The organism is Vibrio iocasae (genome assembly GCF_042245395.1).
GTDB lineage: Bacteria > Pseudomonadota > Gammaproteobacteria > Enterobacterales > Vibrionaceae > Vibrio > Vibrio iocasae.
Window position 1 is genome coordinate 57,672 of sequence record NZ_CP145310.1, and the last position, 115,343, is coordinate 173,014.

The 115,343-nt window shown below is 43.9% G+C and carries 102 protein-coding genes (2 of these 102 cut by a window edge); 53 read left to right on the forward strand and 49 right to left on the reverse strand.

Annotated elements, in window-relative coordinates:
• The 3 genes in view from SNR28_RS00245 to yqeC are tightly spaced (at most 37 nt apart) and all read right to left on the reverse strand, a layout consistent with a single transcriptional unit that may run on beyond the window.
• Positions 1-242, reverse strand: the 5' portion of a protein-coding gene (locus SNR28_RS00245) for a MauE/DoxX family redox-associated membrane protein (protein ID WP_375749010.1). It extends 217 nt beyond the left edge of the window; only the first 242 of its 459 coding nucleotides appear in the window; the start codon lies at positions 240-242; the stop codon falls past the left edge of the window.
• A 22-nt stretch (positions 243-264) separates the two neighbouring features.
• Positions 265-1,863, reverse strand: coding sequence for a selenium-dependent molybdenum cofactor biosynthesis protein YqeB (gene yqeB / locus SNR28_RS00250; protein WP_375749011.1), 1,599 nt, complete (start codon positions 1,861-1,863; stop codon positions 265-267).
• A 37-nt stretch (positions 1,864-1,900) separates the two neighbouring features.
• Positions 1,901-2,722, reverse strand: coding sequence for a selenium cofactor biosynthesis protein YqeC (gene yqeC, locus SNR28_RS00255; protein WP_375749012.1), 822 nt, complete (start codon positions 2,720-2,722; stop codon positions 1,901-1,903).
• 37 nt (positions 2,723-2,759) lie between these two features.
• On the opposite strand from yqeC, the gene mocA reads away from it, so the two are divergent.
• From mocA to SNR28_RS00325, 14 genes are all read left to right on the forward strand, one after another.
• The gene (mocA, locus tag SNR28_RS00260) at positions 2,760-3,395 is read left to right on the forward strand and encodes a molybdenum cofactor cytidylyltransferase (protein ID WP_375749013.1); all 636 of its coding nucleotides are present in this window, start codon (positions 2,760-2,762) and stop codon (positions 3,393-3,395) included.
• A 418-nt stretch (positions 3,396-3,813) separates the two neighbouring features.
• Entirely contained in the window at positions 3,814-6,918 is a 3,105-nt protein-coding gene (gene ygfK / locus SNR28_RS00265; protein WP_375749014.1) for a putative selenate reductase subunit YgfK, read from the forward strand.
• Positions 6,919-6,932: 14 nt separating this feature from the next.
• Positions 6,933-8,261 (forward strand): putative aminohydrolase SsnA, encoded by a 1,329-nt coding sequence (ssnA, locus tag SNR28_RS00270; RefSeq protein WP_375749015.1) that lies wholly within the window; start codon positions 6,933-6,935, stop codon positions 8,259-8,261.
• A gap of 14 nt (positions 8,262-8,275) precedes the next feature.
• Entirely contained in the window at positions 8,276-10,456 is a 2,181-nt protein-coding gene (locus SNR28_RS00275; protein ID WP_375749016.1) for a xanthine dehydrogenase family protein molybdopterin-binding subunit, read from the forward strand.
• Positions 10,453-10,923, forward strand: coding sequence for a (2Fe-2S)-binding protein (locus SNR28_RS00280; RefSeq protein WP_375749017.1), 471 nt, complete (start codon positions 10,453-10,455; stop codon positions 10,921-10,923). The genes SNR28_RS00275 and SNR28_RS00280 overlap by 4 nt, the downstream gene beginning before the upstream one ends.
• The gene (locus SNR28_RS00285; protein WP_375749018.1) at positions 10,917-11,789 is read left to right on the forward strand and encodes an FAD binding domain-containing protein; all 873 of its coding nucleotides are present in this window, start codon (positions 10,917-10,919) and stop codon (positions 11,787-11,789) included. Before SNR28_RS00280 ends, SNR28_RS00285 begins: the two co-directional genes overlap by 7 nt.
• A 401-nt stretch (positions 11,790-12,190) precedes the next feature.
• A complete protein-coding gene (ygfM, locus tag SNR28_RS00290) occupies positions 12,191-12,985 on the forward strand; it encodes a molybdopterin-dependent oxidoreductase FAD-binding subunit (protein ID WP_375749019.1) in 795 nt (264 codons plus the stop codon).
• Positions 12,986-12,987: 2 nt separating this feature from the next.
• Positions 12,988-15,864: a molybdopterin-dependent oxidoreductase Mo/Fe-S-binding subunit gene (locus tag SNR28_RS00295; RefSeq protein ID WP_375749020.1), complete on the forward strand. Its 2,877-nt coding sequence runs from the start codon at positions 12,988-12,990 to the stop codon at positions 15,862-15,864.
• Positions 15,865-16,143: 279 nt separating this feature from the next.
• Positions 16,144-17,547: a solute carrier family 23 protein gene (locus tag SNR28_RS00300; protein ID WP_375749021.1), complete on the forward strand. Its 1,404-nt coding sequence runs from the start codon at positions 16,144-16,146 to the stop codon at positions 17,545-17,547.
• Between the two features lie 159 nt (positions 17,548-17,706).
• Positions 17,707-19,023 carry a guanine deaminase gene (guaD, locus tag SNR28_RS00305; RefSeq protein WP_375749022.1) on the forward strand — a complete coding sequence of 439 codons (1,317 nt, stop codon included), beginning with the start codon at positions 17,707-17,709 and terminating at the stop codon, positions 19,021-19,023.
• 160 nt (positions 19,024-19,183) lie between these two features.
• On the forward strand, positions 19,184-20,566 hold the full coding sequence (locus SNR28_RS00310) for an NCS2 family permease (RefSeq protein WP_375749023.1): 1,383 nt from the start codon (positions 19,184-19,186) through the stop codon (positions 20,564-20,566).
• Between the two features lie 229 nt (positions 20,567-20,795).
• Positions 20,796-21,698, forward strand: a complete 903-nt coding sequence (locus SNR28_RS00315) for an ROK family protein (protein WP_375749024.1) — start codon at positions 20,796-20,798, stop codon at positions 21,696-21,698.
• Between the two features lies 1 nt (position 21,699).
• Positions 21,700-23,103, forward strand: a complete 1,404-nt coding sequence (locus tag SNR28_RS00320; protein ID WP_375749025.1) for a glycoside hydrolase family 1 protein — start codon at positions 21,700-21,702, stop codon at positions 23,101-23,103.
• A gap of 266 nt (positions 23,104-23,369) precedes the next feature.
• Positions 23,370-25,349, forward strand: a complete 1,980-nt coding sequence (locus SNR28_RS00325) for a methyl-accepting chemotaxis protein (RefSeq protein WP_375749026.1) — start codon at positions 23,370-23,372, stop codon at positions 25,347-25,349.
• A 95-nt stretch (positions 25,350-25,444) separates the two neighbouring features.
• Here SNR28_RS00325 and SNR28_RS00330 read toward each other — a convergent pair whose 3' ends face one another.
• Positions 25,445-25,828: a winged helix-turn-helix transcriptional regulator gene (locus SNR28_RS00330; protein ID WP_375749027.1), complete on the reverse strand. Its 384-nt coding sequence runs from the start codon at positions 25,826-25,828 to the stop codon at positions 25,445-25,447.
• Positions 25,829-25,966: 138 nt separating this feature from the next.
• Here SNR28_RS00330 and SNR28_RS00335 point away from each other — a divergent pair, with 138 nt between their 5' ends.
• Entirely contained in the window at positions 25,967-26,509 is a 543-nt protein-coding gene (locus SNR28_RS00335; protein WP_375749028.1) for a nuclear transport factor 2 family protein, read from the forward strand.
• Positions 26,510-26,604: 95 nt separating this feature from the next.
• On the opposite strand, the gene SNR28_RS00340 is transcribed toward SNR28_RS00335, so the two are convergent.
• From SNR28_RS00340 to SNR28_RS00405, 14 genes are all read right to left on the reverse strand, one after another.
• Entirely contained in the window at positions 26,605-26,958 is a 354-nt protein-coding gene (locus tag SNR28_RS00340) for a tRNA-binding protein (RefSeq protein ID WP_375749029.1), read from the reverse strand.
• Between the two features lie 142 nt (positions 26,959-27,100).
• Complete coding sequence (locus SNR28_RS00345; protein WP_375749030.1) at positions 27,101-27,622, reverse strand: DUF3833 domain-containing protein; 522 nt, start codon at positions 27,620-27,622, stop codon at positions 27,101-27,103.
• A complete protein-coding gene (locus SNR28_RS00350; RefSeq protein ID WP_375749031.1) occupies positions 27,619-28,116 on the reverse strand; it encodes a chalcone isomerase family protein in 498 nt (165 codons plus the stop codon). Before SNR28_RS00350 ends, SNR28_RS00345 begins: the two co-directional genes overlap by 4 nt.
• Positions 28,113-28,616: a DUF2878 domain-containing protein gene (locus SNR28_RS00355; RefSeq protein ID WP_375749032.1), complete on the reverse strand. Its 504-nt coding sequence runs from the start codon at positions 28,614-28,616 to the stop codon at positions 28,113-28,115. The genes SNR28_RS00350 and SNR28_RS00355 overlap by 4 nt, the downstream gene beginning before the upstream one ends.
• Positions 28,594-29,877, reverse strand: coding sequence for a class I SAM-dependent methyltransferase (locus SNR28_RS00360; RefSeq protein ID WP_375749033.1), 1,284 nt, complete (start codon positions 29,875-29,877; stop codon positions 28,594-28,596). Before SNR28_RS00360 ends, SNR28_RS00355 begins: the two co-directional genes overlap by 23 nt.
• A gap of 18 nt (positions 29,878-29,895) precedes the next feature.
• On the reverse strand, positions 29,896-30,639 hold the full coding sequence (locus tag SNR28_RS00365) for a DUF1365 domain-containing protein (protein ID WP_375749034.1): 744 nt from the start codon (positions 30,637-30,639) through the stop codon (positions 29,896-29,898).
• Entirely contained in the window at positions 30,636-31,889 is a 1,254-nt protein-coding gene (locus tag SNR28_RS00370) for an NAD(P)/FAD-dependent oxidoreductase (RefSeq protein WP_375749035.1), read from the reverse strand. Before SNR28_RS00370 ends, SNR28_RS00365 begins: the two co-directional genes overlap by 4 nt.
• 1 nt (position 31,890) lies before the next feature.
• Positions 31,891-32,598 carry an SDR family NAD(P)-dependent oxidoreductase gene (locus SNR28_RS00375; RefSeq protein ID WP_375749036.1) on the reverse strand — a complete coding sequence of 236 codons (708 nt, stop codon included), beginning with the start codon at positions 32,596-32,598 and terminating at the stop codon, positions 31,891-31,893.
• Positions 32,595-33,029: a nuclear transport factor 2 family protein gene (locus SNR28_RS00380; RefSeq protein ID WP_375749037.1), complete on the reverse strand. Its 435-nt coding sequence runs from the start codon at positions 33,027-33,029 to the stop codon at positions 32,595-32,597. The genes SNR28_RS00375 and SNR28_RS00380 overlap by 4 nt, the downstream gene beginning before the upstream one ends.
• Before the next feature lie 3 nt (positions 33,030-33,032).
• Positions 33,033-34,418, reverse strand: coding sequence for a deoxyribodipyrimidine photo-lyase (gene phrB, locus SNR28_RS00385; protein ID WP_375749038.1), 1,386 nt, complete (start codon positions 34,416-34,418; stop codon positions 33,033-33,035).
• Positions 34,415-35,359: a YbgA family protein gene (locus tag SNR28_RS00390; protein WP_375749039.1), complete on the reverse strand. Its 945-nt coding sequence runs from the start codon at positions 35,357-35,359 to the stop codon at positions 34,415-34,417. The genes phrB and SNR28_RS00390 overlap by 4 nt, the downstream gene beginning before the upstream one ends.
• An 11-nt stretch (positions 35,360-35,370) precedes the next feature.
• Positions 35,371-36,093, reverse strand: a complete 723-nt coding sequence (locus tag SNR28_RS00395; protein ID WP_375749040.1) for a ChrR family anti-sigma-E factor — start codon at positions 36,091-36,093, stop codon at positions 35,371-35,373.
• Positions 36,086-36,715 carry a sigma-70 family RNA polymerase sigma factor gene (locus SNR28_RS00400; protein ID WP_375749041.1) on the reverse strand — a complete coding sequence of 210 codons (630 nt, stop codon included), beginning with the start codon at positions 36,713-36,715 and terminating at the stop codon, positions 36,086-36,088. Before SNR28_RS00400 ends, SNR28_RS00395 begins: the two co-directional genes overlap by 8 nt.
• A gap of 31 nt (positions 36,716-36,746) precedes the next feature.
• On the reverse strand, positions 36,747-37,397 hold the full coding sequence (locus tag SNR28_RS00405; RefSeq protein WP_375749042.1) for an LON peptidase substrate-binding domain-containing protein: 651 nt from the start codon (positions 37,395-37,397) through the stop codon (positions 36,747-36,749).
• Positions 37,398-37,609: 212 nt separating this feature from the next.
• Here SNR28_RS00405 and SNR28_RS00410 point away from each other — a divergent pair, with 212 nt between their 5' ends.
• The 4 genes from SNR28_RS00410 to SNR28_RS00425 all read left to right on the forward strand — a co-directional run bounded on the left by SNR28_RS00410 (position 37,610) and on the right by SNR28_RS00425 (position 45,016).
• A complete protein-coding gene (locus SNR28_RS00410) occupies positions 37,610-39,574 on the forward strand; it encodes an alkaline phosphatase family protein (protein ID WP_375749043.1) in 1,965 nt (654 codons plus the stop codon).
• 156 nt (positions 39,575-39,730) lie between these two features.
• Positions 39,731-40,804, forward strand: a complete 1,074-nt coding sequence (locus SNR28_RS00415) for an efflux RND transporter periplasmic adaptor subunit (RefSeq protein WP_375749044.1) — start codon at positions 39,731-39,733, stop codon at positions 40,802-40,804.
• Position 40,805: 1 nt separating this feature from the next.
• On the forward strand, positions 40,806-41,888 hold the full coding sequence (locus SNR28_RS00420) for an efflux RND transporter periplasmic adaptor subunit (RefSeq protein WP_375749045.1): 1,083 nt from the start codon (positions 40,806-40,808) through the stop codon (positions 41,886-41,888).
• Positions 41,888-45,016: an efflux RND transporter permease subunit gene (locus tag SNR28_RS00425; RefSeq protein WP_375749046.1), complete on the forward strand. Its 3,129-nt coding sequence runs from the start codon at positions 41,888-41,890 to the stop codon at positions 45,014-45,016. The genes SNR28_RS00420 and SNR28_RS00425 overlap by 1 nt, the downstream gene beginning before the upstream one ends.
• A 72-nt stretch (positions 45,017-45,088) precedes the next feature.
• Here the strand turns inward: SNR28_RS00425 and SNR28_RS00430 are convergent, their stop codons facing one another.
• Positions 45,089-45,646 (reverse strand): DUF1439 domain-containing protein, encoded by a 558-nt coding sequence (locus SNR28_RS00430; protein WP_375749047.1) that lies wholly within the window; start codon positions 45,644-45,646, stop codon positions 45,089-45,091.
• 301 nt (positions 45,647-45,947) lie between these two features.
• On the opposite strand from SNR28_RS00430, the gene SNR28_RS00435 reads away from it, so the two are divergent.
• From SNR28_RS00435 to SNR28_RS00445, 3 genes are all read left to right on the forward strand, one after another.
• Positions 45,948-46,091, forward strand: coding sequence for a hypothetical protein (locus SNR28_RS00435; protein WP_375749048.1), 144 nt, complete (start codon positions 45,948-45,950; stop codon positions 46,089-46,091).
• A gap of 318 nt (positions 46,092-46,409) precedes the next feature.
• Positions 46,410-49,163 (forward strand): cation-translocating P-type ATPase, encoded by a 2,754-nt coding sequence (locus SNR28_RS00440; RefSeq protein ID WP_375749049.1) that lies wholly within the window; start codon positions 46,410-46,412, stop codon positions 49,161-49,163.
• 195 nt (positions 49,164-49,358) lie between these two features.
• Entirely contained in the window at positions 49,359-50,534 is a 1,176-nt protein-coding gene (locus tag SNR28_RS00445; protein WP_375749050.1) for a sodium:proton antiporter, read from the forward strand.
• A gap of 92 nt (positions 50,535-50,626) precedes the next feature.
• Here SNR28_RS00445 and SNR28_RS00450 read toward each other — a convergent pair whose 3' ends face one another.
• The gene (locus SNR28_RS00450; protein ID WP_375749051.1) at positions 50,627-51,610 is read right to left on the reverse strand and encodes a hypothetical protein; all 984 of its coding nucleotides are present in this window, start codon (positions 51,608-51,610) and stop codon (positions 50,627-50,629) included.
• Positions 51,611-52,017: 407 nt separating this feature from the next.
• Here SNR28_RS00450 and SNR28_RS00455 point away from each other — a divergent pair, with 407 nt between their 5' ends.
• The gene (locus tag SNR28_RS00455) at positions 52,018-52,731 is read left to right on the forward strand and encodes a hypothetical protein (RefSeq protein WP_375749052.1); all 714 of its coding nucleotides are present in this window, start codon (positions 52,018-52,020) and stop codon (positions 52,729-52,731) included.
• Between the two features lie 210 nt (positions 52,732-52,941).
• Here SNR28_RS00455 and map read toward each other — a convergent pair whose 3' ends face one another.
• From map to SNR28_RS00475, 4 genes are all read right to left on the reverse strand, one after another.
• Positions 52,942-53,715: a type I methionyl aminopeptidase gene (gene map / locus SNR28_RS00460; protein WP_375749053.1), complete on the reverse strand. Its 774-nt coding sequence runs from the start codon at positions 53,713-53,715 to the stop codon at positions 52,942-52,944.
• The gene (locus SNR28_RS00465; RefSeq protein ID WP_375749054.1) at positions 53,708-53,932 is read right to left on the reverse strand and encodes a ParD-like family protein; all 225 of its coding nucleotides are present in this window, start codon (positions 53,930-53,932) and stop codon (positions 53,708-53,710) included. The genes map and SNR28_RS00465 overlap by 8 nt, the downstream gene beginning before the upstream one ends.
• Positions 53,933-54,582: 650 nt before the next feature.
• Positions 54,583-55,464, reverse strand: coding sequence for a radical SAM protein (locus SNR28_RS00470; protein WP_375749055.1), 882 nt, complete (start codon positions 55,462-55,464; stop codon positions 54,583-54,585).
• A 166-nt stretch (positions 55,465-55,630) separates the two neighbouring features.
• Positions 55,631-56,443 (reverse strand): enoyl-CoA hydratase/isomerase family protein, encoded by an 813-nt coding sequence (locus SNR28_RS00475; RefSeq protein WP_375749056.1) that lies wholly within the window; start codon positions 56,441-56,443, stop codon positions 55,631-55,633.
• A 137-nt stretch (positions 56,444-56,580) separates the two neighbouring features.
• Between SNR28_RS00475 and SNR28_RS00480 the strand changes: the two genes are divergently transcribed.
• Positions 56,581-57,531, forward strand: a complete 951-nt coding sequence (locus tag SNR28_RS00480) for a LysR family transcriptional regulator (RefSeq protein ID WP_375749057.1) — start codon at positions 56,581-56,583, stop codon at positions 57,529-57,531.
• A 290-nt stretch (positions 57,532-57,821) separates the two neighbouring features.
• Here SNR28_RS00480 and SNR28_RS00485 read toward each other — a convergent pair whose 3' ends face one another.
• Complete coding sequence (locus SNR28_RS00485; protein WP_375749058.1) at positions 57,822-58,712, reverse strand: LysR family transcriptional regulator; 891 nt, start codon at positions 58,710-58,712, stop codon at positions 57,822-57,824.
• A 151-nt stretch (positions 58,713-58,863) separates the two neighbouring features.
• Here SNR28_RS00485 and SNR28_RS00490 point away from each other — a divergent pair, with 151 nt between their 5' ends.
• Positions 58,864-60,219: a MipA/OmpV family protein gene (locus SNR28_RS00490; RefSeq protein ID WP_375749059.1), complete on the forward strand. Its 1,356-nt coding sequence runs from the start codon at positions 58,864-58,866 to the stop codon at positions 60,217-60,219.
• A 73-nt stretch (positions 60,220-60,292) separates the two neighbouring features.
• On the opposite strand, the gene SNR28_RS00495 is transcribed toward SNR28_RS00490, so the two are convergent.
• A complete protein-coding gene (locus SNR28_RS00495; protein WP_375749060.1) occupies positions 60,293-60,751 on the reverse strand; it encodes a nuclear transport factor 2 family protein in 459 nt (152 codons plus the stop codon).
• A 335-nt stretch (positions 60,752-61,086) separates the two neighbouring features.
• The gene (locus SNR28_RS00500) at positions 61,087-61,803 is read right to left on the reverse strand and encodes an IclR family transcriptional regulator (protein WP_375749061.1); all 717 of its coding nucleotides are present in this window, start codon (positions 61,801-61,803) and stop codon (positions 61,087-61,089) included.
• A gap of 245 nt (positions 61,804-62,048) precedes the next feature.
• Between SNR28_RS00500 and SNR28_RS00505 the strand changes: the two genes are divergently transcribed.
• Complete coding sequence (locus SNR28_RS00505; protein ID WP_375749062.1) at positions 62,049-62,702, forward strand: HAD-IA family hydrolase; 654 nt, start codon at positions 62,049-62,051, stop codon at positions 62,700-62,702.
• Here the strand turns inward: SNR28_RS00505 and SNR28_RS00510 are convergent.
• The 3 genes from SNR28_RS00510 to SNR28_RS00520 all read right to left on the reverse strand — a co-directional run bounded on the left by SNR28_RS00510 (position 62,695) and on the right by SNR28_RS00520 (position 67,031).
• Positions 62,695-64,608 (reverse strand): extracellular solute-binding protein, encoded by a 1,914-nt coding sequence (locus tag SNR28_RS00510; protein WP_375749063.1) that lies wholly within the window; start codon positions 64,606-64,608, stop codon positions 62,695-62,697. The genes SNR28_RS00505 and SNR28_RS00510 overlap by 8 nt on opposite strands.
• Before the next feature lie 27 nt (positions 64,609-64,635).
• Positions 64,636-65,634, reverse strand: coding sequence for a class 1 fructose-bisphosphatase (fbp, locus tag SNR28_RS00515; RefSeq protein ID WP_375749064.1), 999 nt, complete (start codon positions 65,632-65,634; stop codon positions 64,636-64,638).
• 80 nt (positions 65,635-65,714) lie between these two features.
• Entirely contained in the window at positions 65,715-67,031 is a 1,317-nt protein-coding gene (locus SNR28_RS00520) for a sugar MFS transporter (protein WP_375749065.1), read from the reverse strand.
• Positions 67,032-67,653: 622 nt separating this feature from the next.
• On the opposite strand from SNR28_RS00520, the gene galM reads away from it, so the two are divergent.
• The 6 genes from galM (at position 67,654) to SNR28_RS00550 (ending at position 73,826) form a co-directional block, all read left to right on the forward strand.
• A complete protein-coding gene (gene galM, locus SNR28_RS00525) occupies positions 67,654-68,709 on the forward strand; it encodes a galactose-1-epimerase (RefSeq protein ID WP_375749066.1) in 1,056 nt (351 codons plus the stop codon).
• 191 nt (positions 68,710-68,900) lie between these two features.
• On the forward strand, positions 68,901-69,593 hold the full coding sequence (locus SNR28_RS00530) for an SDR family oxidoreductase (RefSeq protein WP_375749067.1): 693 nt from the start codon (positions 68,901-68,903) through the stop codon (positions 69,591-69,593).
• Positions 69,594-69,641: 48 nt separating this feature from the next.
• On the forward strand, positions 69,642-69,935 hold the full coding sequence (locus tag SNR28_RS00535; RefSeq protein WP_375749068.1) for a putative quinol monooxygenase: 294 nt from the start codon (positions 69,642-69,644) through the stop codon (positions 69,933-69,935).
• Between the two features lie 232 nt (positions 69,936-70,167).
• Positions 70,168-70,611 (forward strand): phosphate-starvation-inducible PsiE family protein, encoded by a 444-nt coding sequence (locus SNR28_RS00540; protein WP_375749069.1) that lies wholly within the window; start codon positions 70,168-70,170, stop codon positions 70,609-70,611.
• Between the two features lie 242 nt (positions 70,612-70,853).
• The gene (locus tag SNR28_RS00545; protein WP_375749070.1) at positions 70,854-71,777 is read left to right on the forward strand and encodes a universal stress protein; all 924 of its coding nucleotides are present in this window, start codon (positions 70,854-70,856) and stop codon (positions 71,775-71,777) included.
• A gap of 159 nt (positions 71,778-71,936) precedes the next feature.
• Positions 71,937-73,826, forward strand: a complete 1,890-nt coding sequence (locus SNR28_RS00550) for a methyl-accepting chemotaxis protein (RefSeq protein ID WP_375749071.1) — start codon at positions 71,937-71,939, stop codon at positions 73,824-73,826.
• An 83-nt stretch (positions 73,827-73,909) separates the two neighbouring features.
• Here the strand turns inward: SNR28_RS00550 and SNR28_RS00555 are convergent, their stop codons facing one another.
• The gene (locus SNR28_RS00555; RefSeq protein WP_375749072.1) at positions 73,910-74,686 is read right to left on the reverse strand and encodes a DeoR/GlpR family DNA-binding transcription regulator; all 777 of its coding nucleotides are present in this window, start codon (positions 74,684-74,686) and stop codon (positions 73,910-73,912) included.
• A 393-nt stretch (positions 74,687-75,079) separates the two neighbouring features.
• On the opposite strand from SNR28_RS00555, the gene deoC reads away from it, so the two are divergent.
• The 12 genes from deoC to SNR28_RS00615 all read left to right on the forward strand — a co-directional run bounded on the left by deoC (position 75,080) and on the right by SNR28_RS00615 (position 88,619).
• Complete coding sequence (gene deoC, locus SNR28_RS00560; protein WP_277824119.1) at positions 75,080-75,757, forward strand: deoxyribose-phosphate aldolase; 678 nt, start codon at positions 75,080-75,082, stop codon at positions 75,755-75,757.
• Positions 75,758-75,863: 106 nt separating this feature from the next.
• On the forward strand, positions 75,864-76,889 hold the full coding sequence (locus SNR28_RS00565; protein ID WP_375749073.1) for a Gfo/Idh/MocA family oxidoreductase: 1,026 nt from the start codon (positions 75,864-75,866) through the stop codon (positions 76,887-76,889).
• 17 nt (positions 76,890-76,906) lie between these two features.
• Entirely contained in the window at positions 76,907-77,956 is a 1,050-nt protein-coding gene (locus tag SNR28_RS00570; protein WP_375749074.1) for an alcohol dehydrogenase catalytic domain-containing protein, read from the forward strand.
• A 180-nt stretch (positions 77,957-78,136) separates the two neighbouring features.
• Positions 78,137-79,642 (forward strand): FGGY-family carbohydrate kinase, encoded by a 1,506-nt coding sequence (locus SNR28_RS00575; RefSeq protein ID WP_375749075.1) that lies wholly within the window; start codon positions 78,137-78,139, stop codon positions 79,640-79,642.
• A 538-nt stretch (positions 79,643-80,180) separates the two neighbouring features.
• Positions 80,181-81,527, forward strand: a complete 1,347-nt coding sequence (locus SNR28_RS00580; RefSeq protein WP_375749076.1) for a hypothetical protein — start codon at positions 80,181-80,183, stop codon at positions 81,525-81,527.
• Between the two features lie 86 nt (positions 81,528-81,613).
• Positions 81,614-82,753 carry a Gfo/Idh/MocA family protein gene (locus SNR28_RS00585; RefSeq protein ID WP_375749077.1) on the forward strand — a complete coding sequence of 380 codons (1,140 nt, stop codon included), beginning with the start codon at positions 81,614-81,616 and terminating at the stop codon, positions 82,751-82,753.
• Between the two features lie 32 nt (positions 82,754-82,785).
• Entirely contained in the window at positions 82,786-83,655 is an 870-nt protein-coding gene (locus tag SNR28_RS00590; RefSeq protein WP_375749078.1) for a sugar phosphate isomerase/epimerase family protein, read from the forward strand.
• 174 nt (positions 83,656-83,829) lie between these two features.
• The gene (locus SNR28_RS00595; protein ID WP_375749079.1) at positions 83,830-84,486 is read left to right on the forward strand and encodes an HAD-IA family hydrolase; all 657 of its coding nucleotides are present in this window, start codon (positions 83,830-83,832) and stop codon (positions 84,484-84,486) included.
• A gap of 61 nt (positions 84,487-84,547) precedes the next feature.
• Positions 84,548-86,167, forward strand: a complete 1,620-nt coding sequence (locus SNR28_RS00600; protein ID WP_375749080.1) for a methyl-accepting chemotaxis protein — start codon at positions 84,548-84,550, stop codon at positions 86,165-86,167.
• Positions 86,168-86,194: 27 nt separating this feature from the next.
• Positions 86,195-86,521, forward strand: a complete 327-nt coding sequence (locus SNR28_RS00605) for a hypothetical protein (RefSeq protein WP_375749081.1) — start codon at positions 86,195-86,197, stop codon at positions 86,519-86,521.
• A gap of 13 nt (positions 86,522-86,534) precedes the next feature.
• Positions 86,535-87,134 carry a DUF2913 family protein gene (locus SNR28_RS00610; protein WP_375749082.1) on the forward strand — a complete coding sequence of 200 codons (600 nt, stop codon included), beginning with the start codon at positions 86,535-86,537 and terminating at the stop codon, positions 87,132-87,134.
• Positions 87,135-87,230: 96 nt separating this feature from the next.
• The gene (locus tag SNR28_RS00615; RefSeq protein ID WP_375749083.1) at positions 87,231-88,619 is read left to right on the forward strand and encodes a GGDEF domain-containing protein; all 1,389 of its coding nucleotides are present in this window, start codon (positions 87,231-87,233) and stop codon (positions 88,617-88,619) included.
• A gap of 22 nt (positions 88,620-88,641) precedes the next feature.
• On the opposite strand, the gene SNR28_RS00620 is transcribed toward SNR28_RS00615, so the two are convergent.
• Positions 88,642-89,130 (reverse strand): transcriptional regulator, encoded by a 489-nt coding sequence (locus SNR28_RS00620; protein ID WP_375749084.1) that lies wholly within the window; start codon positions 89,128-89,130, stop codon positions 88,642-88,644.
• A 294-nt stretch (positions 89,131-89,424) separates the two neighbouring features.
• On the opposite strand from SNR28_RS00620, the gene SNR28_RS00625 reads away from it, so the two are divergent.
• Entirely contained in the window at positions 89,425-90,396 is a 972-nt protein-coding gene (locus SNR28_RS00625; protein ID WP_375749085.1) for an alpha/beta hydrolase, read from the forward strand.
• A gap of 73 nt (positions 90,397-90,469) precedes the next feature.
• On the opposite strand, the gene SNR28_RS00630 is transcribed toward SNR28_RS00625, so the two are convergent.
• The 11 genes from SNR28_RS00630 to SNR28_RS00680 form a co-directional block, all read right to left on the reverse strand.
• The gene (locus SNR28_RS00630) at positions 90,470-91,570 is read right to left on the reverse strand and encodes an alkene reductase (RefSeq protein WP_375749086.1); all 1,101 of its coding nucleotides are present in this window, start codon (positions 91,568-91,570) and stop codon (positions 90,470-90,472) included.
• A gap of 12 nt (positions 91,571-91,582) precedes the next feature.
• Positions 91,583-91,963, reverse strand: a complete 381-nt coding sequence (gene gloA, locus SNR28_RS00635) for a lactoylglutathione lyase (protein WP_375749087.1) — start codon at positions 91,961-91,963, stop codon at positions 91,583-91,585.
• A gap of 17 nt (positions 91,964-91,980) precedes the next feature.
• The gene (locus SNR28_RS00640; RefSeq protein WP_375749088.1) at positions 91,981-92,466 is read right to left on the reverse strand and encodes a VOC family protein; all 486 of its coding nucleotides are present in this window, start codon (positions 92,464-92,466) and stop codon (positions 91,981-91,983) included.
• 188 nt (positions 92,467-92,654) lie between these two features.
• A complete protein-coding gene (locus SNR28_RS00645) occupies positions 92,655-93,422 on the reverse strand; it encodes a phytanoyl-CoA dioxygenase family protein (RefSeq protein WP_375749089.1) in 768 nt (255 codons plus the stop codon).
• Between the two features lie 184 nt (positions 93,423-93,606).
• The gene (locus SNR28_RS00650) at positions 93,607-94,128 is read right to left on the reverse strand and encodes a nitrous oxide reductase accessory protein NosL (protein WP_375749090.1); all 522 of its coding nucleotides are present in this window, start codon (positions 94,126-94,128) and stop codon (positions 93,607-93,609) included.
• A gap of 13 nt (positions 94,129-94,141) precedes the next feature.
• Positions 94,142-94,960 (reverse strand): ABC transporter permease, encoded by an 819-nt coding sequence (locus SNR28_RS00655; protein ID WP_375749091.1) that lies wholly within the window; start codon positions 94,958-94,960, stop codon positions 94,142-94,144.
• A complete protein-coding gene (locus SNR28_RS00660) occupies positions 94,957-95,880 on the reverse strand; it encodes an ABC transporter ATP-binding protein (protein WP_375749092.1) in 924 nt (307 codons plus the stop codon). Before SNR28_RS00660 ends, SNR28_RS00655 begins: the two co-directional genes overlap by 4 nt.
• A gap of 1 nt (position 95,881) precedes the next feature.
• Complete coding sequence (locus tag SNR28_RS00665; RefSeq protein WP_375749093.1) at positions 95,882-97,162, reverse strand: nitrous oxide reductase family maturation protein NosD; 1,281 nt, start codon at positions 97,160-97,162, stop codon at positions 95,882-95,884.
• A gap of 64 nt (positions 97,163-97,226) precedes the next feature.
• A complete protein-coding gene (gene nosZ / locus SNR28_RS00670; RefSeq protein ID WP_375749094.1) occupies positions 97,227-99,116 on the reverse strand; it encodes a TAT-dependent nitrous-oxide reductase in 1,890 nt (629 codons plus the stop codon).
• 54 nt (positions 99,117-99,170) lie between these two features.
• Entirely contained in the window at positions 99,171-101,237 is a 2,067-nt protein-coding gene (nosR, locus tag SNR28_RS00675) for a transcriptional regulator NosR (RefSeq protein WP_375749095.1), read from the reverse strand.
• Between the two features lie 586 nt (positions 101,238-101,823).
• Positions 101,824-102,375: a nuclear transport factor 2 family protein gene (locus SNR28_RS00680; protein ID WP_375749096.1), complete on the reverse strand. Its 552-nt coding sequence runs from the start codon at positions 102,373-102,375 to the stop codon at positions 101,824-101,826.
• A gap of 218 nt (positions 102,376-102,593) precedes the next feature.
• On the opposite strand from SNR28_RS00680, the gene SNR28_RS00685 reads away from it, so the two are divergent.
• On the forward strand, positions 102,594-103,499 hold the full coding sequence (locus SNR28_RS00685) for a helix-turn-helix domain-containing protein (RefSeq protein ID WP_375749097.1): 906 nt from the start codon (positions 102,594-102,596) through the stop codon (positions 103,497-103,499).
• Positions 103,500-103,520: 21 nt separating this feature from the next.
• Here the strand turns inward: SNR28_RS00685 and SNR28_RS00690 are convergent, their stop codons facing one another.
• From SNR28_RS00690 to SNR28_RS00700, 3 genes are all read right to left on the reverse strand, one after another.
• Entirely contained in the window at positions 103,521-103,868 is a 348-nt protein-coding gene (locus SNR28_RS00690; protein ID WP_375749098.1) for a helix-turn-helix domain-containing protein, read from the reverse strand.
• 163 nt (positions 103,869-104,031) lie between these two features.
• A complete protein-coding gene (locus tag SNR28_RS00695; RefSeq protein WP_375749099.1) occupies positions 104,032-104,631 on the reverse strand; it encodes a short chain dehydrogenase in 600 nt (199 codons plus the stop codon).
• A 129-nt stretch (positions 104,632-104,760) separates the two neighbouring features.
• Positions 104,761-105,657 carry a LysR family transcriptional regulator gene (locus tag SNR28_RS00700; RefSeq protein WP_375749100.1) on the reverse strand — a complete coding sequence of 299 codons (897 nt, stop codon included), beginning with the start codon at positions 105,655-105,657 and terminating at the stop codon, positions 104,761-104,763.
• Positions 105,658-105,923: 266 nt separating this feature from the next.
• Here SNR28_RS00700 and SNR28_RS00705 point away from each other — a divergent pair, with 266 nt between their 5' ends.
• The 4 genes from SNR28_RS00705 (at position 105,924) to SNR28_RS00720 (ending at position 110,124) form a co-directional block, all read left to right on the forward strand.
• On the forward strand, positions 105,924-106,292 hold the full coding sequence (locus SNR28_RS00705; RefSeq protein ID WP_375749101.1) for a hypothetical protein: 369 nt from the start codon (positions 105,924-105,926) through the stop codon (positions 106,290-106,292).
• A gap of 170 nt (positions 106,293-106,462) precedes the next feature.
• Positions 106,463-107,260: a substrate-binding periplasmic protein gene (locus SNR28_RS00710; RefSeq protein ID WP_375749102.1), complete on the forward strand. Its 798-nt coding sequence runs from the start codon at positions 106,463-106,465 to the stop codon at positions 107,258-107,260.
• A 305-nt stretch (positions 107,261-107,565) separates the two neighbouring features.
• Positions 107,566-109,170, forward strand: coding sequence for a BCCT family transporter (locus SNR28_RS00715; protein ID WP_375749103.1), 1,605 nt, complete (start codon positions 107,566-107,568; stop codon positions 109,168-109,170).
• A gap of 258 nt (positions 109,171-109,428) precedes the next feature.
• Positions 109,429-110,124 (forward strand): VC0807 family protein, encoded by a 696-nt coding sequence (locus tag SNR28_RS00720; protein WP_375749104.1) that lies wholly within the window; start codon positions 109,429-109,431, stop codon positions 110,122-110,124.
• 89 nt (positions 110,125-110,213) lie between these two features.
• On the opposite strand, the gene SNR28_RS00725 is transcribed toward SNR28_RS00720, so the two are convergent.
• Both SNR28_RS00725 and SNR28_RS00730 read right to left on the reverse strand, forming a co-directional pair.
• The gene (locus tag SNR28_RS00725; RefSeq protein WP_375749105.1) at positions 110,214-111,368 is read right to left on the reverse strand and encodes an amino acid permease; all 1,155 of its coding nucleotides are present in this window, start codon (positions 111,366-111,368) and stop codon (positions 110,214-110,216) included.
• 385 nt (positions 111,369-111,753) lie between these two features.
• Positions 111,754-112,671 (reverse strand): LysR family transcriptional regulator, encoded by a 918-nt coding sequence (locus SNR28_RS00730; RefSeq protein WP_375749106.1) that lies wholly within the window; start codon positions 112,669-112,671, stop codon positions 111,754-111,756.
• A gap of 114 nt (positions 112,672-112,785) precedes the next feature.
• Here SNR28_RS00730 and SNR28_RS00735 point away from each other — a divergent pair, with 114 nt between their 5' ends.
• Together SNR28_RS00735 and SNR28_RS00740 are read left to right on the forward strand one after the other, a co-directional pair.
• A complete protein-coding gene (locus tag SNR28_RS00735) occupies positions 112,786-113,085 on the forward strand; it encodes a putative quinol monooxygenase (RefSeq protein ID WP_375749107.1) in 300 nt (99 codons plus the stop codon).
• Between the two features lie 4 nt (positions 113,086-113,089).
• Positions 113,090-113,593 carry a hypothetical protein gene (locus SNR28_RS00740; protein ID WP_375749108.1) on the forward strand — a complete coding sequence of 168 codons (504 nt, stop codon included), beginning with the start codon at positions 113,090-113,092 and terminating at the stop codon, positions 113,591-113,593.
• A 59-nt stretch (positions 113,594-113,652) separates the two neighbouring features.
• Here the strand turns inward: SNR28_RS00740 and SNR28_RS00745 are convergent, their stop codons facing one another.
• Complete coding sequence (locus SNR28_RS00745; protein WP_375749109.1) at positions 113,653-114,450, reverse strand: hypothetical protein; 798 nt, start codon at positions 114,448-114,450, stop codon at positions 113,653-113,655.
• A 315-nt stretch (positions 114,451-114,765) separates the two neighbouring features.
• Between SNR28_RS00745 and SNR28_RS00750 the strand changes: the two genes are divergently transcribed.
• Positions 114,766-115,343, forward strand: the 5' end (the start) of a protein-coding gene (locus tag SNR28_RS00750; protein ID WP_375749110.1) for an MFS transporter. The gene runs 622 nt beyond the window's last position; 578 of the gene's 1,200 nt are visible here — the first part of the coding sequence; the start codon lies at positions 114,766-114,768; the stop codon falls past the right edge of the window.

The following is a 115,343-nucleotide window of genomic DNA, read 5'->3' on the forward strand; positions in this document are numbered from 1 at the left end:
ACCAGTGTGACAATCACGACGGTTAACCGGGCACGTTTTGTGAGTACCAGAAACAGAGATACTCCTAATGCAATTGGCAGGACAAAAGCGAGAATCTCAGCAAGAACAAAGGGGGCTAATCCAGTGTCTTTTAATAGAATGGCGCTATGACTGGGCTGAAATAGCCCTTTCAGGAAGATCGCGATCAAGGATAACCAGATGGTATCGGTAATCGCTCTATGTATATGATCTCGCAGTTCCATAGCGCCCCATTTCCGTTTGTATTTAGTTAAGTAGTGTTTGCTCCAAATGCAGCATGGCTTCTAATACGCTGCCGCCAATCGCTCTTGCCTTGTCCGAAATGGTTGTGAAATCCGCCTCAATCCCTCTTGGATCGATATCGCCAACTTTAAAGCCTTCGGTAACCGTTAAGCCTTCATTGAGCAGGCCGCGAACCATACCGCCCAAAGGTGCAACCACCGGGCTGTCGCCAACATGAGCGATAACATCGCCTTCTTCTACGATGTCTCCGAGTTTCACATGGTTGTGCATGATTCCGTCACAAGGTGCTCTAAGGACTCGTTGATGAGTGTATCCAGCGATATTGCCCGGAATACCAGTATTAGGCTGAGTCATACCTTGATAGATAACTCGACCAAGATGGTGACCACGGTTGGTTTCGATAACTGCATCGCAATCTTCTCCTGCGTTGAAGCCCGGACCTAAAGCAATAGTCACTGGTGCCATGTCCTTGGTGGTTCCCAGATTCTTCTTCGCCAGAATAGCGTCAACCACGAACGTTGGTTTAAGTGTCGGTAATGCGCAACACTCTTCATCCACCATCACTGGTACTTCATTGTTATCCAGAGTCTTGAATACTTCTTCACAGCTCTTCGCTTTGCGCGCGGTAATACCTTCAACTTCTACAGGTTCTCCGTACAGACACTGGGCAAAAGCCACAGTGCAACGAATAACGGTTGGTTGTGAAATGTCGGTCATCACCACTTTAAAGCCAGAGTTCTTCAAACGAACAGCGACACCTGTTGCGATATCGCCAGCGCCACGGATCAGAACCAGTTTGTTTCGGTTGATACGAGTATCATCCTTCATCTGACCGCCCGCAGAACTATGTTTAACTTTCAGGACCTCAGCCATGATGCTGATAGCGATCTCTTCCGGTGTTTCTGCCCCGATATTAAATCCAATAGGAGAGTGGACAGCCTGAATCTGCTCTTCGCTTACACCACACTTTCTAAGGTGAGTAAACAGGGTCTGCACTTTACGACGGCTTGCCATTAAGCCTGTGTATTTGGTTTCCAAGCCAACGATCTTTGTAATCGCATCTTTGTCCTGATGGTTGGTAGCGATAACAACAAAGCTCTCTTTATTGATGTTCAGCTTGTCGATCGCTTCTTCCATGTTTTGCCCGAGTACACGTTTGGTACCTTCCGGGAAATACTCTTCAGATAGGCTCTCTTCGTAAGCATCAGCGACTGTAATATCAAAACCAAGTACATTTGCTGCATGAGCGACGGCACGGTTAACGTGACCGCCACCTACTAATATCAGGTTGGGACGCAGGCCATACACATCGATAAATACGCTCATCGAGCCGCCACAATCCATATCCATGGCGTCAGGGCCAGTGCGGGTCATTCGACCTTTAACTACACGAGCTTTGCGCTCCTGAATGGCTTCGATAGACTGCTCTATTACATAGCGTTCTATCATACCGCCACCAACAGTACCGATGATTGAACCGTCTGCCTTAATGATCATCTGTCCTGAGTGGCGTGGTGCTGAACCGCGAGTTTCTATGATATTTGCCAGAGCAAAGGGAACATTTTCTTGTTCTAGTTGTGCGGCTTTTGCAAAAATATTCATCAATCGTGACCTCAAAGTCTCTTGATGAGGGAATGATTTACTCTCTCATCAGTACATCTTTAATCGGTGCCCGATCTTTCATCGACGCTAGCCAGATGGCATCAAGTTCAGTTGTGTTACCTAAGATTTGGTGAGCGAGTTGATCTATTTCTTTGTAGTTAGTCGCCAAATCTATTTTATTTATTAACCAAATCTTGATGGCTTTCTCTGGTGCGTTCTTAAACAATCCATGTCGATGTTCGATCAGGTTTCTCAATACTCTTTGGTCGACAAGATCGCCTTCTGAACATTGAGTGAGTGCAGAAAAAAGGTTCCATCGATGAATTCTCTCAGGGGTTGCCTGAGTATGAATAGCTTCTGCACCTGTGACACCGATAACCATATCCGAAGATATTGGAATGCAAGGCTCATGCCCATCAGGGGCCTTTATTGGCTTATGCTTAGCGCCATCGGATTCAATAATAAAAACTGTGAAAGGGGAGTCATTTTTTATTTTATCAATAAGTTCAGTTGTGACACCGAGCACTTTATTTTTATTATTTTTGTTGTTGCTGATTATTTCTTTTTTATATACGAAAGTGATACCTGGTTCAGAAAATTTATTTAATTTATGTGTTATTTGCTGAACATCATCATTTTCTAAATAAATAAAATTGTCTGCCTGGTTTTTTTCTGGAAAATACATTTTTGTTGTAGTGCTAACAAATACACTATGGCCCTTAAGTTTAAACTGTTCCGCCAGCCAAAAAGCGCTTGATGTCTTGCCACCACCGCCCACCAGAGCTATAACAAGAGGGCTGGTTAATGCAGTGTTGAACTGGGCAGAACATAGTGCTTGGTAGTCTGTTTCTGGCGTCATTTGGGCCCTATTTAGAAATAAAAAGTGAGTAGAAATAATGAGACAATCTCATCAGGTTGATAGTGAACAGGCAGCTCCAGTTCAGGTTGATTGCGTCATGCCAGCAGCTGGTTTGTCATCCCGAATGGGGAGTCGCTGGAAGATGATGCTACCTTATCGCCACCACACAATCCTTGATGAAAGTATCGAAAATGCACTTACTTTTTGCTCCAGAGTGATACTGGTTACAGGACATAGAAGTGATGAGTTGGTTGACAGGTATAGGAATAAAAAAGGCGTTAAACTGATAGTTAACACTCACTTCAAACAGGGAATGTTTAGCTCGATTCAACAAGGTGTCGAGGCTGTAAAAACAGACCACTTCTTTATTAGTCATGGTGATATGCCTTGCATTTCGACAGATGTTTACCAACGTGTATGGGAGCGTGGGGGGAACCATACCGTCTTCCCTGGGACGCTGGAAAAACCGGGCCATCCTGTCTTATTGCCCGCTTCATTGATCGAGAAAATCGCAGCATCTCCCTATGATGGAAAAATGAAGAAAATTATATTCAGTGGAGAGGTTAAATTCGCGGAAATTAACAGCAAAGGAATACACTTTGATGTTGATACACCAGAGGCTTATGACACTTTGTGCCACATGTCTCAATCCTCCTATCAGAATGAGAGTTGATAGTAGATAATTATCAAATTGATATATTTAGTCTGATATTAAGATTTATTTTTTACCCGATTTAAAAATCACTTCTATCAAATTAATCCGTATCAAAGTGATAGTGATTTATTAATATGATAGATAAATAGATGTTGTTAAGAATAATACCTATTTAGAATAAATTTTCATTATCATTTAACTCCTGTCTACACCAATGCGTGTGTTCACATATTCGATACTAGTTTCGACATTGCTCACGAAATTAGCGAAGAAATCTCCCTTATGGATCATGAAATTAAAGTTTGGCGCAGTAGTTGCTCAATAGGGCTAATAGCTGGCTGATTTATTTTCGGCCTATCACTTTAAGCCCCACATATAGCACACAAAAATGTGCTGGTTGTGCAGCAACAGAACAACAGCATCAAGGAGATTTATCATGGGAGATATCATGCGTCCCGTTCCGTTTGGCGAGCTTCTTAACCGTATTTTTAGCGAGTATAAAGAGAGCCAGTCCATTTTTGGAATTCCATCTAAGCAGTTTTACCGAAAGGAGAATTCCGGGGAACTATCCGTATGGGGTGAAAACTGTGAGACACCAGTAGGTCCTGCTGCAGGTCCTCATACTCAGCTGGCACAGAACATTATCTGTTCATGGCTGGCTGGTGGTCGTTTCATGGAACTGAAAACGGTTCAGAAGCTTGATCAGCTAGAAATCGCGAAGCCATGTATCGATGCGGAAGATGAGTGTTTCAACACAGAGTGGTCTACCGAGTTCACTCTTATTAAAGCGTATGACGAATACCTGAAAGCATGGATCGCTCTTCATCTATTAGAAGAAGTGTTTGCTCCTCGTCTTGAAGGCGAAGAGAAGTCTTTCGTATTTAACATGAGTGTTGGTTACGACCTTGCGGGTATTCAGACTGCACCAATGCAGAAGTATATCCACGATATGCTTGATTCAAGCGAGCACGAAAACTTCCACGCTTATATTGCAGAAATGAATGAGTTCATTGCTGCGCCAGAGTTTGCAAAAACTTATGGTTCAGAGCGCTTGAACAAACTATCTGAGAACATCCCTGCACAGCTAACACGTGGCGTTACCTTGTCTACTATGCACGGTTGTCCACCAAATGAAATCGAAGCTATCTGTCGTTACATGATTGAAGACAAAGGTATCAATACCTTTGTTAAGCTAAACCCTACTCTGTTAGGTTTTGAGCGTGTACGTAGCATTCTGGACAACGCGGGCTTCGATTATGTTGCACTAAGCGAAGAGTCTTTCAGCCACGACCTTCAGATTGAAGATGCTAAAGCGATGCTTCACCGTTTGGTTGATCTGGGTAAAGAGAAAGGCATCGGCTTTGGTGTGAAGCTTACCAACACACTAGGTACTCTAAATAAGAAAGGCCGTCTGCCAGATAAAGAAATGTACATGTCTGGTCGTGCGTTGTTCCCACTATCTATCAACGTTGCGCTGGAACTGTCTCGTGAATTCGATGGCACACTACCAATTTCATACTCAGGTGGTGCGAGCAAGTTCAACATCAAAGAGATCTTCGAAACCGGTATCCGTCCAATCACAATGGCAACTGACCTGCTGAAACCAGGTGGTTACATGCGTCTTACGGACTGTGCGAAAGAGCTGGAAAGCAGCAATGATTGGGGCATGCAGCAAGTAGATCTTGTTAAGCTTGAAGCTCTGGCTGCGAAATCTCTTGTTGCTGATTACGTACAGAAAGAGTGGCGCGGTCCTGAAGAGATCAGTGTTAAGAAAGCTGTACCTTTGACAGACTGTTATGTTGCGCCATGTGTGACGGCATGTCCTATCAGTCAGGATATCCCTGAGTACATCCGCCTAATGGGTGAGCACAAATACACAGAAGCACTGGAAGTGATTTACTCTCGAAACGCTCTTCCTGCGATTACTGGCCACATCTGTGACCATCAGTGTCAGTACAACTGTACTCGCCGTGATTACGAAGGTGCGCTAAACATCCGTGAGATGAAGAAGATTGCACTTGATAAAGGCTGGGATGAGTATAAAGCGAAATGGCATGAGCCTGAGCTAGACAGCGTTAAACACCCGGTAGCGGTTATCGGTGCTGGCCCTGCAGGTCTTTCAGCGGCTTACTTTATGGCTCGTGCAGGGCATCCTGTAACGATATTCGAAAAAGAAGCCAACGCGGGTGGTGTGGTTAAGAACATCATTCCTCAGTTCCGTATCCCTGCAGAGACGATTCAACACGACATCGATTTTGTGACTGACCACGGTGTTCAGATTGAGTACGGCTGTAACCCTGACCTGACCATCGATACGTTGAAAGCGAGCGGCTTCAAGTACATCTGTTTGGGAATAGGTGCAGATAAAGGCAACCCTATCTCAATTTCTGGCGACAACACTAAAGTGTTCAAGTCTCTTGAGTTCCTTCGTCAGTTTAACGATGGCGAAAAACTGGAGCTTGGTAAACACGTTGCGGTTATCGGTGCTGGTAACACAGCAATGGATAGTGCTCGTGCTGCTCTTAAAGTGGATGGCGTTGAGAAAGTAACGGTCATTTACCGTCGTACGATTGCAGAAATGCCAGCATACAAAGAAGAGTATGAAGAAGCAGTAGAAGATGGTGTTCAGTTTATGTTCCTGACCAACCCAGAGCAGTTTGATGCGGATGGCAAACTTACTGCACGCGTGATGGAGCTTGGTGAGCCTGATGAGAAAGGTCGTCGTCGTCCGGTTGCGACAGACAAGACTGTTGAACTACAGGTAGATGCGCTTGTAACTGCGGTTGGTGAACAGTCTAACCGTGATGTTCTGACTCGCATTGGTGTTCCAATGGGTGAAGATGGCTGGCCGGCTGTTAATGAAGAGACTTGTGAAACAGGTGTAGAGAATGTCTTCCTGATGGGTGACGCGCAGACTGGTCCTTCATCAATTGTTTCTGCCATCTCTGGTGGTCGTAAAGCAGCAACAGCCATTCTGGAGCGTGAAACACAGCTAGACGAGTTGAAAGAAGTAGCAAGCGATGTGAAAGCAGAAGCTATCTACGCTCGTAAAGGTGATATTCAGGTCAAGATGATCAGTGCGAACAAGCTTGAAGAAGCGGATCGTGAAGCCTTTATTGAGCAGGAATCTAAGCGTTGTCTGGAATGTTCATACATCTGTAGCAAGTGTGTAGACGTATGTCCTAACCGTGCAAACATCTCGCTACCTATTCCTGGCTTTAAAGACCAGTACCAGACATTGCACCTGGATGCTTACTGTAATGAGTGTGGTAACTGTGCTCAGTTCTGTCCTTGGGACAGCAAGCCATACAAAGACAAGTTCACTATCTTCAACCTACGTGAAGACTTCGCTAACAGCACAAACGCAGGTTTCTATGTAGAAGGTGAAGAAGTATTGGTTCGTGCTAAGGGTGAAACTTATACCTTCAACATCAATGCTCAAAGCGAATTAGACATGCCTGAGTCAATGGCAGATGAAGCTACCATGATTAGTTACGTTCACAAGAACCATAGCTATCTGCTGGGCAAAGTAGAATTATAAGGAAGGAGACTGGAATGTTAATTCTAAAAAATGCAACGGCAGTGCAATTTGAGCCTGCCTTGATAAAAGAGGGCGTCGATATCGCTATCGACAATGGCGTTATCAAGGAAGTTGGTTCCGATCTGGCGACTCAGTATCCGGGTGCAACCGTTAAGGATATGAAGGGCAAAGTGGTCATGCCGGGTATCGTCTGCTCGCACAACCACTTCTACTCAGGGTTGGCTCGCGGCATCATGGCGGATATCAAACCTAGTCCGGACTTTATCTCTATCCTGAAAAACCTATGGTGGAGAATGGACCGTGCACTGGATGAAGAAGCGCTGTACTACAGTGGCCTTATCTGCTCGCTGGAAGCGATTAAGAACGGTTGTTCGTCAGTAATCGACCACCACGCTTCACCAAACTACATCGCAGGTTCTTTGAATACTCTGCGCAAAGGCTTCCTGAAAGCGGGTCTTCGAGGCATGACATGTTTCGAAACAACTGACCGCAATGGTGGCGTTGAAGAGATGAGAGCAGGCGTTGAAGAGAACATCGCATTTGCTCAGCTCATCGACCGTGAAAAGGCTGAAGGTAAAGAACCTTATCTGGTTGAAGCGCATATCGGTGCTCACGCGCCATTCACAGTGACTGACGAAGGTCTGTCTATGATGGCAGAAGCGGTTCAGGCAACAGGACGTGGTATCCACGTTCACGTTGCAGAAGATCGTTACGATGTCACTCATAGTCATCACCACTACGGTCAGGACATTGTTGAGCGTCTGGACAGCTTTGGTCTGATTAACGAGAAGACATTGCTGGCTCATGGTCTGTTCCTTTCAGACAGAGACATCGACATTCTGAATGCGAAAGATGGCTTCCTGGCTCACAACGCTCGTTCAAACATGAACAACAACGTGGGTTACAACCATAAGCTGACTCGCTTTAAGAACGTTGCGCTAGGTACTGATGGTATTGGTGCGGATATGTTTGAAGAGCTTAAGTTTGCCTTCTTCAAGCATCGTGACGCTGGTGGTCCGCTATGGCCAGATAGTTTCACACGCAAGTTGTGGAACGGTAACGAAATTTTGGCTCGTAACTTCGGTGCTAAGTTTGGTCGTCTGGACCCAGGAAACAAAGCGGACTTGACGATTCTTGATTACACAAGCCCAACTCCGTTTGTAGCTGATAATGTACCGGGTCACATCGCCTTTGGCATTAATGCCGGTAACGTTAACAGCGTAATCGTTGAAGGACGTTTTGTGTATGAAGACCGCGCGTTCCCATTCGATGTTGCTCCTATTTATGCAGAAGCACGCAAAGTAGCAGCACGACTATGGAAGACAATGGATCAACTAGACTAATGTGAGAACCCGTTATGGATACGGTTAATACTCGATTCAAGTGGGATGAAGCCACTGGAGAAGCTAAGTATATTGCCGATCGCCGTTACGAGGGACTACTTGAGGGGCGGTTCTACCGCTCCTCTTGCCCCAGAGGCATCATCAAATCGACAATTATTCCTGAACTGCCGGAAGGCTATCATTTGTTTGGCGCGAAAGATGTGCCAGGAAATAATGTCCTTCCTATTGTAGAAATTGACTGGCCAGCGTTTGCTGATACAGAAGTACGCTTTGTTGGACAGGTCATCTATCTTCTCGTCGGCCCCGACCCGGATGTCATCGAAAAACTGCTCGATGAAATTGAGGTTGAATACGAACCTCTGACTCCCGCCTATACTATTGAACAATCTAAAGCACTTATCGATGGTGCCATTCATTCAACCGACAACGTGCTAGACACTCATACTTTGAATAAAGGCAATATTGATGAGGGTTTTGCAAAAGCGGTAACTATCATTGAAGAAACTTGCACCACCGGTTATCAGGAGCATATTTATCTTGAGACCCAGGGCTGTGTTGGCTATCCGAAGGATGGAAAGATAGTCATAGAGGGCTCAATGCAGTGTCCTTTCTATGTTCATCACTGTATGGCTGTGCTGTTGGGACATGATCATGTCCGCGCTATTCAGTGCCCTACAGGTGGTGGCTTTGGTGGTAAGGAAGATTACCCGGACGTACTGGCTGGCCCGCTTGCTGTTGCGGTGGAAAGGCTGCAAAAACCGATTCGAATTATCCTTGAGCGTAGCGAAGATATTCAGTTCACCTCAAAGCGTCATCCGGTAGAGTTCAATTACAGAACGGGTGTAGATGCTGACGGTAACATCGTTGCGATGGAACTGAACTTCGATATCAACTCCGGAGCTTACCTAAGTCTATCTGGCATCGTGCTTCAGCGTTCACTGACCACAGCGACCAACGTTTATGATATTCCAAACGTACGCGTAGAAGGTCATGCATGGACGACTAACACAGTGCCAACCGGGGCATTCCGTGGCTTTGGTTCTCCTCAGAACTGTTTCTGTATGGAAACCCATATGAGCCACGTGGCTAAGAAGGTTGGGGAAGACCCTGCGACATTTAAGCAGCGTCACTTCCTGAAGTCAGATTCAAAAACGCTGACCGGAGCGGACATCTTTGGTGATCTGGTATTGGACCAGATGCTGGAAAATGTGCTTGGCTCTTCTGACTATCAAAACAAAGTCACAGCTTATGCGAATCAACCAGCCGATAGCGAAAAACGTAAAGGTATTGGTTTAGCGATCTTCCAGCATGGCTGTGGTTTTGCAGGCGATCTGGAAGATACTCTGGTACGCGCAAGAGTGGGATTAAACAAACTTGCTGACGGAACCATCAGGATTCTGGCTTCTAATACAGATATTGGTCAGGGCTTGAGCCTGACATTCCGTAAGATTGTTGCCGATACGATGAACCGTCCTCTGGACACAATACAGTTGGCAGTTCCAGACACAGGAATCGTCCCTGATTCTGGTCCTACGGTCGCATCTCGTTCTATTTTGATCGTCGGTTATCTGTTAGAAAAAGCTGCGAAGAAGTTGCAGGAAAATTGGCAGGAAGGTGAACCTCAGGAGATTGAAGAGGTGTATCGCAAGCCTGACTATCATGTTTGGGATCAGAGCGTTTATCAGGGAAATGCCTATCAGGCGACAAGCTACGGTATGAATGTCGTAGAAGTTGAAGTAGATATGGCAACGGGAGAGACGGATATTACCGGAGCCTGGGGCGTTTATGATATTGGCCGGGCAATCGATCCTGTCGTATTTAAAGGGCAGATTGACGGTGGTTTGGTTCAAGCTTTGGGTTACGGCAGCTGTGAGAAGATGGAAATGACACAAGATGGTGTCTTTGCTCAGAAAACCATGGCGGACTACGTAATTCCTACTTCTTTGGACGTGCCTTCAATAAACAGTGACTACGTTGATAACCCATACCCATACGGACCGAATGGTGCTAAGGGCGGGGGTGAGCTTACACACAATGGCGGTGCTGCTGCGTTTGCTGCTGCGGTAGAGTTTGCGATTGGCAAGCCACTGTCCTCGATTCCGGTGACACCAGAAAGAGTATGTCAGGCACTCTACGCAAAAGAAAAAGGTTCAGAGACACAAGATTCAGTAGCCGACGGAGGTAAAACACTATGAAGATCGAGTTCCATTTAAATAATGAGCTGGTCGTCGTTGATGTGGACCCGATGCAGTCGCTGCTTAATACACTACGTGGCGAACTCGACAAAACCGCAACCAAAGAAGGTTGTGGTGAAGGCGAGTGCGGGGCTTGCTCTATCTTATTTAATGGCAAGCTGGTTAATGCCTGCATGATGCCAATTGCACAGGCCGAAGGTGCGCACCTGATGACGCTGGAAGGCCTACGTGAGACAGAAAAAGGCCAATGCGTAATTAATGCCTTACTGGAAGCGAAAGGCGTTCAGTGTGGTTTCTGTACTCCGGGTATGGTTCTGGCGTTATATGCACTGCTTGAGTCCAATTCAAACCCTGATGAACTAGAGATTAGAACAGCGATTTCTGGCAACCTTTGTCGTTGTACCGGCTATGGAATGATAGTGGATGCAGCGAAAATTGCGGTCAAAAGAGGAGAAGGATTATGGTAGAAGTATATCGTCCTGAAACCTTGGAACAAGCGCTGGATAAGCTTGCTGTTGGGGAACACACCTTGTTCTCTGGTGGTACGGACCTGATGGTACAAAACAGTGTCCGTCCGGAAATGACCCCTTCTTTTACTCGTGATGTGGTGTTTGTTGACTCTATTGAAGAGCTTAAGAAAATCAACGAAGTGCATAGAGAAGGTGTGGTTTCTGAGAGTAGCCTGAAGATCGGTGCTGGTGTCACTTTGAGTGAGATTGAAGCGCACCCGATGGTGCCTGAAATCCTGCGTCAGAGTGCCTCGAAAATTGCAGCTCCAGCACTGAGAAACCGGGCTACCATGGCAGGTAATATATGTAATGCTTCTCCTGCGGCAGACACACTGCCTGCGCTTTATTTGCTCAACGCAAGAGTCGTTCTCTCTTCGGTACATGGAGAGCGTGAAATGGCACTTGAGGAGTTTATTACGGGGCCAGGGAAAAACCAGCTAAAGCAGGATGAAATGTTAACGCATATCGTTGTTCCTAAAGCTGAACTGCCTGAGACGTTTTACCACAAGGTTGGCACACGAAAAGCCAATGCGCTGACCAAGCTGTCGATTGCCGGAGCTGCCAAGGTAGAGAAGGGTATTATTGCTGATTGGCGCGTCACGTTCGGAGCTGTTGGGCCTACAGTAGTAAGAAGCCAAACGCTGGAGTCCCGAGTAGTAGGACAGCCAGTAGAGCGCCTTTCAGATCAAGCGTTTATTGATGAAATCGTTTCACAGTACAGTGAAATTATTACACCTATCAACGACCAGAGATCGACGGCTGAGTATCGTCATCAAGCTTCTCTCAACTTGTTGAGACGTTGGTTGAGTCACCTAATAACTTAATAAAAACTGTCTATATTCACGTTATTTTTTCGGGGGACTTCGGTTCCCCTTTTTTTGTCCTGTTGTGAGACTGAAATTATCAACTATCACCTCTGATAGTTATCAATTTGATAGTGGAAATATTAAATTGATAGCCTTGCATTATGGAGTGAGAACCAGTCGTATTTAGGTCATTCACACCTAAAATCTCAGGTCGATATACATAACGATCCTAAGATGGTTTAGTTCTCATTTTTGGGTCGATTTTCGACCATGCTCACGAATCTATTCTCTTATTAAACAGACGTCTAAGGTTGGCTCAATAGTTGCTGAATATGGCACAAGAATATCAAAAGACTTCATTACCTCTGTTTTCTTAAGACAGCATGAAGCTATGGATAATTAGAAAAAGGTAAGAAAATATGATTGAACAATATTTGAGACCAGACTCAACTGCACAAGCTCTAGAGCTCATGCAGCAACATGCTGGCAATGCGATTTGGTTTGCTGGGGGCTCTAAGCTTAATGCTGCGCCAACGAAAACTGACAAAACGGTTGCAATCTCACTCGAAAAACTGGATTTCAACAAGATTGAAAAACAGGGTGAGGCGGTTCATATCGGTGCTATGTGTCGTATTCAGGATTTGATCAATAATGAACTGATACCTTCGGCATTAAAGAACGCAAGCGGACTTATCTACTCCCGTCACATTCGCAATCAGGCGACGTTGGGTGGAGAAATCGCAGCACTGCAACCAGAAGCGCTTCTGGTTCCTGGGCTAATGGCACTGAAAGCGACAGTAGTGCTGGCTGATGGTCGTGAAATGGAAGTGGAAGATTATATCTCCACTGATAAACGCGATCTGATTACAAAAGTCATCATTCCTGAAGCAGGTTTGAATTGTGCTGTTCACAATGTTGTTCGTTCAGCGGCTGGTCTTGCAGTCGTGACTGCAGCGGTTTCAATCGACAAAGAAGGTAAAAAAATCATCGCGCTTGATGGTGTGTCACCAAAGCAAAATGGTGCAGCAGTACCTGTGCGTCTGAGAGACGTTGAAAATCAGGATCTGGAAGGTGAGTCTCTAGAGAAAGCCGTGTCTGAAGCGGTTCATCCTGTCGCTGATATTATCGGAAGCGTGGAGTACAAGCGCTATATCGCTGGTGTTGTTGTCACTGATCTATTAGCTGAATGTCAGCAGCTGGCTGAGGAGGCGTAACCATGACTATTCAATTTACACTAAATGGCCGCTCTAAGACTTTAAACAGCCCACTAGGTGAGAACGTACAAACGTTGCTGCACGGAATGGGTCTGCACTCTGTACGCAACAGTGATGACGGCTTTGGTTTTGCAGGCTCCGACGTTATTCTGGTCGACGGTAAGCTGGTAAACGCATCTTTGCTAATCGCTGCACAGTTAGAAGGCCGTGAAGTACGTACTGCTGAATCACTAAGCACACATAACAAACTTAATGTTGTACAGCAGGCTATGATCGATGTTGGTGTTGTGCAGTCTGGTTATAACGACCCGGCAGCAGCGCTTATCATCACTGAACTTCTAGAGCGTATCCCTCAACCAACGCGTGATGAGATTGATGACGCACTTTCCGGCTTATTCAGCCGTGACGCAGGTTATCAGCAGTTCTATCAGGTAGTGGAACTGGCTGCTAAACGTAAAGAATCTCCAGAAAGTAACATCGAAGTTGCACCTGAGTTTTGTGATGATCTGGATATGGTTGGTAAGGTCAGCCCGAAAGATGACTCGGTGAAAATGGTTCAGGCGAAACCTTGTTATGTTGAAGACCGTATCCCGGCAGATGCTTGTGCGATCAAAGTATTGCGCAGTCCACATCCTCACGCATGGATTAAGAAACTGGACGTAAGCAAAGCGGAAGCATTGGAAGGTGTGGTACACATTATCACACACGAAAACTGCCCGGATATTCCTTATACTCCAGGTGGTCAGACTGGCCCTGAGCCTTCACCACTTGATCGTCGTATGTTCGGTCAGAAGATGCGTCACGTAGGTGACCGTGTTGCTGCGGTTGTGGCTGAAAGTGTAGAAATTGCTGAAGCTGCAATGAAGCTGATTGATGTCGAGTACGAAGTACTTAAGCCGGTAATGAGCATTGATGAAGCTCAGGCGGCAGACGCGCCAATCATCCATAACGAACCTATCCAGTACATGGCTGGTGCACCGGATGATCTGGAAGCTCAGAACAGAGATGCCGATGAGCGTGAAGGTAAGTTGATCGTAAACTTCCCAATTGGCTGTATGCCACGTGAAAACATCGCTGCTTCGGTAAATGGTCAGATTGGTGATATCGATAAAGGCTTTGAAGAAGCGGACATTGTATTAGAGCGTACTTACGAGTCTAAACAGGTGCAGCAAACACCAACAGAAATGCATATCGCTTACGCGTATATGGACGGTAACCGTGTTGTTATGCACGCATCAACTCAGGTGCCATTCCACGTTCGTCGTCAGGTTGCTCGTATTCTTGGTATCAAACAGAACCGCGTGCACATCGTAAAAGAACGTGTTGGTGGTGGTTTTGGTTCTAAGCAGGACATTCTTGTTGAAGACATCACGGCATACGCAGCATTTGTAACCGGTCGTCCTGTCTACCTTCACTATACTCGTGAAGAAGAGTTCATTGCATGTTCATCACGCCACGTAGCGAAAGTGAACCTGAAAGTGGGTATGAAGAAAGACGGTACGCTGACGGCTATCGATATGGATTTCCAGGCGAACACTGGTCCATACGGTAACCACGCGCTGACCGTACCTTCTAACGGCCCTGCACTGTCACTACCACTATACCCAATCGACAATGTTCGATTCAAAGTAACCACATACTACTCAAACATCTGTCCGACAGGTGCTTATCAGGGTTACGGTGCTCCTAAGGGTGTGTTCGCGTTAACCATGATGCTGGCAGAGCTTGCTGAAGAGTTGGATCTGGATCTTCTGGATGTTATCGAGAAGAACCGTGTACACGAAGGCGATCCTCTGAAGATCAAAGGTGCGGTAGGTGAGGGTGACTTACCTGCAGAACCACCACGTGTACTTTCTTGTGCGCTTGATGAAGTAATGCGCCAGGGACGTGAAGAGTTTGGCTGGGATACGCCAAAAGAAGATCTTGGTAAAGATTGGAAAGTGGGTCGCGGTGTTGCGATTATCCAGCAGAAGTCTGGTATTCCTGATATCGATCAGGCGAACTGTAAAGCGAAGCTTGCTTCAGACGGTACCTTGATTGTTCACTCAGGTGGTGCGGATATCGGTACGGGTCTGGATCTGGTTGTTGGTAAGATCGCAGCCGAAACACTGAAGATGCCACTAGAAGAAGTTACCGTAATTTCTGGTGATACTGACCACTGTCCGTTTGACAAGGGTGCGTATGCTTCATCTGGTACTTGCTTCTCAGGTAATGCTGCGATGAAGGCGGCTCAGGCAATGCGCGAACGTATTCTGATTTGCGGTGCTGAAATGCTGGAAGCAGAAGTTGCTGACGTTCAGTTAGTCTTCCCTGCAACAGTTCAGGCTAAGAATGGCAAGAGCGTGACCTTTGGTGAGATTGCGCATCAGGCAGAAGGTGGTAAAGGCTGGGGACAGCTTCTTACAAGCGGTAGCTTCATCACTTCTGATTTTGCATTCCCATACGGTGCAAACTTCGCGGAAGTTGCTGTAAACACCCGTACTGGTGAAATCAAACTGAACAAATTCCATGCTCTTCTGGACTGTGGTACACCAATCAACCCTGACTTAGCTCTGGGGCAGATTTACGGTGCCAGCATGCGTGCTATCGGCCACAGCATGTGCGAAGAGATTATTTACGATGACAACGGTGTTCCGGTGAACACGGATCTGAAGAGCTACGGTGCTCCTAAGATTGGTGATATACCGAAAGACTTCCGTGCGTCACTCGTTCCTAGTGATGATCCGGTTGGACCATTTGGTGCCAAATCTATTTCAGAAATTGGTGTTAATGGTGCATCTCCAGCCATCGCAACCGCTATCCATGATGCATGTGGTGTCTGGATTCGCGAGTGGAACTTTACCCCAGAGAAGATACTAAGAGGTCTCAATAAGCTTTAACTTAAACTAAAAGCGGATATTTCTCTTGGGATGAAAAATGTCCGCTTTTATTTTTTCGAGTGAGCCTGTATAGCAGACTGATTCCATTGCTTCGATACATCGCAGCAGTGAATAGAGGTAAGGCAGCATCTGATCCTTAGGTGGCCTCTTAAATCAACAAGCTATCGACTTCATACTCGTCCACTTGGTTTCATGGAATTTGCCGGACTCATAAGACACATAAGGAGTGTCAAAGCCTGCGTTGTTTCATGTGAACCTAAAGATAAGGATAGCATTGAAATGAAACTCTTTTACAACGTCGAAGATAAGCCACCAGTAGGAACTGCCATCCTACTTGCTCTACAACATATGCTGGCAGCCATGGGAGCCATTATCGCGGTTCCGCTAGTCGTCGGTAGTGCAATAGGCCTGCCTAGTGATCAAATGGTTGTTCTGGTTAATGCGGCCCTCATGGTTTCAGGGGTTGTTACAATCGTTCAGTGTCGTGGTGTGGGTCCGGTGGGCATACGTCTTCCTGTGGTAATGGGCACCAGCTTTACTTTCGTAGCAATTTCTATTTCTATTGGCCTTGATTCCGGAGTATCCGGTATCTTTGGCGCATCTCTTGTTGGCTCACTGGTTATGATTATTGGTAGCCGGTTTATGCCTCAAATTCGTAAGCTTTTCCCACCTGTTGTTTCCGGTACCGTTGTGGTTCTGATTGGCTTAACCATTTTGCCTGTGTCTGTTGACTGGTTTGCTGGTGGTTTTGTGGGTCAGGAAGGATATGGACAGGTCAGCAACCTTATGCTTGGTTTGTTGGTATTGGTTGTTGTTATCGTATTGTCTCAAGTTGGCAAGGGTATTATTTCCGCAGCCGCAATCGTTATCGGCATGTTTGTTGGCTATTTGGTTGCTATCTTCATGGGAATCGTCGATTTCTCTCCTGTAAAAGATGCCAGTTTCTTCGCCTTCCCCGAAGTGTTGCCATTTGGTCTGAGTTTCACTGTTAGTGGCATTATCGGTATGTCTATCGCCTATCTGGTTACCATTATGGAATCGACCGGAGACTTCCTTGCACTGAGTGATGCGACCCATACCAAGCTAACAGGTAAAAAGCTGTCTAAAGGTATTCTTTGTGACGGTATAGGTAGTGCTCTTGCTTCTATGTTTGGTGCGACTCCGTTCTCATCTTTCAGCCAGAACGTGGGTATCGTTTCAATCACGGGTGTTGCAAGCCGACACGTTGTTGCACTTACTGGTGTCATCATGGTTCTTGCCGGTATGTTCCCTAAATTGGGTGGTATCGTGGTGACGATCCCATCTCCGGTATTAGGTGGTGCTGGTCTTGTGATGTTCGCAATGATTATCTCTGCGGGTATCGGCATACTGTCTCGTATCAACTTCACTAAGCGCAACATGCTGATTATTGCTGTCGGTGTTGCTGCAGGTATGGCGGTGACTGTTCGTCCGGAGATTCTTACTTATCTTCCTGATTCTATGAAAGTTATCTTAGGCTCAGGTATCACAACCGGTTCTCTTGTTGCGCTGACTCTAAACATTGTTCTTGGTATTAACCGTGCAGATGAAGCGGAAAGTGCTCAGGAAAAACGTGAAGCATTGGAAGAACAAATTAAAGAGTGCGAAGCATGTAATCGCGCACTGGAAGAAGAAAACTTAGTTCGTCAGCAAGCTGAGTCTTAAAAAATTAAACCAACCGCAAAGCGCTGCAAAGTGGTTTGCGGTTAACGTGAGCAAAAAAATTTACTGAAAAATTAAAAGGTCAGTACGGAACCGTTTATAACGCTGCCACATCTATGTCGTAAATGGTCGTTGGATGTACAAAGACATAAAGAGGAAATTATGGACTATAGCCAATCGATTAAAGCTATTCGCGCTTCAATAATGGATATCGCTCAGGTCGTCGATGACCCTGAAGATATTGAGAAGCATGTACGTTATATCGAAGATGGTTTGATGCTGGTCGACAACGGTCGCATTGAATGGGTCGGTACGTGGGAAGAAGGTAAGGATAAAATTCCTTCATCAGTACGTGTAAGAAGCTATCCGGGTAAGCTGGTAATGCCTGGATTCATTGATACTCATATCCACTATCCACAGGCTGAAATGGTCGGTGCGTACGGTGAGCAGCTACTGGAATGGCTGAATAACTATACTTTCCCAACAGAAGCTCGTTATAAAGATGAAGACTACTCAAGAGAGATGTCGACCTTCTTTATCAAGCAGCTACTTCGCAACGGTACAACCACGGCTTTAGTGTTTGGTACTGTGCATCCTGAGTCCGTCAACGCGCTATTCGGTGAGGCTGAAAAGATCAACATGCGTATGATTGCGGGTAAGGTAATGATGGACCGCAATGCCCCTGATTACCTTCTTGATACACCAGAAGTGGGTTACAACCAAACCAAAGAGCTTATCGAAAAATGGCACAAGAAAGGCCGTTTGCTTTACGCAGTAACACCTCGATTTGCACCGACTTCAACACCAGAGCAGCTAGCTATGGCTGGGAAGCTGAAAGAAGAGTACCCAGACGTTTATATCCATACTCACCTTTGCGAAAACAAGAACGAAATCGAGTGGGTGAAAGAGCTTTACCCAGAGCAAGACGGTTATCTTGATGTATACCATCATCATGGTCTGACAGGCTCTAAGAGTGTCTTTGCTCACTGTATCCATTTGGAAGACAAAGAGTGGGATTGCCTGCAGGAAACCGATTCAGCGATTGCGTTCTGCCCAACATCAAACCTGTATCTGGGTAGTGGTCTGTTTAAACTTCAGGAAGCCTGGAAACGCAAGATTAAGGTAGGTATGGGTACCGATATCGGTGCTGGTACGACTTTCAACATGATGCAAACTTTGAACGAAGCCTACAAAGTAATGCAGCTTCAGCAGCATAAGCTGTCCGCGTATCAGGCGTTCTACCTGGCTACTCTGGGCGCAGCGAAGTCACTTTCTCTCGACCACCTGATTGGTAACTTCGAAGTGGGTAAAGAAGCGGACTTTGTCATCATCGATCCTGTAGCGACACCTTTACAACAACTTCGCTACGACAGCTCAAATAGCCTGGCTGAGAAGTTGTTCATGCTAATGACCCTAGGAGACGATCGCAGCATTTACCGTACCTATGTGGATGGCCGTTTGGTCTACGCACGTAACTGATTTTAAAAAATAATAAGAATTTAAGAATAAAAGAAAACGATATGTAATTGATTTTAGCGCGGAGAGGAAGTCCATAAAACTTTCTGAACAGTTAGGGAGTGTCTCATTGAACGAGTAAACCCGCTCCCTTACTTTCATCGACTTACAAGGAATTAGAACAATGTCTGAAAATACTATAACTCAAACAGAGCCCGTCGCAGGTGAAGCTGAAGCGAAACCAAAAGGCGGATTAGATAGCTTTTTTTACATTACGGAGCGTGGTAGTACAGTTAAAACAGAAGTCGTCGCGGGTTTAACAACCTTCCTTGCAATGGTGTACTCAGTGATTGTTGTGCCGAGTATGCTTGGGGTAGCTGGATTCAACCAGGGAGCGGTGTTTATCGCGACTTGTTTGGTTGCTGCCTTTGGTTCTTTGTTGATGGGTCTGTGGGCTAAGCTACCGATGGCTATCGGTTGTGCTATCTCACTAACCGCATTCACAGCATTTAGTTTGGTATTGGGTCAGGGTATAAGCATCCCTGTTGCGTTGGGCGCTGTGTTCCTGATGGGTGTGTTGTTTACAGCCATTACGGTAACGGGTGTTCGTCAATGGATTCTTACTAACCTACCATTTGGTATTGCTCATGGTACTGGTATTGGTATCGGTCTTTTCCTACTGATGATCGCAGCAAACGGTGTTGGTCTGGTTGTGAAAAACGAAGCACCGGGCTTACCTGTAGAGCTGGGTGAGTTCATGTCTCTACCTGTTATTGCATCTTTGGTTGGTCTGGCTGCAATCTTTGGCCTTGAAAAACGCAGAGTACCTGGCGGTATCCTGCTTGTTATCATCGCTATCTCAATCTTCGGCCTGATTTTCGATCCAAATGTGAAGTTCCAGGGACTGTTTGCTATGCCATCATTTGGTGGTGAAGGTGAGTCGCTATTAGGCACTATGGATATCATGGGTGCACTTAACCCAATCGTTATCCCAAGTGTTCTGGCGCTTGTAATGACTGCAATTTTCGATGCAACAGGTACGATTCGTGCGGTTGCAGGACAGGCCAACCTTCTGGACAAAGATGGCCAGATCATCAGCGGTGGTAAAGCACTGACTTCGGACTCTGTAAGTAGTATCTTCGCAGGCTTCGTTGGTGGCGCACCAGCAGCGGTTTATATCGAATCTGCTGCAGGTACAGCTGCGGGTGGTAAAACGGGTCTGACTGCAACAGTGGTTGGTGGTTTATTCCTTCTTATGCTGTTCTTGTCTCCTGTAAGTTACCTTGTTCCTGCATACGCAACAGCACCTGCTCTTATGTATGTTGGTCTGCTAATGATGAGCAATGTTGCTAAGTTGGACATGAGCGATTCAGTTGACGCGCTTTCAGGTATGGTTTGTGCGGTATTCATCGTTATGACCTGTAACATCGTTACCGGCATCATGCTTGGTTTCAGCACACTGGTTATTGGCCGTATCATCTCTGGTGAGCACAAGCGCCTTAACCTTGGTACTGTGATTATTGCTATTGTTCTGGTTGCATTCTATGCGGGTGGCTGGGCGATTTAATCGTTCAGATTACTCTAAGCCTTAATGCTAAAGGCAGCTCGAATTCGGGCTGTCTTTTTGTTTGTTTCTGTTCCAAGTTCCACATCTTCAGTCTTCGTATTTCTTCCACTCTATAAGCGAGTAGATCAATGGGATCTACCCTCAGGTTCAGAACGAATCGAGTCGCTATACTGTATTCCTAACATCCGAAAAACAGTGACGACTGAGTAGCAAGCTTCGTAAGGGACCTATGACAAAACACTATTTAGTATTGGATTTTGGTGGAAGTTCAGTGAAATGCGCAGTGATGACTTCTGACGCATGTATTGTCGAGCAGTTTAGTGTCGAGAGTCAGGCTGAATCTTATCAGCAGTGGATCGAAAGCTTTGCTCCTGTGTTCGAGCGCTATTCTTTAAGTTATCGATTTGAAGGTATTGCGATAAGTAGTTGTGGTGCAGTGGATGTTGATTCGGGATACATACACGGTGCCAGTTCGCTGCCTTATATCCACGGTATAGACGTCAGAGCGCTATTTCAAAGCAAGTTTGAACTTCCTACCGAGTTAGAAAACGACGCTTGCTGTGCCGCTCTGGCGGAAGCCTGGCTAGGAGCCGGTGCACACTCTAACTATTTTTGCACCGCAGTTATCGGTTCCGGCATAGGTGGTGCGATTGTTTCCGGGCAACAGGTTCTTAAAGGTCATCATCTTCATGGTGGAGAATTTGGATTTGCTATCTCAGAGTATCGAGACGGGATGCCTGTAACCTGGGGACAATTAGCATCAACCCGCGCTCTGGTAGAAAGTGCAGCCAGAGCACTCAATCTCTCTTCGAACGATCTCAATGGTCAAGAGGTTTTCAGGCTCTATGACAAAGGTGATCAATTAGTAACCGACGTTGTAGAACAATGGTTTCTTCATTTAGCCGTTGGCATATACAACATTCAATATCACGTTGATCCGGAACTCATTCTACTTGGTGGTGCTGTGAGTAAAAGAGAGGGCTTTGTAGCAAAGATCAATCAAAAGCTGGATGGCATTTTGGAGCAGCTACCCATTTCCAAAGTTCGACCTGTGGTCAAGGTGTCGAAGTATGGCAATGATGCCAACCTTATCGGAGCGTTAAAACACTTTTTAAACAGACAGGGCAGTTAAGATGGCGACCTATACTTTTCCGGAAAACTTCCTTTGGGGTGCAGCGGCTTCAGGTGTGCAGACCGAAGGTGTGACAAACAAGGCCAACGACTCCATTTGGGATTTGTGGCACAAAGAATCTCAGGAACGCTTCTATAAAGGTATAGGTCCGCAGGTAGTGAATGATACCTATAATCGATACAAAGAAGATGTTCAGCTAATGAAGGCGTTGGGGTTCAACTCTTTTCGAACGTCTATTCAGTGGTCTCGCCTTATAAAAAATTTTGAAACCGGGGAAGTGTGTCCCGATGCTGTGGAGTTTTATAACCGCTATCTGGATGAAATGATTGCTAATGGTATCGAACCTCTTATTAACTTGTACCACTTTGATATGCCGGCAGAGTTACAGCAAAAATATGGTGGATTCGAATCAAAAAAGGTCGTCGATCTTTATGCCGAATTTGCCCGAAAAGCGTTCGAGCTTTTTGGTCATAAAGTGAAGCACTGGATTACCTTCAATGAGCCCATTGTTCCGGTAGAGGGCGGTTATCTTTATGACTTCCACTACCCATGTAAAAAAGACGGCAAATTGGCCGTACAGGTTGGGTACAACATCATTCTTGCTCATGCAAAAGCGGTGCTCGCATTTAATAAACTCAATCTTTCAGGTTCAAAAATTGGTGTGGTTCTGAACCTAACACCGTCATATCCAAGAAGTGATGAAGAAAAGGATGGAAAAGCAGCCTGGTACGCAGATTTGTTATTCAATCGCAGCTTTTTAGACCCGATGGTAAAAAACGAGTTTCCTTCTGAACTTTGCGATGTATTGAATGAACAAGATGTGATGCCTGACTGGAATGCGGAAGAGATTGCTGCTATTCAATCAGCAAAAATCGCGTTTCTGGGCGTCAATTATTATGTACCCCGTAGGGTGAAAGCTCGTGAAACAGAATATGAGTTAGATTACTTCACTCCGGAAGCTTATTTCGAAAACTACGTAAACCCCACGGGTCGTTTTAACCCTTACCGTGATAACAATGAGATCCTGCCAACTGCGATCTATGACATTGCGAAGAATGTGAAAGACAATTATGGAAATATTCCATGGTTTTTGGCTGAAATTGGTATTGCTATGGATCTGGAGTCGGAAGGGGAGCCGGATCAGAATGGCATCATAGACGATAGTTTCCGCACTGAACTCATGACCGAGCATTTAATTCAGCTTCACCGAGCGATTGAAGAGGGATCTAATTGTTTCGGCCTGCATCAATGGACGTTTATAGATAACTGGTCGTGGACGAACTCATTCAAACGTCGATATGGTTTTTATCGATTGGATCTGGGAACAGGAAACCGTATTCCCAAAAAGCATGGCGTCTGGTTCAGGAACTTAGCAACGGAAAATAAACTGATAACCTCAGAGTGACCGAATAAGTTCGAAAGTAATCACATAGGGGTAGATGTTACTAAAATGCTCGCTAGATCACCTGAATGGTTAACGGTTGGATGATTCAATGTTTGAAAATGCTAATTTTTTGAGTGATAACGCTCACGCCTGAAGCCTTGATTGATAGTTGATTTCTATACCGCACGATAAACTATTAGTGGTTCAAAAAATAACAAATAAATAACATATTCCCCTAATGAAGTCGGTTGAACGGTAATAATCTATTAAGTAACGGTAGAAACAATATGATAAAGATTAGGACGATCAAAAATAAGTACACCATGCTACTTATTTCGTTTGTACTCCTCGCTGCTGCAGTCACTGGGTTTGGCATTCTCAAGTGGGTACAGCCAAGTTTGCAGGCAGAAGAAGAAAAAAACCTCGCCTTTGCAGTAAAAGATATCGCGACAGAAATTAAGCTCACCCTCTCAGCTGTTCAAGCCCAACAACGTGCTACCACCCAACTCGTTCCAAATCTGGAAAGTGACCAAATTGATACTCTTTTACCGCACCTTGTCGATCAATATGGAAACGAACTGGTATTCGGAGGCGGTATTTGGCCGATGCCAAATAAACGTATTGATGGTGTAAATCGTGCGAGTACTTTTTACCATCGTGATGCGTCCGGCAAGTTAATCGAGAACACATATTGGAACAGCGCTGAAGCTCCTGACTACTATACGCAACCATGGCACCGCGCTGGTCAAAATGCGCCAAAAGGTGATTGTGTATGGGCGAATGCTTATAAAGATGGTGCAAGCCTTCAGCCAAGAACTAACTGTGCAATGGGCATATATCAGGGTAGTTCTTTGTACGGTGTCTCTACCGTTGATGTCACCCTTGGTTTCTTCAATAGCTTAGTGGCTGACAAAGAGCGCGAGCTTAACGCTGAGATACTCATTGTTGAAGGTGACGGAAAGATTCTTAGTACTAACCGCGTGCTGACGAACGACAAGGTAATTTTGACCAACCTTACTGATCAGCGATATGCATTGGCCGATACCTTGAATCAGGCGCTAAAAGACGGAGAGTTTCGTAAAGAGTTTATCCAGAACGATGAAGATTACACACTTTTGGTTCAGGAAGTGACAGGAACGCCTTGGTTAATCGCAGTTGCGCAGCCAACCAGACTACTTACTATTGGCACTCAGGAAGTTATGAGCCTTCTGGCTACCATTCAGGTTCCGATGGTGATTGTCTTGCTTGGTGTATTGATGTTCGCATTCAGTAAGCTGGGCAAGCGATTTAACCTTCTTAAAGAGAACGTCGATACCTTATCAGCAGGAGATGCAGATCTTAGTATGCGATTGCCAGTAGATGGTGAAGATGAGCTGGACGGCATATCTGAATCAATGAATAAGTTTATCTCCTATCTTCAGGATTTGATTGGAAAAGTGATTGAGGCTAATCAGGAGTGCAGCAATCAAATCATGGCGATGACAAAAGTAACGGAAGAAACGCTTCAGGTGCTGGAAAGTCATGTACAGGAAACAGATATGGTTGCGGCAGCGGTGAATGAACTCAGTTCGTCAGCACAAGAAGTCGCAAGCCATACGAATCAAAGTACAGACATCACTTCTGAAGCACAGCAAGAGGCGAGTCAGTCTGGTATTGCGGTAGAGAAAGCAACACAAAGCGTTGGCAACCTGATGCAAAACGTTGAAGTTACCTCCGAAAATGTCGCTAAGATGCAGGAAAATGCTGCTTCTATTGAATCGGTACTACAGGTTATTGGTGGTATCGCAGAGCAAACGAATCTATTGGCACTTAACGCAGCTATCGAAGCCGCGCGAGCAGGTGAAATGGGTCGAGGCTTTGCAGTTGTTGCAGATGAAGTCAGAAACCTTGCTGCTAAAACTCAGGAAAGCACAACAGAAGTCGCGGAAATGCTGGAAGTTCTGAAATCTGGCGTAGACTCGACAGTTTCTTCGATGGGAGAAACGAAAGAGCAGTGCCAGAGAACGTCTGAACTTACCCACGAAGTGACGGAAGGGATCTCTGCAATGCGTGACTCGGTTACGAAAGTAGATGATGTGAGTATTCAGATCGCGACTGCGGCTAACGAACAGAGTCATGTGATAGACAACATAAATGAGAGTATGGAATCGATTCGTTCTATGCTTCTTCAGTTACATGCTCACGGTAAAACATCGGGTGATCACGCTGTTCAGCTTGGTAGCGCTAACCAGGAGCTGCAAAACCTTGTTGGGCAGTTTAAGGTGTAAAGCTATCTTACTAGAAAGCTGATCATGAATAGCGCCACTCCGTTGATGAGTGGCGTTTTTATATATACTAGCTAACTGCCTTATGCTTTTGGTGTTCAGTTAATTTTTTTATCATATGCTTCTCGTGAACGTCTTATCTCATCGTGATGCTCATCTGCCCAGCAAACCAACTCGTACAAAGGCTTAACGATTTCTCTCCCTAGCTCGGTAAGCGCGTACTCCACGCGTACAGGAACTTCTGGGTATACCGTTCTGTCCACATATCCTTCTCTCTCCAGATCACGAAGAGTTTGAGTCAGCATACGTTGAGAAATCCCTTCTATTCTTGATTTCAAAGCATTAAAACGGTCCGGGCCGTCGACCAGAGCGAAGAGAATGAGTAAGGACCACTTATCACCAATTTGCGCAACTACGTTGCGAACCGGGCAATCTTCATTATTGTGAAAAATACGTCTCTCTGATTGTTCTTTTACAGTCACTTTTAACTCCTCAATATCCATTAAGCCAGTTACCAAAATGTGCCTAGCTAAGCAAATAGTGCCTTCTTGTAATGCAGGTTACTATTAATTACCATAGTTATCAATATATACTTAATAAGGCGACGATTGGAGTTAACCATGTTTAAAGTAATGACCTCATTTATTCTTCTTTTAGCGAGCACAGTAGCTTTTGCACAATCGAAAGATACACTAATCATTGATCTTCCATCTCATCAGAAAACAAACTGGACTGAGCAAGAGATGGAACATGCCGAACTCGTTACTGACTTTGTTCAAAATCTCATGAACAATCACAATTTCGATTACGTTCTGGAGAACTATAACGATAGCGCTTACGTTCAGCACAATCGAAATCTGCCTGATAAAGTGACTGGCTTGGTCGGTTTTCTCCAGGAGTTTGTCGAGGAATACCCTGACTATGCTTACGATGTGAAGCACATCTATGTTGATGGGGACTACGTGATTTTTCACTCCCATGCCACTTTAAACAAAGAGGACAGAGGGAATGATCAAAAGGGTATGAATATTATCGATACCTGGCGCATCGAAGATGGCAGAATTGTAGAACATTGGGACTCAATACAAGCGCTTGATTTCTCAATGAGAGTTTATTCTCTAATTAGTGGTGGTGATATTGCTAACTCAAATGGTGTTTTTTAAACACTAAAAGCTGGTGCCTGGGTTGTGAATCTTAAGAGCAATCATCAATTGATGGTTGCTCTACCTTTTGAGCCCTTTAATAATAGCGGTGCGTCTTATCCCGCTCGGCTACCATTTGGAACATCGCTTTCTGGCATGGCTAAAACAGGTGTGATTTTGTCTTCGTAGCCGATATCAAAAAGCATTCCCTGAGAGAGCTCACCCGCCATCTTTCTTTCTGGTAAGTTCACAACAAACAAGGCTTGCTTCCCTTCTATTTCCTGTGGGTTTTCACGTTCTTGTTTAATGCCTGCAAGTATTGAGCGTTCGTGGTCTCCGAAATCTACTATCAGTTTCATTAACTTATCCGACTTAGGCACTTCCAGAACTTGAGTTATTTTCCCCACTCGAATATCAAGCTTGGCGAAATCATCGTATGAAATAGGATCTTTAATAGGAGCTGGTGTCATTATATTTCCTTGCAACAAGATACAGTTCAAATCTGAATGGAGACTACCAGAAACTGGTTCTGAAACTAGTGCCAGTTGTCAAATTATTAGCGATCCAGCTATGCGTAAAAAATGTAATTTGCTTGATAACTAAGAGAATAGTTTATACCCGCTCGATATAAAGCGTTAGTGTGCCGACCTTAAAACCGAACTTGGTCATTTCTGTAACGTTGAACAAGCGGTTTTCATCGATCAAAAACATCCAGTCATCGAGTGTCACTTCGTAAAGCGAGCCGTCAACTTCTATCTCCAACTCGTATGTCCAGTACAGAGCTGAGCCGCTGGTTTGCCCTTTTGCTACTCCGATAACGTCATCAGCGTAGCCTTGATAGTTATTGTCTTCTGTCTTTTCTAAATACCAGGTACGTGTGGATTTCTCGCCATCATCGAAGCGGAACCACTCTTCTAACTTCCCTTTATTACCTTCCCAGGAACCTAGCAGATCGACTTCAAATCGTCTGAGAAGATTTCCAGAGCGATCCTGAACCATTCCGTACGCTTTCAACTCACCTGAGAAGAACTCCTCTAGTTTCAGATCTGGAGTAGTTGAGCCATGCTCATCAAGGCTCGCTGAACCACAGGCCGTGAGTATTAATGTAAGGCAAAATACAACTAACTGTTTCATCGTTGGCTTCCCAGTAATTGCTTTCTCAGCTTAGGCTCTGATGTGTTTTCAGATAACCAGATAGAGAGAAATGCTTCCCCAAACTTCTCATCAGGTACACTACCGATCATTCGGTCGTACAAATAAAACTCATTGTGGCCTGAAGGCTTGATAACAAGCGTTAACTGATCACCGGGTTCTACATCCGGCCAAATGGTTGATAGAGATGTTAACCAGCCAGACACTTGTTCATCTTTATACCCAAGCTTTAACCATTGATCATGAGTGGCATTTATTAGCGCTTGTCTGGATATGGATTTCTGATAGGTAATCCTCAGAGCTTCCTTCGCATGGTTATTAGAAGCAGAAGATGAGTTCTTAAAATACTCCGCCTGATACAACGTCCAGAACAGATAATTCATCTCACCTTCACCTTGCTTATTTAAGGACGAAACCGGAGAGGCAAAGATACTAAAACTGACCAGAAGCAAAGGTAACCATTTAATTAGATTCATGCTAACTCCCGTGTGTTTTCCTGAATATACCGATAACCAAGGATGAGAAGAGGAAACAACACTGCCCACGAACAAGCGAGAATAAAGGCGGTGGTCTCTAACGGCATAATTGTGGATAAGGCGCCGGTCTTAACACCACCTAAGTAACTACTTGTACCGCCAACACCACCAAACAGTGCCGCCCAGTAGAGCTTTTTATTCGCAAGCCACTTCAGGCTGTGATTCAGACTCATAATGAACATGCACCAGAGCAGAATTAGCCACAGTGGGAACAAGCTATTACCCGCATAAAATGTACCTGCCTGTATGTGTAATGTGTCTGCGAGAATACCGGGTATCACCAAAATCAGCAGTTTTACATCACTGATTCGGCTTGGAGATAAGTAAATGTGTATCGCGACAAGTAAACCGATAACCATAGCTGCGTAAGATGTGTAAAACGCAGCTGCTACCCAACTGGCCTGAAACAGGACCAGATTAATAATCCAGAACCGCTTCATCGTTTTGGTCCAGATAACGTGGTTTGCGAGCAACGATATGGTGGGTACTGATCGCTCGTTCTATAAATGCGCCCTCACAATAGCAAAGGTAGAACAACCATAAGCGACGAAAGTCTTCGCTGTAGCCCAGTTGTTTTAGCTCAGGCCAACTCTTTTCGAAAGCCTGGTTCCAGTCTTTTAAGGTTCTGGCGTAATGTAGGCCGATATCCTGAATCTCATTCACCACCATATCAGTGTACTGGCTCATGTGAGCTGTAATTGCTGCAATGGAAGGTAAACAGCCACCAGGAAATATGTACTTCTGAATAAAATCGGTGCCTTTGCGGTATGTCTCGTAGCGTCCGTCAGCAATCGTGATGGATTGAATCAACATCTTTCCATTTGGCTTCAGCAATGATGAGCATTTACTAAAGAAGGTAGGCAGAAACTCATGACCCACGGCTTCTATCATTTCAATTGAAACCAGTTTGTCGTATTTGCCATCAAGCTTACGGTAGTCTTGCTTTAACAGAGTGATTTTATTTTCCAGGTTTAACGCTTTGACTTTGGATTGTGCGTACTCAAACTGAGCATCAGAAATGGTTGTCGTAGTGACTTTGCAACCTATTTCCTGTGCCATGTATATAGCTAAACCACCCCAGCCAGTTCCTATTTCGATCACGTGATCATCAGGTTTTATATCGAGTCGTTGACAGATAAGGTGCATCTTGTTTTTCTGCGCTTCTCCGAGCGTCAAGGCTTCTGGGCTGTATATAGCTGAAGAGTACTGCATAGCTGGGTCGAGGAATCGCTGATACATGTCGTTGCCTATATCATAATGGGCAAGAATGTTGCGTTTTGAGCCGCTCTCGTTATTCAGGTTTTGTCTTCTCAACCACCAGTTTTTTATCTTGCTCAGAAAGTAAGTCTTACTTTCGAGTTCCTCCAATTGAGGCTGATTCCTTGCCATGATACGAATGACTTGAGTGAGATCCGGGCTGGTCCATTTCGCATCCAAATAGGCTTCCGCCGCACCAATGCTACCTCCTAAAACAGAATCTCGATAGAAGCTTTCATCGTGAACTACAATCTTGCCATGTATCGGTGCAGACTCATCCCCAAAAACAATTTTCTTGTTGCCTTCCAATATCACCAGACACGAGTCTGTGAGTCGGTTTAGAAGGGAGTGAACCAAGGTGCGATACTTTGCTACAGGCTTTTTAACTTCTGATTTCGTACCTGACAATGTCACTTCGTTTCTGCGCTTTAAAAGATGTTCCATATCGACCTCAAAATCTGGTTATAACTGTTGTCCGGAGCTCTTTCCCGGATGGGTTACAAAAGGAACCCGCTTTAGAAAAAGTTTTAATGCCTGCCAATAAATCCCCGTAACTATCTTCATTGTCATCCAGGGTATTGTCGCCACTGTCTTCGATAGCTGGCGGGCATTAAATGCTCTCTTTTTAAGTGCCAATGTTGCATCAAACACTTTTACATCCTGATGGTTTTCAATATGAACCAGTGCATTTTTCCCGGGAGGCGTTACTTTCCAGTGGTACTTCATGTCTAGTGTCATAAAAGGTGAAACGTGAAAATCCTTTTGAGTCACATCTGGCAAATTTGGATCGACCAGATAATAGTGTCTCTCTTTCCAGGGGGTATTACTCACTTCTGCCAGCATGTACTTACACTGCTCTTTTTCGTCATAGCAGAAGTAAAAATTGACCGGACTGAAGTAGAGGCCTAAGCAGCGACATTGCGCTAACATCACGACTTTGTTACTGCTTTTCCAAACACCACCAAGTGATTCCACTTTCTTTGCAATACGCTGTTTTAGCGAACCGAGATCACCGGCTAGGTAGTCTTTTTCTTGAAATCGGATGAGGTTGAACCAGTTTTGACCAAACAACCTACTTTCATTTGAGATGAGCTCAACCTCGTCCAGATCGATACCCATCATGTAAATCTGATAGTCGAACTCATGAGGAATATCACCAAAGCGCCTGTGGCGAACGTTGCCGAAGTAAATACCGCTATTATTCATAGGGATGCTCCAAAACGCTCTGCGACAGTGACAGCACTCTTTACTCCGTCTTCGTGGAACCCGTTGTACCAGTAAGCTCCGACAAAATGGGTGTGGTTTTTGCCATTGATTTCGTCTCTTCTCTGTTGAGATGTGACGCTGTCAGCGTTGAGTACAGGGTGATGGTAAACAAAGCTCCGTATTATCTTTTGCTTATCAATCGAGTCCGTCTGGTTCAAAGTGACGCAAAATGTGTCGTCACTCTCAATGCCCATCAGGATATTCATGTCATAAGTGACACAAGCAGGCCGGGTAGCGTTCCCATCGAGCATGTAATTCCAACTGGCCCATGCGAGTTTTCTCTTTGGTAACAGGCTAATATCTGTGTGTAATACCACTTCATTTCGGCTGTATGGAATGCCACCGAGTATTTCTTGTTCCAGTTCGCTTGGTTCTTCAAGCAGAGCTATAGCTTCGTCTGAATGGCAGGCGAAGATGACTTCATCAAATTCTTGTTTTTCTCCGGATGCAAAATTAACCGTAACACCTCGTTCGTCTCTGGAAACGGAAGAAATGTCAGCACCAGTCTGTATCGGTTTCTTTAGTCGCTTTAACAAGGCTTCTACATAAGAACGGGAGCCTCCGGGTACGACATACCACTGGGGTCTGTCAGTAATATTAAGCAGCCCATGGTTGTAAAAAAATCGGATAAAGAACCTAAGTTCAAAGGATGTCATCTCTTCAAGACTGGAAGACCAGATTGCAGCGCCCATAGGTAAGATATAGTGCTCTGCGAAGAAAGAAGAAAATCCGTTTTTGTTTAAGAAGTTTCCGAGTGTTTCTTTGGGTGCGATGTCATCGCTGTGGTAAAGCGCTTTGCATAGGCGATTAAACTTTATAATTTCATAGATTAGCTTCCAGAAAACAGGTCGAATAATATTAACGCGCTGTGCAAACAATGAGTTGATTCCGTGTCCGTTATACTCAAAGCCACTATTGCGATTATGGACACTAAAGCTCATTTCAGTCGGTTTTCGGTTGATGCCGAGCTGGCTCAATAACTTATTGAAATTGGGATACGTTCTGTCGTTGAAAACGATGAAGCCGGTATCGATAGCGTAATCACGACCATTATGAGTAATGTCTATTGTCGCGGTGTGACCACCAACATAATCGTTTTTTTCGAATACGGTTACATCATGATCTTTGTCCAATAAGTAGGCTGACGTTAAGCCTGATATACCAGAGCCGACTATCGCTATTTTTTTCATTTTATAACATCCTTAGGGCCAGGCGTTGCCACACAAAATCGGGTAGCATACGAAGGAACTTCATAATAAATACGAAGCGGAATGGAACGTTGATTTCGGGTTTCCCACGCTCAATTCCTTCCACTATTTTGCTTGCTGCTTCCGTGCTTGATATAAGCATAGGCATTGGGAAGGTGTTTCTCTCGGTTAAAGGGGTATCGACAAATCCGGGTTGTACGACAGAAACAGAGACTTCGTGACGACTCAGAGTGACAGAGAGTGTTTTAGCCAGATAGGTTAGTGCCGCTTTAGAGGCTCCGTAAGCTTCAGCTCTTGGCAGTGGAAGGATCGCCGCACTCGAGCTTACCAATACCAAACGTCCTCCACGTCTTATATTCTTCAACCATTTTTGCAAACAGTACCCAATAGAAATCACGTTGACCTTGATGATGTTTTCAAATGTTTCCGCATCAAACTCCAGAGGGTCATCGATGTAGTAACAGTCACCGGCGTTTAATATAAGCACATCTATTTCTTGTTCGATATCTGGGTAACTAGTGTAATCGGTGAGATCGAACTGAAGCGGAACTAGCTGGCCGTTCTCAGTGGCGAGTTCATCAAGTCTTTCTCGGTTTCTACCGCAGGCTAATACAGTGTCACCTTTATTGAGATAAGTGAGGGCCAACTCTTTTCCTATTCCAGACGTTGCCCCGGTTATCATGATATTCATACATCACTCATCCTGTTTTTAATCGACCTGATGACAGAACCGAGCAAGGGAACATGTTCATAAACCATGGCACCTGCATCTAAATAGTCCCGGTGGAATATCACCAGCCCGTCTTTAGCAATGAGATGTGAATGGCCTTCAACGACAATTGTTTTTCCGCCATTCAGTTTTTTGTGTTGATAAGACATATTCCAGTACAGAGCAGCTTCATCTTCCGACTCAATCACTCTATGGATATCGAACTGGCAACTGTTCACGTTGGTATAGATGGATTCAAAGTAATCGATGAGATGATCTGACCCGATTATGCGATGCATAGGATCTTTAAACTCAACATCAGGATGATAGATGGAGTTGAGTACCTCAAAATCTCTGGTACCTAATTCGCTATAAACTTTAATAAATTGTTCTAACCAGAGAGCTTGTTTCATAAATTATCTCTTATAAAAATCCAGAGCCCTGAGTCGGGCAAATTTGTGTTCAACTATTGAGGGCCAATACAAGTGACTCATTTCATTCTTCTCAAGGTATTCATGAGGGAAATGGACATGCTTGTCGGGCACATTAGCCAGTTCTGGTAAATACTTACGGATGAACTCACCGTTTGGATCAAACTTTTTACTCTGGGTAATCGGGTTAAAAATACGAAAGTAAGGTTGAGCGTCACAACCGGTTCCTGCTACCCACTGCCAGCCGCCATTGTTTGCGCTGAAATCACCATCGATAAGATGCGACATAAAGAACTGTTCGCCCCAACGCCAGTCGATAAGCAAATGCTTAGTGAGGAAACTCGCAGTTATCATGCGTAACCTGTTGTGCATCCAGCCCGTCTGAGTCAATTGCCTCATCGCGGCATCAACGATAGGGTAGCCTGTGTACCCGTTGCACCATGCGTCGAAGTCTTTAGGGTCGTTTTTCCAGATCAGGTGTTCAAAACCGGACTTAAAGTTGTGTCCCCTAATCAGTTCAGGAAAGTGGTAAAGCAGATGTTTATAAAAATCTCTCCAGATAAGCTCATTCAACCATGATGCTGCCGGATGTTCCGAATCGTAGAGGATGTCAGGGTCTCGCTCGATAAGTTTGGCTGTTACCCAGCGTGCGCTGATAGCACCTATGTTTAAGTAAGCGGACAAGCCTGATGTCCCTTTAATTGCGGGGAAATCTCTTTGTCTGGAATAGAGTTCAAGTTTGTTTGTGAAGAAATCTGGCAACACTTTTTCTAAGACGGTCTGGCTAAGTGGCCAGTGTCCTGAGTCCGCTTTAGGGTAATCGAAAGGTATATCAAGCTTGTTGCCGCGTTTCGTAGATACGTCGGGAGTTAAACTGTAATCGATGCCAAACTGACGAACGTAAGAAAGCCAAACCCGTTTAAAAGGAGTGAAGCTTTTGAACATTTCTCCCTGTTGATTGAGTATCTTTCCTTTTGGAGCGATGGCGTCACAGTCAAATAGCTCAAGCTGAATATCGAGTTGTTGCTGAACTTGTTTGTCTCTTTCGATTTCATTGAGTTCCGGCTCTGCGTTCGCAAATACCTGTTCGATATGGTTGTTCACGCAGTAGTGCTTAAGTGTTTGCACTTGGTCAGCATAGTCATTGGCCTGAAGGTGAACAAGTTCGATCCCCTGGCTTGCAAGTTGTAAGGAGTACTGTTCAAGATGCCTTTTGATTAGATCTATTTTTATCGGTGATTCGTGATGATAGCTCCACTGCTGAGGAGTAGAGATGTAAACGGCTTTTTTTGCGCCATTCTTTATCGATGCACTTAGAGAAGGGTTGTCGTGAAGCCGCAAGTCACGACGAACCCATAACAGACTGTTCAATACCCGTACCTTAGACGCAGTTCTTTCGGATGTGGGTTAAGGTATACCTGACTTTCAAGATACTCATTTGGATACTCTCGAATGTAGTGATTGATGAGTGTCAGAGGCACAAGCAATGGCGCTGTCCCTTCACGGTAAGCGTGAATTTCACTTGTTAGTTCCTCTTTTTTCCCTTTGCTAAGCTGTTTCTTAAAATACCCCTGAATATGCATCAGCGTATTGGTATGCGTACGTCTCGTTGCTTTGACTTTGAGAGCAGTCATCAGACCCAGAATGTATTCTTCGGCCAACTCATCTGGATTGACATCAGGTTGCGCAAGCAAGCGTCCAAGCTCTCTGTAACTCTCTACGTGATGGCTCATCAACAGGTATTTGTGTGCCTGGTGGAAAGTCATCAACTTGTGCATGGTAATCTCAGACTCCTTAAGCTCTAACCAGCGTTGATAGACGAAAATACGTGTGATGAAGTTTTCACGGATTATCGGGTCATTCAGCCTGCCATTCTCTTCTACAGGCAAGCATGGGTTGCCTTTCATGATCTGTTCAGCGAACACACCTACGCCGTTTGATTCGGAACCTTTGCCATGGGAGTGATAAACCTTAACCCTTTCCATGCCACAAGTTGGGCTTTTAGCGCAGAAGATAAAGCCAGCGATATCTTTCTGTGTTGCGATGGTTTGTTTACCAAACTCTTTTAAGGCTTCAGTCACGTCACCACTGCCGTCTGGTCTTGAGACAGTAATGACATCACCATGAGCAATCTGTCGTATCGTTGGTCTAGGAGTGGGTAGCCCTACCGCAACTTCAGGACAAACGGGAACAAAATCGGCAAACTTTCCTAACTCTTCTGTACAGAAGAAAGATTTTTTGTGCCCAGAGTCGAAGCGAACCTTATATCCCGCGACACATGCACTGATACCTAGTTTAAGTTTGGTCATCATCGTATTGTTCCTTAATAGATGTATTTGCCTAGAGGATTGATTAGCTGACTTACACCTTTGGTGAACTGAAGCGCGTCACTGGAAACCGTCAGACAGATACAGCCTTCTTCCGTGACAGGTGAGTGGTTGTGTTCACCATCGAGCCAGATAAAGTCACCGACATGGTACTCGCCCATCTCATCTTTAAAGCTGCCTTCAAGTAGCAAGGTAATCTCGAAACCTTTGTGAGTGTGCGCAGGAATCTCTCCACCTTTATCGATATGAAGCAAACTGGCTTTAAGATTGCTGTCTTCAAGAGCAAGGCGAGAGCGAGACACTTTGCCTATGCCTTTCCAGTCACTCAATGCAATGGACTTCATCGCTCTTGGCAAAGCTATTCGTTTTCCACCCACTTCTATTTCAACAATAGTTTGAGGAGGGTTGCTCAATGGTTGCTCTGAATCATTGGAAGCGATGGCTTCTATCATCTCCAGCTCTTCCTCATCCAGAGAAAAACTGGTTTCAGAGATGTTTGACACCAGATCCGAGAACATAGCGTTAAGATCTTCTTCTGTGGAAGAAAAGTCGTCTTCGACAAAAATCTCATTTGCCGCTTGCTCAGTTAACAAGGCTACTTGCTCACGACACTGTTCGCACAATTCAATGTGGCTTGAAACAATCACAGATACGGTTGCAGGCAAGTCACCATTTACATACTGCTCTAATACAGCTTTAGTTGGGTGATAATTAATCATGATCAGTTTCTCCCATATGCTGCTTAAGTTTCCCTAGTGCTAACCGAATCCTGGACTTGATAGTACCAACAGGAACACCGAGCTGTTGAGCCAGCTGTTCCTGAGATAAACCGTGGTAATAGACACCTCTTATTACAACTCTTTGGGCTTCAGGTAACATGTCTATTTGCTTTGAAATCTGTTGGGACTGAAGATGATCGGCAAAATCACTCTCTTCTTCATGTGCTGATTCAGCAACTGCGTCGAGTGGCCAGATATCGTCGGACAGTTGCTGCTCAGAGCGGAAATTTGCTTTTCGCAGCATATCAAATGCGGAGTTTCTCATTATGGTGTAAATCCATGTCGTGGCTGCCCCTTTCTCTGGATTGTACAGATGGGCTTTCTGCCAGACATTGCTCATGGTTTCCTGTACGAGTTCTTTCGCAAGGGCTTCGTTGCCGAGTTTTCTTACCCCGAAGCGAACGATTTTCGGAGAAAAGTACTTGAACAAGATAGTAAACGCCTGCTTATTTCGCTGCGTAGCGACAAACGACAGGCATTGAGACAAATCATCTGGCATCAGGTTTTGCGCTTTAATCGCAGTCTCCTTTTTAATGCTCGTTGTGTTAACAGTTTGCGTCATGCTCTCACCTTGATTAAGTCCTTAACCAGAATTAATTTTCAATACGGGCGCTATTTGCATTGGGATCACTTAAGTCGTAGTTTTCATCAACGATCGATTCCAAAAAAGAAATAACTGATTGAAAATCAATTGGTTTTAAGAGCATTTTTTTTGCGCTGACAGGAACAGGAAGAAGCTCAATAAGTCGAGCGCACACCCACTCAATACTGTCGCGTCTGGTGTCGTCATATAGGCCTGATATTTGTGGGTATGAACGAAACAGCTTATCCAGTATTTCGGAGAGTTTTCCTGTATCCACTCTGCTGTTAATCATAGTCCAATGTGGAGCGTAGTGTGCGTGCGCTTCCCATTCGCCACGATCATTTTTACTGCAGTCTGTGAGAGTCACCAGGGATACGGCTTCAACGTCCACCAGTAGGAAGCCATTTTCAGTTCGGTTGAAGTTAACCACAGTGGCGCAAACACCCCAATGATAGGGCTCATTCGCACCTTCGATGTCAAAGGCGATGATGAATTTTTTTTCTAGCTTTAATGCGGTTGCTAAAAGATCTATGTATTTCGCTTCAACAACTCTGATTCTTTGCCGTCCTCCCGGAAAGAGCACAATTGGCAAAGGAAAAACTTTCTCTTTCAGAGGTAGAGAAGTGCCATCTTGTGTGTGAGGTAAATTGAGAGCAGGCATAGTTCAGTTTTTTCCTTTTTTAACTTTCCTTAGAGTACGTAGAAACTCTGAAATAGGATCAGATGGATAAAGGTAAAACTAATACGTTTGGGTTTGTAAAGGATTGAAAACAGACTTTGGAAACTCAAGATTATTCAGTAAGCTATTATTATGAACGATAAGTATTAACGAAAAGTATTACTGATAAGAAAAGGACGAGTTTGTTATTGGTTATGCCACAGAATCATCAGCTTCCCCTTGTGCTTGCGGGGCCCATTTTAAGACGAGTATCAACAGATAAGTTCGCTTTCTGGTTAGCGACGACGGCAGATATCGAGATAAAACTGGGTCTGTATCCTGACTCTGTCGCTAGTCAAAGTTACGAGCTGAGTTCTGGGAACGGTGATTATCGTTGTTTGTCTTTTTCTCCCCAACTTAAGTACCACCTGGTTAACCTAACACTCTCAGAGCCACTGCCTTTCGACAGTATCATCAAATACAAGTTACAGATTCGTCCAATAGACTGCTCTGATGATGGTTGGATGGATATCGTGGAACTGATGCCTGAGCTTCTCTATCCGGGGCAGGATATGTTGCAGTTTCGGGTTCCAAGAAAGGTGCAAAGCTTGTTGCATGGTTCTTGTCGAAAACCTCATTACTCAGGTATCGATGGGCTGGTGGTTGCTGATCAACACCTACAAAATCTGTTATCAGAGACTAACGATGATTCACCAAAGGCGTGGCCTTCTATATTGATGATGTCTGGCGATCAAATCTACGCTGATGATGTTGCTGGCCCTATGCTTAAGGCCATACATCACCTTTCTGAAAAGTTGTCGTTTCCGATGGAACAATGGGATACGGAACCGGTTAACAGTTCCACCATGACCAGTGAGCAGCTTTATCTGCACCCGGACAGTTATTATGGAAGGGATCACTTGCTGCCAAGCAGCGAGGATAATCGGAATTTGGTTAAAGTGCTGTTTGGCGGTGCTCGTAAACCGATATTCACCAGTTCAACAGCAGACAATCACTTAATAAGCCTGGGTGAATACTTAACTTGCTATCTGCTGTCCTGGTCCCAGGTTCCATGGTGTCTGGTAGATCTTTCTATGCCTAAAGGGCTGAGCGGGGAAAAGCAAGAGCTGTATTTACAAGAACGAGAGGTTATTAATCAGTTCGTAGCAGGATTACCGGGTGTTCAACGTGTGTTTGCGCATCTGCCAGTGGCGATGATTATGGACGACCATGATGTGACGGATGACTTTAATCTGCACAGAAACTGGGAAGAGACCGTCTACAACCATCCGTTATCAAAAAGAATGATTGGCAACGGGTTACTTGCCTATCTTATTAATCAGGCGTGGGGGAATAAACCTGAAGCCTTTAGCGCTGCGTTGCTGGATCAAATTCAGAGCGTGATGAAGCAACTGGGAGACACAAAGTACGAAGACCTGATTGATCGGTTAATCAAACTTGAAGCCTGGGATTTTGAATGGGATACAAGCCCTCCACTGATTGTTCTCGACACACGAACACGTCGCTGGAGAAGTGAATCTTCTGAGTTTCAGCCATCAGGGCTTCTCGACTGGGAAGCATTGACAGAGTTGCAGGGGCGTTTGAGTGGACACTCCTCGGTTCTATTAGTGTCTGCAGCACCGATATTTGGCGTGAAGCTGATAGAAGTGATTCAAAAGGTGGTGACATTTTTAGGTCATCCTCTGGCGGTGGATGCGGAGAACTGGATGGCGCATCCGGGTACTGCCAACGGTATTCTCAATGTTTTTTGTCACCGTAAAACCCCACAAAACTTTGTTGTACTCAGTGGCGATGTTCACTACTCCTTCGTGTACGATGTTGAACTGCGCGGACGGCACAATAGCCCTCATATCTGGCAGATATGCAGCAGTGGTTTGCGGAACAGTTTCCCGGAACCGTTACTTGCGGTGCTTGATAAGCTCAATCGTTGGCTCTATTCACCACGTTCTCCACTCAATTGGTTCACACTCAGACGTAAGATGCGAATCACACCCCGTAAGCCTGTAGGTGCAACCTCTGGAAGAAGGTTATTCAATCATTCCGGTATAGGGCTAGTGGAGCTGGATGAAGAGGGAAGACCGATTAGAATCAGTCAGTTAACGGGGGTTAATGAATCGGTTGTATTTGAGGTTCGCGGTGATGAGGCCAGCTGGCATTGATACCCATTAACTACGGCAGAATCATACGCATAGTGTGCGGTAGGCCCTATGTCTGGTTATAAAAATAAAAAGTTCTTGTAATCATAAGGTTAAAGTTAGTTACATTTGCTAATATCATAAGTCAGTATTGAAAAATAATGACATGGATGATGCTATATGTACCGATATAAATCCTATGCTTTCGGACTCATAGCTTCTTTAGGGTTGGCTACCTTGCTGACTGGTTGTTCTAAAGAAGAAGCGCCTGTACCGGAACCTGATTCCCGCCCGGCCAAGCTGATGACTGTTTCAGTTGGCACAAAAGAGAGTTCCCGAACCTTCCCCGCGACTGTACAAGCCGGTGACAAAGCCATTCTGGCGTTTCGTGTTCCCGGTCAGCTACAAAATGTATTGGTTTTCTCCGGAGATATAGTGAAGAAAGGTGATGTTCTTGCAGAGCTGAACCCGGATGAGTACACACTCATGGAGAGAGAAGCAGAGGCACAGTTTGAGTTGGCCAATGTTCAGTTCCGTCGAATGGAGAAACTGCGTAAAGACAGAGTAGTTTCAGAACAGGATTTCGACGAAGCTAAAGCAAATTACAACTCAAAAAAAGCATCTCTAAATCAAGCATCAGCAAACCTTGGATACACCAAGTTAATAGCACCTTATGATGGCACCATTTCTTATATTAACTCCGAGAATTTTGAGTATGTGAGCGCGAGTGAGGCTGTAATGAACATTCAGTCCACCAAGGTACTGAAGATAATATTCCAAATGCCGGATCATCTGTTATCGCGCTTAAGCAGAGCAAGAACCTCCGGTGCAGAAACGGAAAACAAACTTGCTCAGGTTACCTTCGACGCATTTCCTAACAAGTCTTATACGGTTGAGTTTTTAGAGATCGATACAGAATCCGACTCGAAAACAGCAAGCTACAAAGTGACTATGGTGATGGACAGTCCTGAAGAGCTCTCGGTCTTACCAGGAATGTCCGGCCAGGTAGAAGTTCTGTTTCCTAAAGAGGGCGCAAGTCTGATACCAAAGAGCGCCATTATTGATGAATCGGGTTCTCAGTTTGTTTGGCGCGTAAACAGCGAAAGCCTGACGGAGAAAGTCGCTATTACTTTGGATGAGAGAGGAAGAGTCGCCTCCGGTTTGAGTGACGGAGACCGTGTCATCGTATCTGGAGTTGGTGGTACGGAAGCTGGAATGAAGATCCGTGAATGGATCAAGGAAGAGGGGTTATAAAATGAAGATGAACTATTTTGCAACCGCTCTTATCTCCTCTTTATTGTTAGCCGGATGCGGTAAGCCACTGCTCGAAAACAATAAACCTTTGCCCAGGGTGAAAGTGATTCAGCTGGGGGATAAACTTTCTCATCAGGATGATAGAGCTTATTTACCTGCTATTGCCAGTGCTGCTGACAGATCTCAGTTAGCGTTTCGCGTTTCTGGTGAAGTGAGCGTACTGAACGTAAATGAAGGTGATCTTGTAGCAAAAGGTGATGTGATTGCTGAAATTGATCCAACCGATTTTCAGCTGACCGTCGACAATGCGCAAGCGGCCTACAATGTGGCGAACAGTCAGTATGAACGTTCAGCTCAGTTGGTTAAAAAAGGGCTCTTGGCTCAGTCACAGTTTGATGAGCTGGCCGCTCAAAGAAAGAGGGCAAAAGCAGAGCTTGATTTAGCCAAGCTAAGGCTAACGTTTACCAAATTGCGTGCCCCTATGGACGGCATCATTTCACGTATTAATGTTGAACAGTTTGAAAATATTCGGGCTGGTCAGCAGATAGTGAATATCCACAATGCGAACGAAGTAGATATTGTGGCGCAGATTGCCGACCAGATTTTTATCAATCGTAAAGAGTTCGATAAAGAGGCAGTCGAAGTTGTCGTGCGTGTCGCGTCGGGTGATGAGTACATTGCTAAGCTGAAAGAGTACACCACAGAGCAAGACCCAGCCACGGCAACTTATACCATTACGCTTACGATGCCTATGCCGGATAACCAGCTCATCTTAGATGGTATGGCAGTTGAAATTTATGCCGATAAAAGTGACGTCGCTTTAGATTCAGTATCAAGCATTGTTATTCCAATCGAGTCTATTACTAACCCTGATGGCGAAGCGTTAGACAGGGAAAACAAGTTTGTCTGGGTTCTTAATGATGACAATACTGTTACCCGAATCAAGGTGGAGACAGGAAGAATTGCATTCGACAGTATACAAGTTTTAAGTGGACTGCAGCCGGGTCAAAAACTAGTGGTGGCCGGACTAGCAAGGCTATCTGAGGGAGCAGAAGTCATGCCAATTGAGCAGGAGGCGCAATAATGAGCAAGCAAAACGTGCAAGCCAATACTCAAATTGGTTCAGAAGAAACGGATAACGAACAAGTGACAGGCGTAGCTGCCTATTTTATAAAGAACCGTGTTATTAGCTGGATGTTGTCATTGATCTTTCTGATTGGTGGTACTTCTGCGTTCTTTGAACTGGGCAGGCTGGAAGACCCAGCCTTCACTATCAAAGACGCAATGGTTGTGACCAGTTATCCGGGTGCAACCCCTACTCAGGTGGAAGAAGAAGTCTCCTATCCACTGGAAAAAGCAATTCAGCAGTTAGTTTACGTCGATGAGATAAAGTCGGTCTCCAGCCGGGGATTATCTCAGATCACGGTGACCATGAAGAACAACTATGGCCCCGATGATCTCCCCCAGATTTGGGATGAACTTAGACGTAAGGTAAACGATCTCAAGGCGCAGTTACCTCCGGGTGTGCAGGACCCGATAGTAATGGATGACTTCGGTGATGTGTTCGGGATTCTGTTGGCTGTGTCTGGTAAAGGTTACGACTACAAAGAGCTACTCGACTACGTAGATTATCTGCGCCGTGAGTTAGAGCTGATTGATGGTGTAGGCAAGGTCAGCATCTCAGGTAACCAGCAGGAACAAGTGTTCATTGAAATTTCAATGAAGCGCCTTAACACACTGGGAATTTCACCGGATAAGGTGTTTAACCTTCTTTCTACTCAGAATACGGTGAGTGATTCTGGTGCGCTGAGAGTAGGGAATGAGTATGTTCGAATTCATACAACAGGTGAGTTCCAGGATGTTGAACAGCTTGGTGATTTGATACTGAATGACACGGGAGCGCAAGGTCTTATCTACCTGAAAGATGTAGCTGAAATCAAACGTGGATACGTTGAAGTTCCTTCAAACATTATCAACTACAACGGACATTTAGCGCTGAACGTAGGTATTTCATTCAGTAAAGGCGTAAACGTTGTTGAGGTGGGTAAGGTATTTGAACGTCGTTTAGCGGAACTTAAGTTCCAGCAGCCAATTGGTATCGATATTTCTGAGGTTTATAGTCAGCCAAAAGAAGTAGACAAGTCGGTTAGCGGCTTTGTAATCAGCCTTGGTCAGGCCGTTGCTATCGTTATTGTTGTACTTCTGTTCTTTATGGGAATTAAGTCTGGTTTGTTGATCGGGTTAATTCTTCTGGTCACGGTATTGGGTACCTTCATCTTCATGCAATACATGGGGATTGAGCTCCAGCGTATCTCTTTGGGGGCTTTGGTTATCGCCTTGGGGATGCTGGTGGATAACGCCATAGTGGTTGTAGAAGGGATACTCATAGGTACCCAGAAAGGGCGGACTAAGCTTCAGGCAGCGACAGTTATCGTTACCCAGACAAAATGGCCTTTGCTTGGGGCGACCGTTATCGCGGTAACTGCGTTTGCGCCTATCGGATTGTCCGATGATGCAACGGGTGAGTACTGTGGAACCTTGTTCTCGGTTCTGCTTATCTCCTTGATGCTGAGTTGGTTTACCGCTATCTCACTCACTCCGTTTTTTGCCGACTTGTTCTTTAAAGAAACCACGCCTTCTGAAAGTGAGGAGGAAGAAAAAGATCCTTACAATGGTATGATCTTTGTTGTTTACAAAGGTTTCCTTGAGTTCTGCATGAAGCGCGCCTGGTTGACTGTAGCTGTGTTACTTGTTGCTTTAGCAGCGAGTATCTATGGGTTTGGTCATGTTAAGCAGTCATTCTTCCCGTCATCAACGACTCCTATGTTCCTGACCGATGTTTGGTTACCAGAAGGGACGGACATTCGATCGACGAACGAGAAACTCAATGAGCTTAATAGCTGGCTGTCAGAGCAAGAAGAAACAGAGTACGTAACTTCAACAGCGGGTCAGGGTTTGCAGCGCTTTATGCTGACCTACGCACCTGAGAGTAGCTATGCCGCTTATGGTCAGCTGGCCATCAGGGTTACGTCATTTGAAGTTCTGGATGGGCTGATGGTTCGTTTCAGAAGTCATATCGAAGCGAATTACCCGGAAATTCAGTACAAGTTGAATAAGATTGAACTTGGCCCAGGTGGCGGTGCGAAAATTGAAGCGCGAGTGGTCGGTTCCGATCCGAATGTGTTGAGAGAGATTGCTGCTCAGATTACCGACATCATGCGAGCCGATCCGGGAACCACAAACATTCGTCATGACTGGCGTGAACGTACTAAGGTATTTGAGCCTGTGTTCAATGAGAGTCAGGCGCGCCGTTATGGTGTGACGAAAGCGGACATCGACGATTTCCTTAGCATGTCGTTCTCTGGTTTAAATGTGGGTGTTTACCGTGATGGTACGACATTAATGCCAATTGTTGGCCGACTGCCTCTAGAAGAGCGTGAATCGATCAGTGCTATCGAAGGGATGAATATCTGGTCTCCGGCAATAGGTGACTACATTCCGTTAGCACAGGTGACTCAGGGCTACGATATGCGTTGGGAAGACCCATTGGTGATTCGTAAAGACCGTAAGCGCATGCTAACCGTGATGGCTGACCCGGATATTTTAGGTGATGAGACAGCAGCAACGCTTCAGGCGAGATTGCAACCTCAGATCGAAGCGATTGAGCTTCCATCAGGATACTTCCTGGAGTGGGGCGGTGAGTATGAGTCTTCAGCAGACGCTCAGAAGTCATTATTCCAGACAATGCCACTTGGTTATCTGTTTATGTTCCTGGTAACGGTATTCCTGTTTAACTCGGTTAAAGAACCAATCATTATTTGGTGTACGGTACCGCTAGCCATTATTGGTGTTTCCTGCGGCCTATTGCTGCTTGATACTCCTTTTGGGTTTATGGCGCTGCTGGGCTTCCTGAGTTTGTCAGGGATGCTGCTTAAGAATGGTATCGTACTTCTTGATCAGATAGAGATTGAGATTAAGTCTGGTAAGCAACCGTACGTGGCTATCGTAGATGCTGCGCTAAGCCGTGTTCGTCCGGTTTGTATGGCTGCAATTACTACGATTCTGGGTATGGTTCCGCTGCTGCCGGATACCTTCTTTAAGCCAATGGCGGTAACGATAATGTTTGGTTTAGGCTTTGCGACCATCCTTACCCTTATTGTCGTACCTGTGCTTTATCGCCTGTTCCATAAAGTGGAGATAGTGTCAGAATAACCTGACGATACCTGTAAAAACTAAGGGCCAGACTGATCACTCAGTCAGGCCCTTTTCTATTGTTAAACTAACTTAGTCGAATAATTCAATCACTAGCTTATGGTCTTTAATCACCAGATTTGGATTGGTGGATTTCAGCATCGCTTCCTGCACTTTATTGCTGTCTAGCTTATAGACAGGCTGGTTAGATAGCGCAGAGCCTAACATAGATACTGCAGGCTTTAAGAAGCGCTCGATCTCTGGTGTAAGCTGCTTATTCTTCTCTTCAAACTTCTCCAGTCGAAGTGATTTAAGAAAAATTTCACCGCTCTCCTTGTTGTACTCAGGAATCGCACTGAACTCTATGTCTAAATCCAGGCCCAGGTTCTGACTGCTGAGCAGCGTTACTTTTGCGTTGGTATTGGCAAAAACAGAAATGCGTTCAGCGTCTGCACGGCCAATTTTGATATTGAGATCATCCACGGCAACCTGAGCATACATGACGTTTTCAATCCCGACTGATTGTTCCAGAGCAACATTCTCTTGCAGATAATCTGTCATCTCCTGTTCTGAAATGCTGTAGCTGGCACACCCACCCAGAGTAAGCAGAGTGAGAGGCAGGAGGAGTGTTTTTAGTTGTTTTATGAGCATGAAGGCTATCCAGTAGGAATTTATGTTTCTATAACAATAAGTTGTAATCACAGTAGTTACAAACTTTTATTTTAAACTATTCTTCAGTCGGATAGCTGGGGTGTAACCTAATACAGTTTTATATAATAGAACGGTTTACTATTAATATATTAATGAAGAGTGATGTTTAAATTAATAAATAATATTTGTTCGTAACGGTCAAAACTTAAACTATTGACATTAAATTTACAATTGCTCATTGAATAATCATTATAATAAAAACGAAAACGGTAATGAAATATTTAAACTTAGTGGTGAAATTATGAATAAAGTTATCAATATGATTGGAATGTCCATAATAGCAGCCAAATATGCAATATTTGCACTATTGGCAGGTGTAACATTTTATACTGGTGTCAGCACAGCAGACACCATGCTACTTGTAGGCTTGGAAGGCAATGACTAACTAGCTGATACTAATGGCTAGTTTTAGTAACTCGATAAAAAGCAGCTAGTTTTAGCTGCTTTTTTTATACCTCTTCTATTGTTAAACGCCCCTATAAACAGACACAAAAATATAAACGAGGGGAAATCCCCCTCATATGTGGTTTTCACCTTTTTTCTTTACGATATAGAATTCTACTCATCGGTTAATTAAATTAATCGATATAACTATATGCTATCTGAATAAGTGCTTTATTAATTAAAGTATACGTTTCCTATTGCCTCTAGTTTATTAAATACTTTTAAAAAAGGTCATGTATATATTTATTTGGAGAAGACAATGGCAAAAAAGTGGTTTTCCGAGCAGGTAGATAATACCTTGGAAATGATGGGTACAACTATCGAGCAAGGTTTATCTGCTGAGGAAGTAAAACATCGTCAAAATCAATATGGTAACAACGAGCTGGAAGAGCAAAATAAAAAAACTGCTCTAGAGCTATTTTTGCATCAGTTTAAAAATCCGCTGATTTTTATTCTTGGTATCGGTGCTGTGGTTTCATTCTTCACAGGGCACTTAGTGGATGCTGTTGCAATCACAGTTATCATTTTTATCAACGCAATAATCGCATTCTGGCAAGAGTTTAAAGCCCAGAAAGGAATGGAAGCGCTGCGAGAAATGGCAGCACCTGTCGCGCAGGTTAAGCGTGATGGTGAATGGGTCTCTGTTCCGGCAAAAGAGCTGGTTCCGGGAGACATCCTAAAAATCAATACAGGCGATATTCTGGCTGCGGATGTACGTATTCTCGAAGCCAATCGTCTATCTATAGATGAAGCCGCATTAACGGGTGAATCAGAGCCGGTAAACAAGACATCGTCAGAGCTTGAAGATGGAAACATTGGTCTGGGTGATCAGATCAATATGGGCTTTATGACCACTATGGTGACATCTGGCACAGGCCTGGGTGTGGTTACTGCTATAGGCATGAAAACAGAAGTCGGTCATATCGCAGATATGATGGCGAACACTGAAGAGACCAAGACTCCGATGCAGGTGCGCATGGACACCATCGCGAAGACGCTGATGTTTGCAGCGCTGGGTGTTGTTGCTGTTATCTGTGCATTTGGTTTGTATCAGGGAATGCCTTGGCTTGAGATTCTGAACACAGGTATTTCTCTGTCGGTAGCCGCGATTCCTGAAGGCCTGCCTACGGTTATTTCAATTGTTTTGACCATGGGTTCAACCCGTATGGTTAAGAGCAACGCACTTGCTAAGCAGCTGTCCGCCATTGAGACACTGGGTTCAACAACGGTTATCTGTTCAGATAAAACCGGCACACTGACTCAGAATCAGATGCAGGTGATGAAGGCTTACGATGCTAATGGTCGTTACTGGAATGTGAGTGGTATCGGTTTTGATCCAAAAGGTGAGTTTAAACCTGTTGCGCATAATACGGATGTGAAGAACAGCCCTGAAATGCTGCGTGGTTTAACAGTTGCAACGCTTTGTAATGATGCTGAGTACATTCAAGATGGCAGCAACTCAAAAGTGCGTGGTAACCCAACGGAAGGTGCATTGATTGTTGCAGCAGCTAAGGCTGGTCTGGAGCAGAAGAGTATGTTGGACAGCGGTGCTTTCACTATCAAAGAGAAGTTCCCATTCGACTCTGAGCGCAAGATGGCTTCGGTTATTGTTCAGACAGATGACGGTAAGCACTTCCTGGCTATCAAAGGTGCACCAGATGTGATTCTGAGTCATGCCTCAGGCTTTATGAGCGATGGTGAGGTAGTTGCGCTCGATACCATGGCAACAGATGGAAACCTGGCGCTTGCACCAAACCCGGCTGAAGAGCTGGTAACAATGTACGAAGCTGCGATTCAGGAGTTTGCACACGATGCACTGCGTACTCTGGCTGTTGGTTTTCGTGAGCTGTCTGAAGCGGATCTGGAAAAAGACCACTCAGAGCTTGAGAAAGATGTCACCGTACTTGGTCTGTTCGGGATCATGGATCCACCACGTCCGGAAGTAAAAGATGCTGTAAATAGCTGTTATGACGCAGGTGTGCGTACCGTAATGATTACGGGTGACCATGCATTAACCGCAGCGGCCATTGCTAAGCAGATCGGAATCATTCGTGGCGAAGAAGATCTTGTTGTAACGGGTAAAGAACTGGATGAAATGAGCGATGACAAGCTCCAGGAAATTTGTCCGAAAGTCGCGGTATTCGCCCGTGTCACTCCAGAGCACAAGCTGAGAATTGTGAAAGCTCAGCAGTTTAATAACGAAGTCGCCGCAATGACAGGTGACGGAGTAAACGATGCTCCAGCACTGCGTCGTGCCGATATCGGTGTTGCCATGGGCATTACCGGTACATCAGTGGCGAAGGATTCTGGTGACTTGATTCTGCTGGACGATAACTTCAGCACCATCGTAAAAGCAGTTCGTCAGGGACGTCAGATCTTCGATAACTTGCGTAAGTTTATTCGTCAGGCATTGACGGCAAACGTAGGTGAAGTTTCTGTGATTCTGATTGCCTTTATGGTGATGGGGCCAGAAGCAATACTGCCACTGACACCGTTGATGATTCTATGGATAAACCTTGTTTCTGATGGTCTGCCAGCACTTGCGTTAGGTGTTGAGCCGGAAGAGAAAGATCTGATGGAGCGTAAGCCTCGTAAGCGTAATGAGAGTTTCTTTGGTGACCACTTGGGCACTCGAATCATTCTTCGTGGTTTGGCATTGGGTGGAATGAGTTACATGGCATTTAGCTGGGCACTCGAAGCCGGTCAGAGTGCTGCTTATGCACAGACAATGGCATTCTCGATGCTGATCTTCGCTCAGCTATGGCACTTGTTTGACTCAAGAACATTTAGCTCGATTTTCCGCAAGAACCCATTCACTAACAAGTATTTGTTAGGAGCAGTAGCGCTTTCATCGGTGTTGTCTCTGGGTGTGATTTATTCAGGCGTTGGACAGTTAATCTTCGGTACCGAAGCGTTAAGCATGGCTCATATGTTTGGCATTGTTTTGGTCTCTTCGCTACCAACTCTGGTGATGTCTGGTCTGAAAGAGCTGACAAAGATTAAGTTTGTATAGGTATGGAGGTGAGATATGGGTGGAGATGAAAAAAAAGCGAATAAGGTATTCGCACGATTCTTCCTAAGTATATTTGCAGGTCTTGGTGTTTTCGCTAGCTGTTCTAGCTAGCAAGTACCGAATTTTCTGCACAGCCACTGAATTTATATCGCTTTCAGTGGCTGATTTTTGCAGTTTTTTGTTTCGGAGAGGTTCATGTACAAAGTTATTACTTACTCAATATTGCTGCTGGTTGGGCTAGTTCTATCCCAGTTTTTACCGACGGTTTTTGAGGGTTACGCATCTGTTCAGCCAGTGATTCTTGTGCTCACTATGGTTGCGCTGAGCTACATTATGATTAACGTTGGACGAGAGTTTGAGATTGATAAAAGCAATCTTAAAAAGTATGGGTGGGACTATGTGGTCGCAATGACGACAGCTACCTTTCCATGGATAGGTGTTGTTCTTTATTTTGTCTTTGTGCTTTTCCCTCCATCAATGTGGGCTGATGGTGATGTATGGAAAGAGCTGTTCATCATAGGTCGATTTGCTGCGCCGACTTCAGCAGGTGTGTTATTCGCAATGCTGGCGGCTGCGGGACTAGGGGCAACCTGGGTATTCGCAAAAGCACGTGTTCTGGCCATTTTTGATGATCTGGACACAGTACTGCTGATGATCCCTCTAACGATTCTGGTTATGGGCTGGAATCCTATGATGGGTGTTGCGCTGCTACTGATGATCGTTATGTTGGCCGCAGGTTATAAATACCTTCACCGCTGGGAAATTCCATCAAGTGCAACCATGATTATTGCTTACTCGTTACTGATAACTTTTGTCTGTGAGCTTTTCTATCTGAAATCAGGTGTACATTTCGAAGTATTGCTTCCAGCATTTGTACTGGGTTGCTTAATGAAATCCCAACATGAGTCGAAGAAGGATGAAAAGGTATCAACGACGATTGCCGCTTCATTTATGGTGCTGGTTGGCCTTTCGCTACCTTTAATCTTCGGTGAAGTAACACCGATACTGGATACGGAAAGTGTCACCGCTGCAATGGACCCGATTGGTACACGTGAAATCATTAAACACGTACTTGCCATTACCATCATTGCTAACGTAGCTAAGATGTTCCCTCTTTTCTGCTATCGCAAAGAGGCATCAATCAAAGAGCGTTTAGCACTTTCCCTGGCAATGTGTCCGCGCGGTGAAGTTGGCGCTGGTGTCATAATGATTAGCCTTGGCTATGGCATGGGTGGCCCTATCATCACTATCGCAATGCTTGCGCTAGCGCTTAACCTAATGATGACGGGTGGATTTATCATGGCGGTTCGCAAGCTTATCGAACCACAAACAGAAACCATGCCACTGAAGCCGATTCAGTCACAGGTATAACGCTTAGATACTGTTATTAAAAAGAACAGCCCCGATAGTGATATCGGAGCTGTTTGTTGTATGGGAGTTATAGGTTTCGTGAGAGGGTAACGCTATTTTACTTCGTACCTAAGTAGAACTTCATTATCCAAAACAACGTTTGTTGACCAAATGAAGCTCGCTCCAGCACCACTGAATTTCTCAATAAAATTCATGTAAGATTTCTTGTTATTCACACCAATTTCATCTTCTGAGTATTCAGTCGCTTGCGGCCATGAAACTGCGTCAAAATCTTTTGCCATCCAGTTACTTGGAGTTTCCCAGTGAGCTGCATAAGCATTTTCACCGTTATCTGTACCTTGTGTTGTACAGTTTTCCGATAATCGCTTACCATCAACTTCACTCAGGCAACTTAAATCATAGATTGGTGCAGTATAAAATGTCTGTGCTTGCCAGTCGGAACCTGTCACAGTACCGTCACTAAAGCTAGCGATAAAGCCACCATCGCCCGGGTGGAATGCCTTACCACGGTTATCTTCTGTACCTAAACCTAAGTTTTCTTCCCAATCAATTACTTTTACAGCAATCGTGTATGGCTTATTTACTTTGAACTTTACGATACTAGAGTTAAACGGTGTGAAAGGCACAGTGTCTACTGCAACGAGCTGACCATTAATATATAGCTCGAAATAGTTGTCAGCAAAGATGTAACCCGTGATCTCTTCACCATCTGAATCAATAACAGCTACAGGCACAGAAGCTTCATCCACATCAGCTATGCTTTCAGGTGTGATGCTGGCGCACTGTTCATAAAGATCGACTGCTTTTGGCGCAGTTGTGAAATGGTTTTGAGCAGGGACTGTCCATACTTTTCCATCAGCGTCGGCAATTTCACCGATGCCTGCTACACGGCTTCGACCATTCGCGCACTCAAAAAGATTTGTTTCTACTGTTTTTGCAAGACCTTGGGTAATGCTAGCTGAACCTTTGTAATCACTATTGGTTCCAGTTACTGTTGGGTCGGAGGATGGAGAGCAACCAGCCAACAGCAAGGCGATAGACGAAAGAGCGAATACTTGATTGTTTGTGGTAATCATCAATAAAAACCCAGTAGTAAGTATGAAGCTTAAGTGTAGTTTTAGTCTCAACAAACTAATATGTTGAGCCACATAAATAGTTGGCGCATATATTAGACGATGTAATGTAAATTAACGTAAACGATGTGCAATTTTCAGTAAATGGACTTCTACTCCTAGCTTTCATATCTAGTCCTTCGTAACTCATAAATGTCCACGAGTTTGCTGATGGGACAAATTGTCCCACTCTGTTCTAGACTCGGGACAGTTGGCGCTTCATAGCTCGGAATTGCCCCACTCGGCGTTAGGGTTGATATTCACAACATGTGATCACCAAGCGTTCTTCTTTAACTTGTTTTTATCTAACGCTCTAAGTATGCAATTATATACGTATAACATTCATGTGTATTCAAGAGGTAGCTATTGAAGTGACTGTTCAAGATCGTATTGCGGAGGTGCGTGACTTTCTGAAAACACGACTAACCGATATCCACGCGATTCAAGCACATCCAGATAACCTTCCGATAATGCAGGCTGTTCTGTACTCTTCCTTTATCGATGCACTTGGAGCTACACGCTATGGGAGCAACGTCGATACACGTGACCGTTTTACTCGTGTGATCATAGAGCATGGTGATTGGAGTGAAGCTGAGAAAGTTTGCCCAATGCATCTACATCGCTTTTTGGAAATATCGCCAGGCTTACCCGAACTAAAACAACGCATGGCTAATGTAATCGATGATTGGCGAGCGAATCAAGATGGAGTAATTTATTTAGATTTAGCTCCAACAAAAGATGATATAGCTGAACTATGGCCAGATAATGGAGCGAGAAAACACCATAGAAAAACACTAGACCATTTCACTCACGTGAACTTATTGTACGGCATGAGAAATGGGTTGTTACATCAGCAATATGCCGCAAGAGGTTTACCTGCTTGCCCGAAGGAACTAGAAAATGCCCACTACATTTTCTGGAATAGATATGAGCAAGACGGTAGTCTGGAGCTTATCCACCCTTCACGATTTCTTTCAGGCCTATGCGATACTCTGCTTGAAAACGTTATGAATGACTTCGAAGAAAAGAGTAGAAAACCATGGGGTATCGGTCATTTTTCAAACTACTTAATTGATGGGCTGTAGTTTTACAGCTCGTCTTTGCCCCATTCCGCCTTAGTGCGATTACTCAGCAACGAGTTACGTTGCGGAGTTTGCAATACGTGAAGTTATGGCAGACACCAGAACGGCGCTGCACGGGAACTCCCAAAAGTGTGCAAAAAAGAGGACTCTAGACCGTAATTCTCATCTGCATCATTATGCAAGATCACAGAACTGACCAGATTTAACTATCAATTAGATTTCTTCATCACGAAGAGTCAAAACTTCATAACCAGAACTTGTAACTAAAACGGTATGTTCTGATTGGGCAGATAACTTCTTGTCTCTCGTTACGACAGTCCAACCATCTTTCTTGGTTTTCACTTTTGCAGAGCCTTGATTGACCATCGGTTCTATAGTGAATGTCATACCTTCTTTTAGAGTAAGGCCAGAATTTTGTTTACCATAATGAAGAACCTGTGGCTCTTCATGCATCTCCCGACCAATACCATGCCCACAGTATTCTTTTACAATACTGTATCCATGTGATTCGGCATAACGTTGAATTGCATAACCAATATCACCTAGTTTAGCTCCTGATTTTACTTGTTTAATACCTTCCCACATGGCTTCATATGTCACTTTCACAAGCCTCTTCGCGATAGGCGATGCATCAGGCATCACATACATCTTGCTTGAGTCTGCAATGAATCCGTTCTTTTCCAGTGTTATATCTAGGTTAATGATATCTGAGGCTTTTAAAAACTGGGTTCTTTTCGGGACACCGTGGCATACAACCTCATTGATTGATGAGTTTAATACAAACTCATAGTCATACTGCCCCTTGCTTGCTGGTCGAGCTTTGAGTTCATTAACGATATATTTTTCAACAAAGTCGTTGATATCCATCGTGGATAGACCCGGCTTCATGTATGAGTCCAAAGCTGTAAATACCTTTGCTAACAACTTTCCAGATTCTCTCATTAGCTCGATTTCTTCACGACTTTTGATGGATACTAGGCTATTCATTAGTAGCCACCTCATTGTTTTTGATATTTTCTGCCGATACTGAAGCTGATGACATTAACTCTGAAACTAACTGGTTATATGTAAAGTTCGGATGCAACTCTGCCATCATTCCAACCTTTATCCAAAACTCTGCTTGAGAGTTGATAGAACGATTCATGGCACCACTAGCTTTTCGAATCTCCTCGTGAAGACTCTCTGAAATTTTTACAATACCCATAAACACACATTATATATGAAACGTATACACATTATATGCGTTTCACATATCACTTCAATCTAATTTGCTGAAGAGAATCACACAACACTGTCGTAACTCAGCACCTTGTTAGAAAGGAAAAGCCGTGAGGAATAAGCAAGAAACTGCATGTTTAATATAAATTTTTGCATAGAGTAATTTTAGTAACGAGAATAGAGAGTGACAATTTCTGTCCATTTTCTTGCAGATTCGGCATCCTGAAAAGTGGTGCCGTTCTGGTTTTTGGGCTACCAAAAGTTAATTCACGGGTAGATATCGTCCGAAGTGCCTAAATGATTTTTGTCCACAAGTGTTTTAAGTCAGGTATGCATTCCAACGAAGACCGTTGGAACGAGAATAAGCCGATTCAGTCACAGGTATAACGCTTAGATACTGTTATTAAAAAGAACAGCCCCGGTAGTGATATCGGGGCTGTTTGTTGTATGGGAGTTATTGGCTTTACCCTATATTCAAGCACAGCTAACCCCTTGAGCTTTTTTTGTTCCAGTTTTTGCAAAAGCAAAAGTTTGTTCATATTCCTTCAATATCAATTCAAACAGTTCTCTCGAATCCCGGAGATAATTTATAAAAGAAAAGTCATCATAAAGACTATAATGGTTCTAATCAGGTGCTTAAAATCGCCCCATATAAGCCTTCCCTATTAAATCTTCATCCTTGCTTAGCAGGTATTTGCTAATAGAAGCAAGCATTTCTGATTTGTTCTCTTTGAGCGTTCCTTTTATCGATAGTAAATTGGATGCATGGGTACCATCTACATATAAGTCTTCCAGCTCAATATGCTCTAGCAGAATCTTCATTTCTTCTAGTACTTCATAAGGGTCGAGCAACTTAAAGTCACCTTTAACAACTTGTCTATGCAATACAGTACCTTCTATTGGCACAGTTGTTAGTGTTCCTAATAGATAGGGTTTCATTTGGTTGATTAAACAGGCGGTTTTTTTAGCATGAATCTTTGATAGTTCACCACTACCACCCAGCCCAACCATTACCATTGCTACTAATTTGATTCCGGACTTAACAATATTGCCACCCGCTTCAAGCATTTCTTCGGCAGTTACCCCTTTACGTGCTGCTTCTAGCACTTCATCAGAACCTGATTCTACACCCAGATAGGCCATGGTCAGTCCTGCTTTCCTTAACTGCCTTAGTTCTTTCCGTGTTTTACTCAGTGTACTTTGAGGGCCTGCATAAGTACTTACATGACTTAGCTTTGGAAAAGCAGAGTAAAGCTCGGACAAAATTTCTAGCAGCATATTTGTGGACAGTGAAATCGCATCTCCATCGCTTAAGAACACTTTTTCAACTCTAGAACCAAATGTCTTTTTTGCTACCTGTATGTCTTCTCTAAGTTCTTCGATAGTTCGAACTCGATAACGCACATCCTTGTACATCGAACAATAGGTACATTTGTTATAAGAACAGCCAACAGTGCATTGCAATATGTACGCATCAGCTTCTGGTGGCGGACGATAAATATTACCTTCGTATCTCATTTATCACCTCATGCCAAATACTGATATTTGGCAATGTACTGGTTATAAATCGGATAGATAAGACGAGTGATTCTTTTGACTTAGTCGTCTATGACTATCTGATTTTGAACAAAAAGGCAGCCTTGATATTTCCTTGAGGCTACCTTCGATTAATTAAGCTTCACTATTATTTTGCAAGCTCACCAGCTGCGTCTATAAAGATACCTTGAATATCTTTTGCCTCACGCTCGGTTTGTCCACCATGCTTAAGAAAAGCTGATATGATTGCTTGAGTCTTGTCTTCTTTTGCACGTTCTAGGAAGTAGCGTAACTCCAGTTCTGCACCTGCGTTTTCATCTTTAATTGATGTCTCGATGATCTCTTTGTACATCACGATATCTCTAATTTCTAACTGACTAATCACACCAAGAGCTTGAGCTAGGTAGACATCCATTTCCGCTTTAGGTACATATTGAGTAATAATGTTCAGCTTTTCTGCTTGCTGAGCTGTAAAGTCATTACCAACAAGCAGCGCTTGTAATGCTTTGTTTTTGCCCATTCTTCTCGCAAAATGCACCGCACCTTGGCCACCTGTTGGAATGTTGACATGAATTTCTGGCTGAGCAAATGCAGCGTTTTCTGTGCCGTAAGCCAAATCGCAGGCCATTACAAATTCATTACCACCTCCACGTGCAACACCGTCAACCACTGCCACAGATACCTGCTTCATTGATTTGATATTGGCAATCATATGATTAAACTCGATAGATGCAGCTTGACCACCCTGAGTTCCGTTGATCACATTAAGATCTAAGTGAGCTAAAAAGAACTGCTCGTGAAGTGATTTGAATACCACCACTTTTGTATCGCGGTCACCTTTCAGCGAGATAACAAACTTGTTGATCTCATTAATCAGATCAATCGTAAGAATATTCACTGGTGGATTATCAATAGCGACTGTCGCAATGCCATTTTTCTGGGTAATAGATAGTTTGTTCATAGAGCTTTTCCTCACTTGATTAAATGGGCTTTTTCAACTTAGCCCTCAACATGTAGTCACTATAAGTTTGTTATAGGTGAAGAAAAATAATAAAATTGGCACATTATTGGTGCTTTCAATGCAACAAAAGGGTAGGTATGGATTTTTCAAGTCGATTATTGCTTCTTCTTGAGGTTGTTGAACTTGGTTCATTTACTAATGTCTCCGAACAAAGAAATGTCGATCGATCGGTTGTATCGAAACATATAAGTCGATTAGAGGATGAGCTTGGTGTTCGCTTATTAAACCGAACTACCCGCTCACTATCTTTAACCGCTGCTGGAAATGAAATGGTGAACCAAGCTAAATCATTAAGGGCTTTGTTAAGCGACACTCATCGACTCGCACAGAATTACCATGCTGTTCCTAAAGGTGTATTGCGGGTAACCAGTTCAACCTTATTTGGGCGTCAATATGTTCAACAAGCGGTGCTGGTATTTCAGCAACAATATCCCGATGTTGATATTGAATTACGTCTAGAAGACCGAGTTGTGGATATGGTGAGAGAAGGGTTTGATATAGGCTTTCGTATAGGCAAACCCAAAAACTCTAGTTTGATTACCAGAAAAATAGCTCGTAACAGGTTATTGATTGTCGCATCCCCTGAGTTTATTCAAAAGCACGGAGAGGTCGAAACGGTTGAAAAACTGGAATCATTACCTGCCACAGTTTATGCAGCTCCGGGACTTTTGATCGATAAATTCAGGTACTTAGATGGCAACAAAGAGAGCAAGTACTTTCAGCTGAAGGTTGCATACAAAGTAAATGATGTTGAAATGGTCACGAAAAGTGCGGTTGCGGGCAATACACTAGCTGTAGTAACAGCGCAGATGATTGAACACGAAATCTTGGAAGGCAAACTTATCCCAATAATGACACAGCTTCATTTAGACGACTTTGGTACTTTTTATTCTGTGTACCCTCATCGAGATGCCCCCATTAAAACCAAACTATTCATTGATACGCTCAAATCCATTGTTGGAGAAGATGTACCGATATGGGAAAAACATATCCCTAATTTTGAAAACATGTATGGTCGAACGGGATAGAGTGTTTTTCACATTAATTTCTGGGAACAATATTCAAGATATTGGCGTTAGAGGTAAATTAAATATCTCTAGCTTGTAAGTTTCTCATTGGAACAAAGGTTTTTTGGCGAGTGTGCGCGAGGGTTGTTTTAGTTCTTGCTATAACTACAGCTTTCGCAAACTCAACAACGGATTACGTTGCTGAGTAATCATTCTAAGGTGCGCAGGAGCAAAAATAAGCCAGATCAACCTATCAGACCTGATTTCATCATATTTTTGGAAGTTAGCAGGTTGAGCTTTAGCCATTCCCCCTAAACAAATCTGGCTTGTGCGTATTCGGATGCTTCTTCTTTAACAGCGGTAAATACCGGGTTGTTTTCAAGGTGCGGAGGGTAGTACATGCTGATATCGCACACAGGTTGCTGTACCACTTCATCCAGATGAATTTCGACAAGTTGACCGTTTTCAACATAGGGCCTTGCGACTTCGTTAACCAGAATGGCCCAACCGTCGACTTTTAATAGCTCTACAAGTACATCGGTATTGCTGATGATATGGTTATCTGCTGAAACGCAGAAATACTCCGGGTTCCAATTGTACTGATTTTCGGTCACATACTGTTTGTGGCTCTGAAGGTCATTAATCGTGATGTCTTTGTTATGAACAAGCGGACTGTCTTTACGCGCATAAGCCGACATTCTTTCACCACCCAAAGTGACAAATCCAACGGGTTCATTTTTAAGCAGGCTGGAGTGGCGTTGAGTCAGTGAGAGACAATCGCCTCCTTTAACGAGCTGCTCAAGCGCCTCATCTGTGTTTCGGTGCAGCCAGTTAACTTTGATGTATGGAAAACTCTCGTTAATCCTTTTGTTGAGCTGGATGATCAACGCTAGCGGGATCAGAGTATCGTGATAGATAGTCAGTTCAGAGATATCACTGGAATGAAACTCCAGAAGCGACGCGTCCAGTTGCTTGGCACTCATTCTGGTTAGCTGTGCTCGGTCGTAAATGAGGTTAGCGGCTGCTGTGGGTTGCAGACGCTTGCCCACGACATCAAACAATTTCACATCATAGATATCCTCTAGAGTTGAAATGTGTTCTCGAATGGTTGTTCTGTCTTTGCCGAGTTCCTTGGCAGCACCACTAAAACTACAGTGTTCATAAGCGGTACAAAAAGAGTCGATATTAACCAGTGAAAGCACTTCAAACTCCTAAATTATTTATGATGGGAAAACTCCATCATATTCGCTTTCTATGTTAGGCTCCACGTATACAGAACAGTATTTGTAAACGAATATTAATGGTGTAACTAATTGATAATGTGAATGTTATGTTTGTTTTCGTAACATTCACATGGTAAATGATTTCTGGGTTTCTATAGGGGTAGGAAGGCTTATTCACGTGAGTAACTCGTTAATAAAAGCAACGCGCCTAGCGTTAACCAGCACCGTTATTTTGCTAAGCAGCACTGGTGTTGCGAAAACAAATGATTGGGGATTAGGCGGTGTTGTTCGCTCGGCCAGTATTCCATACGGTAGCGCATTAGGTGATACCACTGTGACCAGCTTTTCTCCACTTTTCTATTATGAAGGTGAGTATGTCTATGCTGACGGAGACGAGTTTGGTGTGCGCCTTCTAGAAGCCGAAGATGTGACGTTTTTTGCTAAAGTGGAGACCCGTTATGTCGATATACCGAAAAATATTCAGAATAAGGCAGGCGGCGATAGTGGTGACTTCGGACTTATGGCTGTTTACCCGTTAGATAAACAATGGGATCTCTCTGCCAGTATTATGTGGGACTCGGATATTTTCGCTCACTCTCAACTTGGTTTAAAAAGCACATATAGTTTCGGAAAGTGGGATGTCACCCCTGAGTTTCTCCTTAGGTTTAAGAGCGACGATTTTAACTCTAAATATTATGCATTTCATGAGTATACCGGTGAAACCATCGGTAGTGGGGTAGATGCGACTGCGAGTCTGGATGCACGTTACCATGTTTACTCCAACTTCTATCTGCTGGGCGGTGTTGGAATCACTTTTCTGGATAGTGAAGCGTACAGTTCACCGGCTGTTGACGATCGAGTACAGGGCGAGTTCTACTTTGGCATTGGATTGTTTAATGAAAAAGGTGCTCCTTCAAAACAACTCTCAAATAAGCCCTATATAAGAGTCGCTCATGGATGGGGAACGTCTTCAAATATGGGTGATATTTTGCTGCGTTGGGATATCGAAAAAGATCCGTATAACAATCAGTTGTCGTCCGTTTTTTACGGTCATCCGGTAGCAGATAGTTTGCTTGGCTTTGATCTGGATATCTACCTGACAACAGGTATTGCTCATCATTACTCTTCTGAAGTGCAGAGTCGAAGTACGGAAGGTGTGTTCGCTGTTAAGGCATATTACGATTTCTTGTGGCCAACAAAATGGCGCTTTGGTGTGGCTGAAGGGGTATCGTATATCGATAACGTGACATACCTGGAGGAGACAGACAACACAGGGAATGGCTATGAATCTAGTAAGCTGATGAACTATCTGGACGTATCTCTGGATGTCAACATTGGTGATTTGATTAACAAACCAGATTATAACAATCTATGGCTTGGATACTCTCTCCATCATCGTTCGGCAATTTTCGAAACTTCTTCCCGTTTTGGCCGCATAAAGGGTGGTAGCAATTACAACACGATTGCCCTTACCTATGAGTTTTAACCAGATAAATTAAAACAGCAGACGTTCAGAGTCTGCTGTTTATCTCTAAAGTTACGTTGTTTTTTAGTGCGTTTTACTTTTGCTCAATACCACCAAGCAGTACAAGAGTTGGTTTTTTGTATAGCTTAGAAGCGATGGTCTGAACCTTGATGATGCCATCTTCAACAAAGAAGGTGTCTGTACCATAGATAGGTGCGTTTTCTTCAGAAGGGGTAAAGTTCCATGTGATATAGATAGTGCGGTCGTCTACGATAGCTGGGTCAATTGCGTTAGAGCCGTGGTCAAATCTCTTGAACAGGTAATTAAATACTGCACGGATTTTCTCTGGCCCTTGGAACTTAAAGTTGTTTACGATCATTAGAGAGTCATCATTATAGTGCGCTCCAATTCCATCAAGATCGCGAGCTACCCATGCGTCGATGTGCTCTTGCCAAACTTTGTTTGTTGCATCCGTAGAAGCTGCTGTCGCTGAAAAAGTTGATACACCAATAATTAAAGCAGCGAGCGCTGTAACGTATTTAGTCAGTTTCATTGTAGGGTTCCTTTTATTTAATTTTAATTCATGCCATTGAGTTAGCGATATCAATTAAATAATCTTTCATTTTAAAAATAAACAAAAACAAGTAAAAATTAGTGTTTGTTTGATAATGTCGAATAAAATGTAGGCAGAGAACAATTATTGGTAAATATAGCCATGAGATAAGGTTGGCTTGATAACTAATAATTTTCATATTTTTTGTTATTGTAATAAAAGGAATAAATGGTTTGCGAGTGCTTACAAACTGGTGTTGGTTGTGTAGGTTGATTGATATTATTAGGAAAAGTAAAAAGTCGTGGTTTTTATAGGATATAAATCGATTGGCCGAATTAAATTACCATCGCTTGTTTTTGAAAAATATACGCGTAATGCGATAGTTTTGGAGTAGTGAGCTCCTGGGTTGGACCGCTCATTCCGGCTGCGGCAATTAAATTTCCATCCCGATAAAGAGGGATAGACATACAGCTTAGACCGATCTGCGCCCCTCCGTGATCGATAGAAAATCGCTGATGTACGATCTTATCCAACTTCTGTTCAAGTGTAGCGTCAAGCTTTCCGGCTTTGCGCAGGCTTCTTCTTAAATCCTGTTCTTCATCGAGCGCGACAAATAACTTTCCTATTGCTGAAGTTGTGAGCCCTTCTCGTTTTCCTCTGGGACTTCTGATGGTCAGAGGGTTATCACCTTCAATGGCTTCAATGTAGATGTACTCGCGAGTGCCACATGGCACAGCAAGATACGCAGTATGTCCTGTTGTTGTTGCCATATCCCGAATCAATGGTGTGTACTTTTGTCTGAGTTCGTCATAGGTTCGCTCCAAAGAACGAGAGAGTTCACCTAGCCTTAGTCCCAGTCGGTAGCCATTGTTCGTATTGCTAATGTAACCCATTGCAGCCATCGTATTGAGCAAGCCATGTAATGTGGTTTTATTGATACCTAGCTCTTGAGACAGTTGTTGAAGAGGTACCGCGCTATCGCAGGCAGCTAGTGCTTCCAGGATAAGAAAGGTTCTTTCGACTGATTGTATTTTCTTGGTTTCGTTAATCATGTCTTTATCTGGTTACGCGGATTTAAAGTGTAATTTATTAATTATAGGTACATACCGTTCTTTATAAAGGGTTTTGGGCGGGCAAATCCAGTAGCGGAGAACGATTTTGGTAGGTTGATCAGCCCGTTCGATAATATCGAACAACAGATTATCCAGACTCTCAAAATTTTCACAATGAAACGGTTGGTTTTTTATTGTTTTCGTTTATTATTGCATTTCACGGGTATGCAGATTGAGGTATAAAAATGCAGTTTAAAGGTCTTTTGTTTGATCTGGACGGGACACTGGTAGATTCTAATGCTGCAGTTGACCGCTCCTGGATGATGTGGTGTCAGCGTAATGACATCGACTTTGCGGTTGCTTCGAAGGTGTATCATGGCAGGCCAGCAGGAGACACGATCAAAGAGCTGCTTGATGGTTGCACAGAAGAAAAAGTCGCGGAAGAGATCCTGTGGCTTCAGAATCAAGAAAGTACGGATGTTGAAGGTGTTATTGCACTTCCAGGTGCGATTGAATTTCTTGATAGGCTCTCTGAGCTTAATATCCCATGGGCGATTGTTACGTCTGGAACCTTGCCTGTCGCTACTGCCCGAGTTAAAGCGGGTAATATTCCACAACCACCGGTTTTGATCACACCGGAATCTGTTAAACGAGGTAAACCTGATCCTGAACCTTATCTGCTTGGAGCCAGTAAACTAGGGCTGGATGCGAAAGATTGTATTGTGTTCGAAGACGCACCATCAGGCTTGCTTGCGGGAACGGCTTCAGGCTCAAAAACAGTTGGAATTCTCAGCCAGTTTGAGGCTGATCAATTACCTTCTGCGGATGCTTATGTTTCTGCGATGGAGAAGGTCGAAGTTGTTGGCAGTGAAGGTGAGTGGAAGCTTCAATTCAGTTAAGTTTCTGAGCCTTCTTTAAGTGGTAGTTTTTAGCATGTCGATATAAAGTATTTTGTGTCTCAGCTATTGGTATGTCTGTTCTGAAGAAATGGCTGATAGTATCGATGATCTGCTCGTGTATTTCAGCAGGCAGAGTCTGATGAAAATTGAACGAGGGAACAAGTTTCCCTTGTTTTGCTAACGCCATAGATTCTTTAGCACATTGATTAAAGCCAGTTTCTGAAACATCCAGACGGGCAGGTATCGACCCCTTGTTCAAACTGAACTTTTTCTGCACCTCTTTGTTCATCATGACGCTGGCGAGTTGCATCTGACCTTCTATGTCCATATGGCCTGTTTTGGGAAATGCAAACGCATCTGAGTTGACCAGAAATAGGTGCTCGGTATTTGGTACAGGGCGACACAGAAATCCATTTTCGCCATAAGGTATGTTCTCAGAAAGGTAGACACCATTCACCCAGTCTCCCATAAAGTAAATAGCGGCATCTCCCTGGATAATCATGTTTGCAGCCTGTAACCAATCCCGGTTTTGCTTGCTATTATCCGTGTACTGACTAACCTTACGAAACGTATGCAAAACTTCAGTCATCGTACTGGATTGAAACGCTTTTTCATCCAACTCTATTAGTGCTTTTTTATAGAAATCAGCGCCGCCAATACTCAGCAAGATCGATTCGAACAGAGTACCTTCCTGCCAGCTATATCCTCCGATGGATACAGGAATAAAACCTGCTTGTTTAATGACGTCTGCAGCGACAAAAAACTCTTCCCATGTAGTGGGTATGTCTGCGCCAGACTGTTCAAAAACCTTTGGATTGAGCCACATCCAGTTCACCCTTTGCAGGTTTACCGGAACCGCGACATATTGACCGTTGTGCTTAACGTTGTTGTTGATGACTTCCGGAAGTAACGATGACCAGTTCTCACTCGTGGCGACTTCATTCAAAGGTAGAAGAACCCCTTTTTCCGCCCATTCTCTCACTGCGGGTCCACCATAGGTTTGTATGGCATGAGGGAATTGATATTGACTGATACGAGAGCGAAGGATTTCTGTCATGTTCCCGCCAGCACCTCCTTCGAAAGTGTAATCAATCCACTTATACCCCTTGTCACTCAGTGCATTACGATAAACATCAACCATGTTTTTTTCATAGCCGAACGTCCACCAGTGAGCAACCTCCAACAACTTCCCTGAATCCTGAACGATCTCATATGCCGTTCTTAATTTTCCTACAAGCTCAGAAGAAGTCTTTTTGCTAACCGCGATGTACAAGTCATGGGGTGGGCTTTCCGGCATTGGTAGAGCCTGATAATCTTCAAGTGCGAGATTATTTAAAGTTTGACGGTTGTATGTGTCGATATAATGGTTAAACACCAGTTCATCTGTGGCAATCAAATCTATCCGGTTATTCTCTAGTTTCAGAATATTTTGAGTGCCGTCAGTCACCTCATGAACCTTTGGAAATCCCAATCGTTTTAGTTCATTTTCTGCATAGCTACCCCGCACGACACCTATGTCGTACTGTTTAGCTTCTTCCAGAGTAGTAGGCTCAATTGTCTTTCTGGATGCCTTTTTGAGGAAAGATATCCTTTGGCTTGCGATTTTTCCTATCCAATGAAAGTTACTTTCGAGATTATCGTTACGTGATATCGGATAGATCAAAGTGTCAGAGTTATTGGAAGCGATAAATACGCCTCGCTTCAGAGGATAAGACTCAATAGGCGAATTTGTACCTAACTCTTTTAGCATAGAAGTAACAAGCTCTGTGGCGTAACCAACTTGCTTGTTATCTTGCTTCATACTGTATGGAGGGAGGTTATAGGTAATGATTTTTAGCGGTTCGCTTGAGAAGGTTTTCCCGCTGAACAATAGAGGCAGGAAGAAAATGGCTGAAATTATTCGCATTTTTCCTCCTGATTTGCGTTTAGATAATTAATTAATCATAGCACGTAACTGATCCATCATTTTGTAGGATCCGGCATAAAACGGTGTTCTTTGGTGAAGCATTTCTGGTTGAATATCCAGAATATCTACTGAGCCATTGGTTGCCGTTCCTCCTGCTTGCTCCACCAGAAATGCCATCGGGTTGCATTCGTAAAGCAGACGCAGTTTCCCTTGCTTTAACTCCTTAGTCGCTGGATAAAGGTAGATCCCACCTTTGAGCAGGTTTCTGTGTATATCAGCGATCAACGAACCAATATATCTTGAAGTGTATGGGCGTTTTTCTTCGGGCTTTTGTTCCTGACAAAACTTAATGTACTTCTTTACTCCTTCTGGAAACGCAAGATAGTTTCCTTCGTTTACCGAATAGGTTGCGCCTGATGAGGGGACTTTCATATCAGGATGAGAGAGTAAAAAACTCCCTAGTACGGGGTCATAAGTAAAGCCGTTAACCCCCGCTCCAGTGGTATAGACAAGTACGGTTGATGACCCGTAAATAATATAACCAGCAGCAACCTGCTTTCTGCCTACCTGAAGAAAATCGCTGAGCTGAGGTGGAGTACCCACAGGTGATACACGTTTGTAAATCGAGAAAATAGTACCAACTGAGGTATTCACATCGATATTCGAAGAACCATCCAGAGGATCCAGCAATACGACATACTTAGCGTTTTTGTTTAGCTCACCGTTGAAGATAATTGCTTGCTCTTCCTCTTCACTGGCGATGCCACAGACTTGATCTCTGCGTTCAAGTGCATTCTTAAATACATCGTTAGCATAGAGGTCGAGTTTTTGCTGCTTCTCTCCCTGAATATTTTCATCCCCGGTATCTCCGAAAATATCTAGTAGTCCGGCACGGTTGATTTCGCGATTAACCACTTTTGCGGCGAGAGCGATAGAACTCAAAAGAGATGAAAGCTCTCCGGTTGCGTGGGGAAAGTCTTTTTTCTTTTCAACAATGAACTCACCTAATGACTGTGAACCCGGCATAGAAGCTCCTGTTAGCGTATTTGGAAAATAGATAAAGAAAAGGCTGGTCAGTTGACCAGCCTTTGTAGATGATTTCGAAATTATGCGTTTTCTTTTACTGCTGAAGATGATTCAGCTTTATTTTTTTTGATCTTGTCGAAGATCCAGATAATCGTGAAGATTGGCAGGATTACCAGTGGTACTACCGAGATTGCCTGGAACGATTCAACCGATGCAATGCGAGTTACTTCTTCCATCATTTCTGGAGAAAGAGACGCTAGTTTATCTGCACCGCCAGCCGCTTCTGCACGAGCCTCATCGAAGATGGCACCCATCTGTGGAAGTACGAACTGGATAGACAGACCACCTGCGAAGCCCAGAAGACCAAGAGCCAGTGCACCACCGTTAGGGAAACGCTCAGTGATGATACCCTGCATAGTTGGCCACATGTAACATACACCGATACCCCAGATAGTTGCAGCAAGGAATGCTGGTAGTGGAGAGTCAGCAATACTTAGTGCATAAAGACCTGCCGCAGCGAATACACAACTTACCGCCATAAGGCCAACAGATGAGATGTGCTTAAATACCACACCAGCAAAGTTACGCAGTACAAACATCAGACCACTAACGTAAACCAGTAGAAGAATACCCTTCATGCCTACGATGTTAGATAGAGCAACGTTTACCCACTGACCTGGTGCAAGTTCTGATGCAGCAGTCAAGAACATACAAGCCCAGAATACCCAGAATAGAGGACGACGAACTAACTCAAGTACCATGTCTTTGTAGCTTACGCCATTTGCAACACGCTCCGTTACAGGGAATTCAATACCTAGCGACCATTTCACCATTAGAAGCGCAGGAAGGAATAGTAGAATAAGGTTAAGCTGCCAAGGCAAACCAATAGCACTGAATAGCACGCCTGCCAGGCCACCAACAACGATACCCGCTGGCCACCATGAGTGAAGAACATTCAGGCGATGAGCTTTTTCTTCCGGGAACAATGCGGCGATCATCGGGTTCGAGGCGGCTTCTACCGCTCCCCAGCCTAAACCGGTAAGTAGCAAACTACACCAAACGATAACAACCGACATATCAGTAACTGGCATCATTGCTGCTGCAAGTAGGCCAGCTGTACTAGCGATATAACCAAATGCAGATAGAAGAAGCATGCGCTTCATGCCCATCCAGTCAACCAGCATACTACCGAATAGCAATGTTAGGGCAAAACCGGTGAAGGTTGCACCAAGTGCCTCACCAACCATAGAGGCAGAGCTCATGATGTCTATCTTGTCGTAGATATCTGCTTGTAGATCTGGAGCGATGTTTGCGCGAACCGCGAAACCCAGACCTATCATAAAGATAGAGAGGTTACCGATTCTAAACAGTAACTTTTTGTTCAGTTCGTTATTCATAATCTATTTCCTAGTTTGTAGGGTATTTCTAGTTACTTTTTTAGAAAGAGCGGCTTTCATATCCCCCGATAAAGCCGAACTCTCTAATTCCTTTCATGACGCATTCAAAATGTGAATTAGAAGAAATGACGTCATGTAATTTTCATTTCGAAAATACTATAGATCTATTTTTTCCAAATGAAAAACAGTTCTTTTATATGTTTGTGTTGTTCGTCATGTTTTTGTGTTTTACAAAGCGTAAAGAAGATTAAAGCGTGATCTAGAACACTAAATAGTCATTTTATGTCCAGTAAACGCTGTTTTTGACGAGATTAGCATCGAGGAATAAGAGAAATTAAATGCAAAAATAAGATAACTAATTGGTAAAAAGGTGAGCTGAGTGAGATCTTTTACAGTGTAAATACTGCCTTTTTGCATTTTTCATGATTTAAGTCAAAAGAGATCAAAAATATAATTTTCGAAATAAAAAGTGAGTGTACACTGAAACTGATAATAAAAATGTCAGGTTATACCACTCGAACAAGTGATTTTTTGTTGGGAAGCAGTAACCATTATCCCGATGATGGTTGCTGCATTTTTTTATAACGGACATGTAAACAGTTGCAGTAAATGAGGGAACAAGATGAATGTCGACTTGATGCAAACAATGACGCAAGGCCCGGCTTACGATGGCAAACCAGCACAACTCTTTGAGTTAAAGAATGCTAATGGAATGGTTGTAACCTTAATGGATATTGGAGCAACCTGGCTGAGTTGTAAGCTACCGCTCAACGGTGTTCAGAAAGAAGTGCTTCTGGGTGTTGGTAATATGCAAGACTTTAAAGAGCATACGACTTATCTTGGCGCGACTGTGGGAAGATACGCTAACCGAATTGCTGGTGGCAGATTTAGTGTTGGGGAAAAAAGTTATCAGACTCCCTTGAATCAGGGAGAAAATATCCTTCATGGTGGCCCGGATGGTTTTAACAAAAGACGCTGGGATGTTGCTGAGCTAACCGACAATAGCATCCTATTTGTTTTGATATCTGCTAACGGTGATCAGGGATTCCCGGGTGAGCTAAAAGTAACGGTTACCTATACCCTTACAGATCAGAATGAAGTGAGTATTCGTTATACATCTACTACAGATAAGCCAACCCCTGTTAACCTGACCAACCATGCCTATTTCAACCTTGAAAATGCAGAAGAGGGGAGTGATTGCCGAAATCACAAGGTTAGAATTAATGCCAGATATTTCTTACCAACCGACGAAAGCGGCATTCCATTGGGAGAGTTTGAGGCTGTAAAAGGAACGAACTTTGATTTCATGAGTTCGAAGGTAGTGAGTCAGGACTTTTTGGCCGATGAGTATCAGGTAAATGCTAAAGGCTACGATCATTCATATATCTTTAGCCCTCTACGAGACATAAAAGAGCCTGTTGCGGAGATTGAAAGCCCCGATGGTTCTATATCCATGCAAGTATTTACAGATAAGCCTGCGATGCAGTTTTATACGGGCAACTGGAATGAAGGTACTCCTCGAAGAGTAGGAGGGACTTATGAAGATTATTCAGGAATGGCATTTGAGACACAGTTCTTACCAGACGCTCCAAACCATCCTGAGTGGCCACAACCAAACCCGATACTGAATCCAGGTGAAGTGTATCAGTTTAAGACCAAGTACAAGTTTTTGTTCTGAGTTCCTTTTTCTTAGCTTATTGGATTTTACATAACGCCAGCAACAATTGTGTGCTGGCGTTTTTGTATTCTATTGAAGCTGTGAAGATTTGATAATGTCGAATCTTCGCCTTTATTTTCATGACCTACGACATTTGTTTCGTGACCGGATTATTATCTGCCGGTATTTCGTTTCTCATTTAGGAGTATAAGATGTCTACAGTTTTAATTACCGGTGCTAATCGCGGTTTAGGCTTGGAGTTTGTTCGTCAATATGCACAAAAAGGGTGGCATATCCTCGCGGCTTGTCGCTCACCAGAAAGTGCTAATGAGCTAGGAGCAATAGCAAAGGATGTAAGTAACATTGAACTGCTAACACTGGATGTAACGAAAGAGTCTGATATCGATGCATTGGCAAAGAACTTAGCGGGAAAGGCCATTGATCATCTGATTTTGAATGCGGGTGTTTTAGGGGCTGATTGCGCCACACTAGGTGAAATGACGCAAGCCAAATGGCTGGAAGTCTTGACTATCAATACCGTTGCTCCGGCACTGTTGATTCAGGCGCTTCGTGACAATGTTGCGTCAAGCGAGCTTAAAACGATTGTGGGTATATCCACTCGAGTGGCAAGTATTGGAGACAATGGTTCAGGTAATATGTACAGCTATCGCACTTCTAAAGCTGCCCTGAACCAGATACTGGTATCTGCAGCGCAGAACCTTCGCGAACAGGGAGTTAAGACCCTGGCGATTCACCCAGGTTGGGTACAGACCGATATGGGAGGTCAGGATGCAACCTTTACCGCGAAGGAGAGTGTTTCAGGCATCATTAACGTTGCTGAAAACTTAACCCTTGAAGAGTCAGGCAGTTTCCGCGTGTTTGATGGCTCGACGGTTGAGTGGTAATTAGTAGATTAACAAAATATTTTATAAACAATAAGTTGGTAGGTATAAATGAAAAATGAAGTAAATCTGTTGGTGACACTGCGTTCCACAGAAGACAAAGTAGAAGAAGTCAAAGAAGTACTGGGCACGCTATGTAGACTGAGTCGTGAGGAAGAGGGATGTCTGGAGTACCGCTCTGCGAAAGCAGAGGGAGAACCTGTCTTCTACATCAAAGAATGTTGGGCTGATGATGCCTCTCTTAAGGCGCATGAGCAAACGGCACATTTCTTAGAATGTGGCCCCAAACTTGGTGCATGTTGTACATCGGTTGATATCAATCGTGTCGTTTGGGAAATTATTTAATAATTCGAAACAATTAAATTTAGACCTTTATTTACCCATTTATAAATAAAGGTCTTTAATATTATATCGATAATAAATAGGACCTTACCTTATTCTTTCTATTTGATTATTTTAACTACGATTTTGATCCACAAAAAAACTGTGGTTTATTTGATTGCAGTTCAATTGATATAAAATAACGTTCTGTTAATGTCTCATCCATGTTGGCTAAAAATTTACATTGGAGGTGAACATGAAAATCGACAACAATGATGAATTATCAAAGAAACTTCAAGTTGTTATACATTGGTCGGTAAGAATACTGTCTATTATAATGGTTTTTGTAATTGTCATGGGGGTTTTGGATGTAGCCTGGACTATATATCAAAAGCTGATAACGCCGCCAAAATACATTTTGACGATATCGGATATGTTGGCAACATTTGGAGCCTTTATGGCCGTGCTTATTGCCATTGAGATCTTTATAAACATTACAATTTACTTAAGAGAAAATGTAATTCATGTAAAGATAGTGATGGCTACGGCTTTGATGGCGATAGCTCGTAAGGTAATCATAATAGACATAGATTCGCTTGGTCCTATGTACCTAATAGGTATTGCTGCAGTTGTGATAGCGATGAGTGCGGGTTACTGGCTGATACATCAACTTCCAAATAAGAGCCATAGTGACGAGTAATAATAGCAATTTTATCTTGTGTTAATTTTATTAAATGCAATAAATTCAATTTCATTATAAGTGATAAGGTTAATTCCTTAATTGTAACAGAAAGTAAATATATGTATTTCTAAATTATAAATAGAATTACATTCCATTAAATATCAGTTACTGTTTTATTTCATGAAGTGAGCTGGTTTACCACGCTGTTATGGGTTACTTTTATTCTAGAATGTAATTGATTGTTTTGACGAGGTGTTGATATGATTTTTAATAATTTTTTATTACCACTTGCTTACGAGCAAGATATTAACCATGAGTATGAGCAGTTATTAAAGTACGCAGATATTTGCTCAGGGAATGTTACTCTTTTAACTGTTATAGAAAATCTGGATGAAATCAACGAAATAGCCAAGTATTCAGTCAGTGCCCTAAATATTCTTGAAGAGTCGAGAAAAAAGAATCTGGAACATTTGGAAACGATCGTGTCCGGATTAAATGGGCAATATCCAAATATAAAATTCCATATTTCTGTTCGAACGGGCATTGCGTTTGTTGAAATAATTAAAGCTGCGAAAGAGGTTAGTGCCTCGCTGATCGTCATCAAAACAAGAGATGGTTCAGATAAGGGTAGTAACACACTTCACTTAATGCGCAAATCAGAAGTTCCTATCTGGGCTGTTAACTCAAGCTTGGGACCAGCTAAAAAAGTGGTTGTAGCGGTAGATGTGGGAAGAGAAGAGCTTCAGGAGTTCAATTTCAAGCTCGTTAAGTCTGCTTTAGATCTTAGTAGTGTTTATGAAGCTGAGCTGGTTCTATGCCACGCATGGCAGTTAGAACATGAAGGTTTTCTTCGAAAATGGGAAAGATATGAGGACTTAGACATAGCCTTGCTGATGGAAAATATGAGGGATGATCGTATTGCGCGTTTGCAAAACATAGTTGAGGTGCTTGGCGCACAGAACAACCGAGTTAACTACACGTTATTAGAAGGCAATGCTCGTGAATCTATCCCTCAGTTTGTGGCCAGAGAGTCGGTAGATATGGTGGTGCTTGGTTCTATGTCCAGAACAGGAATCGCGGGATTTCTTATGGGTAACACTGCTGAGAGTTTGCTTAACAAGATAGATTGCTCTGTGCTCACCCTTAAACCAGATGATTTCAACTCACCGGTATTAAAAAATTAGCCTTGTCTAAACGGGTCTTTCGGCTGAGCCATGACTACCATGGTGACGCCGAGAGCTTAATCTCTCATTTACTGTTCAATATGCCTGAGAAATCCAAAATTAGTGGAAATTGTTTCTATACTCAATAAACGACCACTTTAAAAATACAATCAGGATGTTATGAGCGCTAGAAACAAACTTCTATTATCTACAGGAATACTGATAGCCGTTATTGTTGCAGTGCTATCTATACTTGCTTATAGCCAAATCAGTTCCTCTTCAACCAGAGATTATCGAAATAGCTTGTCCAATAAATCTTTCCTTATCGCTAAGGCGGTGGAAGGGAAAGTAGAGAGCTATTTTATTGCTCTTGAAAGTCTGGGTGCAGCACTGGATATCAACCAAGGGAGTGTTGTTGTTGACGACAAAGCGCTCGATTTATTAGTCGATAACAAGAACCGAATGAAGGTGCTGAATTTCTTTATTGGCATGCCTGACGGTACAACTTACGATGCTGCTAACCGTGGAGTCATTCCCAACTTCAACGCGAAGCAAAAGCAGAGAGAATGGTTCATCAAAGGTATGTCTGGTGCTCCTCGTACGGTCACTAATCCGTTTTTGGCCACGACAGGTGATTTGACCATGGCTATTGTCACTCCAGTTAAAGAAGCAGGGAAAATTGTAGCTGTCCTTGGTATGAGCTTGAAGATGAGCGACATCACTGATTTTGTTAATGAGCTGTCGCCTCAAAGAAACCTCTTTGTTGCCCGAGAAGATGGTTTTCTTATGGCTGCGGCCTATCCGGATTACGTCGGTAAGAACTTGTATGAGTTGAGACCCACGTACAAACAGTATGCTAATCAGGATACCAGTGAGCACTCATACTCAGTTCCTGAACTAGGTGATTTTTACGGTGTGTCTTCCAAAATTAAGTCACTAAACTGGACGGTTTGGGCTTGGGCAAAATGGGTTGATATTAATGCAACCTCCGATTCTGCTGTCAAAACAAATCTGATTTCAGGAATTATTTTTATTGTTCTTGGAGTTGCAGCGGTTTACTACCTAATTACAGTCTTGATGTACAAACCGATTGGTGGGGAACCGAATGACATTAGAAAGTTAGTTGACCGCATCGCCAACGGTGATCTGACTGATGTCCCTCAGGAAGATGCTAACACTGAGGGTGTATATCGCTCTACTCTAAAAATGGCAAACAGTCTCAAAGGTATTATTTCAGACATCAACGAATCCTCCAGTGATCTCTTAAAGGCGTCAACACAGCTTGGTGATTCTTCGTCTAAAGTAGGCAATGCATCTAAATCACAAATGATGCAGCTCGAACAGGTCGCAACTGCGATGAATGAGATGACGGTAACAGTAGCAGAAGTGGCGAAAAACGCTGTAGATGCATCAAACTCATCCGATGAAGCAAGCAACAGTTCACAGCAAGGTTTGACTGTCGTAAGCGAAATGAACCAACAGATTACCAAACTGGTAGAAGATATCGGCCATGTTCAGGAAGTGATATCTAATGTTCAGACCGAAACCGAAAATGTAGGCGGAATATTAGATGTTATACGTGGTATTGCTGATCAGACAAACTTGTTAGCACTAAATGCTGCGATTGAGGCAGCGCGAGCTGGCGATCACGGTAGAGGGTTTGCTGTTGTTGCCGATGAAGTTCGAACTCTTGCGACTAAGACGCAGGAAAGCACCAATGAGATTCAGGCGATGATTGAAGCGCTTCAGGAGCAGGCGTCACGTTCAGTAAGTCTAATGACTGAAAATGCTTCCAGTGCGGAAAACACTCTGAGCAAATCTTCTGAAGCTAGTGAGTCTCTTGATCTGATAGAACAAAGAATCCGCTTGATTCAGGAGATGAACAACCAGATCGCGACTGCTGCAGAAGAACAGTCCAGTGTTACCGCAGATATCAACGAAAATGTAGTTACCGTAAACGATTTGGCAGCGAGCACAGCACAGGATGTTCAGGATAATGTTCATACCGCAGAGCAGCTAAACAGTATGGCTGAGAGCCTGCGTGAAGCTGTGAAGATGTTTCGTGTTTAGAGATTAGTTCTGAAGAAAGAAAAAACGCCCCTAGTTTGAGGAACTAGGGGCGTTTTTGTATTTGTTGATAAGCGGTAACTTTGCTAAGCCATAATGACCGTATCTACTGCTTCAGTAAGATTTTCGTAATCAAACTTCGATACTTCATTGTCGACAACTACTGCGTCAATCTCTTTAAGATCAGCAAATTTCGCAAATGACACCTTGTTCATCTTGGTGGAGTCGGCCAGCAAGATCTTCTGGCTTGCGCAGTTGATCATTTCTACTTTCAGATCAGCTGTTTCTGTGTGGTATGTAGTTAAACCATTATCGAAACTCAGGCAGGAAGTGGCCAAAAATAGCTTGTCGAACTTGTACTTTCTAAGCTCAGAAATCGCGGTACCACCATAGCTGTAGTGGAAGCCTTTACGGATACGGCCACCCAGGACGTGAACATCAAACTCGCTTTTGTTTTCGAGAAGTTTTGCGATTTCAAAGTCGTTGGTGAATATACGAAGTCGCTTAATGTCAGAGTTAGCCAGAATGCGTGCGAGTGCCGCTGTACTGGTTCCCGTATCGATAAGAATAGAGTCCTCTTCTTCAATCAGTTCGATAGCTTTAAATGCTACCTTGATCTTCTTATCTTCATTTTCCCTTTCATTCAGGAATTTCTCGTGGGCAATGTCTGATTTAAGGATGGCACCGCCATGAGTACGGATGACCTCACCGGCTTTTTCCAGCTCAGTTAAGTCGGTACGAATAGTTGCTGTTGTCACATCAAAGTACTGAGCCAACTCATTTACACTGACGCTTTTTTTCTCTTTTATTAATCCGAGGATCTGCTGTTTACGCTGTTCCCCGTACATCACTTTCTTGGACATTCTGTTCAGGCCTCTTATAAATCACGTTCTCTCTTTTTTATTTGTTTTCATTATATGGTCGCAACTTTCTAATTACAACCAATTAAAAATGAAACATTCAATTCGAAATTTAACGACATACCCCATTTTAGGTATTGATATTCAAAGGCTTATCACACTTCTAACTGATCATATCTTTGAGTTTTCGTGCTTTTCATTTACTAAACGCAAGCAGATATTCTGAAAACAGAAACAAAATACTTGAAAAATCTTGATGAATATCACAAGCAAATAAAAATATAACTTTTCAAAACGAAAATTTGAGGTTATAGTGTTTTCGAAATGAAGATAAAGGGTCGCTTGTAAAAGAAGATGAAAGCGAATCTTGATTAAATGAAAATCTCGGAGAGAACAATGAGCCTAACAGTTAAAGAACTTGCTGCACTATTTGACCACACAAACCTTAACGCTTATGCGGTTAAAGATGATTTCCAAAAACTATGTGACGAAGCTCGTGAGTATGGTTTTGCTTCAGTTGCAATTAACTCATACCCAGTAGAAATGTGCCGTGAAATGCTAGAAGGTTCTGGCGTTCTTACTGGCGCTGCTATTGGTTTCCCTCTGGGTCAGACAACAATCGAAGCGAAAACTTTCGAAGCGCAAGACGCCGTTGAAAAAGGTGCTGAAGAGTTCGATTACCTACTGAACGTAGGTAAAGTTCGCGAGCACGATTGGGACTACATCAAGCGTGAAATGGAATCTCTTGTAGCGGTTGCTCGCAAAGGCGGCATCGTATGTAAAGTTATCTACGAAACTTGCTACCTGACTGAAGAAGAGATCATCGAAGTATCTAAGATTGCTGCAGAAGTTAAGCCTGACTTTGTTAAGACTTCTACAGGTATGGGTACAGATGGTGCTAAACCAGAGCATATTGCAATCATGAAACAGTACTCAGGTGTTCAGGTTAAAGCATCTGGTGGCGTACGTACCCTAGCTGCTGCTCGCGCAATGATTGAAGCAGGCGCAACTCGCATCGGTAGTTCTTCAGGTATCAAGATTGTTGAAGAACTAAAAGCAGAACTAGGCGAGTAATTCAGAGCCAACTGAGCACTGGCTTATAAAGTTATAAGACTAATACCCGAAACAGCCTCCCTGGAAGAGGGTATTTAGTCTTCTTATTTGCAAAGGTAATAAGAAGATGAAAGATAAATTAAATGTATGTCTGATTGGCTGTGGCCGCGCGGGTATGATCCACGCTAGAAGTTATAACGGTAACGTTCCTAACGCACAGCTAATTGCAATCTGTGACCCGTTTGAAGAAAACCTGAAAGCGGCTCAGGCAGAACTGAACGTTAAATATCAGTACACAGATTACAACGATGTTCTAAAAAATGACGAAGTTGATGCAATCGTTGTGGTTACTCCAACTCAGTTCCATAAAGATATCGTTGTAGCAGCAGCAAATGCTGGCAAGCACGTATTCTGTGAAAAGCCGATGGCGGTAAGTGCAGACGAATGTGACGTGATGATTGAAGCTTGTAAAGCAAACAACGTTAAGCTTCAGCTAGGCTTTATGCGCCGTTTCGATGAGAGCTTCCAGAAAGGTAAAGAGATCATCGATAACAAGCAAGTGGGTGAAGTGACAATGATTAAGTCTCTGACTCACGGTCCAAGTGAACCAAAAGCGTGGATGTTTGATATCTCAGACAGTGCTGGCCCAATCGGTGAAGTAAACAGCCACGACCTTGATACTCTGCGCTGGTACGCAGGTTCAGAAGTGAAAATGATTCACGCAATTGGTCGTAACTTCCGTTCCCCTGAAGTTGCTGCAGACTACCCTGATTACTACGACACTTGTGCAGTATTGCTTGAGTTCGAAAACGGTGTTCTGGGTATGGTTGATGGTGCTCAGTACGTACAGTACGGCTACGACGCACGCGCGGAAATTCTTGGTACTCACGGTATTGCAAAAGTGGGTAGCCAGAAGAACAACAATGTTGAGCTGGTAACGAAGGACAAGCTACTTCACACCGATTCAATGCCATCGTGGACTAAGCTATACAAAGACGCTTACATCGCAGAAGCGAAAGCATTTGTTGAAGCTATCCGCAATGACACAGAAACACTGGTAACAGGCCATGACGGTAAGATGGCGCTAATTCTTGTTCAGGAAGGTTTGAAGTCTCTGCTTGAAAAACGTCCTGTCTATATTGGCGAAGAGTAAGATTGGAGAAGAATAAGATGACTATGATGAAAGCAGCGCGTCTTAAAGGCAAATTAGACGTTCAGGTTGAAGAAGTGGCTATCCCTGAAATTGCAGAAAACGAGATGCTGCTGAAAGTAAGATCAGCTTCTCTGTGTGGTACAGATGTACGTATGTATATGAATGGCTACAAAGATGTTTCTTCAGAGAATCCTCTGATCATTGGCCACGAGTTTGCTGGTGAAATTGCAAAAGTAGGTTCTGCTGTGAAAGGCAACTACTTTGAAGGTCAGAAAGTAGCAATCGCACCAAACATCGGTTGTGGTACTTGTGACCTGTGTGTAAGTGGCCAGACTCACCTGTGTGACGACTACGATGCATGGGGTGTGACAATGGATGGCGGTTTCGCTGAGTATGTTCGCATTCCTTCATTTGCAATCGAGCAAGGTAACATTGCACCGTTAGACGACGAGATCTCATATGCAGAAGCTTCGCTTGTTGAACCTCTAAGTTGTGTATATAACGGCCAGAAGCAGATTAACATTCTACCGGGTGACGATGTACTGGTTGTGGGTATGGGCCCAATTGGTCTGATGCACGTAATGGTATGTAAGCTATTCGGTGCGGCCAAAGTGATTGTTGCTGACCTGAGTGAAGAGCGTCTGGCGAAAGCAAAAGAGCTGTTCCCGGATGTATACACAGTGAAGGGTGACCTTAAAGAAGGCATCAAAGAGATCACTGGTAAAGGTGTTGATGTAAGCATCATCGCAGCACCAGCAGCGATCGCTCAGTCTGAGTCGACAGAGTACATGAACATGAATGGTAAAATTCTGTTCTTCGGTGGTCTGCCAAAAGATAAAGAGATGGTTCCACTGAACTCAAACACCATTCACTACAAGCAGCTAAGCATCCACGGTTGTACTAAGCAGAGCGTTTACGACTACCGTCTGTGCAGCAAGCTGGTGAATGACAAGCGTATCCCGCTTAACCTTATTGTTTCAGAAACATACTCAATCGATGAGTTTGATAAGGCTCTGGACAACGCTGCTGCAGCGAAAGGCCTTAAGCACGTTATCGCTTTTGACTAAGTATACGGCTAACGTCATCCCTGCGAAGGCGGGGATCTGAGTGACAACATAACCAGATCCCGGACAATTGCTTAGGCAATTTCCGGGATGACGAAAAAACTACTACTAAGGGGCTGACAATAGAATCAGTCCTACAAAAGAATTTCAGAACATCTTGTACTTTTTTTAAGGAGGCAGTCAATGGAACCGACATTACTTGCGGCGATTGACTTAGGGACAAGTTACATAAAAGTTGGTATCTATGACACTTCAGGAAATTGTCTCGCGTTATCAACAAAAGAGATGAAAATCGACAACCCAAGTGCAGGTGTTTTCCTGCAAAGCGGTGAGTACATTTTCGACTCTGTTCTTACCTGTTTCAAAGATGCATTAGATAAAATCGATAATCCAGCAAGCGTTAAATCTATTGCATTCACCGGTCAGATGGCAGGTGTAATGGGGGTAGATGAGCAGCTAAACGATATCACATCGTGGTCTTGCTCTCTGGATACGCGCTACTACCCATATGCGAAGAACATGCTTCAGAAGCACAGCCGTTTACTGGTTGAAATTTCAGGTACTAACTCTCCTTTAATGGCACCAAAAATCGAATGGTTCGAAAAAGAATTCCCTGAAGATGCTGCCAAAGTGAAAAAGTACATGATGATAAGCAGTTATATCATCGCAAAAATGGCGAAAAGCCGAATCGAAGATACCACTATCGATAGCTCTTTCATTACCTGGACGGGCCTTGCTGATATCGCAAATTGTTCATGGAGCAAGAGACTTTGTGACCTGGTGGGTATTTCGATTGATAAGCTGCCTCGTATTACCAAATCAAACGAAAAAGTGGCGACACTGGCGCCGCAATATGCGGAGATGCTTGGACTCAGCCCAGACGTAACTCTTGTTTCTGGTTCTGGTGACAAAGTGGCTGGTATTGTTGGCTCAAATGTTTCAGAGATCAATGACCTAGTGTTCGAAGCTTCCTCTTACGGTGCAGTGAGCTGCATGGTAGACAAGTACATTCCGAACCTGAAATCGATGAACTACGATGCACTATTAAATGCTACGGATAACAACTATATCCTGCACAAGTATATTCCAGGTTCTGGCATCATCATTAAGTGGTTTAAAGACAACTTCTGCGAAGGTCGCGAGTTTACGGAAATCGACTTGGAAGCTAAAGAGATCGCAGTAGGCTCAGATGCGCTTATGTGCATTGGCTTGTTAAGTGGTAGCAACATGCCGTTTAACGAAGACATCAAAGGCATGTTCCTTGGTCACACTTTGATGCATAAGCCTGCGCATTTCTATCGTTCACTGCTTGAATCCTATGCTTACGAAATCTCATTAACGGTAGATTCAATAAGAGAGCTTTACCCTCATATCAAGATGGAATCCATCAAGATGATTGGCGGTGGTGCGAACTCTTCGGTTTGGCCTCAGATAATCGCTGATGTTTGTGATCTTCGAGTGGATATTATGTCCCGACACGACGAAGCACTATGGGGCACCGCTCTATTGGCGGGTAACGCTATCGGCGTTATCGACGATGTGGCTGCAACTGCAAAAGCGCATATTGAAGTTAAGCGCTCTTACGAGCCGATCACCGAAAATCAAGACAAATATAAGAAGTATCGTAGCCTCTACAGCAAGCTCTGTGTGGACATGAACGATTACTTCGTAGAGCTTAATAACATTTAACTAGTTCCTACTATTATAATAATCATTACATAATGAATCTCACCTTCGATGGGAGCGGATTTCCACGTATCCGTTTCCATCTTTTTTTGTTTTAATTTTCAAAACAAAAACAATTCGTATTTCCTTCTCTTGTATTAAAACGGAATTCGCATCGGTTTATTGCTTTTTTGATAAAAGTAATAATGAAATTTGTCTTTTATATTGAAAATTTGTCTTTTCATATCCTTTTCTCGGGTTTTTGTTTGCTTTTTAGTCACATTAATGTTCGACAATGTCGAACGCACACCCTTTACCTATGCTTTATCTAGTCTGGTAATGGGTTTTGCTGATATTTTGGCCGTGTCATTACGCTTTTTTAATGAAACTGACGTGATTTTTCGAAAATAAAACAAAGATAATTTGACGTAACACACAAATATACGAAAACTGCATTTTCAAAACAAAAATAAAGAGTATATTGAACCTATAAAGTGATTGAACAGTTATTTAGGCATTCAGTATTACCTGAGGCTGTTTTCGAAAAGAAAAGGCGGGAGCAATGAAATTAGATATTAGAGCAAAATTAGTCCCAGTGACTTTCAGCGAGACTAATGATCGAGAGAAACTGGAATTCGACGAGCAGATGCTACGTCTGAAAGAGATGTACGGTAAAGAAGCCGAGTTTCTTGACCCAATCATTGTTGGCGAGGAACTACCAAAAGACGCTGATGCTATCGTATTCCCTCAGCTAATCTTTGCTGCTTTCCGCCATCAGGAAGAATTAAGCAAGTACGACCTGCCAATGGTTGTTCTAACTTCTAAGTTCGGCACAGTAGAAATGTGGGATTGGGAAATCGTTTCTTACCTGCGTGCTCGCGGCATGAACGTGTTCTCTCCATACAACGTTGAACTGGGTAAAGTGGTTCTTCGCTCTATTGGTGTTAAATCTCACCTTAACCAGGGCGCTAAGTTCCTTATGTTCCAGGACGATCCGGGCGAAGGTATGCAGCCGGGTATCTTTAAGCGTTTCTACTGGTGGGAGCAAGAGTGTACTGAGCGTATGGAAGAAGCGACAGGCGTTCAAATCATCTACCGCAGCTGGAAAGCCGTAAACGAGCGCGCTGCTGAAATCTCTGACGAAGAAGCACTTGCGCTTTGGGAATCATGGGACGTTGAAAACGAAGGTCTTAACCAGCATCAGCAACTACTACCAGCAAAACTTTACATCGCTATCAAAGAAGTTATCGATGAAGTGGGTGATGTAGAAGGTATCGGTGCGAACTGCCTGAACGAATCTGCAAGCTGTGCAACTACTCCTTGTCTTGTATGGAACATGCTGTTCGAGAAGGAAGACATCATCTGGTGTTGTGAGGGTGACACCCTAACCATGCTAAGTACTTACATCATGTACCGCTCTCTGTATGAGCCAATCATGATGACCAACATCTACCCATTCCTTGTAGGTATGGCTGCAATAGCTCACGAGAAGATGGACGCATTCCCGGATGTACCAGAGCCGGATAACTGTGCACTAGGTGTTCACTGTGGATACGGTGGCCTTGCAAACCGCAGCTTCTGTTCGAAGTGGAAGATGGTTCCTAAGGTACTGGAAATCGTTGATGACAACGCATACATGATCGACTGTGAACTGCCGGTTGGTGAAATCACACTGGCGAAAATTCATCAGGATTTCAACGAGATCGCAATCATTCCAGCAAATATCGATGAGTACCTGCAATTCCCTGGTACCGATGCACGTAACGCATCTCTAATCCGCTACAAAGATGGCGAGAAGGTGATGGACGAGCTATCGAGCCACCACCAGATGATTATCGTAGGTAATCAGAAGGCGAAACTTCAGCAAATGGCTCGCGTTTTTAACTGGAACGCAAAAGTTATCGACTAACAACAAATAAAAAGTCTCTGGTGGCGGCTTTACGGGGGTCTTAAAGCCGCTGCCGGAAACAACAAATCAATAGAAGGATGGAACAAATGCAAAAGTTTAGAGCTGCCGTAATCGGTACTGGTTTTATCGGCCTTGGCCACGTAGAAGCGCTGCGCCGTATGGGTAACGTAGAAGTTGTTGCTATCTGTGACAGCTTCAATGCGAAAGAAAAAGCAGAGTTGATGCACGTTGAGAAGTACTACTACGACTACAAAGAGATGTTCGAGAAGGAAGAGCTAGATGTAGTACACGTTTGTACTCCAAACAACACTCACTACCAAATCACTGTAGACGCAATGCACGCTGGCATTAACGTAATGTGTGAGAAGCCACTATGTCTTAACCCTGAAGAAGCGGAAGAGATGGTTAAGGTTAAGAACGAAACGGGCATGACTGGTGGTATCAACTTCCACAACCGTTTCTACCCAATGCCTACTGAAATGCGTCAGATGGTTAAAGACGGAAAACTGGGTCGCATCTTTAACGTTCACGGTGGTTACGTTCAGGATTGGATGTCTAAGCAGACTGATTACTCTTGGCACGTTGAGCGTGAAAATACAGGTAACTCTCGTTGTGTGGCTGATATCGGCCTGCACTGGGCTGACCTTGCAGAAAACGTAACTGGTTCTCGTATTGTTGAGGTTATGGCTCAGTACGCGACGGTTTGGGAAGAGCGTCTGCAGCCTGAAGGTGAAGTTGAGACTTTCGCAGAAGCTTCTGACGATATGACTTACACAAGACGTCCAATCAACACTGAAGACCACGGTAACCTGATGATGCGTTTTGATAACGGTGCAATCGGTACTGCGGTTATCTCTCAGGTAATGCCTGGCCGTAAGAATAAGACTGATCTGATTGTATCTGGTACTGAGCTTTCAGTTCACTGGGATACGGACTCTATTACTGAGCTTTGGGTTGGTCATCGCGATAAGCACAATGAGATTGCAACTAAGTCTGCAAACGTGTCTCCAGAGAGTATGGCGGTATCGACTTACCCGAATGGTCACGTTGAAGGTTTCCCTGATGCATTCAAACACAACTTCACTAAGTTCTACGGCTCTCTAGAGAAAGATTTCGATGGTGAAGTGGAGTACGCGACATTTGAAGATGGCCTGCACCTGATGAAGGTACTGGAAGGCTTCTATCAGTCTAGCGTAGAAGGTAAGTGGATTAAGATCCCTGAGTAATAAATAAAAACAAATTCAATAGGTGAAATAAAATGAAAATCGGAATTGATAGCTACTGTTTCCACCGTTTCTTTGGCGAAGTATACCCAGGACAAGAAACACCAGAAAAACAACTGACTGTATTTGAGTTCATTGACTTTGCTGCAAGCGTAGGTTGTGACGGTGTTTCTCTTGAGTCTTGCTTCCTGCCGGGTCGTGATGATGAAACTCTGGCTAAGATCAAAGCGAAGCTGGATGAGCATGGTCTGGATCGTGTATACGCATGGGGTCACCCTGATGGTCTTGAGCGTGGTCAGAACCCTGAAGCGTTTGCTGATATGAAAGAGCAGATTCGTTGCGCAGTTGCAATTGGTGCTGACGTAATGCGTGTTTGTGGTTCTTCTCTGATGTTCCGTCACGAAGATCACCAGCCGCAGATTGAAGCGCTTATTGCTCAGTTCCGTGAAGCGATTGTGATTGCTGAAGAAGCTGGTGTTAAGCTGGCAATCGAAAACCACATCGACTACACAGCTGACGAAATCATGCAGATCATTGAAGGTGTAGACTCTAAGTACTTCGGTGTGAACTTCGATACTGGTAACTTCCTGCGTCTGCTGGACGATCCAATCGAAGGCATGCGTAAACTGGCTCCACACGTAATGGCGACGCACACGAAAGATCTAATGGTTGATACTAGTGTTCCACCAACGGCTTGGCACTTCTTTGCTGGTGTTCCAGTAGGTATGGGTCTTGTAGACAACCTGGAGCTTGCTCGTATCCTTGATAAGGCTGATTTCCAGGGCTTTATGGCGGTAGAAATCGACTTCCCGCATCAGGATTGGACTGGTCTGGAAGAAGAAGCTGTTCGCATCAGTGTTAAGAAGCTGCGCGAAATCTCAAACCAGGTTATCTCTGAGCGTTAATCTGACAAAAGCGGCGCTAATTCAGCGCCGCTCTTTTATACCCTTCTCGACGTTAATAAAACCAAGATAAATAGAACTGGTTTTTGCTACCCAGATACCATCTCTATTTTTCTTTTTTTATTTTATTCCCAATCTTTTAGGCATGTTGCGCCAGGTTGTATAAGGCAAACAATTATGATGAATTTCAAAGGCATTCTTTTTGATTTAGATGGAACACTGGTTGATTCAAACGCGGCTGTAGATAGGTGCTGGAGTCACTGGTGTGACAGAAATGATCTCGACTATGAAGAAGTCTCGAAGGTGTTTCACGGCAAACCCGCTTTCGTGACGGTTCGAGAGTTTCTGGCGGGTAAATCGGATGAGTATATTGCTAGTGAAATTCAGTGGCTAAAAGATCAGGAGAGTAAAGACGTGTCGGATGTTAAGGCACTGCCGGGAGCTTTGGAGTTTCTGGATAGAGTCGTTCGATATAAGGTTCCGTGGGCCATTGTGACTTCCGGGCCTGTGCCGGTAGCACGTGCGCGCATTGAAGCTGCTCGCTTGCCAGAGCCGCATGCGCTAATCACGTCAGATCTTATTACTAAGGGAAAACCAGACCCGGAACCATTCTTATTAGGCGCAGGACGCATTGGTATTGATGCGAAAGAGTGTCTGGTGTTTGAAGATTCTCCAGCGGGAGCGAAGGCGGGAATTAGTGCCGGTTCAAAGGTGATTGGTGTAATGAGCCACCTTAGTGAGTCAGACCTGAACATGACTCATAGCAATATAAAAACAATGACGGGGTTAGGTATCTCCGCTTTATCCAATAGCTTTAGATTAACGTTTAAATAGTTGGCACCTCAAGAACAGGATCGGAACAGGTCTAATACTCTTATTTAGTAGGGATTGTGGTATGTCGGTAAAAAAACGAATTTGGTTGGTGGTTATTTCCACCATAGTTTCTATTTGTACACTTAGCGCTGTTGCTCTTTATCAGAGTAACAACTTTATGATGAGCTTGATGTACGACAAGATTCGCTCTCTAACGGAGGTGACTGTTGGCGTTGCAGAAGACTTGAACAAAAGAGTGGTTGCAGGCGAAATCACGCTAGATGAAGCGAAAAAAGAGTACGCCAAGATTGTCCATAATATGCGTTATGACAATGGTCAGGAGTTCTTCTTTGCCGTGGACTACAGCGGTAATTTTATCGCCATGGGTGGGGCGCCAGAGCTGGTTGGTGAGAACATTATTGACCTGAAAGATCCGGGTACGGGCAAGCCAATGACTCGGGATTTTATCGCTCTGGCAAGAAGTGGTGGTGGTTTTTACGACCACAACTGGCCGAAAGCAGGCAAAAGCGAACCTGAACCGAAAGTGGCCTATGTGATGGGTTATGAACCATGGCAGATGTATGTAGGTACTGGTCTATATTTTGACAACGTAAACCTGTTATTCAAAAGCTTTGCCATGGATCTCGGGTTGATTGTTTTGGTTATTGTTGTCGTTCTTTCCGGTGCATTGTTTATTGTAGCGAAAGGAATATTTAACCGAATAAACTGGATTACTGACGCCATGGATGATGTGGCAAACGGTGATGCTGATTTGCGAGCTCGCCTTGATGTAAATACTAAAGATGAGTTCTCCAGAGTTGCGATGTCGTTTAATGCCTTTATGGCAGAAGTTCAGTCCATTATCACTGCAGTCAGAGGGATATCTGAGCAAGTCATCGAGAGTTCCGGGCAGATGGCTCAAACAGCCAGTGAAACGAAACAGACGGTGCAGAGCCAGCTCAAGGAAACAGAGTTAGCTTCGACCGCTATTAATGAAATGTCCACAACAGTTCAGGAGATAGCGCAAACTGCGACGGCTACATCAAACAGCACCAAAGATACAGCCGATCAGGCAGAAGAAGGTAAAGCTGTGGTTAATCAGGCTATTAGCAGTGTTCATCAGCTCAGTGAAGAGATTCGCACCAATCACGAGCGGATAGGTGAACTGCGTAGCCGAAGTGAAGACATTGGCAGCATTCTCGAAGTAATCAAAGGTATTGCTGATCAAACCAACCTGCTGGCCCTAAATGCGGCCATTGAAGCAGCGCGAGCAGGTGAACAAGGGCGCGGATTTGCCGTGGTAGCTGATGAGGTAAGAAGCCTTGCACAGCGAACCCAGGAGTCGACAACTGAGATTGAAAGCATCATAAGTGATTTGCAAAGCTCCTCTGTGACTGCACACGAATCCATGCAGAGAAGCCACGAGAGAATGTCTGAAACCATTGAACTGTCAGAAAAGTCTGGTGCATCTTTGGAGCAGATTCAGCAGAACACACTTCAAATCAGCGACATGAATACACAAGTCGCAACTGCGACAGAGCAACAGACGATTGTTGCCGAAGAGATCAACAAAAACGTGGATGCCATCTTCAATCGGAGTCAGCAGGTTGTTGGCAATGCGGAAACAATTGCACAGAGCAGCGAGAATCTTAAAGAGCTTGCTTTAAAAGTAGAGCAGGAGCTGGAGAAGTTTCGGGTATAAAGGTCAGAGTAAAAGCAGAGGGAAATCGTGATTAGTTCAAAAGAGACATTGGTATCGTTATTTAACGAGATATTTCCGGGTACAGATGTCAGCGCATCAAATTCAGAAGTGATGGTTCACTTTGATGAGCCAGAAAGGATCGGTGTCAGCCTTGAGTCTATGCACTTGTTTTTGGCTGCGGAGCAAGTTGTCGAAGGGTTAGTTATTAACGCTATCTACAACGGTGCACCAGTCTCTTTTGATAGTGCTCTGGTCAATGAGCTAGAGCTGAGCGAATCTCGATTTAAGCTCCATGACCTAACCGTTGATTCGGCGATCAGCCTTAAAAAAGTCATTCGACAGTACTATTGCTAAATGTGAGATCAAAATGAGCGCTGTATCGACAACGGATAACATCCTCTCTATGCTGATCTGCCATTCCATGCTCAAGCTCTATTTTGAAATAGCTTATTCGAGACGATTTGTGACTCCGGAAAAGCGTAATCAATGTGTGGCTAAATACCTCAAAGGTGCGTTAAAGGATCGTAAATATAAGTCAGTAAAGTCCAGCATTCGCGAGTTGCTTCACTATACCCGCCAGCCATCGGCAAATATTGAGATGAAGCTGAAAGAAGTGCAGCAAATCATCGAAGTAACTCAGGTCTCCGCAGATGAACAAACCGATCTGGGCAAGTTTATGTCGATATTAGGCAAGGTAGACAAGATTACGCCACTGAACAGCGAACCTTTTGATGACGAAGCTGTTATCAATCCCACTGATGCGTACGTTGATGAAGGGTTCCTTTCCGACAACTTCGATGCTGAAGGAGGTGCGATAAATCGAATCTTATTGACTGTCCCTAGCAACAAAAGTGAAGAAGTACGGAATCTGATCAGAGACGAGGGATGGCAGTGCCTCGTTAGTGAATGTCAGAAATACGAACACTTTGAGGTGCTAAGCCTGAGTACTCCCTCCTTTAAACCTTAATATTCTCCCGCTATTTCTTCTGAAAATTCCTCCAATTGTTACTACGCTAATCTTATGGGCAAGTTACATTGAACCGCTATTCATAAAAGATTCGATATGTTGGGTATTTTCCAGAGAAGAGAAAAACTGTTCATTTTAATCGTGGCGGAAATCGTGCTTTTTATTTCCATGGTTTTTGTCGCGATTGCATTTTTACGTATGCAGGCCATTAGCCAGGAGAGCTACAAATCCGCAACAGAGCTTCGTTACGAATCTTACTTGCTCGCTGATCAGCTGAGGCAAAGTTCAGATGACCTGACGCGTATGGTTCGCTCGTATGCCGTCTCCGGCAATAACCAGTTTGAGCAATACTTTTGGGATATTCTGGCTATCCGGAATGGTGAAAAAGCGCGCCCGGATTCCTATGAACGCGTCTACTGGGACTTTATGACCGTTCCGGCTCCAGAACCACCTTTTCAACATGGAGACAAAGTGCCGCTAGAAGAACTGATGCGCAAGGCGGGTTTTACTCAATCAGAGTTTAGATTGCTTAGTAAAGCTCAAGCCCACTCAGATGAACTGGTCCTCCTAGAAGAGATCGCAATGAATGCGATGGTTGGTAAGTTTCAGGATTCTGATGGGAAGTTTACAGTACAACAGAGGCCAAACCCGATACTTGCACAAAGCCTGTTGTTTGGTGAGCAGTACCATGTCGCAAAGAAAAACATCATGAGTCCAATTAACGGATTTTTAGAGGCGATAGACAAGCGCACAGCGAAAAGTGTTCTGCAGGCTGAATCGCAAGTCATTTTCTATCACAGGGCGTTGAGTAAGGTATTTGGATCGCTAATCATCATTGGACTAGCGTTGGTATTTACATTCTTAAGATATCAAAAACTGTTGCTTGGAAACTTAACTAAAGCAGTTAGAGAACAAAAGGTTGAGCTAAAAGAGCGGGTAAAAGCAGAGCGGCAACTTGAAGAAAAAAATGCGCAACTAAAATATCTCAGTCGAATCGACGGTTTGACAGGCGTATTCAACAGGGGGCATTTCAATAACTTGTTAGAAAAAGAGCATGCCAGGCATCGACGAAACAAAGATGCACTTTCGTTGCTACTGTTGGATGTGGATTTTTTTAAGCAGTACAACGACTGCTATGGGCATGTAAAAGGTGATGATTGCCTGATTAAGGTTGCAAATATCCTATCTAGAAACCTTCATCGTCCAGCTGATTTTGTCGCTCGTTATGGTGGAGAAGAGTTTGTATGTGTTCTGCCAGAAACGGATTTACAAGGTGCTTCTAATGTTGCAAACAACATCCTGAGAACAATACGGGCAAGCAATTTAACCCATGAAGGCTCAGAGGTAGGTTATGTCACCGTGAGTATAGGTGTTGCCTCTTCAATAGTTGAAAAAGAGTTGTCGAAAGACGAACTGTTAGCCCAGGCCGACGAATTGCTTTATTTGGCTAAGAGTCTGGGTAGAAATCGGGTCGCCTATTATTAGTAAAAGCGACCTCATACTTCGTTTAATGCACCATTACATATAGGCAAATACAAAGGGATGCAGTAAAAGCCATACGTGAAAACAGGTTCTGAAAAGAAGGAAATTCAAGACCAAACATATTTTTGAAACGACTTCGCTTCTGATGATGACTGATTTCTTCAATCTCCATCTCTGCTGGAGGTGTTATTTCCTCAACATTAGCAATTAGCTGATAGCCTCGTTTAGGCACAGTCATAATGTACTCAGGAGCTTTCGTCGAATCACCAAGGGCTCTCCTCAAGGTTGAAATCGCCTGCGTCACACTCGAATCGTGAACAACAATCCCATCGCGAATCCACACATGCTCTTGCAACTCTTTCCTGCTAATCAACTTATTTGGATGTTGAGAAAGAAGAAGAAGGATTTTGTTTTCGTTCCTGTTCAATTTGATCTCTGCGCTGTCGTTGAGGTTATCGATCAATAAGTTTTGTTCAGAGTTGAAAACGTATCGTTGTGAGATGTTGAATAGCATAGCGTTCTTCTTTATCAGAGTTGTTAACTCAGAGCTCTTTGGTTCTTTGCAATCACAATACTATGAATCAATGTGATCGTAATCTCGTTTTTCGTCAATAGACTATGGACGAGATTGCAACAATCCATGCCAACAGAAATTGAAAATTTCTGAGCAATAAATTACAAAAACTTAAGCAGCAATCTTCAATCTTAAAATCACCCCTCTGGCTATTCTATACCCAAGTTAAGCGAACAACCTGATAGCCCACATCGGGATAACGGGAACAAAGTTAACCAGTCAGAGGACTTACCCATGTTTAAGAAACTTTTGATATCAGTTCTTGGAGCACTCTCTCTAGCAGCATGCTCAAGCAGTGATAAAGCAGAACAAAACACCACTCAAATTACAGAGAACACCACTATGCAAGCAATTCAACTAGACACCCGTGTTGGCCTTCTGGCTGCAAATCTTTACCTTCCTGAAGGCGTTGAGAAGCCACCAGTAGTTATCATCACTGGCGCATGGACAACGGTGAAAGAGCAAATGCCAGCAGTTTACGCAGCGGCACTGGCTGAAAAAGGTTACGCAACGCTAACGTTTGATTTCCGTGGTTGGGGTGAGTCAGAAGACGCAATTCGCTACCTAGAAGACCCGGCTCGTAAAACTGACGACATTCGCGCTGTGATTGATGCAGTGGCTCAACTTGACCAGGTAGACGGCACTCGTATTGCTGGTGTTGGTATCTGTGCATCTGCAGGTTACATGCTGGACGCGGTAGCAGGTAACGACAAAGTAAGCTCTGTAGCAGTAGTGGCACCTTGGCTTCACGATGTACCAATGGCAACGGCTATCTACGGTGGTGAAGAGAGCGTGAAAGGTCTTCTTGCAGCAGCAGAAGCTGCGAAGAACGCTGATGAGCCTGTATACATTGAAGCTGCAAGCACAACAAACGAAGGCGCACTAATGTATAACGCACCTTACTACACAGAAATTGACCGTGGTCTTATCCCTGAGTACGACAACCAGTTTAACGTAGCATCATGGGACGGTTGGTTGAACTACAATGCTCAGCTAAGCGCAGACAAACTGACTCAGCCAGCACTGATGGTTGCTTCAGAATCTATGGCTCTTCCAGCAGGTGCACACATGTATCTTGAAGCTGCGGGCGATAACGTAAACGCATTATGGCTAGAAGAAGTCACTCAGTTTGACTTCTACGACCAGCCACAAGCAGTTAAGAAATCTGTAGACGCTGTATCTGAGTTCTTTGCTGCGAACCTATAATCGCAATCAAAACACAGCCCGAGTTAACTGAAGGCTGTGTTTTTAGTTTATTCGGTAAAGTTTTTTCCGAAACTTAACTTGCCTGATATTCAGAGTAATCAGTCAGACCTTTTTCAGCACCACCAAATAGAGTATCCGGATCATGCGCAGCTAGCGGATAATCGTGTTTGATTCGGTTTGGTAAATCCGGGTTTGAAACAAACGGACGACCAAATCCAACCATATCAGCGAGACCATCGTTGATTGCCTGTGCTGCCTTATCACCATCGTAGCGGCCAGCGTAGATAATGGTGCCTTTATACGCTTCTCTTACCGCTTTTTTGAACTCTAGTGGTGTGTCAGGTGCATCGTCCCAGTCGACTTCTGCGATGTGCACATAAACCACACCAAGCGTGTCCAGCAATGCCGCCGTGGCTGTGTATGTCTCAACAGGGTTGCTATCTACAGTACCATTTAGCGAAGTGAACGGAGCAAGACGCACACCCACACGATCAGCACCAATAGCCTCTGTCATCGCAGTGACAACTTCTTTTAGGAAGCGCAGACGATTTTCGATAGAACCACCATATTCATCGGTACGGTTGTTGGCTTCTGAATCAATAAACTGATTTACAAGGTAGCCGTTTGCAGCATGCAGTTCGATACCGTCAAAGCCTGCTTCGATAGCATTAAGGGCTGCCTGACGATAATCCGCAATAACGTTCTTGATGTCTTCTTTGGTCATCGCGCGAGGCTCAACCACATCAACAAAACCTGGTGCGTTGCTGCCATCATCAATAAACACTTTTACGTTTTCAGCTTTCAAAGCTGAAGATGAAATAGGTTGCTGTCCACCAATGTTAGCCGGGTGAGTTACGCGGCCTACATGCCAAAGTTGCGCAAAGATCTTACCCTCTTTGGCGTGAACCGCATCGGTGACTTTTTTCCAGCCAGCGATTTGCTCAGATGAGTAAATACCCGGAGTCCATGCGTAACCCTGACCCATTTCAGAGATCTGTGTACCTTCCGCAACAATCAAACCAGCAGAAGCGCGTTGCGCATAGTACTTCGCCATCATGTCATTAGCCACGTTACCTGGCTGACTTGCGCGTGAACGCGTCATCGGTGGCATTACGATACGGTTTTTCAGAGATAAAGAACCAAGCTGAACAGGTTGAAACAATGCATCTTTCATCTTCATACTCACTTATTTTTCAAGTTGGATAAGTTCGATCGGGTAACCATCTGGGTCTTTTACAAAGGCGATATGCGTTGTACCACCTAGCATTGGACCTGGTTCGCGAGTGACATTTCCGCCACGAGCTTTAATCTTATCGCATGCAGAGTAGATATCTTTCACACCCAGAGCCATATGGCCGAAAGCGTTACCCATGTCGTATTCGCTGGTATCCCAGTTGTAAGTTAGTTCAATTGTTGGACCGCCTTGCTCGTAACCAACAAATACCAGTGAGTAGCGGTATTCTTTGTTTTCAAAACGATCAAGCAGCTTCATGCCCAATATCTGTGTGTAAAACTCAATGGATTTTTCAAGGTCAGTTACACGAATCATGGTGTGTAAGAATTTCATAGATAGCGCTCCCTTTATTACTCGTAATCAGAAGAGTAAGTTTCTTCATATGTGTGCGAGTAAAGCTCAAATAGGTTGCCGAACGGGTCTTCCAGATAAACCATCTTCGCAGGTTTGTTATCGTCTTCCGGATGGTAGCGCATGATGTCCATTCTTACCTTGCCGCCATATTGTTCAGTACGAGCAATCGCACCTTCAAAGTCATCAGTTTGCAGACAGAAATGGAAGATACCGATTTTAGAGAAGTCGACATTATGGCGCTCTTCACGCTCTTTCATTTCAAACAGTTCAACACCAATACCGTCGGTTGTGACAAGGTGAGCAATGTTGAAGCCTTTAAAGCCCTCACCGAATACGGCGATACACATTCTGCCGATAGCCGTTTCACGCTCTTCAACAACAGGTGTGTTGTCCATAATAAGGCGAAGTCCAAGCGCTTTAGTGTAAAACTCAACGGCTTTGTTCATATCACCGACCATGATACCCACATGACTCATTTTCATAATTGACTCCAGGAATTGATAGTAAGTTGCTTTGTGTTTTTGTTGGAGCTGAGTATATGGAGATTTGTTAATAATATGAAATTATCTATATTTATCGAATTGATAAAATATACTTATTAACTTAATGGAGGGGGAAGATTAAGGCTTTAGCACATTTGTTCTAAAGCCTTAGATTTTGAACCTGATGTTTAATCGACTTCCAGTAACCACTTTTGAGCAGGTGTCAGACGACTTGCCGTCTCGGGCGTTAGCCACTTTTTCTGATCCTGTTGAGCGGCATCTTTTCTGGCTATATACAGTCCATGAAGTACACGACGACGTGTTCCTGCATGGTTAATAGTTCCGCCATGCCAGGTGTGCGCGTTAAAGATCATGATACTACCTGCGGGACATTCCAGATAAACCTCACCCGGATATGGGCCATCGACATCATCAAGATACTCTTCGGGAAGTTCTGGACGAAGGTGCGTTCCGGGGATGATTCTTGGTGCCCCGTTTTCTTTGGTCAAATCGTCGATCGCCCAGATCGAGTTGACTAAATGGACTTTTGGAAAATCTGGTCTTGGTTTTTTCCAGTCTGCGTGAAGAGGTTGATGTCCTCCGCCCGGATGCGCTTCACGAGCATTCAGGCTGGAGATTTTGAACTCGCCTCCGAAGATATGCTTACATGCCGCCAGAGCCATTGGGTGCGCCCAGACCTTTTCCCACACAGTGCCTTTGTTTATCAAGTTTGCTACACGCGTAACCGTATCTTCCTGATGGTGTTCTACCGCAAGGTTTTCACCCTCGCGCTCTACCAGCATATCGATGGTACGACGCATTTCCTGCAGCCAGTCCTGGTCTATGACATTGTGAATGATAGTAAAACCGTGCGTATCTAATTCGTCGAGCATTTTTGGGGAAAGCGAGATGTTTGCGCCCAAGGCATCAAGGTGCTTTTCTGCATTATCGTTCATGAGGGTTCCTTTTGAATAATGTTATTATTTTGTTTAAATCGGTAACAACTTTAATCAAAAAGAACGTATTGGAATGCAGGCTAAATGTTCGAAATACTGGATTTTTGTTGACTAAAATTAAAAGTGTGATCCAGAACAAAAATAGAACTTAGCCTGATTTTTTATCGATATACTCAAGTAACCTTTAGTGGCTCATGTGCATTCCTGAGCCCATGGCAAGCATATCTATTGTGATGTCATCGAATCGAATAACTTCTCCTCCAAATTGGTCTGAGAAAAAACGAGCATGCTTTTCTTTAGAGAAGGAAGCGACGGCCATGCCCATTGCTGCTTTCTTGCTGGAACCAACCACATACCAGGCAGATTTAGCATCGATGAAGAGATCGTCATCCGGTGTCTCCCATGGTACCTGAGTCATATCGTGAACAAATACCTGCTGAACTTGTCTACGATTTTCTGGCTGTAGCAGGTAAGTGAACAGATCACGATTGGAGCAGAATTTTTTTACTTCCTCTTTCCCTTTCTCATAAAGCTCTCCTTTGGGGCCGGGGAAGTTTGAGATTATCATTCCGCAAAGGTGGCATTCATCTGCGGATTCGATTGCAACGGCCTGACGCATAGTAGCTTGCTGACTGGCCTCTTCAGAGCCACACCCGAGTAGCACAAATGAAAGGAACAAAGTGACTAAAAGCGAAGGAGTTTTCATTGTTATATCCTGCCTAAAAGTGTTTTAACTTAAAAATCTGATTAGAAGCCAGTAAAGGAGCGATAACCCATAAGGTTAGAACCAGCATTAACGTTGTTGGGCTTAAATTAGAACTCATGGCAATTGAGAGAACACCATTTGCATTCTCACCACCAAGTGCCACAAGGTTAACTAGCCTGAATACATCAGCTGGGTTAAGCATCATCAGTGTGACTAAGGTTTCCTGATTGAGAAGATCTTCTACACCGACGAGTACAGCGAGCAGCGCAAGATCAAAAACCAAAACAAAAAGAAACCAGATGATGAGCGTCAGTCCCGCCGCTTTTGACTTTTCAGAGACGCTAAGGCTGACCAAATAAGCCATCGAGATAAATACCCAACCTAAAAGGATGGCCGAGCATATGAATCGGGTGAAGGCGACAATCACATCCATTGAGTAACTGTCCGCAATCATGACCAGCGCTGATGCGCCAAAACCGAGAAGAGTCGCCAGTGCTGTTATACCGCCCTGACCGATAAATTTGCCCAGTAACAACTCCGTTTTACTGAGTGGATAAGTCAGCAAGAGCAGTAACGTCCCGCCTTCCTGTTCGCCCACAAAACTGTCATAGCACAATAGTAGTGCGATAAGTGGAATGATAAATACCGCAAGGCTGGATAGGCTCGCGATGGTGGTTGATAGCGAAGCCACTCCGAGACTTCCTGAAGCGACCGAGCCGAAATAAGTGAGTCCAACGGAGAGAATCAAAAATATGAGGGTGATTGAGATAAACCAACGGTTTCGCAGTCCATCACGAAACTCTTTGCTAGCGACGGCTAATACAGGGCTCATTGGCTTTCCTCCTCAACAGAAGGGTGGTTGTTTTCAGCGGGCATATAGAACTGATAGAGTTGCTCCAGAGTAGGGGGAGTAATAACCATATCCTCTAATGCAGGATGTGCTGCAAGTTGCCTGATGACAGAAATCTTTTGTTCGTTTTCTACTACAAGGCGATCTGGACCAGTGAGATATGGCCTTAGTGTTTCGTTCGCATGCAAAGCCCCGTTTAAACCTTTCGCTGTGATATGTGTTGGCAACGCAGCGCTGCTCCTCAACTCATCGAGCGTGCCAAATGCCTGGGTTCGTCCGTTCGCCAGAATCATGGCTTTATCTATGTGCTGCTCCACTCCGGGCAATACATGGGAGCAGAGGATGACAGTGCAGCCTTCTTTTTTCAGTTTGTCGACCTGAACATAAAAGTCTTGTGTAGCAACAGGGTCAAGGCCGACGGTAGGCTCATCAAGAATGAGCAGCTTTGGTGGTGTGAGTGTCGCTTGCGCCAAACCCAATCTTTGTTTCATGCCCTTTGAGTAAGTTTTTACGGCTCTGTTCATAGCGTGAGCCAGTCCCAACTCTTCGAGCAATTCAATAGCGACCGATTTTTTTACCCCTTTTAGTCGGGCAAAAAAGTTCAAGACCTCAAGTCCGGTAAGATGCTGATAGAAGCTTACGTTTTCTGGTAAATAGCCGATTCTTTGACGGATCTTAGCGGCTGACTGAGACATTGGTGCGCTTCCCATCACCGATATCGAACCATGAGTGGGATTGAGTACGCCCAGAATCAGCTTCATCATGGTCGTTTTTCCGGCTCCGTTGTGACCGAATAAACCCAGAACCTCACCAGATGGTAACGTGAGGTTGATCTCTTTCAGTGCTTTGACATCACCAAAATGCATCTCTAGATCAGTGAGTTCTACTACATTGTTATCCATATTACTGGTTACTCTTTTGATGAGGGGCCGCCATGAGTGGGTAACTGTCTTTTACTCCCTGTGGTTTGAAAACCGGGAACTGTCGTTGTACCCACCTTAAAACAAGAACTGCGGGGCTATCCATCAGCACTCTGGCTTCCGGGTATTCCCACAGCAGTTTGTCGATGCTGTCATTAGGTTCAAAAGCCTGATCTCCGGTACCACTGTTATCCATATCCCAGCCAAGGTAGTTGCTCCAGTAGTTCCCCTGCTTTTGTTGACTCCACTCTTGTTCACGGCTTGAGACATATTTCACCTGAACCACATTATCGATAAAGCTGTTAGCGAAGATCTTGTTTTCTTCTGATCCCGCAGTGAGATGAATGCCGATTTCGCTATCTGCAAAAAGGTTATTGGAGATGGTGTTGTGCAGGGAGTTATAGATAAAGAGTGATTTCCCATCGCCACCAACCACTTTTTGTTCGGAGTTTGACCAGACTCGCTCGACTCGGTTATTTGTGATTTCTGAGCTGGTGATGTAGTTCATCAGCAGACCATAATCCTGACTGTCTCTACTCTGATTTCCAGCGACAACAAGGTTGCGTGAGCTCATTAGTGCATACCCAGCACGGGTATTGTACGCAGTGTTGTTCACGACCCTGTTGGAGTGGGAATACATATAGTGAATGCCATATCTAAGGTCGTGGACGGTATTATTTTCCAAAACGCTGTCATTACTATGAATCACATATAATCCGTCTCGGGTTTTGCTGACACGATTGTCTCTGACTTCAGCCCCTTCTACCAGAGAGAGTTGAATACCATTTCCGCGATCTGCCGACCGAAGTTTTGGGTTACCTTCGACGATATTGTTGATGACTCGTGATCCATGAGTTTTGTCCAGCCAGATACCAAATCCATCGCCTTTGAAGTCGCTATTTCTGATGGTGACATTTGAAGCCTGTTTTTGGACAAAAACACCGGCATCCATATCGGTGAGGTCATCCCCCCAGTTTCGAAAGCGAAGGTCACTGATGGTGACGTTTTCGGCCTTTATGAGCAGTGCATGATCGTTGCCGCCAGCATTTATTTCAGCGCCCTCTTCACCTTTCAGGGTCATTGGAACATTGATAACAAAGTTGCCTTGATAGATGCCTTTCTGAAGGATCAACTCATCGCCAGGTTGTGCAGAGCTCAGTGCCTGTTCAAGGGACTGTTCTGGTGAAATACTAATAACTTTAGCGGTAAGCGTTGCAGACCAGAAGGAACTGGAAGCTATTAGAATTAGCCACAATAAGCGCAAATTAACTCCTTTTTACTACCTATTCAGGAAATATCCGGCCAGCATTGCTGGCCGGATAGTAAGGTTAAGACTCAACCAACATCCGGCCAGTCATTTCCATATGCAGGGCATGACAGAACCAGTTACAGTAGTACCAATGTACTCCCGGTTTATTCGCTACAAAGGTAATCGAAGCGGTTTGCTGGGGTCCTACCTCCATCTGCGCACCATGGTTAACCATACAGAAACCGTGGGTAACATCTTCGATCATGTCTAGATTGGTAACGATGACGGTCACTTCGTTCCCTTTCTTAACGGTAAACTCAGTGGTTCCGTACATAGGTGCAACAGACGTCATGTATACACGAACTTTGTTTCCGTCTCGAATTACCTTGTTATCGGTTTCGAGATTCACTCCATCTGCTTTCGCCATCGCGACGGTATCTGCAAAGTATGGGTCGTCTCGGCTCCAGAGTTTTGAAGGCTTCATTCTGCTGCGGTGTACAATAATACAGTCGTGCGGTTCTGCGAATGCCGGGCCGTCATGCACCAGTTTCATCTCATCACCGGAGATATCGATAAGCTGATCGTTTTCAGCACGTAGCGGGCCAACAGGTAAGAATCTATCTTTAGAGAACTTACACAGAGAAACTAGCCACTTACCGTCAGCATCTCTCGTTTCACCCTGTGAGGTATGGTTGTGGCCCGGTTGATAATGAACATCCAGCTTCTGTTGGATGTAATTCACTTTATCACCGTTGTAGGCCTGAATGGCTTTATCGATATCCCAACGGACAATTTGGCTATCGATAAACAAAGTTGTGTAGGCATTGCCACGGTTATCAAATGCGGTATGCAGTGGACCAAGTCCTAGTTCAGGTTCACCTACAACCGCATCTCGTGGCTTGATTTTATCGGCGAACAGATCATCAAGCTTGTCGATTGCGATGATGGATACCGTTGGTGAAAGTTTACCGTTCGCGACAAAGTACTTACCATCGGGAGAGGTATTTAAACCATGCGGGTTTTTCGGAACAGGAATATAGCGAGTCACCGCGCTGCCTTTACGCCCATCAATGACAGGTACTTTTGAGTCACCAATCGTAGTGAAGTTGCCTGACTTAACCGCCTCTTCCATGCGTTCAAGGCTAAACACCACAACATGGTCACGCTCGGCAGAAATCATTTCTGGCAAAGTGACACCATGCTCAGAGTTGTAGCAGGTGGATGCGAAGTACTTACCGTCGTAGTCAGCATCGGTGTTATCAAGGTTGCCGTTTACAATCACCTGAAACGCGACTTCCATCTTTTCCGCGTCAATAACGTTGAACATTGAGTAGTACTTCGAAGGATCCGTCATATCACGGCCGTCGTTAGGTAACGGAATTTCATATTCAGCATTACAAATAACGTACTTAGTTTCAGGAACTTTCTGTACCCTCAAACCGTGTATTGCCTGCACGTTCGGAATGGTGATGATCTTGTCTGTCTTCATGATGTCACAACGAATACGCGCAACACGGGTGTTGGCCTTGTCGTTGATAAAAACATACTTACCGTTATAGCGGCCGTCCGTCATACTCATGTGTGGGTGGTGAGAGTCACCGTTCGGGAAGTCTGCACTGTCACCTAATATGGCGCGGCTCTCATTGGTTTTACCCCATCCGGTCGCACTGTCATGGTTGAAAACAGGTATTCTTAAAAGTTCTCGCATTGATGGAATACCAAGTATCCGAACTTCACCAGACTGGCCACCACTCCAGAAACCGTAATACTCATCCAGCTCCCCAGGTTCAACAAAGGCATGAGCCATTTTCTCTTCAGTCTTTGCCTGTGCCATGGATGAGAACATTGCAGAAGTCATCACTGGTGCGGCTAAACCCGCAACCCCCATCGCGGCGGACTTACCAAAAAACTTTCGCCTTTCCTCATTCTCTAAGGATTGCTGATCTTGCTTATCGGTTTTATCAGACATAATTGTCGCTCCATGTTTTGTAGGGTAGTGGTTGTCACGGTGTAACGCTTGTGCTTAGTCCTCTACCGTGATGGTGGCAATCTGTTGCTCCATCTGTTTACGTTTTTTATAAGCCACTTTCTTCAGTGGCGGACATTTAGACTCATTGAAATAGGTCATCTGGCAATCGAGACAGTGGTGACATTCACGCATGTTAATCACACCATTTGGTTCAATGGCCTGAATTTCGCACTCCTTGGCACATATTTGACAAGGTTTTCCGCACTCGGGGCGACGCTTGAGCCAGTCGAACAGGCGTATACCTGAAGGAACAGAAAGTGCTGCACCAAGTGGACAAACATAACGACAGAAAAGTTTGCGGCTGAACAGGTTGATAACTAGTAAGAACAAGGCGTAGAACACGAAGTACCATTCACGATTGAAGTTCAACAGAAAGGTGGTTTTAAAAGGCTCGACTTCAGCGAACTGCTCAGCCAGCGCCAAAGATTCAAGTGACATACCGAACAGGGCAAGAAGTATCAGATATTTGACCGCCCACAGCCTCTCGTGAATCGAAAAAGGTACTTCGAGCTGAGGAATTTTAAGCTTGCGACCAAGCTCGTTGATCAGTTCCTGCAGGGCTCCAAATGGGCATAGCCATCCACAGAACACCCCTCTTCCCCACAGTAACAATGTAACCGCAACGGCTACCCAGACGATGAATATAATCGGGTCAAGCAGGAACAGACCCCAGTTAAAATCACTGAAAAGGGATTGCAGGAAGGTGAAAACATTCACAATCGAGATCTGCCCTGCACAGTACCAGCCAATGAACAATACTGTGTAGGCAAGATAAACGTGACGAATGGTTTGCAGAAGCTTAGGACGTTTTACCAGAGGATCCTGAAAGAACAGAATCGCTAAAAGTACAACTAAGCTGATAATCAGAAGTGTGCTTTCAACTCGTTTCTCTTGCCAGACCAACATCCATAAAGGCTGAGGCTCTTCTTCTGGTTCGATGATAACTACAGGTCTGTCCAGATAATGTTCAATCGGTTCGTAGCTGCCTTTAAAGCTGGTGAACACACTGTCTATTGCGCCGGTTTGCCTTCTGACTAACAGTTCAAACTGCCAGGGTGAGCCCGGATCAAACTCAATATGTTCACGCAGAATAAACAGAGACATCTCTTTAAAGCGTGGTGCACCAGCAGCAAAAATATCGTTGATACGTTCTTGATCCAGATCTCGGAAGCTAATAGCTAAATCATTTTGGTGGACCTGAATTCGATCGAATATGCCGCCACGTACGTAACCAGAACCTTTAAAAGAGTATCCGTTACCCATGATTGCGATAGCGTGCTCACCCGGCTGTAGTTGTTCAATCAAACGCTCATAACTGAAATCCCCTAGCAGGGTGCGGCCAATGGTTGGAATGTTGAGTTGGGTATAATAAATATCTGCGAACCGATCTTGTTTCTCTGCTTCGGTCGCCAAATCGATATTCTCAGCATCTGTTCCCACAAAGGCTTTATCAACCGTTTCTCTGTCCAGATAAAGGCGTCGAATAGAGCCATCACCAGTCAGTTTTTGCCAGCTTGCGGGTTCGTAGAAATCTTGTTTTATGGCTGCCGGTGGCAGGGATACTTGCTCATATTCCGCAATAATGCCTAGTTTGCGGGCTACTTTGGTTGCTGCACGGGTTATGGCGACATTCACTACCATCACGGTTACGGTTGCACCCGATATCGCATCCAGATTTACGTATCCATCGCTGGGTTGCCCTCCAACTTTGATACGGTCAGAAATTGAAAGGCCAGTATATTGATCAGCAAAGTCGGTGAGCTTTTGCTCAGGGATACCGATAAGAAGAATGGGTTCGTGGTGCTCGAGTACTTTAGCGCCAAGAAAGGTTCCTTCAGGATCCAGAGTCACCAGCATGTTTACAGGTTCACCCGAATAGGCTGGTATAGATACGACATCAACGGTTTCAAATGCATAGCCTAGCAAAGTCTCTTGTTGATAGATTTTCCAAACAGGAGGATCGTTTTGTTTCTCTTCAATTCGGCTATGGTTTGGGAAAATCTCTTTTATCAGAGGGAGAGGATCTTTAGGTGGACTAACGAACACAGCTGAGGCAGGCATAGAAAATGCCCAGAGGAACCACACCAATAAAGCTGAGATCAAAGTTCGCATATTATTTAATGTTTGCAGCTATTTGAGAGTAATTTTTTGCAGGAAGATAAAGTAAGTACACCTACAAAAACTAATGATAAATTATAGGATAGTCGCTATATTAATATTTACCATATTTATATGATGTGTTATTTACAAGTTTGAATATTTATATTTCGAAATAAATTATCCCAGATCAATTATTAATGATAAAATTAAAGTAATAACCTTTTAAATCATAAGGTTAATTTGTGTATTTGGTTGTGCGTTAGAATGAATATAGCAAGATCACATTTAAGGAAGGTGATCTATATATTAGAGAAAGCTATTTTAACGTAATGTTTTGAGTACCCATAAATAGGTACTAATTAGCTTTTAAAATATGATATTAAGCAGTTGGAAGGTATTTTTCTTTTCTATATTAATATAATACTTAATGGGTATTATATTTTGTTGTTGTCTATTGTGAGAATAAATTTTACTTATTGAGTAAAGTAGAATGCTTTATAAGCAAATAAGCCCCGTTTCCGGGGCTCATGAAATTAGAGTGGGGGAGTTACTTGTAGCTTACCAGCAGGTCATTACGTGCTTTTAGGTTTTCTACTGCGTTTTTAGGTGCTTCGCCAAGAACATCACGGCTACCTTTCTCATCTCCACCATTCACTTTTACGGATGTGATTTCCCAGTTGTCATGAGCGCGAACCAATGTGAAGTCATAGCTGCCGGATACTTTCCAATAGCCTTCTGCACCAACCCAGTGGCTGGCTGTAAAATCAACGCTGGCATCCGCTTTGTCACCGTTTACGTCAACCTTCAAGTTGCTTAACTCATGGTAAGTTGTGTCGAAACCAGGCAGGAATCCAGCCCATTGCCCCATTAGAACTTCTCTTTTTACTGTCGCTGGCTCACCACCAAATAACGAGGTGTAGTCAACAACCAACTCTGGAGCAAACAAGCGACCCAGATGTTCAAACGCAGCCTGGTCAGCAAGTGCCGCATAGCTGTTTATGTTGCTACGAATTTGTGCTTCGTCGCGGGTTAGTTCTTTAGCATTTACGGTCATGGATAGTACTCCGAGAAATAATACGAACAGGCTTTTAATTTTCATCTTAAAGTGTCCTTTTTGTCTGGTTGGGTGATCAGTGGTCTAATCATTTATTTGGCTTGGGTATAGAATAATTAGGAAGGTTTTTATTTGATTGAAGATTGCTGCTCGGATTTTTGTACTTTATTGCAACAAGGTGTTGCCTTGAGCTTGTTGACACATTCAGCTAGAGTCTGCTCGGGAGCGGCCCATTTTTACCGGAGATATTAAGGGATTAAGTGATGAAGTCAGATCTTAAGTATTACGACTTTAACTCGAATGAACCATCGGATTGTGGACAGGTTCTGGACATAGAGCTATCAGCCAGAGACCTGGACTGGCAAGGCGTCATCATTGAGAAGGGAGCGTCTCCTCACTTCTATCCGCAAAATGTGTACACCCCATATTTCTATTTCGCTCTCGCACTGGACAAGGACTTGAACTGGAGTGCTGAAAAAGATGGCAGTCTGACCTCACTTAAGACTAATCCGGGAAACATTTGGATAAATCCGCCTAAAACGCCATTTACTCACGATATTTCAGAGCCGTGTTACTTCGTTATTCTCGCTATTGAAGAGCAGAAGTTTCTGGCGAACTGCCCTTTAAACCTGAAAGGTAAAGATCTCCAGTTTTTGAACAACTACAACGTGTTGGATGAGTCAATAAAAGGCATCGTTGAGTTATTTCTGTTAGAGGCGAAGACGAAAGGCCGAAATGGTAAACCTTATCTGAAAAATCTGATTTCTCTGCTCGCAACAACGTATATTCAAAATTACTCAAACTATATTGATCTGCAGAATGAACAGGTAACGTCATCGAAGTTTGATCAAGGGCAGGTGGATAAAGTAGACAAATACATTAGTGAAAACATCGGCCAACAGATTACAGTCGATGATCTGGCAGACCTTCTAAGATGCAGTAAGTTTTACTTCCTGAGAGAATTCAAAAAGCTTATTGGCATGACACCGTATCAATACCTGATGAACAAACGCTTGGATCAGGCAAAAGAATTACTGGCGTCTGAGAATATCAATATTGCTTCAGTAGGACATGATCTGGGCTTTAACGATCAGTCTCACTTTACCCGTGCATTTAAAAATCAGTTTGGTATGACGCCGGGGCAGTTTGTTAAGCAGGCTAAAGGTTAACATAGCCTGCTTACGTCTTGATTACTGCACGATGTGAGCGTACTCGATGATCACCTGATTACCTTCAATATAGGCGTTTTGAATGGCGCCATCGACGTCAACGGTCGTTTTCAGATAGACCACTTTAGCCGTTTCTTCCGGAGCAACCTTCAGGGATGGAATTACCAACGCAGGTTCTACATGCATTATCCGGCACAGGCGCTCAATAAAGGTGATATTAAGAGGGACAGCACCGCGCAGGTAGTTGGAGAATTCCAATTGGGTTAAACCGAGTTTCTTCACGATCTCCATCTGGGTTAGTCTCATTTTTGCCTTCTGAGACATCCAGACACCATTGAGCGCAGCTCTGTCCTCTTCTGTAAAGTTCATTGTATATATCCATGCAAATTAATTCGTATGTAATCTAGTTTGCAATGTTTAGGTTAGTGTCAGAGCAGAGTAAAGAATGCGGGGAACGGAAGGGAACTTACGTTATCTGGCTGACTTGTTATCCAAGTCAGCCATGATATGTATAAAGTTGATAACTTTAAAACTACATTTTTGCTGCGATAACAACATCACCAGAAGTGCTTTCTTCCATCAGGTCGATATAGTACTGAGCCACTTCTTTAGCAGGCATACCTGGTTCTGGATCCATGCCCATAGCGACCATGGTTTCAGATACCCAGCCTGGAGATACAGCGTTGATACGAATGCGATCAATTTCAGTTACTGACGCTTTGATTGCCGCTTCTACGGCTGCGTTTACAGTTGTTACTACACCGCTACCAGCGAATGGGTATTGCGCTAATACGCCAGAAGTCAGAATAATCGCACCACCATCGTTGACATACTGTTCGCCAAAACGAATGGTGTTGATTTGACCCATCATCTTGTTTTTTATGCCAAATTCCCACTCTGAATCTGGTGCTTCATGCCAGTTAACAATGCGTGCTACACCTGCTGTACATAGAATTGCGTCTACTTTTCCTACTTTAGCAAATAGCGCTTTTAGTGACTCAGGATCTGAAAGATCGACAGGGTTCTCCGGGTGATTCAAAGAAGAACCAATGACTTCTGCTTTACCTTCCAGAAGTTCTGTTAGTGCATTACCAATTAGACCAGTTGAGCCAAGAATAAGTACCTTTTTCATGTTTTTTCTCCGTGGGTTTCGAGTTGGGTACATTATTCCGATTTGAATTCATTCCGTGTAGAAGGGTAAAGGTTGATTTACCTTTAACTTCAGGTTGAAAGTGCAGAGTGAAGATTTGCTACATTGGTATCAATCCGCATCCTTAAGCTGGTCGACGATAAAGTCGATAAACAGTCTGATACGCTTGGGTAGATTCTCCCGGGAAGAGTAATAAATCCAGACAGGTTTCGGTGAAATCCATGAAGATTCAAGAACTGGCACAACATCCCCTTGTTCCAGTTCTTCTTTTATGTGCCATTTCCCCATGTAAGCTAGGCCAAGGCCTTGCTCCATTGCAATTTTCGCGGCACTAATATTAGAGATGTTCAGGTTACCCTTTGGTATAAACTGAATATGTTCCCCTTTGCTGTCCATCAAAGGCCAGAAAAACTTTCGTCCGGAAGAGAGTGGACGATAAGCGATACAGTTGTGCTCTGCCAACTCATCAATGGTCTTGGGTAGGCCGACGGTTTCCTTATACGCTTTGCTGGCAAACAGGCCGCCCTGCATGTTGTATAGCGTCCTGGCAACTAATCGGCTGTCTTCATTTATCTGGTTTCCGACACCGATATCAAAGCCTTCTTCAATGATATCTAGTACCTGATCATCAAACACAAGATCCAGTTCGATATCTGGGTATAGGCGTAGAAATTCAGGAATATGAGGCATGATAAATTCACGACCAAAACTATCGGGAAGGTTGACTCTTATCTTTCCTGCTGGGCTTTTGTTCTGCTCAGTCAAGCCATCAATGCTGTTCTCTATCTCCGAGATAAGGGGAAAAACCTGCTGATAGAGTGTCGAACCATCTTCAGTCAGAGAGAATTGACGTGTGTTCCTGTGGAACAGTCTTACACCTGTCTGTTTTTCCAGCGCAGCGACGCCTTTACTCACCGCAGCGGCTGAAATCCCAAGCTTTCTACCGGCTGCTGAAAAGCTGCCTTCCTGAGCGGCTACTATAAACAATGGAAGCTGTGATGGAACCATACTGACCTCGCGGTAATAAAATGTACCTTTTGATTTTAACTTATAGTTACAACTTCTATTAGTAACCTTTAGTTATTGCTGCTTTAACCATTACCCATCTAATAGTTATAACTGACTGATCTGAAAATCATTCCTGTACCTGCTTTGGGCTAGTGAAGCAATAAAGTACCAAAAGTCGGGCAGTATTCTTCAATCTCCTAATCGAATCCCCCTCTATCCTATATCTAACTTTAGTGATAGGAACTATTTGTGAGAGGAACCAGAAGATGAAGTACAGCTTACTACCTTTGCTTTTGTTGGCAGGCTCAGCCGTAGCTCAACCGTTACCAACAGCGATTGATTGCTATCAGAACAGTACTCAGTCGAGAGATATTGATGCCTACATGGCATGTTTTACTGAAGATGCGGTAATGGTGGATGTTTCCCGAACTTTTAAAGGTAAAGAGGCGATCAGAAGGTGGGCGTTGAATGAAGTGATTCCATCAGGTGATTCTTTTTCTCACAAAGAGATTCTGGATTCTGCACCTGACTATGCTAAGACACTCGTTAAGTGGAGTGCCTGGCGAGCCCATTATTACTACTGGTGGAATGACGAAGGAAAGATCACCAAAATGTCTCTCCAGTATGCGGATTAACCGGGTAGCTCATCCAGCGGCCATGTTTTTCATGTAATCACTCAATTTGCCATACTTGCTTTTCCTTTGAAGCAACTGCCGGACCCACTAGGTTCGGCATTTTTTGTTCTTAATAATCTTATGCTATGTTTTAAAGAGGCGAGTGTTTTGAAGGTGGTTGGAGAGCGAAAATGAGAAAGTGCTATTTGGGATTAATATCTCTGTCCCTGAGCTTCGCCTTGTTTGCCTCTGAAGGGTATAGTGACGAAATAAGGTTTATCACCGAGCCTACAACCAGCATGGATACATCCGGGCGGTCATTCAGTAATGAATCTGAACTGACGCGCGAGTTGATACAGCGCCTGAACCAAACAAATGATATTGAAGTTTACCCATGGAAAAGGGCTTACTCAATAATGCTCACCGAGCCCAATGTTGCTCTATTTCCAACGACCAGAACCGAAGCCAGAGAAAATGAAGCAAAATGGGTTGGTCCTCTTCTTAAAGTCAACTGGGTGCTGTTTGCTCACAAGGATTCCGATATAAAACTGGACAACCTCGAAGATGCGATGAAGGTTGACCAAATATGTGGGTACCTTGGGGATGCAAAATTTACTTATCTAGAAAAGAAGGGGTTTAAGAATCTGGTTGCTCGTTACCGAAGTTTTGATTGTATTGAGCTACTTGCTCGTCATCGGGTTGATTTGTGGGTGAGCAGTACTAATGCGCTTTTATGGAACATAGAAGCAGATAAAGACTACCTTTCAGAGATAAAAATCGTCTATATGATTGATACCAAGTATCTTTACTATGCCTTGTCAAAAGATACTCCAGATGAAACGGTGAGCCTGTTGCAAGAGACACTCAATCAGATGAAAAAAGAAGGGGCTTTCTACAAGTATTACAAGGAAGACTTTTCTGAAGAGAGAATACGTGAGTTCAGCAAAATAGAGGAACCAGTATTTCCCTGGTTAAATAACACCAAATAGTCGATTTGAAATGGTCGATTTTTCTGCAAAAAATACCTAGAAGTGGGTAAATCAGCTTAGTCATTCTTTGATTTCTATTTGTATGAAAATACCTATGTAAATCAGCCTATTGAATGAAAATTCATCAATTCTTAACTTTTATGGTAGAATACGCGGCTTCGCGGTTTGCTTGTAGCCAAAAATCATTCTTAACGGAACCGGTTTTTAGTCGTATAGAAATATGACCAGAGCTCGCTAATCAACGATTAATTAATATGGAGATGCTTTTTCTATTCGTTAATTCGAATACGTTAAAATCATAATTTATGAGTTTTAAATCAAAAAAATACAGTATTGATTCTACAGACTACCAGGTTGGTCAGGATAACGTAACTAAATGGGGCATGGACGTCCACAACACAGTTTTCATCGCTTCTGTTGGCCTTTCACTTCTTTTCATCGCGACACTTCTTACACTCGCTCCGGCAGATGCCAAAGCCGCCATTGATTCAGTTAAAGCAGCGGTTTTATCCAATTTTGATTTCCTCTTTATGTGGGGAGCAAACCTTTTACTACTATTTGCAGTTGTTATTGCCTTATCACCTTTGGGCAAAATCCGATTAGGAGGCGATAACGCGACTACCGATTACTCAACCATGTCATGGATTGCCATGCTGTTTGCTGCTGGCATGGGTATCGGTCTGATTTTCTGGGGTGTTGCCGAGCCAACGGCATTCTTTACTAACTGGTATGGCACACCGCTAAATGCGGAAGCATATACACCTGAAGGTCGCGAAGTGGCTCTGGGCGCAACGGTTTTCCACTGGGGTCTTCACGCCTGGGCTATTTACGGCATGGCTGCACTATGTTTAGCATACTTTGTTTATAACAAAGGTCTGCCGCTTTCGATGCGCTCAGTGTTCTATCCACTACTCGGTGATAAAGTCTGGGGCAAAATTGGTGACGTCATTGATGTGATGACGGTACTGGTAACGCTTTTCGGTCTTGCAACATCACTTGGCTTAGGCGGTTCTCAGGCTGCCAGTGGTATCAGCCATGTGTTTGGATTCGAAAACAGCCTTTACCTTCAGCAAGCAATCATCCTGCTGATTATGGGACTTGCTATTCTTTCTGTTATTCGCGGCATGGACGGAGGCGTGAAGCTTCTGAGTAACCTGAACATGGTGATTGCATTCGTATTCCTAGGGTTTATTGCCGTGCTTAACTTCACTACGGTACTTGATTCTTTGACTACAGCTGTCGTTGGATACGTTAAGAACATTGTTCCACTAAGCCAGACTTCTGGTCGTGAAGATACAACCTGGCTCCATGGCTGGACTGTATTCTACTGGGCATGGTGGGTAGCGTATGCACCATTCTTTGGTATGTTCGTGGCACGAATCTCTAAAGGACGTACGGTACGTGAGTTCCTGGTATGTGTCATGATTATCCCGACACTTGTCACTACGGCGTGGATGTCCGTCTTCGGCGGTGTGGCTATCGAGCAGATCATCGACAAGGTTGGATTACTAGGCCTTGAGCAGGGCATCACAGATGTTTCTCTGAGCTTGTTCTATATGCTGGACGCATACTCTCTAGGGAGCGTTCTTTCAGTTATTGCTGTTGCACTGATCATCGTGTTCTTCGTAACGACTCTGGATTCAGGCTCTATTGTTATCGATAGCATGACTGCTGGTGGTAAGTTAGAAGTACCGCTAAAGCAGAAAGTAGTTTGGGCCGTTATCTCTGGTGTTATCGCTATGGTGATGCTGTGGATTGGTGGTACTCAGTCAATTCAGGCTCTGCAATCCATCACGATTATCGCTGCACTGCCATTTACCCTGATTCTGCTATTGGGTTGTGTTAGCCTGGTGAAAGGTCTGTTGACGGAAATTGATCAAAACAATGCTCCAGTTCAGCTGATGGACTAGAACAAATAAGTTTGCTTGTTAGTGATTAATGCAAGCGACTAAATATTACGGCCCTCAAACGTTGGACTCCAATTTTTGAGGGTTTTTTACATTTACAGTCTCCAATTTGAAATGTTTCGCCTAAACAGAGGGTTACTTGCCATCAAGCCTTAATTGAGTAACAAGTTGTTACACCCGCTACGATCGTAGGGCTTTACATTTGCTGCAATCACAGGAACAATTCGGCCATATTTAAAATACAGTATGGTCTTCTTAAACATGAACAACTCTGTATCTAAAAAGAACAATCCTCTTTTTGAGGTCGTTTTCAATGTCGTTCTGCCTTCAATGATTTTGATGAAACTGAGTGGGGAAGAACAACTAGGAACGGTTGTTGCCCTTATCGTGGCACTTGCTTTCCCGGCAGGCTATGGTGCGCTAGAACTGATCCGCAATAAAAAGTTTAACTTTATCGCAGCACTAGGATTTGTCAGTGTTCTACTGACTGGTGGTATTGGTTTACTGGAGCTGGATACCCGCTGGTTGGCGCTTAAAGAAGCTTTGATTCCAGGATTAATTGGTGTTGGTGTACTTGTCTCAACCTTTACTAAGTATCCGGTGGTTAAAAAAATCTTCTTTAACGAAACTGTGCTAAACATCCCTCTAATAAAGCAACGCCTGGAGCACTCTGGAAATCAGGCTGTGTACGAACGTTCTTTGACAAACGCGAGCTACCTGTTTGCGAGTACGTTTTTCTTCTCTTCAGCGATGAACTATTTCTTAGCTACCTGGATGGTGACGAGTCCAGCAGGCAGTGTGGCATTCAATGAAGAACTGGGTAAGCTGACCCTGTATAGCTATCCTATGATTGCCGTTCCAAGTATGCTGATGATGATGGGTATTTTTTATTACCTGTGGCGTCAGATAACGACAAGCACCGGTTTGACGACCGCAGAGATCTTCCACGCGAAGTAACCCTGTCAAAGTCAAATGACCTTATGTGAACAAAGCCAGTCATCTATGATGACTGGCTTTGTTTTGTTTAGCGGTGATAAGTATCGCGTTTAAATAATTTGAGAAACTAACAAGAACAGACCAAACCCAAACGCAAATGTCATCATAAAGCGGCCACCTTCAGTGGTATATCGCTCTGCGTGAGTACCGTTATTTCGTAGTTTTTGCACCATGGCCAACGGGATAAACACGGCAAGAAATACCAATATGATTCCAGCATATGCGAGGATAGACAAGAACTGGTCGGCTGCCAGTATTGCGCCTGCTAACGGCAGTACAAAGGTGATGATGTAAGTCACGACCCGATTCTGATTGAAGGTATCACTGTTTTGATTGAACAAAGACATAGCAACGCCAAAAAAGCTTGTTAGCAGTGCTAACCCAGAAAACAGAGTGAGTATAGAACCCACCAAAGGAGCATCATGTTCAAACTTCGCCATTAGCTCAGAGACACTAGAAAACTCTTTGAGCTCTTCTGGTGGTAGGTTGCCAAGCACAGCAAACAACCAACACAAGTAACAAAACAGTGGCACCAGAGAGCCTATAACCACCATATTTCTAAGCTGTTTGTCATTGGCTTCGTGGTTGTACGAGACAAGGCTAGGGATAACAACCATAAAACCAAAGCTAGTGAAAAGAACCGCACTTGTTTTAATAAGGCCCAGATGATCATGGCTGCTTACTTGTATGAGGTTTTCCGAGGAAAACTGAGGTAGCAGAAGTATCAAGGTAGCGAACAGGCTCGCTATCATCACAAAGAATAGAACCCGATTAAGCTTGTCAATCAGACCTGTTCCCAGCGCGACTATGACACCTGCGGTGAGTGTGAAGACTACCTGGCTCTGGGTGAAGCTCATCGAAACACCGATCGATGACAGGCTGCTGGAGAGTATGTCTGCGGCTCCAAGAATATAGGCCATTAGCAAGCAAATAAGCAGAGCGTAAAGCAATCCGTTGGTAATTAGCTGGCCGGGTTTGCCTAGTGTCTGACGAGCGATAGAGTTTAAACCTAATCCGCCTCCAGATTTAATGGTAGCTTCAAGTAATAGTAAAGCTGAGTAGGTGGTGCCGAACCAGATAAACACCATTAGTAGTGTGCCGTAAAGCAAACCGAATTGAGCGAGCACCATAGGTATGGCAAGCATGCCAGCACCAAGAGCTGTACCAGATATAATTAGGGCGCTGCCCAGAAGTTTTGAATTCATTTTCTGTAAACCGTTTAAATTGTTTTATTTTTTAAATGTTGAGCGCATGGCGCGCAGAAGTATTGGATAGCGGAGTATCAATACGAAAAATAAAATCGAGAAAATGAATAAGGCGATGAAAAAAGATCGCTAAATCGAGAGAGTGAGTATGAAGAGAAGTAAGATAAAGGTGCACTTTTTACTGAATGAGGTGATCCTTCAGTAGGCTCTATTATCGGTGTAGTTATTTTGAAAATCATGGATATGTCCTATAAAAGACAGTCCTTTGGAATAACGAATAGCAGTTCCTGCGCTAAGCTATCTCAGAACAGAGATAGCTACATCTTAAATGCTGAGAAGATGATTGCAATGGGGTAAATGTTGACTGGTTGAGTTTCCACCAATGCTATCTGAAATCTGACAAAGCACATCCCTGTAATTCTTTTTTTAGCTCTTCGATAACAAGTCGGGCAATTTTAGATAACTCTCTATTTGGGTAGACCGCGTAAATTGCCTCGTCATCAGGAAACTTTAAATCTGGCAACAATTGAACGAGCTCTCCAGTTCTTAATTTTTCTGCAGCCATAAAGTTCGTTGGCAAAAAATAACGATTGCCATTGGCCACACATTGGTTGAGTTGTTCTGCATCATTTATGCAGATATTAGCGTTGATATCGAATGACCTCAGCTCACCAGACTCATCAAAATAGTTGAAGGCTTTGTTGGTGTGTCCTTTTCGGCCATAAACGATAGCCGGAAGGTTTTTTAAGTCATCAAGGCTCTTTGACATACCATGTTTGCTTACAAACTCTGGGCTTGCTGCCAAAAGCAATCTCACATCGAGCAGTTTATGGCCGATGAGATCAACACTACGCGGCTTCCATACCCGAATAGCCATATCAAACCGATCTTTGATGATGTCCACCTGATAATCGTTCAGCTCTAACTCTATGTTGATATCCGGGTATTGGTCGCAAAGCCTTTCGACGATAGGAAAGAGAAATTTTCGACCAATATAGACTGCACTGGTAATGCGCAATGTGCCATTTAAGCTGTCAGACTGATCTTCAGCAATCGTCGAGACATTCTTTACAAGCTCATTGATTTGTCGGGCGTTGTCATAAACCAGCTTTCCAGATTCCGTCAAGGCTATTGCTCTGGTCGAACGATTTAATAAGGAAGTATTAAGCTCAGATTCGAGTTTTTTTATCTGCCGGGTAATGTAAGAAACATTGGTTTCTCGGATATCTGCAGCTCCGGTAAAACTGCCCTGATCGACAACATCCGCAAACACCTGCAGTAACTTAGGGTCAATCTTCTTCATAAATGACACATCACTATTGCCAAAAAAGATAATTTCATTGTGTCATTTATTGCATTTTTCGGAAAGAAAAAGTTTTTTAAGATGAGAGCATCAAAAAGTAAATGAGGAAGAATCATGATTGTTGTAACGGTAGCGGGAAAGGTAAAACCAGAGTTTAAACAAACATTCCTGGACCACATGGCTGAACTGGCACCTGTTGTTCGTGCAGAAGCTGGCTGCATTACTTATCAGCAAAATATCACCGCTGAGGATGAGAATACTCTGTTCCTGTACGAAGAGTGGGAATCTGTGGAGCATTTACAGGTGCATCTGGAGAGCGAGCATATGGCAAAGCATTTCGAGCAGGCACGCCCTTGGTTTGATTGGGTCGATATGAAAACCTTTGAGTCTGGCGAATTTAAGCTAGGAGAGTAGAGTGATGGAAAATTATACTCCTACACTGGAATATCAGGCTCTGATGGAAGCTTTTCGCTCACGCAAGTTCACCAAAAATGATATCAAAAGCTTTGTTTACAAAGTGTTCTCAATGTACGAGAGAGCAACTTGTGAAAACGTTCATCTGGATGCAGAAGCTTTCCATGAACTTGTTGCTGAAGATGTACATGTGGACTTTCCTGACTACAAGGTTCGCTCTAGAGAAGAGTTTAAAGAGTGGCACCGTTGGATTCATTCTCTACTGAACTCAGATGACCACGAGATAGAAAGCGTCAATGTTGAATATCTTGCCAATGGTAAGTATCAGGCACAGTTTTTTGTCCGCTGGCGCGGAGATTTCAGAGATGGTCGCTATACGGATCTGAGAGTAGAGCAGCTTTGGGTCATGCGTGAAGAAGAAGGTAAGTCTCTACCCGTTATTGAACGCTACGTTGTAGGGTTGGCTAACCCTATTCCTGCGAATACTGCGGGAGAAGTCGAGGACTAAGTTGCTTTAAGTACCAGAAGAGGCTGGGGATACAGGCCTCTTCTGGTATTTAGGCATGATTAAAAGTAGTAAGAAACACCGAGTTCGAACTTGTGGTCGTTATCTTTGTCTGCCCACTTAGGGTTCTTAATTTCCATATCTGTACGAGTGTATGTGTGTGAAGCTTCTACCCACCACTTACCATCTGCTGAGATTGGCTGGCCGTAGCCAGTTTTCACTTTAAATACATCAACGTCGGTTTTGCTGCCTTTGGCGCCATCTAGCTCAGGAGTACCATTAATATGCATGTACTGTGGCTGGAATACTACGTACTGGCCTGCTTCACCTACTGCAAGAGAACCAAATAGGTTTAACTGATAACCAGATACATCCATTTTGCCTTTAGCTTCCCCATCTTTGCCTTCCGCTTTACCTGTTACATAGGCAAGGTTAGGGAAAATAGATAGTGCTTCCCATGGAGTCGTTACTTTTGCGATTGCACCAAGAGCTACGATATCAGTGCCTAGGCCGTTAGATTTTTCCCAGCCTTTCATGTAGTCAACAGAGAAACCAGCCTGAGGCATGCCAGCCAGGCCTGTGTCTAGTACCTGGAAGTAGCGTAGGCGAGAGTTTTGGTCTTTCTTGCCTTCAACATTGTTTTTAGTTGCTGAGCCGTGCTCAACAAGACCAATGAAATTGTTACCTTCTGAGTAAGCACCAGCAAGGCCTACCATACCTTTTACAGTGCCGTCGTTGTCTACGGTACCGAATGCAAATGAGTTAACTTGCGTAAGGTCACTTGGGTTTGGAGCATTGTCTTCTGCAATAGCAGGGGATGTGATCGCAGCCATTGCGAGAGCTAGTACGACTTTTTTCATTTTCAATTACCTTAGAGAAAATAGGGGCCTGGTATACCTGGCCTCGAATATTAGTGTGTTGATTTATTGCTAAGCATTATGTTCGTAAATGGAATTGCTGTTGTGAATTTAATGTCAAATATGATCTATTAATCTATCTAAAGTTTCATTGATGAGTTTGTTTGGGGCGATTTTGTTCTTTTTTGGGCTTGTGAAATGTGCCATTGAGAGTGAGTGCGATGTCGCCAGCGGAAAAAACTGTTGTCGTAACTCTCACTCGATAGCTGAGCGAATGCATTTTAGTATCCTCCTAAACTTGATGGAGGATACGACCCGATGCTTAGATTTTTGATATGCAGCTTTGCTCTGGTGTTGCTATACCCGACTGCGATTGATCTTTACCTTGTAGGATTACCCCAAATCGCAGCTGATCTAAATGCAACCGAATCACAACTTCATATTGCCTTCTCTGTTTATCTAGCGGGTATGACAGCAACCATGCTGTTTGTTGGAAGGTTGTCAGACTCGATTGGCAGAAAGCCTTTTGCTATAGGTGGAGCGGTTGTTTTTGTCTTCGCTTCTCTTCTTGGGGGAGGTGCTGAAAATATAACCTTGTTCCTGACAGCAAGATTTGCTCAGGGAGTTGGGGCTGGTTCATGTTATGTGGTTGCATTCGCGATTCTACGGGATGTTTTAGATGATAAACGTCGCAGTAAAGTGCTCTCTGCAATTAATGGGGTTACCTGTATCGTACCAGTACTTGCACCTGTGCTGGGTCACCTGATAATGCTTAAGTTTCCTTGGCCCAGCCTGTTTAGCACAATGGCGGGAATGGGGGTGGTTATCTGCTTGTTATCCCTCATCGTTCTCAAAGAAACCAAACCTCAGACTGAGCAGGTTGAGAGCGTAGCAAG

Bases quoted from the DNA above. Each gene is read 5' to 3' on its own strand.
- SNR28_RS00320 (WP_375749025.1), top strand. From the start codon at position 21,700: ATGGCGACCTATACTTTTCCGGAAAACTTCCTTTGGGGTGCAGCGGCT.
- ssnA (WP_375749015.1), top strand. From the start codon at position 6,933: ATGTTAATTCTAAAAAATGCAACGGCAGTGCAATTTGAGCCTGCCTTG.
- SNR28_RS00550 (WP_375749071.1), top strand. From the start codon at position 71,937: ATGAGCGCTAGAAACAAACTTCTATTATCTACAGGAATACTGATAGCC.
- SNR28_RS00555 (WP_375749072.1), bottom strand. From the start codon at position 74,686: ATGTCCAAGAAAGTGATGTACGGGGAACAGCGTAAACAGCAGATCCTC.
- SNR28_RS00280 (WP_375749017.1), top strand. From the start codon at position 10,453: ATGAAGATCGAGTTCCATTTAAATAATGAGCTGGTCGTCGTTGATGTG.
- SNR28_RS00400 (WP_375749041.1), bottom strand. From the start codon at position 36,715: ATGACGCAAACTGTTAACACAACGAGCATTAAAAAGGAGACTGCGATT.
- SNR28_RS00370 (WP_375749035.1), bottom strand. From the start codon at position 31,889: ATGAAAAAAATAGCGATAGTCGGCTCTGGTATATCAGGCTTAACGTCA.
- SNR28_RS00365 (WP_375749034.1), bottom strand. From the start codon at position 30,639: ATGAATAATAGCGGTATTTACTTCGGCAACGTTCGCCACAGGCGCTTT.
- SNR28_RS00705 (WP_375749101.1), top strand. From the start codon at position 105,924: ATGAAGTACAGCTTACTACCTTTGCTTTTGTTGGCAGGCTCAGCCGTA.
- ygfM (WP_375749019.1), top strand. From the start codon at position 12,191: ATGATTGAACAATATTTGAGACCAGACTCAACTGCACAAGCTCTAGAG.
- SNR28_RS00620 (WP_375749084.1), bottom strand. From the start codon at position 89,130: ATGCTATTCAACATCTCACAACGATACGTTTTCAACTCTGAACAAAAC.
- SNR28_RS00700 (WP_375749100.1), bottom strand. From the start codon at position 105,657: ATGGTTCCATCACAGCTTCCATTGTTTATAGTAGCCGCTCAGGAAGGC.
- SNR28_RS00615 (WP_375749083.1), top strand. From the start codon at position 87,231: ATGTTGGGTATTTTCCAGAGAAGAGAAAAACTGTTCATTTTAATCGTG.
- SNR28_RS00725 (WP_375749105.1), bottom strand. From the start codon at position 111,368: ATGAATTCAAAACTTCTGGGCAGCGCCCTAATTATATCTGGTACAGCT.
- SNR28_RS00645 (WP_375749089.1), bottom strand. From the start codon at position 93,422: ATGAACGATAATGCAGAAAAGCACCTTGATGCCTTGGGCGCAAACATC.
- SNR28_RS00440 (WP_375749049.1), top strand. From the start codon at position 46,410: ATGGCAAAAAAGTGGTTTTCCGAGCAGGTAGATAATACCTTGGAAATG.
- SNR28_RS00275 (WP_375749016.1), top strand. From the start codon at position 8,276: ATGGATACGGTTAATACTCGATTCAAGTGGGATGAAGCCACTGGAGAA.
- SNR28_RS00310 (WP_375749023.1), top strand. From the start codon at position 19,184: ATGTCTGAAAATACTATAACTCAAACAGAGCCCGTCGCAGGTGAAGCT.
- SNR28_RS00325 (WP_375749026.1), top strand. From the start codon at position 23,370: ATGATAAAGATTAGGACGATCAAAAATAAGTACACCATGCTACTTATT.
- SNR28_RS00640 (WP_375749088.1), bottom strand. From the start codon at position 92,466: ATGAAAATGAGTCATGTGGGTATCATGGTCGGTGATATGAACAAAGCC.
- SNR28_RS00720 (WP_375749104.1), top strand. From the start codon at position 109,429: ATGAACAACTCTGTATCTAAAAAGAACAATCCTCTTTTTGAGGTCGTT.
- SNR28_RS00375 (WP_375749036.1), bottom strand. From the start codon at position 32,598: ATGAATATCATGATAACCGGGGCAACGTCTGGAATAGGAAAAGAGTTG.
- SNR28_RS00475 (WP_375749056.1), bottom strand. From the start codon at position 56,443: ATGAACAAACTATCTATTACCCAGAAAAATGGCATTGCGACAGTCGCT.
- SNR28_RS00300 (WP_375749021.1), top strand. From the start codon at position 16,144: ATGAAACTCTTTTACAACGTCGAAGATAAGCCACCAGTAGGAACTGCC.
- SNR28_RS00425 (WP_375749046.1), top strand. From the start codon at position 41,888: ATGAGCAAGCAAAACGTGCAAGCCAATACTCAAATTGGTTCAGAAGAA.
- SNR28_RS00680 (WP_375749096.1), bottom strand. From the start codon at position 102,375: ATGAAAATTAAAAGCCTGTTCGTATTATTTCTCGGAGTACTATCCATG.
- SNR28_RS00355 (WP_375749032.1), bottom strand. From the start codon at position 28,616: ATGAAGCGGTTCTGGATTATTAATCTGGTCCTGTTTCAGGCCAGTTGG.
- mocA (WP_375749013.1), top strand. From the start codon at position 2,760: ATGAGACAATCTCATCAGGTTGATAGTGAACAGGCAGCTCCAGTTCAG.
- SNR28_RS00345 (WP_375749030.1), bottom strand. From the start codon at position 27,622: ATGAAACAGTTAGTTGTATTTTGCCTTACATTAATACTCACGGCCTGT.
- gloA (WP_375749087.1), bottom strand. From the start codon at position 91,963: ATGAAATTCTTACACACCATGATTCGTGTAACTGACCTTGAAAAATCC.
- SNR28_RS00395 (WP_375749040.1), bottom strand. From the start codon at position 36,093: ATGATTAATTATCACCCAACTAAAGCTGTATTAGAGCAGTATGTAAAT.
- SNR28_RS00470 (WP_375749055.1), bottom strand. From the start codon at position 55,464: ATGAGATACGAAGGTAATATTTATCGTCCGCCACCAGAAGCTGATGCG.
- SNR28_RS00565 (WP_375749073.1), top strand. From the start codon at position 75,864: ATGAAAGATAAATTAAATGTATGTCTGATTGGCTGTGGCCGCGCGGGT.
- SNR28_RS00435 (WP_375749048.1), top strand. From the start codon at position 45,948: ATGAATAAAGTTATCAATATGATTGGAATGTCCATAATAGCAGCCAAA.
- SNR28_RS00630 (WP_375749086.1), bottom strand. From the start codon at position 91,570: ATGAAAGATGCATTGTTTCAACCTGTTCAGCTTGGTTCTTTATCTCTG.
- guaD (WP_375749022.1), top strand. From the start codon at position 17,707: ATGGACTATAGCCAATCGATTAAAGCTATTCGCGCTTCAATAATGGAT.
- SNR28_RS00445 (WP_375749050.1), top strand. From the start codon at position 49,359: ATGTACAAAGTTATTACTTACTCAATATTGCTGCTGGTTGGGCTAGTT.
- SNR28_RS00360 (WP_375749033.1), bottom strand. From the start codon at position 29,877: ATGGAACATCTTTTAAAGCGCAGAAACGAAGTGACATTGTCAGGTACG.
- yqeC (WP_375749012.1), bottom strand. From the start codon at position 2,722: ATGACGCCAGAAACAGACTACCAAGCACTATGTTCTGCCCAGTTCAAC.
- SNR28_RS00490 (WP_375749059.1), top strand. From the start codon at position 58,864: ATGGTAAATGATTTCTGGGTTTCTATAGGGGTAGGAAGGCTTATTCAC.
- SNR28_RS00390 (WP_375749039.1), bottom strand. From the start codon at position 35,359: ATGATGACCAAACTTAAACTAGGTATCAGTGCATGTGTCGCGGGATAT.
- nosZ (WP_375749094.1), bottom strand. From the start codon at position 99,116: ATGTCTGATAAAACCGATAAGCAAGATCAGCAATCCTTAGAGAATGAG.
- yqeB (WP_375749011.1), bottom strand. From the start codon at position 1,863: ATGAATATTTTTGCAAAAGCCGCACAACTAGAACAAGAAAATGTTCCC.
- SNR28_RS00285 (WP_375749018.1), top strand. From the start codon at position 10,917: ATGGTAGAAGTATATCGTCCTGAAACCTTGGAACAAGCGCTGGATAAG.
- SNR28_RS00745 (WP_375749109.1), bottom strand. From the start codon at position 114,450: ATGAAAAAAGTCGTACTAGCTCTCGCAATGGCTGCGATCACATCCCCT.
- SNR28_RS00500 (WP_375749061.1), bottom strand. From the start codon at position 61,803: ATGATTAACGAAACCAAGAAAATACAATCAGTCGAAAGAACCTTTCTT.
- SNR28_RS00405 (WP_375749042.1), bottom strand. From the start codon at position 37,397: ATGCCTGCTCTCAATTTACCTCACACACAAGATGGCACTTCTCTACCT.
- SNR28_RS00295 (WP_375749020.1), top strand. From the start codon at position 12,988: ATGACTATTCAATTTACACTAAATGGCCGCTCTAAGACTTTAAACAGC.
- SNR28_RS00655 (WP_375749091.1), bottom strand. From the start codon at position 94,960: ATGAGCCCTGTATTAGCCGTCGCTAGCAAAGAGTTTCGTGATGGACTG.
- SNR28_RS00735 (WP_375749107.1), top strand. From the start codon at position 112,786: ATGATTGTTGTAACGGTAGCGGGAAAGGTAAAACCAGAGTTTAAACAA.
- SNR28_RS00580 (WP_375749076.1), top strand. From the start codon at position 80,181: ATGAAATTAGATATTAGAGCAAAATTAGTCCCAGTGACTTTCAGCGAG.
- deoC (WP_277824119.1), top strand. From the start codon at position 75,080: ATGAGCCTAACAGTTAAAGAACTTGCTGCACTATTTGACCACACAAAC.
- ygfK (WP_375749014.1), top strand. From the start codon at position 3,814: ATGGGAGATATCATGCGTCCCGTTCCGTTTGGCGAGCTTCTTAACCGT.
- SNR28_RS00575 (WP_375749075.1), top strand. From the start codon at position 78,137: ATGGAACCGACATTACTTGCGGCGATTGACTTAGGGACAAGTTACATA.
- SNR28_RS00570 (WP_375749074.1), top strand. From the start codon at position 76,907: ATGACTATGATGAAAGCAGCGCGTCTTAAAGGCAAATTAGACGTTCAG.
- SNR28_RS00545 (WP_375749070.1), top strand. From the start codon at position 70,854: ATGATTTTTAATAATTTTTTATTACCACTTGCTTACGAGCAAGATATT.
- SNR28_RS00495 (WP_375749060.1), bottom strand. From the start codon at position 60,751: ATGAAACTGACTAAATACGTTACAGCGCTCGCTGCTTTAATTATTGGT.
- SNR28_RS00315 (WP_375749024.1), top strand. From the start codon at position 20,796: ATGACAAAACACTATTTAGTATTGGATTTTGGTGGAAGTTCAGTGAAA.
- SNR28_RS00465 (WP_375749054.1), bottom strand. From the start codon at position 53,932: ATGGGTATTGTAAAAATTTCAGAGAGTCTTCACGAGGAGATTCGAAAA.
- SNR28_RS00335 (WP_375749028.1), top strand. From the start codon at position 25,967: ATGTTTAAAGTAATGACCTCATTTATTCTTCTTTTAGCGAGCACAGTA.
- map (WP_375749053.1), bottom strand. From the start codon at position 53,715: ATGAATAGCCTAGTATCCATCAAAAGTCGTGAAGAAATCGAGCTAATG.
- SNR28_RS00510 (WP_375749063.1), bottom strand. From the start codon at position 64,608: ATGCGAATAATTTCAGCCATTTTCTTCCTGCCTCTATTGTTCAGCGGG.
- SNR28_RS00585 (WP_375749077.1), top strand. From the start codon at position 81,614: ATGCAAAAGTTTAGAGCTGCCGTAATCGGTACTGGTTTTATCGGCCTT.
- SNR28_RS00590 (WP_375749078.1), top strand. From the start codon at position 82,786: ATGAAAATCGGAATTGATAGCTACTGTTTCCACCGTTTCTTTGGCGAA.
- nosR (WP_375749095.1), bottom strand. From the start codon at position 101,237: ATGCCTGCCTCAGCTGTGTTCGTTAGTCCACCTAAAGATCCTCTCCCT.
- SNR28_RS00520 (WP_375749065.1), bottom strand. From the start codon at position 67,031: ATGAATAACGAACTGAACAAAAAGTTACTGTTTAGAATCGGTAACCTC.
- SNR28_RS00535 (WP_375749068.1), top strand. From the start codon at position 69,642: ATGAAAAATGAAGTAAATCTGTTGGTGACACTGCGTTCCACAGAAGAC.
- fbp (WP_375749064.1), bottom strand. From the start codon at position 65,634: ATGCCGGGTTCACAGTCATTAGGTGAGTTCATTGTTGAAAAGAAAAAA.
- SNR28_RS00730 (WP_375749106.1), bottom strand. From the start codon at position 112,671: ATGAAGAAGATTGACCCTAAGTTACTGCAGGTGTTTGCGGATGTTGTC.
- SNR28_RS00415 (WP_375749044.1), top strand. From the start codon at position 39,731: ATGTACCGATATAAATCCTATGCTTTCGGACTCATAGCTTCTTTAGGG.
- SNR28_RS00710 (WP_375749102.1), top strand. From the start codon at position 106,463: ATGAGAAAGTGCTATTTGGGATTAATATCTCTGTCCCTGAGCTTCGCC.
- SNR28_RS00540 (WP_375749069.1), top strand. From the start codon at position 70,168: ATGAAAATCGACAACAATGATGAATTATCAAAGAAACTTCAAGTTGTT.
- SNR28_RS00350 (WP_375749031.1), bottom strand. From the start codon at position 28,116: ATGAATCTAATTAAATGGTTACCTTTGCTTCTGGTCAGTTTTAGTATC.
- SNR28_RS00650 (WP_375749090.1), bottom strand. From the start codon at position 94,128: ATGAAAACTCCTTCGCTTTTAGTCACTTTGTTCCTTTCATTTGTGCTA.
- SNR28_RS00695 (WP_375749099.1), bottom strand. From the start codon at position 104,631: ATGAAAAAGGTACTTATTCTTGGCTCAACTGGTCTAATTGGTAATGCA.
- SNR28_RS00410 (WP_375749043.1), top strand. From the start codon at position 37,610: ATGCCACAGAATCATCAGCTTCCCCTTGTGCTTGCGGGGCCCATTTTA.
- SNR28_RS00685 (WP_375749097.1), top strand. From the start codon at position 102,594: ATGAAGTCAGATCTTAAGTATTACGACTTTAACTCGAATGAACCATCG.
- SNR28_RS00600 (WP_375749080.1), top strand. From the start codon at position 84,548: ATGTCGGTAAAAAAACGAATTTGGTTGGTGGTTATTTCCACCATAGTT.
- SNR28_RS00715 (WP_375749103.1), top strand. From the start codon at position 107,566: ATGAGTTTTAAATCAAAAAAATACAGTATTGATTCTACAGACTACCAG.
- SNR28_RS00340 (WP_375749029.1), bottom strand. From the start codon at position 26,958: ATGACACCAGCTCCTATTAAAGATCCTATTTCATACGATGATTTCGCC.
- SNR28_RS00430 (WP_375749047.1), bottom strand. From the start codon at position 45,646: ATGCTCATAAAACAACTAAAAACACTCCTCCTGCCTCTCACTCTGCTT.
- SNR28_RS00690 (WP_375749098.1), bottom strand. From the start codon at position 103,868: ATGAACTTTACAGAAGAGGACAGAGCTGCGCTCAATGGTGTCTGGATG.
- SNR28_RS00450 (WP_375749051.1), bottom strand. From the start codon at position 51,610: ATGATTACCACAAACAATCAAGTATTCGCTCTTTCGTCTATCGCCTTG.
- SNR28_RS00530 (WP_375749067.1), top strand. From the start codon at position 68,901: ATGTCTACAGTTTTAATTACCGGTGCTAATCGCGGTTTAGGCTTGGAG.
- SNR28_RS00505 (WP_375749062.1), top strand. From the start codon at position 62,049: ATGCAGTTTAAAGGTCTTTTGTTTGATCTGGACGGGACACTGGTAGAT.
- SNR28_RS00610 (WP_375749082.1), top strand. From the start codon at position 86,535: ATGAGCGCTGTATCGACAACGGATAACATCCTCTCTATGCTGATCTGC.
- SNR28_RS00420 (WP_375749045.1), top strand. From the start codon at position 40,806: ATGAAGATGAACTATTTTGCAACCGCTCTTATCTCCTCTTTATTGTTA.
- SNR28_RS00480 (WP_375749057.1), top strand. From the start codon at position 56,581: ATGGATTTTTCAAGTCGATTATTGCTTCTTCTTGAGGTTGTTGAACTT.
- SNR28_RS00660 (WP_375749092.1), bottom strand. From the start codon at position 95,880: ATGGATAACAATGTAGTAGAACTCACTGATCTAGAGATGCATTTTGGT.
- SNR28_RS00380 (WP_375749037.1), bottom strand. From the start codon at position 33,029: ATGAAACAAGCTCTCTGGTTAGAACAATTTATTAAAGTTTATAGCGAA.
- SNR28_RS00625 (WP_375749085.1), top strand. From the start codon at position 89,425: ATGTTTAAGAAACTTTTGATATCAGTTCTTGGAGCACTCTCTCTAGCA.
- galM (WP_375749066.1), top strand. From the start codon at position 67,654: ATGAATGTCGACTTGATGCAAACAATGACGCAAGGCCCGGCTTACGAT.
- SNR28_RS00595 (WP_375749079.1), top strand. From the start codon at position 83,830: ATGATGAATTTCAAAGGCATTCTTTTTGATTTAGATGGAACACTGGTT.
- SNR28_RS00740 (WP_375749108.1), top strand. From the start codon at position 113,090: ATGGAAAATTATACTCCTACACTGGAATATCAGGCTCTGATGGAAGCT.